This window comes from Streptomyces sp. NPDC002088 (assembly GCF_040296605.1).
In the GTDB taxonomy this organism is placed as follows: Bacteria; Actinomycetota; Actinomycetes; order Streptomycetales; family Streptomycetaceae; genus Streptomyces.
Map to the genome: position 1 here is coordinate 170,146 of NZ_JBEOXO010000008.1, position 113,919 is coordinate 284,064.

The 113,919-nt window shown below is 70.8% G+C and carries 103 protein-coding genes, 1 tRNA gene and 2 pseudogenes (2 of these 106 cut by a window edge); 55 read left to right on the plus strand and 51 right to left on the minus strand.

The window, feature by feature from the left end; translation table 11 throughout:
* Nucleotides 1-610, plus strand: partial view of an RluA family pseudouridine synthase gene (locus ABT114_RS19320; RefSeq protein ID WP_351144009.1) — the 3' portion only. Its footprint begins 362 nt before the window's first position; the window shows 610 of its 972 coding nt (coding positions 363-972); the start codon falls outside the window, past its left edge; it ends in the stop codon at nt 608-610.
* Here ABT114_RS19320 and ABT114_RS19325 read toward each other — a convergent pair.
* The 6 genes from ABT114_RS19325 to ABT114_RS19350 form a co-directional block, all read right to left on the minus strand.
* A complete protein-coding gene (locus ABT114_RS19325; RefSeq protein WP_351144010.1) occupies nt 604-2,112 on the minus strand; it encodes a cytochrome P450 in 1,509 nt (502 codons plus the stop codon). The genes ABT114_RS19320 and ABT114_RS19325 overlap by 7 nt on opposite strands.
* Nucleotides 2,113-2,168: 56 nt before the next feature.
* Complete coding sequence (locus ABT114_RS19330; protein ID WP_351144011.1) at nt 2,169-2,789, minus strand: GTP-binding protein; 621 nt, start codon at nt 2,787-2,789, stop codon at nt 2,169-2,171.
* The gene (locus ABT114_RS19335) at nt 2,770-3,165 is read right to left on the minus strand and encodes a DUF742 domain-containing protein (RefSeq protein WP_351144012.1); all 396 of its coding nucleotides are present in this window, start codon (nt 3,163-3,165) and stop codon (nt 2,770-2,772) included. The genes ABT114_RS19330 and ABT114_RS19335 overlap by 20 nt, the downstream gene beginning before the upstream one ends.
* Entirely contained in the window at nt 3,162-3,569 is a 408-nt protein-coding gene (locus ABT114_RS19340; RefSeq protein ID WP_351144013.1) for a roadblock/LC7 domain-containing protein, read from the minus strand. Before ABT114_RS19340 ends, ABT114_RS19335 begins: the two co-directional genes overlap by 4 nt.
* Nucleotides 3,566-5,191, minus strand: a complete 1,626-nt coding sequence (locus tag ABT114_RS19345; RefSeq protein WP_351144014.1) for an ATP-binding protein — start codon at nt 5,189-5,191, stop codon at nt 3,566-3,568. Before ABT114_RS19345 ends, ABT114_RS19340 begins: the two co-directional genes overlap by 4 nt.
* A 259-nt stretch (nt 5,192-5,450) precedes the next feature.
* Nucleotides 5,451-6,077, minus strand: coding sequence for a TetR/AcrR family transcriptional regulator (locus tag ABT114_RS19350; protein WP_351144015.1), 627 nt, complete (start codon nt 6,075-6,077; stop codon nt 5,451-5,453).
* 187 nt (nt 6,078-6,264) lie between these two features.
* Between ABT114_RS19350 and ABT114_RS19355 the strand changes: the two genes are divergently transcribed.
* The 4 genes from ABT114_RS19355 to atzF are packed head-to-tail and all read left to right on the plus strand — an operon-like array spanning nt 6,265 to nt 12,872.
* On the plus strand, nt 6,265-7,089 hold the full coding sequence (locus ABT114_RS19355) for an urea amidolyase associated protein UAAP1 (RefSeq protein WP_351144016.1): 825 nt from the start codon (nt 6,265-6,267) through the stop codon (nt 7,087-7,089).
* Entirely contained in the window at nt 7,086-7,691 is a 606-nt protein-coding gene (locus tag ABT114_RS19360; protein ID WP_351144017.1) for an urea amidolyase associated protein UAAP2, read from the plus strand. The genes ABT114_RS19355 and ABT114_RS19360 overlap by 4 nt, the downstream gene beginning before the upstream one ends.
* Entirely contained in the window at nt 7,688-11,203 is a 3,516-nt protein-coding gene (gene uca / locus ABT114_RS19365) for an urea carboxylase (protein ID WP_351144018.1), read from the plus strand. The genes ABT114_RS19360 and uca overlap by 4 nt, the downstream gene beginning before the upstream one ends.
* A 16-nt stretch (nt 11,204-11,219) precedes the next feature.
* Complete coding sequence (gene atzF / locus ABT114_RS19370) at nt 11,220-12,872, plus strand: allophanate hydrolase (protein WP_351144019.1); 1,653 nt, start codon at nt 11,220-11,222, stop codon at nt 12,870-12,872.
* 100 nt (nt 12,873-12,972) lie between these two features.
* On the opposite strand, the gene ABT114_RS19375 is transcribed toward atzF, so the two are convergent.
* From ABT114_RS19375 to ABT114_RS19430, 11 genes are all read right to left on the minus strand, one after another.
* Nucleotides 12,973-15,825: a DEAD/DEAH box helicase gene (locus ABT114_RS19375; protein WP_351144020.1), complete on the minus strand. Its 2,853-nt coding sequence runs from the start codon at nt 15,823-15,825 to the stop codon at nt 12,973-12,975.
* A 234-nt stretch (nt 15,826-16,059) separates the two neighbouring features.
* Nucleotides 16,060-17,010 carry a twin-arginine translocase subunit TatC gene (tatC, locus tag ABT114_RS19385; protein ID WP_351144021.1) on the minus strand — a complete coding sequence of 317 codons (951 nt, stop codon included), beginning with the start codon at nt 17,008-17,010 and terminating at the stop codon, nt 16,060-16,062.
* A gap of 47 nt (nt 17,011-17,057) precedes the next feature.
* On the minus strand, nt 17,058-17,342 hold the full coding sequence (gene tatA / locus ABT114_RS19390) for a Sec-independent protein translocase subunit TatA (RefSeq protein ID WP_351144022.1): 285 nt from the start codon (nt 17,340-17,342) through the stop codon (nt 17,058-17,060).
* A gap of 260 nt (nt 17,343-17,602) precedes the next feature.
* A complete protein-coding gene (locus ABT114_RS19395) occupies nt 17,603-17,797 on the minus strand; it encodes a hypothetical protein (RefSeq protein WP_351144023.1) in 195 nt (64 codons plus the stop codon).
* A 44-nt stretch (nt 17,798-17,841) separates the two neighbouring features.
* Nucleotides 17,842-18,132: a hypothetical protein gene (locus ABT114_RS19400; protein ID WP_351144024.1), complete on the minus strand. Its 291-nt coding sequence runs from the start codon at nt 18,130-18,132 to the stop codon at nt 17,842-17,844.
* Nucleotides 18,129-19,190: a helix-turn-helix transcriptional regulator gene (locus tag ABT114_RS19405; protein ID WP_351144025.1), complete on the minus strand. Its 1,062-nt coding sequence runs from the start codon at nt 19,188-19,190 to the stop codon at nt 18,129-18,131. The genes ABT114_RS19400 and ABT114_RS19405 overlap by 4 nt, the downstream gene beginning before the upstream one ends.
* 18 nt (nt 19,191-19,208) lie before the next feature.
* Entirely contained in the window at nt 19,209-20,186 is a 978-nt protein-coding gene (locus ABT114_RS19410) for a helix-turn-helix transcriptional regulator (RefSeq protein ID WP_351144026.1), read from the minus strand.
* 130 nt (nt 20,187-20,316) lie between these two features.
* Nucleotides 20,317-20,688 (minus strand): FKBP-type peptidyl-prolyl cis-trans isomerase, encoded by a 372-nt coding sequence (locus ABT114_RS19415; RefSeq protein WP_351144027.1) that lies wholly within the window; start codon nt 20,686-20,688, stop codon nt 20,317-20,319.
* A 60-nt stretch (nt 20,689-20,748) separates the two neighbouring features.
* Nucleotides 20,749-21,759, minus strand: coding sequence for an FKBP-type peptidyl-prolyl cis-trans isomerase (locus ABT114_RS19420; RefSeq protein ID WP_351144028.1), 1,011 nt, complete (start codon nt 21,757-21,759; stop codon nt 20,749-20,751).
* Between the two features lie 128 nt (nt 21,760-21,887).
* Nucleotides 21,888-23,249, minus strand: a complete 1,362-nt coding sequence (pafA, locus tag ABT114_RS19425; RefSeq protein ID WP_340382033.1) for a Pup--protein ligase — start codon at nt 23,247-23,249, stop codon at nt 21,888-21,890.
* Between the two features lie 9 nt (nt 23,250-23,258).
* Nucleotides 23,259-24,518: an MFS transporter gene (locus ABT114_RS19430; protein WP_351144029.1), complete on the minus strand. Its 1,260-nt coding sequence runs from the start codon at nt 24,516-24,518 to the stop codon at nt 23,259-23,261.
* Nucleotides 24,519-24,637: 119 nt separating this feature from the next.
* On the opposite strand from ABT114_RS19430, the gene ABT114_RS19435 reads away from it, so the two are divergent.
* Complete coding sequence (locus ABT114_RS19435) at nt 24,638-25,657, plus strand: LacI family DNA-binding transcriptional regulator (RefSeq protein ID WP_351144030.1); 1,020 nt, start codon at nt 24,638-24,640, stop codon at nt 25,655-25,657.
* A 74-nt stretch (nt 25,658-25,731) separates the two neighbouring features.
* Here the strand turns inward: ABT114_RS19435 and prcA are convergent, their stop codons facing one another.
* The 6 genes from prcA to arc form a co-directional block, all read right to left on the minus strand.
* Nucleotides 25,732-26,505 carry a proteasome subunit alpha gene (gene prcA / locus ABT114_RS19440; RefSeq protein ID WP_351144031.1) on the minus strand — a complete coding sequence of 258 codons (774 nt, stop codon included), beginning with the start codon at nt 26,503-26,505 and terminating at the stop codon, nt 25,732-25,734.
* Between the two features lie 61 nt (nt 26,506-26,566).
* The gene (prcB, locus tag ABT114_RS19445; RefSeq protein WP_351144032.1) at nt 26,567-27,412 is read right to left on the minus strand and encodes a proteasome subunit beta; all 846 of its coding nucleotides are present in this window, start codon (nt 27,410-27,412) and stop codon (nt 26,567-26,569) included.
* On the minus strand, nt 27,364-27,954 hold the full coding sequence (locus ABT114_RS19450; RefSeq protein WP_351144033.1) for an endonuclease VII domain-containing protein: 591 nt from the start codon (nt 27,952-27,954) through the stop codon (nt 27,364-27,366). Before ABT114_RS19450 ends, prcB begins: the two co-directional genes overlap by 49 nt.
* An 8-nt stretch (nt 27,955-27,962) precedes the next feature.
* Nucleotides 27,963-28,181, minus strand: coding sequence for a ubiquitin-like protein Pup (locus ABT114_RS19455; RefSeq protein ID WP_030244016.1), 219 nt, complete (start codon nt 28,179-28,181; stop codon nt 27,963-27,965).
* A gap of 189 nt (nt 28,182-28,370) precedes the next feature.
* Complete coding sequence (gene dop / locus ABT114_RS19460; RefSeq protein ID WP_351144034.1) at nt 28,371-29,882, minus strand: depupylase/deamidase Dop; 1,512 nt, start codon at nt 29,880-29,882, stop codon at nt 28,371-28,373.
* A gap of 234 nt (nt 29,883-30,116) precedes the next feature.
* A complete protein-coding gene (gene arc / locus ABT114_RS19465; RefSeq protein ID WP_351144035.1) occupies nt 30,117-31,883 on the minus strand; it encodes a proteasome ATPase in 1,767 nt (588 codons plus the stop codon).
* Between the two features lie 249 nt (nt 31,884-32,132).
* Between arc and ABT114_RS19470 the strand changes: the two genes are divergently transcribed.
* Nucleotides 32,133-32,432, plus strand: a complete 300-nt coding sequence (locus ABT114_RS19470; RefSeq protein ID WP_351144036.1) for a ferredoxin — start codon at nt 32,133-32,135, stop codon at nt 32,430-32,432.
* Between the two features lie 58 nt (nt 32,433-32,490).
* Here the strand turns inward: ABT114_RS19470 and ABT114_RS19475 are convergent, their stop codons facing one another.
* From ABT114_RS19475 to ABT114_RS19485, 3 genes are all read right to left on the minus strand, one after another.
* Nucleotides 32,491-33,072: a hypothetical protein gene (locus ABT114_RS19475; RefSeq protein ID WP_351144037.1), complete on the minus strand. Its 582-nt coding sequence runs from the start codon at nt 33,070-33,072 to the stop codon at nt 32,491-32,493.
* A gap of 236 nt (nt 33,073-33,308) precedes the next feature.
* Nucleotides 33,309-34,211 (minus strand): tRNA (adenine-N1)-methyltransferase, encoded by a 903-nt coding sequence (locus ABT114_RS19480; protein WP_351144038.1) that lies wholly within the window; start codon nt 34,209-34,211, stop codon nt 33,309-33,311.
* A gap of 40 nt (nt 34,212-34,251) precedes the next feature.
* Complete coding sequence (locus ABT114_RS19485) at nt 34,252-36,087, minus strand: site-2 protease family protein (RefSeq protein WP_351144039.1); 1,836 nt, start codon at nt 36,085-36,087, stop codon at nt 34,252-34,254.
* 174 nt (nt 36,088-36,261) lie between these two features.
* Between ABT114_RS19485 and ABT114_RS19490 the strand changes: the two genes are divergently transcribed.
* Nucleotides 36,262-37,278 (plus strand): RecB family exonuclease, encoded by a 1,017-nt coding sequence (locus ABT114_RS19490; RefSeq protein WP_351144040.1) that lies wholly within the window; start codon nt 36,262-36,264, stop codon nt 37,276-37,278.
* Nucleotides 37,279-37,359: 81 nt separating this feature from the next.
* Nucleotides 37,360-38,031, plus strand: coding sequence for a response regulator (locus ABT114_RS19495; RefSeq protein ID WP_053673884.1), 672 nt, complete (start codon nt 37,360-37,362; stop codon nt 38,029-38,031).
* Nucleotides 38,032-38,137: 106 nt separating this feature from the next.
* Here the strand turns inward: ABT114_RS19495 and ABT114_RS19500 are convergent, their stop codons facing one another.
* The 4 genes from ABT114_RS19500 to metH all read right to left on the minus strand — a co-directional run bounded on the left by ABT114_RS19500 (nt 38,138) and on the right by metH (nt 46,173).
* A complete protein-coding gene (locus ABT114_RS19500) occupies nt 38,138-39,718 on the minus strand; it encodes an ABC transporter substrate-binding protein (RefSeq protein WP_351144224.1) in 1,581 nt (526 codons plus the stop codon).
* Nucleotides 39,719-39,784: 66 nt separating this feature from the next.
* Nucleotides 39,785-41,389: an ABC transporter substrate-binding protein gene (locus ABT114_RS19505; protein WP_351144041.1), complete on the minus strand. Its 1,605-nt coding sequence runs from the start codon at nt 41,387-41,389 to the stop codon at nt 39,785-39,787.
* Between the two features lie 432 nt (nt 41,390-41,821).
* Nucleotides 41,822-42,523, minus strand: coding sequence for an HAD family hydrolase (locus ABT114_RS19510; RefSeq protein WP_351144042.1), 702 nt, complete (start codon nt 42,521-42,523; stop codon nt 41,822-41,824).
* 134 nt (nt 42,524-42,657) lie between these two features.
* On the minus strand, nt 42,658-46,173 hold the full coding sequence (gene metH / locus ABT114_RS19515) for a methionine synthase (protein WP_351144043.1): 3,516 nt from the start codon (nt 46,171-46,173) through the stop codon (nt 42,658-42,660).
* A gap of 296 nt (nt 46,174-46,469) precedes the next feature.
* Between metH and ABT114_RS19520 the strand changes: the two genes are divergently transcribed.
* The 5 genes from ABT114_RS19520 (at nt 46,470) to ABT114_RS19540 (ending at nt 52,382) form a co-directional block, all read left to right on the plus strand.
* A complete protein-coding gene (locus ABT114_RS19520) occupies nt 46,470-47,234 on the plus strand; it encodes an IclR family transcriptional regulator (protein WP_351144044.1) in 765 nt (254 codons plus the stop codon).
* Nucleotides 47,235-47,624: 390 nt separating this feature from the next.
* The gene (locus ABT114_RS19525; protein WP_351144045.1) at nt 47,625-48,419 is read left to right on the plus strand and encodes an MIP/aquaporin family protein; all 795 of its coding nucleotides are present in this window, start codon (nt 47,625-47,627) and stop codon (nt 48,417-48,419) included.
* 87 nt (nt 48,420-48,506) lie between these two features.
* Nucleotides 48,507-50,045 carry a glycerol kinase GlpK gene (gene glpK / locus ABT114_RS19530; protein WP_351144046.1) on the plus strand — a complete coding sequence of 513 codons (1,539 nt, stop codon included), beginning with the start codon at nt 48,507-48,509 and terminating at the stop codon, nt 50,043-50,045.
* A 9-nt stretch (nt 50,046-50,054) separates the two neighbouring features.
* Nucleotides 50,055-51,671 (plus strand): glycerol-3-phosphate dehydrogenase/oxidase, encoded by a 1,617-nt coding sequence (locus ABT114_RS19535; RefSeq protein ID WP_351144047.1) that lies wholly within the window; start codon nt 50,055-50,057, stop codon nt 51,669-51,671.
* A 171-nt stretch (nt 51,672-51,842) separates the two neighbouring features.
* The gene (locus tag ABT114_RS19540) at nt 51,843-52,382 is read left to right on the plus strand and encodes an SMI1/KNR4 family protein (protein ID WP_351144048.1); all 540 of its coding nucleotides are present in this window, start codon (nt 51,843-51,845) and stop codon (nt 52,380-52,382) included.
* A 13-nt stretch (nt 52,383-52,395) separates the two neighbouring features.
* On the opposite strand, the gene mtnK is transcribed toward ABT114_RS19540, so the two are convergent.
* From mtnK to ABT114_RS19560, 4 genes are read right to left on the minus strand one after another with little or no spacing between them, the layout of a single operon-like run.
* Nucleotides 52,396-53,562, minus strand: coding sequence for an S-methyl-5-thioribose kinase (mtnK, locus tag ABT114_RS19545; RefSeq protein ID WP_351144049.1), 1,167 nt, complete (start codon nt 53,560-53,562; stop codon nt 52,396-52,398).
* Nucleotides 53,563-53,579: 17 nt separating this feature from the next.
* On the minus strand, nt 53,580-54,626 hold the full coding sequence (locus ABT114_RS19550) for an ABC transporter permease (protein ID WP_351144050.1): 1,047 nt from the start codon (nt 54,624-54,626) through the stop codon (nt 53,580-53,582).
* Between the two features lie 25 nt (nt 54,627-54,651).
* On the minus strand, nt 54,652-56,184 hold the full coding sequence (locus tag ABT114_RS19555) for a sugar ABC transporter ATP-binding protein (protein WP_351144051.1): 1,533 nt from the start codon (nt 56,182-56,184) through the stop codon (nt 54,652-54,654).
* Nucleotides 56,171-57,268 (minus strand): substrate-binding domain-containing protein, encoded by a 1,098-nt coding sequence (locus ABT114_RS19560; protein WP_351144052.1) that lies wholly within the window; start codon nt 57,266-57,268, stop codon nt 56,171-56,173. Before ABT114_RS19560 ends, ABT114_RS19555 begins: the two co-directional genes overlap by 14 nt.
* Nucleotides 57,269-57,794: 526 nt before the next feature.
* Here ABT114_RS19560 and ABT114_RS19565 point away from each other — a divergent pair.
* From ABT114_RS19565 to mtnB, 3 genes are read left to right on the plus strand one after another with little or no spacing between them, the layout of a single operon-like run.
* Nucleotides 57,795-58,394 carry a 1,2-dihydroxy-3-keto-5-methylthiopentene dioxygenase gene (locus ABT114_RS19565; protein ID WP_351144053.1) on the plus strand — a complete coding sequence of 200 codons (600 nt, stop codon included), beginning with the start codon at nt 57,795-57,797 and terminating at the stop codon, nt 58,392-58,394.
* On the plus strand, nt 58,391-59,125 hold the full coding sequence (gene mtnC / locus ABT114_RS19570; RefSeq protein ID WP_351144054.1) for an acireductone synthase: 735 nt from the start codon (nt 58,391-58,393) through the stop codon (nt 59,123-59,125). Before ABT114_RS19565 ends, mtnC begins: the two co-directional genes overlap by 4 nt.
* A complete protein-coding gene (gene mtnB, locus ABT114_RS19575) occupies nt 59,122-59,730 on the plus strand; it encodes a methylthioribulose 1-phosphate dehydratase (RefSeq protein WP_351144055.1) in 609 nt (202 codons plus the stop codon). The genes mtnC and mtnB overlap by 4 nt, the downstream gene beginning before the upstream one ends.
* An 80-nt stretch (nt 59,731-59,810) precedes the next feature.
* Here the strand turns inward: mtnB and mtnA are convergent, their stop codons facing one another.
* Nucleotides 59,811-60,842 carry an S-methyl-5-thioribose-1-phosphate isomerase gene (gene mtnA, locus ABT114_RS19580; RefSeq protein ID WP_351144056.1) on the minus strand — a complete coding sequence of 344 codons (1,032 nt, stop codon included), beginning with the start codon at nt 60,840-60,842 and terminating at the stop codon, nt 59,811-59,813.
* Nucleotides 60,843-61,164: 322 nt separating this feature from the next.
* Between mtnA and ABT114_RS19585 the strand changes: the two genes are divergently transcribed.
* The 8 genes from ABT114_RS19585 to ABT114_RS19620 all read left to right on the plus strand — a co-directional run bounded on the left by ABT114_RS19585 (nt 61,165) and on the right by ABT114_RS19620 (nt 69,547).
* Nucleotides 61,165-62,217 carry a BMP family ABC transporter substrate-binding protein gene (locus ABT114_RS19585; RefSeq protein WP_351144057.1) on the plus strand — a complete coding sequence of 351 codons (1,053 nt, stop codon included), beginning with the start codon at nt 61,165-61,167 and terminating at the stop codon, nt 62,215-62,217.
* Nucleotides 62,198-63,724 carry an ABC transporter ATP-binding protein gene (locus ABT114_RS19590; protein WP_351144058.1) on the plus strand — a complete coding sequence of 509 codons (1,527 nt, stop codon included), beginning with the start codon at nt 62,198-62,200 and terminating at the stop codon, nt 63,722-63,724. Before ABT114_RS19585 ends, ABT114_RS19590 begins: the two co-directional genes overlap by 20 nt.
* 1 nt (nt 63,725) lies before the next feature.
* Nucleotides 63,726-64,763: an ABC transporter permease gene (locus ABT114_RS19595; RefSeq protein WP_351144059.1), complete on the plus strand. Its 1,038-nt coding sequence runs from the start codon at nt 63,726-63,728 to the stop codon at nt 64,761-64,763.
* Entirely contained in the window at nt 64,763-65,629 is an 867-nt protein-coding gene (locus ABT114_RS19600; protein ID WP_351144060.1) for an ABC transporter permease, read from the plus strand. The genes ABT114_RS19595 and ABT114_RS19600 overlap by 1 nt, the downstream gene beginning before the upstream one ends.
* Nucleotides 65,626-66,378: a nucleoside phosphorylase gene (locus ABT114_RS19605; RefSeq protein ID WP_351144061.1), complete on the plus strand. Its 753-nt coding sequence runs from the start codon at nt 65,626-65,628 to the stop codon at nt 66,376-66,378. Before ABT114_RS19600 ends, ABT114_RS19605 begins: the two co-directional genes overlap by 4 nt.
* Nucleotides 66,375-67,667 carry an amidohydrolase gene (locus tag ABT114_RS19610; RefSeq protein WP_351144062.1) on the plus strand — a complete coding sequence of 431 codons (1,293 nt, stop codon included), beginning with the start codon at nt 66,375-66,377 and terminating at the stop codon, nt 67,665-67,667. Before ABT114_RS19605 ends, ABT114_RS19610 begins: the two co-directional genes overlap by 4 nt.
* Nucleotides 67,668-67,723: 56 nt before the next feature.
* Complete coding sequence (locus tag ABT114_RS19615) at nt 67,724-68,395, plus strand: FadR/GntR family transcriptional regulator (RefSeq protein ID WP_351144063.1); 672 nt, start codon at nt 67,724-67,726, stop codon at nt 68,393-68,395.
* A 174-nt stretch (nt 68,396-68,569) separates the two neighbouring features.
* Nucleotides 68,570-69,547 carry a PAC2 family protein gene (locus ABT114_RS19620; RefSeq protein ID WP_351144064.1) on the plus strand — a complete coding sequence of 326 codons (978 nt, stop codon included), beginning with the start codon at nt 68,570-68,572 and terminating at the stop codon, nt 69,545-69,547.
* A 175-nt stretch (nt 69,548-69,722) separates the two neighbouring features.
* On the opposite strand, the pseudogene ABT114_RS50590 reads toward ABT114_RS19620, so the two are convergent.
* The 5 genes and pseudogenes from ABT114_RS50590 to ABT114_RS19640 all read right to left on the minus strand — a co-directional run.
* Nucleotides 69,723-70,130 (minus strand): annotated as a pseudogene (locus ABT114_RS50590) (SMP-30/gluconolactonase/LRE family protein); the annotation flags it as partial.
* 172 nt (nt 70,131-70,302) lie between these two features.
* Nucleotides 70,303-71,532: a cysteine--1-D-myo-inosityl 2-amino-2-deoxy-alpha-D-glucopyranoside ligase gene (gene mshC, locus ABT114_RS19625; protein ID WP_351144065.1), complete on the minus strand. Its 1,230-nt coding sequence runs from the start codon at nt 71,530-71,532 to the stop codon at nt 70,303-70,305.
* A 104-nt stretch (nt 71,533-71,636) separates the two neighbouring features.
* Nucleotides 71,637-72,479 carry an SCO1664 family protein gene (locus tag ABT114_RS19630; RefSeq protein WP_351144066.1) on the minus strand — a complete coding sequence of 281 codons (843 nt, stop codon included), beginning with the start codon at nt 72,477-72,479 and terminating at the stop codon, nt 71,637-71,639.
* Nucleotides 72,443-73,033 carry a DUF3090 domain-containing protein gene (locus ABT114_RS19635; protein ID WP_351144067.1) on the minus strand — a complete coding sequence of 197 codons (591 nt, stop codon included), beginning with the start codon at nt 73,031-73,033 and terminating at the stop codon, nt 72,443-72,445. Before ABT114_RS19635 ends, ABT114_RS19630 begins: the two co-directional genes overlap by 37 nt.
* An 87-nt stretch (nt 73,034-73,120) precedes the next feature.
* Nucleotides 73,121-73,807, minus strand: coding sequence for a histidine phosphatase family protein (locus ABT114_RS19640; protein ID WP_351144068.1), 687 nt, complete (start codon nt 73,805-73,807; stop codon nt 73,121-73,123).
* 62 nt (nt 73,808-73,869) lie between these two features.
* Here ABT114_RS19640 and corA point away from each other — a divergent pair, with 62 nt between their 5' ends.
* Complete coding sequence (gene corA, locus ABT114_RS19645) at nt 73,870-74,865, plus strand: magnesium/cobalt transporter CorA (protein WP_351144069.1); 996 nt, start codon at nt 73,870-73,872, stop codon at nt 74,863-74,865.
* 24 nt (nt 74,866-74,889) lie between these two features.
* Here corA and ABT114_RS19650 read toward each other — a convergent pair whose 3' ends face one another.
* Complete coding sequence (locus tag ABT114_RS19650; RefSeq protein ID WP_351144070.1) at nt 74,890-75,678, minus strand: ferritin-like domain-containing protein; 789 nt, start codon at nt 75,676-75,678, stop codon at nt 74,890-74,892.
* Nucleotides 75,679-75,924: 246 nt separating this feature from the next.
* Nucleotides 75,925-76,980 carry an LLM class F420-dependent oxidoreductase gene (locus tag ABT114_RS19655; RefSeq protein WP_351144071.1) on the minus strand — a complete coding sequence of 352 codons (1,056 nt, stop codon included), beginning with the start codon at nt 76,978-76,980 and terminating at the stop codon, nt 75,925-75,927.
* 233 nt (nt 76,981-77,213) lie between these two features.
* Between ABT114_RS19655 and ABT114_RS19660 the strand changes: the two genes are divergently transcribed.
* Entirely contained in the window at nt 77,214-78,197 is a 984-nt protein-coding gene (locus ABT114_RS19660) for an aldo/keto reductase (protein ID WP_351144072.1), read from the plus strand.
* A complete protein-coding gene (locus tag ABT114_RS19665) occupies nt 78,194-80,704 on the plus strand; it encodes a helix-hairpin-helix domain-containing protein (RefSeq protein ID WP_351144073.1) in 2,511 nt (836 codons plus the stop codon). The genes ABT114_RS19660 and ABT114_RS19665 overlap by 4 nt, the downstream gene beginning before the upstream one ends.
* A 116-nt stretch (nt 80,705-80,820) precedes the next feature.
* Here the strand turns inward: ABT114_RS19665 and ABT114_RS19670 are convergent, their stop codons facing one another.
* A complete protein-coding gene (locus tag ABT114_RS19670; RefSeq protein ID WP_351144074.1) occupies nt 80,821-81,615 on the minus strand; it encodes a hypothetical protein in 795 nt (264 codons plus the stop codon).
* A gap of 47 nt (nt 81,616-81,662) precedes the next feature.
* Between ABT114_RS19670 and ABT114_RS19675 the strand changes: the two genes are divergently transcribed.
* Entirely contained in the window at nt 81,663-81,851 is a 189-nt protein-coding gene (locus ABT114_RS19675) for a DUF5703 family protein (RefSeq protein WP_005485166.1), read from the plus strand.
* Between the two features lie 62 nt (nt 81,852-81,913).
* On the opposite strand, the gene ABT114_RS19680 is transcribed toward ABT114_RS19675, so the two are convergent.
* The 3 genes from ABT114_RS19680 to ABT114_RS19690 all read right to left on the minus strand — a co-directional run bounded on the left by ABT114_RS19680 (nt 81,914) and on the right by ABT114_RS19690 (nt 84,535).
* The gene (locus tag ABT114_RS19680; RefSeq protein ID WP_351144075.1) at nt 81,914-82,714 is read right to left on the minus strand and encodes a chaplin; all 801 of its coding nucleotides are present in this window, start codon (nt 82,712-82,714) and stop codon (nt 81,914-81,916) included.
* Nucleotides 82,715-82,819: 105 nt separating this feature from the next.
* Entirely contained in the window at nt 82,820-83,053 is a 234-nt protein-coding gene (chpH, locus tag ABT114_RS19685; RefSeq protein ID WP_351144076.1) for a chaplin ChpH, read from the minus strand.
* Between the two features lie 156 nt (nt 83,054-83,209).
* The gene (locus ABT114_RS19690) at nt 83,210-84,535 is read right to left on the minus strand and encodes a M20/M25/M40 family metallo-hydrolase (protein ID WP_351144077.1); all 1,326 of its coding nucleotides are present in this window, start codon (nt 84,533-84,535) and stop codon (nt 83,210-83,212) included.
* A gap of 196 nt (nt 84,536-84,731) precedes the next feature.
* Here ABT114_RS19690 and ABT114_RS19695 point away from each other — a divergent pair.
* The 19 genes from ABT114_RS19695 to ABT114_RS19785 all read left to right on the plus strand — a co-directional run bounded on the left by ABT114_RS19695 (nt 84,732) and on the right by ABT114_RS19785 (nt 105,832).
* A tRNA-Leu gene (locus tag ABT114_RS19695) sits at nt 84,732-84,819 on the plus strand.
* A gap of 193 nt (nt 84,820-85,012) precedes the next feature.
* The gene (locus ABT114_RS19700) at nt 85,013-86,581 is read left to right on the plus strand and encodes a purine-cytosine permease family protein (protein WP_351144078.1); all 1,569 of its coding nucleotides are present in this window, start codon (nt 85,013-85,015) and stop codon (nt 86,579-86,581) included.
* A gap of 100 nt (nt 86,582-86,681) precedes the next feature.
* Nucleotides 86,682-88,613, plus strand: coding sequence for an oxidoreductase (locus ABT114_RS19705; RefSeq protein WP_351144079.1), 1,932 nt, complete (start codon nt 86,682-86,684; stop codon nt 88,611-88,613).
* Nucleotides 88,614-88,839: 226 nt separating this feature from the next.
* The gene (locus tag ABT114_RS19710) at nt 88,840-89,379 is read left to right on the plus strand and encodes an aromatic-ring-hydroxylating dioxygenase subunit beta (RefSeq protein ID WP_351144080.1); all 540 of its coding nucleotides are present in this window, start codon (nt 88,840-88,842) and stop codon (nt 89,377-89,379) included.
* 20 nt (nt 89,380-89,399) lie between these two features.
* Nucleotides 89,400-90,809 carry an aromatic ring-hydroxylating oxygenase subunit alpha gene (locus ABT114_RS19715; protein ID WP_351144081.1) on the plus strand — a complete coding sequence of 470 codons (1,410 nt, stop codon included), beginning with the start codon at nt 89,400-89,402 and terminating at the stop codon, nt 90,807-90,809.
* Nucleotides 90,806-91,615, plus strand: coding sequence for an SDR family oxidoreductase (locus ABT114_RS19720; RefSeq protein WP_351144082.1), 810 nt, complete (start codon nt 90,806-90,808; stop codon nt 91,613-91,615). The genes ABT114_RS19715 and ABT114_RS19720 overlap by 4 nt, the downstream gene beginning before the upstream one ends.
* Complete coding sequence (locus ABT114_RS19725; protein WP_351144083.1) at nt 91,612-92,298, plus strand: isochorismatase family protein; 687 nt, start codon at nt 91,612-91,614, stop codon at nt 92,296-92,298. The genes ABT114_RS19720 and ABT114_RS19725 overlap by 4 nt, the downstream gene beginning before the upstream one ends.
* The gene (locus ABT114_RS19730) at nt 92,295-93,557 is read left to right on the plus strand and encodes an NADH-ubiquinone oxidoreductase-F iron-sulfur binding region domain-containing protein (RefSeq protein WP_351144084.1); all 1,263 of its coding nucleotides are present in this window, start codon (nt 92,295-92,297) and stop codon (nt 93,555-93,557) included. Before ABT114_RS19725 ends, ABT114_RS19730 begins: the two co-directional genes overlap by 4 nt.
* Before the next feature lie 51 nt (nt 93,558-93,608).
* Nucleotides 93,609-93,806 (plus strand): ferredoxin, encoded by a 198-nt coding sequence (locus ABT114_RS19735; protein WP_351144085.1) that lies wholly within the window; start codon nt 93,609-93,611, stop codon nt 93,804-93,806.
* 65 nt (nt 93,807-93,871) lie between these two features.
* On the plus strand, nt 93,872-94,642 hold the full coding sequence (locus tag ABT114_RS19740; protein ID WP_351144086.1) for an SDR family oxidoreductase: 771 nt from the start codon (nt 93,872-93,874) through the stop codon (nt 94,640-94,642).
* 85 nt (nt 94,643-94,727) lie between these two features.
* Nucleotides 94,728-95,735 (plus strand): 2,5-dihydroxypyridine 5,6-dioxygenase NicX family protein, encoded by a 1,008-nt coding sequence (locus tag ABT114_RS19745; protein ID WP_351144087.1) that lies wholly within the window; start codon nt 94,728-94,730, stop codon nt 95,733-95,735.
* Between the two features lie 169 nt (nt 95,736-95,904).
* Nucleotides 95,905-97,023: a DODA-type extradiol aromatic ring-opening family dioxygenase gene (locus ABT114_RS19750; protein ID WP_351144088.1), complete on the plus strand. Its 1,119-nt coding sequence runs from the start codon at nt 95,905-95,907 to the stop codon at nt 97,021-97,023.
* Nucleotides 97,016-97,897, plus strand: coding sequence for a nitrilase-related carbon-nitrogen hydrolase (locus tag ABT114_RS19755; protein ID WP_351144089.1), 882 nt, complete (start codon nt 97,016-97,018; stop codon nt 97,895-97,897). The genes ABT114_RS19750 and ABT114_RS19755 overlap by 8 nt, the downstream gene beginning before the upstream one ends.
* Entirely contained in the window at nt 97,894-98,190 is a 297-nt protein-coding gene (locus ABT114_RS19760) for a hypothetical protein (RefSeq protein WP_351144090.1), read from the plus strand. Before ABT114_RS19755 ends, ABT114_RS19760 begins: the two co-directional genes overlap by 4 nt.
* Nucleotides 98,190-98,993: a GntR family transcriptional regulator gene (locus ABT114_RS19765; protein WP_351144091.1), complete on the plus strand. Its 804-nt coding sequence runs from the start codon at nt 98,190-98,192 to the stop codon at nt 98,991-98,993. Before ABT114_RS19760 ends, ABT114_RS19765 begins: the two co-directional genes overlap by 1 nt.
* Before the next feature lie 141 nt (nt 98,994-99,134).
* Nucleotides 99,135-99,911, plus strand: coding sequence for a maleate cis-trans isomerase family protein (locus tag ABT114_RS19770; protein ID WP_351144092.1), 777 nt, complete (start codon nt 99,135-99,137; stop codon nt 99,909-99,911).
* Nucleotides 99,833-100,465: a hypothetical protein gene (locus ABT114_RS50595; protein WP_502988344.1), complete on the plus strand. Its 633-nt coding sequence runs from the start codon at nt 99,833-99,835 to the stop codon at nt 100,463-100,465. The genes ABT114_RS19770 and ABT114_RS50595 overlap by 79 nt, the downstream gene beginning before the upstream one ends.
* 100 nt (nt 100,466-100,565) lie before the next feature.
* Entirely contained in the window at nt 100,566-104,432 is a 3,867-nt protein-coding gene (locus tag ABT114_RS19780) for a Pls/PosA family non-ribosomal peptide synthetase (protein WP_351144093.1), read from the plus strand.
* 74 nt (nt 104,433-104,506) lie between these two features.
* The gene (locus tag ABT114_RS19785) at nt 104,507-105,832 is read left to right on the plus strand and encodes a M1 family metallopeptidase (protein WP_351144094.1); all 1,326 of its coding nucleotides are present in this window, start codon (nt 104,507-104,509) and stop codon (nt 105,830-105,832) included.
* A gap of 17 nt (nt 105,833-105,849) precedes the next feature.
* Here the strand turns inward: ABT114_RS19785 and ABT114_RS19790 are convergent.
* Nucleotides 105,850-105,969 (minus strand): annotated as a pseudogene (locus ABT114_RS19790) (peptidoglycan-binding protein); the annotation flags it as partial.
* 22 nt (nt 105,970-105,991) lie between these two features.
* On the opposite strand from ABT114_RS19790, the gene ABT114_RS19795 reads away from it, so the two are divergent.
* Complete coding sequence (locus ABT114_RS19795) at nt 105,992-106,450, plus strand: YchJ family protein (RefSeq protein ID WP_351144095.1); 459 nt, start codon at nt 105,992-105,994, stop codon at nt 106,448-106,450.
* 81 nt (nt 106,451-106,531) lie between these two features.
* Here ABT114_RS19795 and ABT114_RS19800 read toward each other — a convergent pair whose 3' ends face one another.
* Nucleotides 106,532-107,233, minus strand: coding sequence for a FadR/GntR family transcriptional regulator (locus tag ABT114_RS19800; RefSeq protein ID WP_351144096.1), 702 nt, complete (start codon nt 107,231-107,233; stop codon nt 106,532-106,534).
* Nucleotides 107,234-107,363: 130 nt separating this feature from the next.
* Between ABT114_RS19800 and ABT114_RS19805 the strand changes: the two genes are divergently transcribed.
* Together ABT114_RS19805 and ABT114_RS19810 are read left to right on the plus strand one after the other, a co-directional pair.
* A complete protein-coding gene (locus tag ABT114_RS19805; protein ID WP_351144097.1) occupies nt 107,364-107,900 on the plus strand; it encodes a gluconokinase in 537 nt (178 codons plus the stop codon).
* Between the two features lie 38 nt (nt 107,901-107,938).
* Nucleotides 107,939-109,336 (plus strand): GntT/GntP/DsdX family permease, encoded by a 1,398-nt coding sequence (locus tag ABT114_RS19810; RefSeq protein ID WP_351144098.1) that lies wholly within the window; start codon nt 107,939-107,941, stop codon nt 109,334-109,336.
* Between the two features lie 73 nt (nt 109,337-109,409).
* Here ABT114_RS19810 and ABT114_RS19815 read toward each other — a convergent pair whose 3' ends face one another.
* Both ABT114_RS19815 and ABT114_RS19820 read right to left on the minus strand, forming a co-directional pair.
* On the minus strand, nt 109,410-110,033 hold the full coding sequence (locus ABT114_RS19815; RefSeq protein WP_351144099.1) for a cytochrome b/b6 domain-containing protein: 624 nt from the start codon (nt 110,031-110,033) through the stop codon (nt 109,410-109,412).
* Nucleotides 110,017-110,742, minus strand: coding sequence for a molybdopterin-dependent oxidoreductase (locus ABT114_RS19820; protein WP_351144100.1), 726 nt, complete (start codon nt 110,740-110,742; stop codon nt 110,017-110,019). The genes ABT114_RS19815 and ABT114_RS19820 overlap by 17 nt, the downstream gene beginning before the upstream one ends.
* Nucleotides 110,743-111,139: 397 nt before the next feature.
* On the opposite strand from ABT114_RS19820, the gene ABT114_RS19825 reads away from it, so the two are divergent.
* From ABT114_RS19825 to ABT114_RS19840, 4 genes are read left to right on the plus strand one after another with little or no spacing between them, the layout of a single operon-like run.
* The gene (locus tag ABT114_RS19825) at nt 111,140-112,051 is read left to right on the plus strand and encodes a DMT family transporter (protein WP_351144101.1); all 912 of its coding nucleotides are present in this window, start codon (nt 111,140-111,142) and stop codon (nt 112,049-112,051) included.
* Between the two features lie 59 nt (nt 112,052-112,110).
* Entirely contained in the window at nt 112,111-112,626 is a 516-nt protein-coding gene (locus ABT114_RS19830; protein ID WP_351144102.1) for an NUDIX hydrolase, read from the plus strand.
* 53 nt (nt 112,627-112,679) lie between these two features.
* Entirely contained in the window at nt 112,680-113,072 is a 393-nt protein-coding gene (locus ABT114_RS19835) for a YidH family protein (RefSeq protein ID WP_351144103.1), read from the plus strand.
* On the plus strand, nt 113,069-113,395 hold the full coding sequence (locus tag ABT114_RS19840) for a DUF202 domain-containing protein (RefSeq protein ID WP_351144104.1): 327 nt from the start codon (nt 113,069-113,071) through the stop codon (nt 113,393-113,395). The genes ABT114_RS19835 and ABT114_RS19840 overlap by 4 nt, the downstream gene beginning before the upstream one ends.
* 148 nt (nt 113,396-113,543) lie before the next feature.
* Here the strand turns inward: ABT114_RS19840 and ABT114_RS19845 are convergent, their stop codons facing one another.
* On the minus strand, nt 113,544-113,919 hold the end of the coding sequence (locus ABT114_RS19845) for an NADP-dependent oxidoreductase (RefSeq protein WP_351144105.1). 575 nt of this gene lie beyond the right edge of the window; 376 of the gene's 951 nt are visible here — the last part of the coding sequence; its start codon lies off the right edge, out of view — the gene reads right to left on this strand; it ends in the stop codon at nt 113,544-113,546.

Sequence of the window (113,919 nt, forward strand, 5' to 3'; positions counted from 1 at the left end):
TGTCACCGAGACCGCGCTGGCCCGGCTGCGGCGGGAACTCGGCATCCCCACGCTGGGCGCCGCGCACCGGCTGGACCGGCTCACGGCCGGGCTGGTGCTGTTCACGGTGCGGCCCGAGGAGCGCGGCGCGTACCAGACGCTGTTCAGCGACCGGCGGGTACGCAAGGAGTACGAGGCCGTCGCCCCGTACGATCCCTCGCTCGCCCTGCCCCGGACGGTGCGCAGCCGGATCGTGAAGGAGCGCGGGGTGCTGGCCGCGCGCGAGGTCGAGGGCGAGCCGAACGCGGTCAGCCGCGTCGAGCTGATCGAGCATCGTACCGATCGAGCAGGCGACCGAGCAGCCGCACTGGGCCGTTACCGGCTGCTGCCCGCCACCGGTCAGACCCATCAGCTGCGGGTGCACCTGAACACGCTGGGCGTGCCGATCCTGGGTGATCCGCTGTATCCCGTGGTGACCGGCCCCGTACCGGACGGTGACTTCCGGCGACCGCTGCAACTGCTGGCGCGGGAGCTGGAGTTCACCGATCCGGTCACGGGGGCGGCGCACCGGTTCCGCAGCGGGCGGACACTCGCCGCGTGGTCCGCGTACGGAGAGTGGGCCGGTCAGTAACCGCGCCACCAGCGCAGGAGGCGCCGCCAGGCGCCCGGCCGGCGGGGCGGCTCCTCCGGCGTAGGAGCGGGCTGCGCCGCAGCGGGCTGTGCGGGCGCGACCGGCTGGGGTGCCGGTGCCGGGGCGGCAGCCTGCGCGGGCTGCGGCCCGAGCGTGCCGACCTGCCAGGTGGAGCGCTGCGACGGGATCGGGTTGCCGTGGGTCGGCGCCACCGTCACGTCCTGTTCCGGCTTCGGCTCGAACACCACGGGCAGATCCACCAGATGCCGCGAGGCGATCGACTCCGTCCAGCGCAACTCGTCCTCATCGCACTCGAGTTGGACGTCCGGCAGCCGCCTCAGCAACGCGTCGACGCCGACGTCGGCGATGGCGCGGCCGATGTCCTGCCCGGGGCACTCGTGCGGGCCGCCACCGAAGGCGAGGTGGGAGCGGTTGCCCTGCATGCTGGCGGACAGGTCGGGGCGTACCCGCGGGTCGACGTTGCCCGGGGCGGGGGCGAAGAGCAGCCCGTCACCCTTGCGGATGCGCTGACCGCCCAGCTCCGTGTCCTGCTTGGCGAAGTAGCCCAGGATGCCGCTGAACGGCGGCTCGTCCCACAGGGACTGCTCGACCGCCTCGGGCACCGTCATCTGCCCGCCGTTGAGCCGGGCCACGAAGCCCGGGTCGGTGAGCACCCTGCGCAGCACGTTGCTGAGAAGGTTCGTCGTGGCCTCGTAGGCGGCGAAGAGCACCAGCCGCAGATGCTCCCTGACCTCGTCGTCGGTGAGCCGCGCCGGGTGCATGATCAGGTGACTGGTGAAGTCCTCCTCGGGCTGGGCCCGGCGGCGGGTGGTGAGCCGGCTCAGCGCGTCCACGACGTAGCCGTGGCTGGCGATCGCCGTCTCGGTGCCCTTGAGCGCGTCGCGGGCGGCCTGCACCATCCGGTCGTTGTACTCGTCGGGCATGCCGAGGATCTCGCACAGCACGGCCATCGGAAGGTGCTCGGCGAACTGGCTGACCAGGTCGGCGTGCCCCTTCCGGCAGAAGTCGTTGACGAGTCGCTGGGTGTAGCGGTAGATGTGCCGACGGACGCCACGGTGGTCGATCGTCGACATGGCGCCGATGACCGCCCCCCGCAGCCGCAGGTGCTCGTCCCCCTCGGCATGGGAGCAGATGGGCTGCCAGGCGATGTGCGGCATGAGCGGGTGGTCGGGTTTGACCGCGCCCTCCAGCAGCGGGTTCCAGATGCGGGTGTCCCGGGTGTACTGCGAGGGCGTGCGCACCATGTGCATGTTCTCGGCGTGGCCGAGGACCACCCACATCGGTACGTCGTCATGGAGCAGGACAGGCGCCACGGGGCCGTACTCGTCCCGCAGTTGCTCGTACAGGTCGCCCAGGTCCGCTGCTTCGGGGCCGTAGATCCGGTGCAGTCCGCCGGGGCCGCGGCCGTGCGCGGGACAGCCGGGGGGCGGGCCGCTCATGAGGTCGTCCGTACCGGTCGTGGGGTGGTGTTCAGGCGTCACGGTGGTCGCTCCGAGAAAACTTAAGGTCGGTCCAGAAGTGGGGAGGCGTGCGGTGATCAGATGAGGCTGCCGGAGAGGGCCATGGAGTGCAGGAAGCGCATCAGGGTCAGCAGGACGTCGCGGCTGGAGGCGCGGCGGCGGACATCGCACTCGATGATCGGGATCGCCGGCGCCAGGTCGAGTGCCGCGCGAAGGTCGTCGATGGGGTAACGGGGTGCGTCGGGAAAGGAGTTGACGGCGACCACGAACGGCACACCGCGCTCCTCCAGCTGTCCCATGACGTCGAAGCTGACCTCGAGCCGGCGGGTGTCGATGAGTACGACGGCGCCGAGCGCGCCCTCGAACAGCCCGTTCCACAGGAACCAGAAGCGTTCTTGGCCCGGGGTGCCGAAGAGGTACAGCACCACCTGGTCGGTGATCTTGATGCGGCCGAAGTCCATGGCCACGGTGGTGGCCGTCTTGGTGTCGGAGCCGTAGTTGTCGTCGACTCCGATACCGGCCTGTGTCATGGTTTCCTCGGTGGTCAGCGGCCTGATCTCGCTGACCGCGCCGACCATGGTGGTCTTGCCGACGCCGAAGCCGCCCACGATGACGATCTTGGCCGCGGCTTGGGCCGTGTGCGGCAGATGATCCTCGGCCCGCGGGCCGGGGACCGTGTCAGAGCCTTTGAAGTCCATGCATCACCGCTTCGAGGAGGGAACGGTCAGGGAGCTGCTGGCGGACGATTGGGGCGCGCACCTGCACCAGTTCCACCGCCAGCATCTCGGTGATCAGCACGGTCACCACGCTGAACGGCAGGCTGAGGTAGGCCGACAGCTCCGCCACGGACAGTGGGTTGGCGCACAACCGGAGCACCGCCGACTGCTCCGGCGTGGCGGACGAGGGCGGCTCGGCGCGCGCCACGATTAACGACACCAGGTCGAGGGGCACGCGCTCGCCGTCCGGGCCGGTGATGACGTACAGCCGCTCGGGGTTCTTCCGCTCGCCCTCCTTCTCGGGCTGGGCAGACGGGGGTTCCGTGGGGTGTCGCCGCTGGCGTTGCGGAGGAGTCATACGGTCTGCCCGTTGCGCCGGGGCGGACTGGTCAGATGGGAGCCGATGCGGACGACGAGGTCACGCATGTGGGCGCTCATGTTCCCGGGTTCGCAGATCACGTCGGCGAGGACCGCGAGATAGGCGTTGTCGCCGGCGGCCATCAGGTAGAAGTAGCCGCCGTTCAGCTCGATGATGACCACCTTCATCTCGCCGTCACTGGTCGGGATCTCCTGGGCGACGGCGCTCGCCAGACTCTGCAGGCCCGCACAGGCCGCGGCGACACGGTCGGCGGCGTCCGGGTCGCCGGCGTAGCGGGCGATACGCAGTCCGTCGGCCGAGAGCACCACGATCATCTCGATGCCTGGAACGCTTTTGTAGAGCTCCTTGAGCATCCAGTCGAAGTTCGCTCGCTGCTGGATCACTTGAGATCCCCCTCGTCGTCGGCCTCGGGGCGGGCCGGCTTGTTGATGAGATGCATGTACGCGGTCGGGTTGCGGGTGAAGTCGGTCGGGTCCGGGCCCGGGTTGTCCTTCTTGAGTCCCTCCCAGAAGGCCTCGACCCACAGACCGGGTTCACGCTCGTCCTTCTTGGGCTTGGGTTCGGCCTGAGCCTGCGTCCAGATGTCGGGCTTGCCCTCGCGTGCCGCGCGTTCGGAGGCGGCGGCCTCGGCGAACCGCTGGACGAGTGGGGTCTTCATCCGGCTGCGGCGCTGCGGCAGGCCCTTGTCGGTCCACTCGGTGACCTCGGGCACGTCGTCCTCCATGGAGACCGAGGAGACCGAGGCCGGGATACGCGGGCTGGTGGGGCGGCGCTTCTTGGGCGGCCGCTTGGGGCCCTCGAGCGCGCCGAGCTCGATCTGGGGCACGGCGGTGGCGCCGATGCCGTGCGCGAAGCCGGGCGCGGGGTCGGAGGTCATCATCTCGCTCGGCACGATGAGGACGGCGCGGACGCCGCCGTACGCGGAGGCGCGCAGCGAGACCTGGAGGTTGAACGACGTGCACAGACGGCCGACGACCGCGAGGCCCAGGCGCGGGGTGTCGCTGAGGTCCTGGACGTCGACGCCGGCCTTGGCGGCCTCCAGCAGGCCCTCGGCCTTGGCGCGAGCCTCCTCGCTGAGGCTGACGCCGGCGTCCTCGATCTCGATGGCGATGCCGGTCTGCACTTCTACGGCGTTGACGTGCACGTTGGTCTGCGGCGGCGAGTAGCGCGTGGCGTTGTCCATGAGCTCGGCGAGCGCGTGGATGAGCGGCTCGACGGAGATGCCACGGATGTTGACCTTGGCGATGGAGTCCAGCTTGATGCGGCGGTACTCCAGGATCCGCGACATGGCGCCGCGCAGCACGCTGTACAGCGGGACGGGCTGGGGCCACTGACGGCCGGGGCGGCCGCCGCCGATGACGGCGATGGAGTCGGCGAGCCGGCCGATCAGCGAGGTGCCGTGGTCGATGCGCAGCAGGTCGTCGAAGACCTCGGGGTTGCGGCCGTGGTCCTCCTCCATCTCCCGCAGTTCACTGGCCTGCTGGTGGACGATCGCCTGGACGCGCCGGGCGACGCTGACGAAGGAGCGCTGCGCGGAGTCGCGCATCATCTCCTGGTGGTCGACGATGTCGAGCACCGTCTTGACCACGGTGCGGTGCGCGTCGGAGAGGTCGCTGTAGGCGGGATCCGAGTTGATGAGGTGACGCATCACCTCGCCGGGGGAGTTTCCGCCGCGCATCACCTTCAGCGCGGTGGGCAGGACCTCCTTGGCGACGCGGAGGTTCACCTCGTCGTGTGCGGCGACACACCGTTCCAGGTACGCACGGTGACGGGCGTGCTCGGCGCGTGCCTCCTGGAGGCGGCGGCCGCGGCGGACCGCCTCGGCCCCGGCCGCGATCACCAGGAGCGTGGCGACACCGCCGCACAGGCCGACGGCGATCCGGGCCGAGTGCGCCACCAGGGCGACGGCGGCCCCGGTCGCCGCGGCCATCAGTATGGCGGGCAGCAAGAGCACACGTACGTAGGGAAGGTCGCGGCGATCTGGAGGGGACTGAACACTCACCATGTAGGCCCTCGAAACGAATCGTGATCTGCTAAACATTTGGGAACAAGCGCACGAATACATCCCAACTCGGTGCGCTGCGGGCGAGCTTAGTCCGACCGGATCATCGTCGTGTCATATTCAGTGAGCCCCTGAAATCGCCCTCGCGAGAGGAGTACCCTCAGCCCCATTTGCACGCTGAGCCGCGAATCGAACACGACGCGTTACGTCGTACGGGCGTACGAAAACCACTCACCGTAATGAGTGCAGACGAATCAGGGGCTCAGACCCCGGCGATACGCAGCGCCGCGTCAGCGGTGGCCTCGGCGAACGCCGACACCGGCCGCTCCGGGTCGGAGCGGTGCACGAGGATGACGCCCTCGATCAGCCCGAACACCAGGTCCGTACGCAGATCGAGTTCGCTCTTGACGAGCACGCCGCCCGCGGCGGTCGCGGCGAGCAACTGCCGGTAGGTGTCCTTGAGTTCCGCGCGTACGGCGTGGAAGCCGGCGAAGCGCTCGGTGCGCACCTCGGGCAGCAGGTAGAGGCCCCCGAGGTTGTGCGGACCGCCGCACAGCAGCTCGACGTCGGCCCGGCACAGCCGCCACAGCCGGTCCTCGGCCGGCGTCATGTCGTCGGCGAGCAGTTCACAGGCGTACGCCAGCGACGGCGTGACCGTGGACTCCAGCAGCGCGGCGAGGAGTTCTTCCTTGCCGGAGACGTAGTGGTACATGGACGCCTGCCGCATGCCCGCCCGCTCGGCGACGGCCCGTGTCGTCGTGGCCGCGTAGCCGCACGTGGTGAACAACTCCGCGGCGGCGGAGAGCAGTTCGGCGCGCGGCTCCAGTCCATTGTCCGGCCGCTGTGCGGCCCGCGGCCTGCCGACCTTGCGCCCACTGCTCGTCCCCATGCGTTCGATCCTCGCACACGGCCCCTCCCGCCGATCTCCGTGAGGGGTCGGTAACCGCTCGGCAACGCGGGGGCAATGCCGGCGACGCGACCCGCCCCTAATTTCTGTCGGGCGACAGAAATAGGCAGCCGCACGAGTGAACACCGAAGTGAAGCCGCACGAGCGAACCCGAGCCGGAGGTCCCGCGATGGCGACAGCGACCACATACGGAGCCCGCGACCATGCGCGCGCCCAGGAGGGCAGGCGCACCGACGCCATGCCCGTCGTACCGGCGGGGAACTGGCCGACGCCGCCCTGCGAGGCGGGCCATCTGGTGTGGGCCGAGACGGTGGCCGGGGGCAACTACACGCACCGGGTCCTCGCGCGCGGCACCGAGCTGCGCCTGACCGACCTGCGCGGCGACGCCTGCGCACACCTGCTGCTCTTCGTGGCCGACCGGCCCTGGGAGCGCCTCAACGTCGCCGACACGGTCAAGGTCCAGTGGAACGCGTACCTGGGTGAGGGGCAGCTCCTCCTCTCCGACCAGGGCCGTGTCCTCGCCTCGGTCGTCTCCGACACCTCCGGCCGGCACGACGCGCTGTGCGGCACCTCCACTCTCGTACGGAACACCGAGCGGTACGGCGACGGCACCCCGCAGTCCGCCTCCCCGGCCGGCCGTGAGCTGTTCAAACTGGCCGCCGCCAAGAACGGCCTCGAGCCGCGCGACCTGCCGCCGTCACTGTCGTTCTTCCAGGGCGTGGAGGTCCGCGACGACGGCACGCTCGACTTCACCGGCTCGGCGGGCCCGGGCGGCAGCGTCACGCTGCGCGCCGAACAGGACGTGACCGTACTGATCGCCAACGCGTCCCACCCGGCCGATCCGCGCCCCGAGTACGTCAGCACCCCGCTGGAGGTGCTCGCGTGGCGGGCGGAGGCGACCAGGCCCGGCGACCCCCTGTGGGACGCCACGCCCGAGGGCCGCCGCGCCTTCCTGAACACCGCCGAATTCCTCGCCTCGAGGGGGCTCGCATGAGCACGAAGACCGTGGTCGCGGCCCGCGCCGCCTGGTCGTCCGTCGTCCGCGCCGGCGAGACGCTGACCATCACCGACCTGCACGGCAACCAGGCCGTCGACTTCCTGGTCTACGACGCCCACGACACGTCCGTCCGCTACAGCGCGCCCGACACCATCCACGCGCAGGGCACCATCTTCCTGACCACGGGCAGCGTGCTGCTGTCCAACGAGCACACTCCGCTGATGACCGTGGTCGCCGACGACGTCGGCCGGCACGACACGGTCGGGGGTGCCTGCTCCAAGGAGTCCAACACCCTCCGCTACGGCCATCACACCTGGTCGCAGCACGCCTGCGTGGACAACTTCCTCGCCGAGGGCGCCCGGTACGGGCTCGGCAAGCGCGACCTCGTCTCCAACATCAACTGGTACATGAACGTGCCCGTCGAAAAGGACGGCACCCTCGGCATCGTCGACGGCATCTCCGCGCCGGGCCTGGCCCTCACCCTGCGCGCCGAGCGGGACGTCCTGGTCCTCGTCTCCAACTGCCCCCAGATCAACAACCCGTGCAACGGCTTCGATCCGACGGCGGTGGAGATGACGATCACCGGGGCGGGCGCATGACCTTCTCCACGCTGCTGGTCGCCAACCGCGGCGAGATAGCCGTCCGCATCATCCGCACGGCCCGCGAGCTCGGCCTGCGCACGGTCGCCGTGTACTCCGACGCCGACCGCTCCGCCCCGCACGTCCGGCTCGCCGACGAGGCGGTGCGGCTCGGCCCGCCGCCCGCGAAGGAGTCGTACCTCGACGCCGACCTGGTGCTGAAGGCGGCCAAGGACACCGGCGCGGGGGCGATCCACCCCGGCTACGGCTTCCTGTCGGAGGACGCGGCCTTCGCTCGCCGCTGCGAGGACGCGGGGATCGTGTTCGTGGGCCCGACGCCCGAACAGCTGGAGCTGTTCGGCGCCAAGCACACCGCGCGGGCCGCGGCCGAGGCGGCCGGGGTACGGCTGGCGCCCGGGACGGGGCTGCTGGCCTCACTGGAGGAGGCGGTGCAGGCGGCCGCGCGCATCGGCTACCCCGTGATGCTCAAGGCCACCGGCGGTGGCGGCGGCATCGGCATGTCGGCATGTCACTCGGTCGACGAACTGACCGAGGCCTGGGACCGGGTCCAGCGCGTGGCCGCCGCGTCCTTCTCCTCCGCCGGGGTCTTCCTGGAGCGGCTCGTCGAGCACGCCCGCCATGTCGAGGTGCAGGTCTTCGGCGACGGGGAGGGCCGGGTGGTCACCTTCGGCGACCGCGACTGCTCCCTCCAGCGCCGCAACCAGAAGGTCCTGGAGGAGGCGCCCGCGCCGGGGCTCCCCCCACACGTTCGCGCACAACTCGCCGCGTCCGCCCGTGACCTGTGCGCCTCCGTCGGCTACCGCTCCGCCGGCACGGTCGAGTTCGTGTACGACGCCGCCCGCGAGGAGGCGTACTTCCTGGAGGTCAACACCCGTCTCCAGGTGGAACACCCGGTCACCGAGGAGGTCTACGGCGTCGACCTGGTCGCCTGGATGCTGCGGCTGGCCCGCGGCGAACAGGACGTCGTGCGCGACCCGGGCACCCCACGCGGCCACGCCGTCGAGGCCCGCCTCTACGCCGAGGACCCCTCACGCGAACACCGTCCCAGCGCCGGCCTGTTGACCCGGGTGGAGTTCCCGGACGGGGTGCGCGTCGACGGCTGGGTGGAGACCGGCACCGAGGTGACGACGTCGTACGACCCGATGCTCGCGAAGGTCATCGCCTACGGCCCCGACCGGGACCACGCGCTACGACGGCTCGACGAGGCACTGGCCCGCACCCGCGTCGACGGCATCGAGACGAACCTGGGACTGGTGCGTGCCGCGCTGACGGACCGGGACTTCCTGACCGCGACCCACTCGACGGCGACCCTCGCGCACGTCACCGATCCGACGCCCCGCGTCGAGGTCGTCTCCGGCGGCACGCTCACCACCGTGCAGGACTGGCCGGGCCGCACCGGCTACTGGCAGGTCGGCGTACCGCCCTGCGGCCCGATGGACGACCTGTCCTTCCGGCTCGGCAACCGGGCGCTCGGCAACCACGAGGGCGCGCCGGGCCTGGAGTGCACCCTCCAGGGACCGTCACTGCGCTTCACCCGTTCCACGACGGTGTGCGTGACCGGCGCCCCGGCACCGGTCACGGTCGACGGCACGCCCGTAACGCAGTGGGAGCCGGTGACGGTGCCGGCGAACGCCGTCCTCGCGATCGGGGCGCCCACCGAGCACGGCCTGCGCACCTACGTCCTGTTCGCGGGCGGCGGCCTGGACGTGCCCGCCTTCCTCGGCAGCGCGAGCACCTTCACCCTAGGCCGCTTCGGCGGGCACGGCGGCCGGGCGCTGCGCACGGGCGACGTCCTGCACGGCGGGACGGTCACCGAGGGCACACCGGTGCCCGAGGCCGACCGGCCGGCCTACGGCTCGCTGTGGCACATCGGCGCCGCCGAAGGCCCCCATGCGGCACCCGAGTTCTTCACCGAGGACGACATCCGCGACTTCTACGCCGCCGACTGGAAGGTCCACTTCAACTCGGCGCGCACCGGTGTACGCCTGGTCGGTCCCAAGCCGCGCTGGGCCCGCACCGACGGCGGCGAGGCGGGCCTGCACCCGTCCAACATCCACGACACCCCGTACTCCGTCGGTGCCGTCGACTACACCGGCGACATGCCGGTGCTGCTCGGCCCGGACGGCCCCTCGCTGGGCGGGTTCGTGTGTCCCGCGACGGTACTGAGCGCCGAGCGGTGGAAGCTGGGCCAGCTGCGCCCGGGCGACACGGTGCGCTTCACGCCCGTGGACGTCGACGGCTCACCGCGGCCGGAGATCGTGGACGGCGGGGTGCTGGCCCGGGACGGCGACGTGACCTACCGGCGCAGCGGTGACGACAACCTGCTGGTCGAGTTCGGCCCCATGCAGCTGGACCTGGCGCTGCGCATGCGCGTGCACGCCCTCATGGAGGCGGTGGCCGAGGCCGGGCTCGACGGGGTCACCGACCTCACCCCCGGCATCCGCTCCCTCCAGATCCACGCGGACCCGCACCGCCTCCCTCAGCCCGAACTCCTCGCCACCGTACGGGAGATGGCCGCCGCGCTCCCGCCCACCGACGAGCTGGTCGTCCCCTCCCGCACCATCCACCTCCCCCTCTCCTGGGACGACCCGGCGACCCGGGAGGCGATCGCCCGCTACATGGCGGGCGTGCGCGACGACGCCCCCTGGTGCCCGTGGAACATCGAGTTCATCCGCCGGGTCAACGGCCTGGAGTCGGTGGCGGACGTGTACCGCACGGTCTTCGACGCGGAGTACCTGGTCCTGGGCCTGGGCGACGTGTACCTGGGCGCCCCGGTGGCGACTCCCCTAGACCCCCGCCATCGCCTGGTGACGACGAAGTACAACCCGGCGCGTACCTGGACGGCCGAGAACTCGGTCGGCATCGGCGGGGCGTACCTGTGCATTTACGGCATGGAAGGCCCCGGAGGCTACCAGTTCGTGGGCCGCACGACCCAGGTGTGGTCGGCCTGGCAGCAGCGCGGCGCGTTCGAGCCGGGCTCGCCCTGGCTGCTCCGCTTCTTCGACCGGATCAAGTGGTATCCGGTCGACGCCGACGAACTCCTCGACCTGCGCGCCGACATCACCTCCGGCCGCTTCGTGCCCCGCATCGAGGAGGGGACCTTCTCCCTCGCCGGATACCAGGCGTTCCTGACCGAACACGCCGAATCCATCCAGGAGTTCAGGTCACGACAGCAGACCGCGTTCGCGGCGGAGCGGGACGCGTGGGAGGCGGCGGGCGAGTTCACCCGGGCGGAGGCGGCGGCCGCGCCCGCGGCCCCTCCGGCCGAGGTGACGGTCCCGGCGGGCGGGCGGCTGGTCGAGGCCGAGTTCGCCGCGTCCGTGTGGCAGGTGAACGTCGAACCGGGCGACGAGGTGGCGGCCGGACAGCCGCTGCTCGCCCTGGAGGCGATGAAGATGGAGTCCAGGGTGCACGCCCCGGCCGCCGGTGTGGTGGCCGAGATCCTGGCCAGACCCGGCGACCAGGTGGAGGCGGGGACGGCACTGGTCGTCCTGGCCCCGATCGCGAGCTGAGATCCGAGGAGCACGTATGTCCCCCACCCTGTCCCGAGTCCGTGCCGCCTACGCGCGCATCGAGGCCGTCGACCGCCCCGAGATCTGGATCGACCTGCGGCCGCGCGCGGAGGTCGAGGCCGAGGCCCGGGCGATCGACGAGCGCGTGGCCGCCGGCGAACGGCTCCCGCTCGCCGGGCGCCTGCTGGCCGCGAAGGGCAACATCGACGTGGCCGGCCTGCCCACGACCGCCGGCTGCCCCGCGTACGCCTACGCGCCGGAGGCCGACGCCCCGGTCGTCGCCCGGCTCCGCGCGGCCGGCGCGCTCGTGCTCGGCACCACGAACCTGGACCAGTTCGCGACGGGCCTGGTGGGCACCCGCTCCCCCTACGGCGCGGTCCGGGGCGCGCACGACCCGGAGCGGATCAGCGGCGGCTCCAGCTCCGGCTCGGCCGTCGCGGTGGCCCTCGGGATCGTCGACCTCGCGCTCGGCACGGACACCGCGGGCTCGGGCCGGGTCCCGGCCGCCTTCAACGGCATCGTCGGCCTCAAGCCCACCCGCGGCCTGGTCCCGACGACGGGCGTGGTCCCGGCCTGCGCCTCGATCGACTGCGTGACGGTGTTCGCGCGTACGCTCCGGGAGGCCGAGGAGGCGCTGGCGCACATGGCCTCACCGCCCGACCGCGTCCTCCCGGCGCTTCCCCCGCGCACTCCTGGCCCGTGGCGCATCGCGGTCCCGGCGCCGGAGCAGCTGGGGGAGCTCGACGCGGGCTGGGCCGAGGCCTACGAGGCGGCCGTCGCGCAGATCGCGGCGGCGGGCGCCGACGTACGGACCGTCGACCTCTCCCCGTTCACCGAGGCCGCCGCCATGCTCTACGGGGGCGCGTTCGTCGCCGAGCGATACACGGCGGTAGGGAGCTTTGTCGACAAGTTGATCGCAGCGGGCGGCGAGGGCCTCGACCCCACCGTGGCCGGCATCATCACCCGCGCCCGGGACATCCCGGCCCACCAGCTCTACGCCGACCAGGACCGCCTTGCCGCCCTGCGCACCCGCGCGCTCACGGAGCTCGCCGACGCGGACGCCCTGCTGCTGCCCACCACACCGGGCCACCCCACCCTCGCCGAGGTCGCCGCCGACCCGCTGGGCGCCAACGCCCGCCTGGGCCGCTTCACCAACTCCACCAACCTCTTCGACCTGGCCGCGGTCGCCGTCCCGGCGGGCGAGGCGAACGGCCTCCCCTTCGGCGTGATGCTGGTGGGCCGGGCGTTCACGGACGAGCGGCTGGCAAGGATCGCCGCTCTCCTGCAACCGGAGACCCGGCTCGCCGTGATGGGCGCGCACCTGACGGGCCAGCCCCTCAACCCCCAGCTCCTCGCCCTCGGCGCCCGCCTCGATCGCACGACCACCACGGCCCCCGTCTACCGCCTGCACGCCCTGTCGACGACCCCGCCCAAGCCGGGCCTTGTGCACATGGGCGAGGGCGGCGCGGCGATCGAGACGGAGGTATGGCGCCTACCGGCAGAGGGCCTCGGCCAACTGCTGGCCACACTCCCCCGCCCGATGACCCTGGGCAGCGTGGAACTCGCGGACGGCACCCGAGTCCCCGGCTTCCTGTGCGAGCCGGGCGGCCTCAATGACGCCGAAGACATCACGGGGTACGGAGGCTGGCGGTCATACCTGAATCGCTGAGTCGGACAACTCCGCAAAGGGGCGCGGGGCCCTGACATGATGCGGCTCCGCCGCGCGGGCGCGACCAGCCACAGTCAACCCGCACCCGCTCACCGAAGGATCACCCCACCGACGAGTAGGCGACAACCCCCCGCAGCAACAGATCAACAGCCTTCCGCGCAGCCTTCGTCACAGTCGAGCCCTCCGCAGGAGAAGCCGCGGAGATCTGGCCGAGCACATCGATCACCTGCTTGCACCACCGCACGAAGTCGCCCGCCGGCATCTCCGCCTCGCGCAGCACCTCGTCGAGGCCCTTGCCGGACGCCCACATGTACGCGGCCCAGGCGAAGCCGAGATCCGGCTCGCGCTGACCGACGCCCTCGGTCTGGTTGATCCGGAAGTCCTCCTCCAGTGCGTCCAGCCGGCCCCAGATGCGGACCATCTCGCCGAGCGCGGCCTTGGCCTTGCCGGAGGGCAGCTTCGGCGCCAGCGCGTCGTCGCCGACCCGCGCCTCGTACACCAGCGCCGAGACGCACGCGGCGAGTTCGGCCGGGGCGAGTCCTTCCCAGACGCCGGCGCGCAGGCATTCGCTGGCCAGCAGGTCGAGTTCGCCGTACAGCCGGGCGAGCCGCTTGCCGTGCTCGGTCACCTCGTTGCCGCGCAGGTAGTCGAGCTCGGTGAGGAGCGCGACGATGCGGTCGAAGGTGCGGGCGATCGTGTTCGTCCGGCCCTCGATGCGGCGCTCCAGCTGCGAGGTGTCGCGCAGCAGCCGGTGGTAGCGCTCGGCCCAGCGGGCGTGGTCCTCACGCTCGTTGCAGCCGTGGCAGGGGTGGGCTCGGAGCGCGGTGCGCAGCCGGGCGATCTCCCGGTCGTCGGCGGCCTGGGAGCGCTGCTTGCGGGCCCGCTCCGGTGGAATGTGCCCGGCCTTGGTGCGCAGCGCGGACGCGAGGTCGCGACGGGACTGCGGCGAACGCGGGTTGAAGGACTTCGGGATCCGCATCCGCTCCAACGCCTCGACGGGCACCGGGAAGTCCATCGAGGCGAGCCGCTTGACCTGCCGCTCGGCGGTCAGCACCAGCGGCCGCGGCCCGTCGTGGTGCTCGAAGCCCCGATGGCCGTTGGACCGCCCGGCGGACAGCCCCGGGTCCAGGACCAGCGCCAGACCGGCGTACTTGCCGGTCGGCACATGGATGACGTCTCCCGGCTTGAGCTTCTCCAGCGCGACAGCGGCCTCGGCGCGCCGCTGGGCCGCGCCCTGCCGGGCCAGCTCGGTCTCCCGGTCCTTGAGTTCGCGGCGCAGCCGCGCGTACTCCTCGAAGTCGCCGAGGTGGCAGGTCATGGAGGCCTTGTAGCCCTCCAGGCCCTCCTCGTTGCGCTGTACCTGGCGGGAGATCCCGACGACCGACTTGTCGGCCTGGAACTGCGCGAAGGACGTCTCCAGCAGTTCGCGCGAGCGGTGCCGGCCGAACTGATCGACCAGGTTGACCGCCATGTTGTACGACGGCTTGAAGCTGGAGCGCAGCGGGTACGTGCGCGTGCCGGCGAGGCCCGCCAGGTGGTCGGGGTTCATGGCGCGCTGCCACAGCACGACCGCGTGGCCCTCTACGTCGATGCCGCGCCGGCCGGCGCGGCCGGTCAACTGCGTGTACTCGCCGGGGGTGATGTCGGCGTGCTGCTCGCCGTTCCACTTGACGAGCTTCTCCAACACCACCGAGCGGGCGGGCATGTTGATGCCGAGGGCGAGGGTCTCGGTGGCGAACACGGCCTTCACCAGGCCGCGGACGAACAGTTCCTCGACGACCTCCTTGAACGTCGGCAGCATGCCCGCGTGGTGGGCGGCGATGCCGCGCTCCAGGCCCTCCAGCCACTCGTAGTAGCCCAGGACGTGCAGGTCCTCGGACGGGATGGAGGCGGTGCGCTCCTCGACGATCTCGCGCACCTTCGCGCGGGCCTCGTCGTCGTTCAGCCGCAGTCCCGCGTGCAGGCACTGCTGTACGGCGGCCTCGCAGGCCGCGCGGCTGAAGATGAACGTGATGGCGGGCAGCAGCCCCTCGGCGTCGAGGCGTTCGATGACCTCGGGCCGGCTCGGCGTCCAGATACGCGAGCGCTGCCGGCGCTCGCGCTCGCGGTCTGCCTCGCGCATGGCGCGACCGCGTCTGCGGTCCTGGTACGACGGCCGGCTCGCCTCCATGCGGGCCAGGCGGGTGAGGTCGGGGTTGACGGCCTTCTTGTGGCCCTCGCCCTCCTCGAACAGGTCGTACATCCTGCGCCCGGCGAGCACGTGCTGGAACAGCGGCACGGGCCGGTGCTCGGAGACGATCACCTCGGTGTCGCCACGGACGGTGTCGAGCCAGTCGCCGAACTCCTCGGCGTTGGACACGGTCGCCGACAGCGAGACGAGGGTGACCGACTCGGGGAGGTGGATGATCACCTCTTCCCACACCGCGCCGCGGAAGCGGTCGGAGAGGTAGTGCACCTCGTCCATGACCACATAGCCCAGGCCGAGGAGGGTCTGCGAGCCGGCGTACAGCATGTTCCGCAGCACCTCGGTGGTCATCACGATCACCGCGGCGTCGGGGTTGATGCTGTTGTCGCCGGTCAGGAGACCGACCATGCCCGTGCCGTAACGGCGGCACAGGTCGGCGTACTTCTGGTTCGACAGCGCCTTGATGGGGGTCGTGTAGAAGCACTTCCTGCCCTGCTGCAGGGCGAGGTGGACGGCGAACTCGCCCACGATCGTCTTGCCCGATCCGGTGGGCGCGGCGACCAGCACGCCCTTCCCCCCTTCGAGCGCCTGGCAGGCCTCGATCTGGAAGGGGTCGAGGCCGAAGTCGTACATCTCGCGGAAGGAGGCGAGCGCGGTGGCCTGCTCGGCAGCGCGCCTGCGTGCTGCGGCGTACCGCTCGGCCGGTGAGAGGTCCTCTGTCATCGTGCTTTCGAGCGTACCGGGCCGCACTGACAACAGGACGATCATTATCCGGATCGGTGCCTGTGAAACCCGGGATCCACGCAGCTCACGACCCTACGACCGGCATGGCCCGGGGTGTGGGGCGCACGGTCGGCCCCCGCGACCGCACCGTCGGCGCCCCCGCAACGCGGAAGCGGCCGGTAGCGCCGCGTGGGCGCCCCGGCCGCGATCCGCGGTGGAGTGGACGAGGCGGGCGAGGTCGCTGGTCATCGAAGTGACCCGCGAGCTGCCGCCCGCCCGTCAGGTCACGTCGTCGTACCCGTTGACCCGGTCCGTGCTCGCCTGCTCCGGCAGCGCACGGCCGACCGACACGGCCTCGGCCTCGCCGATGTCCTCGGGGGTGAGATCCAGGTCGGAGGCCTCGTCGTCGGCGGGGCCCGCGGCCTCGCGGCGGCGCTTGCGCTTGTCGTTGACCAGCGAGAAAGCGACCGCGCCGAAGTACAGCACCCAGATCGGTCCGGCCAGCGCCAACATGGAGATGGGGTCGGTGCTGGGCGTGGCCACGGCCGCGAACACCGTGATGCCCATGATCATGCCGCGCCACCAGCCGAGCATGCGCCTGCCGGTGATGATGCCGGTCAGGTTGAGCATGACCAGCAGCAGGGGCAGCTCGAAGGAGAGCCCGAAGACGACCACCATGCGCGTGACCAACTGGAGCAGGTCGTCGAGCGGCAGCAGGTTGTCGACGCCGCTGGGTGTGAAGTCGATGAGCACGGCGGCGGTGGTGGGCAGCACCCGGTACGCGAAGTAGGCGCCGCCGAGGAACAGCGGAAAGCCGGTCCCCACGAAGGCGAGGGCGTACTTCTTCTCACTCCGGTGCAGACCCGGCGCGACGAACGCCCACAGCTGGTAGAGCCAGATGGGAGCGGCGAACACGACGCCGGCCATCAGGGAGACCTGAAGGGCCAGCGTGAAGGGGGCGAGGAGACCGTTGATGGTGATCCGCGCACACTTCTCGTTGGACGTCGACTTCGCCAGTTCCTCGAAGGTGGTCTTCCCGCAGCCGACCGAGTCGAGGATCGGCTTGGTGAGGAAGTTGATGATGTCGTTGTAGAAGAAGGCGGCGACGACCGTCACGATGACGATGGCGAGCATCGCCTTCGCGAGCCGGTTGCGGAGCTCACGAAGGTGTTCCGCGAGGGGCATCCGCCCCTCTGGGTCCTTCTCCTGACTGCGGGCGGACTTCAGCAACCCACGTTCCCATCTCGTGCGGCGGGCCGGAGGTCACCGGCCCTGCGTCAGCGCTTGGTCGTGTCCGTCGGCTCGGCGACCGGGCGGGAGCTGGTCACGTCACCGGGGGCGGCCTGGATGGTGCGCTGGGCCGAGGGCTGCTCGTCGGGGGTGGGCGCCTGGGCGGAGGTGTTGCTGCCGCCCTCTTCCTTCATGGCCTTGGCCTCGCTCTTGAGGATCCTCGCGGACTTGCCGAGCGAGCGCGCCATGTCCGGAAGCTTCTTCGCGCCGAACAGCAGGATGATGACGACGAGGATGAGAATGATCTCGGGAGCTCCGAGCCTTCCGAACATAAGTCTTTACCTTCTCACCGAGGCGGCTGGGGTGGGATGCTGTCCGACCGGTCGGACAAGTGTCCGAACGATCGTGTGTCAGCGATCGTAACGCTCAGGGGTGAACGTGAGGCAATCCCCGTGCGTACTCCCGGTTCGCGATGTGGGCCTCGTTCTCCGCACCGCGACCAGCAGCGTACCTGCCCCCACGGCCGGGGTGACAGGGCGAAGTCTCCCAAAACGCATCCAACTCCGGACTCACAGGAGCACCACAGCAGGACTCACATCGAGTCCACAGCCCGGGCGGTACTCACGGCGGCCTTCTCCAGATCCTCGGCCGCCCTGTTGATGCGGCGCGCGGAGTCCGCGACCTGTCGGCCGAGGCTCTGCGCCTCCAGGAACACCCGGACGGCGAGCACACCGAGAACCACAAGACCCAGGAAACCCACGGCTACCGCGAACATCGGCCAGAACATGAGGCCGAGCCTAGTTGGTCCCTCGCCGCCCGGTGCACGTGCTCCTACGTCGAGTGCAGCCGCAGTGTGCTGACCCCGCCCCCGGTCAGCAGCTCCACAATGCGCTCACCCGCCGGCTTGCGGACGGACATGCCGCAGTCGGGGCAGGTGAAGGAGTAGAACGTGGTGCGGCTGGTGGCGCCGATGGCCAGGCGCAGGGCGCTCGCGGCGAGCTCGAAGCGGCCCCGGCAGTCCGGGCAGCCGGCCCTGAACACGACCGGCGCCACGCTCCTCATCCCGGCGAACGCGGCCGCCACCGACATTCCCCGCACCGCAGACGTCGCCGACTCGCTCAAAGCCCCTGCTCCTGCCTGTCGTACTGTCCGTCGCGCACGTCGTGCGGCCCCCGCGCCGCGATCCCGTCGGTCTCTTCGAGCCCGTCGTACGCCGCCAGCGCCTCACGGGCCGCCCGGCGGGCGCTGTCGGCCAGTTCGGGAGGCGAGACGATCCGGCCGTCGGGGCCGAGCCGCAGCGCCAGCCGTCTGAGCGAGGCCGGGTCGGGCGTGCGCAGGGTGATACGCAGGCCGCCGTCCGGGAGCTCATCGGCACTGTCGTGCGGGTAGTACTCGGCGACCCAGCGCCCTCCGGGGCCGACCTCGACGACGACCTCCGGATCCTCGGCGGCGGGCTGGACCAGCCCCTCCGACAGATCCCGCAGCTCGACCTCGGGCGGCGCGGACGGCTCGTCGAGGACCCTGATCTCGGCGACCCGGTCGAGCCTGAAGGTGCGGCGGCCCTCCGAGCGGTAGCACCAGGCCTCGACATAGGTGTGGCCGACACTGACCAGCCGGATGGGGTCGATCTCGCGCTCGGTGACCTCGTCGCGCGCGGGCGAGTAGTAACGGATCCACAGGCGGCGGCGCTCGGAGATCGCCCGGTCGACGTCGGCGAAGACACCGCCCTCGGACTCGAAGGTCACCGACAGCCGGGAACTGGCCCCGGCCGCCTCGCCGGCCGAGGCCTCCACCTTGGCGGTCGCCCGCAGCAGCGCCTGCCGGTCGCTCTCACGCAGCCCCGGCAAAGTCGACACGGCCCGGGCGGCCACCAGCAGCGCGGTCGCCTCGTCGGCGGCCAGCCGCAGCGGCTCGGCCGCGTCCGCCCCCAGCGCGGCCGGGTTGTGCCACCAGATGCGCTCGCCGTCGGTGTCGATGTCGAGCAGGTCGCCGCCACGGAAGCTGGTGCCGCACATGGGCAGCACGTCGAGGTCCGAGACCAGCTCGTCCTCGGTGATCCCGAAAGCACGCGCGACGTCCTCGATCCGGGCGCCCGGGCGCTCCCTGAGATACGTCACCAGGGAGAGCATCCGCCGGGTCTGGTCGATGGCGTTCGTGGGCCTGACCGGTTTGCCTGCCACTGTGTTGCTCGCTCCCCCTCAGCCCTTGGCCACGGCGCGCAGCCGGTCCACCACGTCGGCCCGCAGCTCCGCGGGCTCCAGGACCACCACGTCCGGCCCGAACTCCACCAGCCAGGCGTCCAGCCCGTGCCCGTACGGAATCTCCAACTCGTCCCAGCCGTCACCGAGTTCCCGCACCGCGGTGGCCTTCGCCCGAAGGGGGTACCCCGCGCCCGAGCGCAGCCGGATCAGCGCGCTGCGGTCGGCGGTCTCCCCCGCCCAGCTCGCCACGGTCTCACGCACGGTGACCACGTCGGGGACCTCGGCGGTGAAGCGGCCGCTGCGGCTGCGCACCTTGCCGGTGATCCGGGACAGCCGGAACACGCGCTCGGCGCCCCGGTCGCGGTCCCAGCCCGCCAGGTACCAGTGGCCGCGCCAGCACTCCAGGGCCCACGGCTCGACATGCCGGGGCTCGGGGTGGGCGGCGGTGGCCTTGCGGTAGTCGAAGACGACCGGCCGGCGGTCGCGGCAGGCCAGCATCAGCGGCTCGAAGGCGGCCTCGTGCACCGGGATGCGCGGCTCCAGGGCGCCATGGGCCTCGTACGGGTCGACGTCCTCGGGCAGCCCGGCCGCCCGCAGCTTCTGCAGGGCGCCACTGGCCGCGCCCGCCAGCCGCGCCTGCTGCCACACCTTGGCGGCCAGCCCGAGTGCGGCGGCCTCCTCGGCGTCGAGCGTGATGGGCGGGAGGCGGTTGCTGTCGCGGCGGGCCAGGTAGCCGACCTCGCCGTCGAGGTTCTCGACGGTCTCGATGACCAGGCCCAGCTCACGCAGGTCGTCCTTGTCCCGCTCGAACATGCGGTTGAAGGAGTCGTCCGAGCCGGCCGCGCCCTTTCCCGGCCCGGAGGCCTCGACGTAGGCCTCGATGGAATCGCGCAGCTCGCGCTTGCTGAGCGGCCGCCGTGTCCCCAGCAGACACAGCGCCAGGTTCATCAGCCGCTCGGCCTTGGAAATGGCCATCGACGCCCTTCACCTTCCCTATGGTGCTTCCGACCGATGACCGTACCGCTCCGAAGTGCTACGGCAAAAGCCGAGGGCCCATGCCCGGACAGGCATGGGCCCCAGGTGATCGGGTCCGGTCTCCCCGCGATCAGACCCCGAGCAGGTCGACCACGAAGATCAGGGTCTCACCCGGCTTGATCGCCGGGGTCGGGCTCTGGTTGCCGTAGGCGAGGTGGGCGGGGATGGTCAGCTCGCGGCGGCCGCCGACCTTCATGCCCTGCACGCCCTGGTCCCAGCCCTTGATGACACGGCCGCCACCCAGCGGGAAGCGGAACGGGGTGCCCCGGTTCCAGCTGGCGTCGAACTCCTCACCCGTGCTGAAAGCGACACCCACGTAGTGCACGGTGACGGTCTGACCCGCCTCCGCCACGGGACCGTCGCCCTCCCAGATGTCCTTGATCTGGAGGTCCGCCGGGGGCTCGCCGCCCGGGAAGTCGATCTCGGGCTTCTCGATGCTCACGTCTCTAGCTCCTGCTTGTCTTCGGTAAGGCAACGGTCACAGTCTTACATCTTCCGGGCCTCACATCTTCGCGAGGATGTCCACGGAGAAGACCATCGTGGAGTCCTTGCTGATGCCGCTGCCACTCGGCGGGTTGTCGCCGTAACCCAGGTCCGGCGGGACCACGATCAGCACCCGGCTGCCCACCTTCTTACCGGTCAGGCCCTGCGCCCACCCCTTGACGACCTGCGAAAGACCGAACGACGTCAGCGCCTTGCGGCCGTACGTCGAGTCGAACTCCTTGCCGCTGTCCCACAGCACGCCCTTGTACTGCACCAGGACGCTGTCCTCGGCCCCCACCTCGTCGCCGGCGCCCTCGATGACGTAGTTCGCCACGAGCTTCGTGGGCGGGTCCACCTTGGGCACCTCGATGGACGGCGCGCCGCCGTCGGTGTTCGTACCGACCTTGGGCAGGTCCGCGTCGTCCTGGGCGACGTCCGTGCCCTTGGCCGAGCTCTTCGCGTTGAAGGTCGCCTGCACGTCGACCACGAACACCAGCGTGTCGGTGCCCTTGATGCCCGCCTGCGAGTTGCCGCCCGTGCCGTAACCCCAGGTCGGCGGCACCGAGAACAGGACCCGGCTACCGGCCTTCTTCCCCGTCAGGGCATACCGCCAGCCGTCGATGATGCTGCCCTGGGCCAGCTGGATCACCAGCGGCGTCTTACGGTCGTAGGAGTTGTCGAAGACCTTCGCCGTGTCCCAGATCTGCCCCAGGTAGTGCGCCTGGATGTAGTCGTTCTCCGCGACGGTCTGGCCGCCGCCCGCAATCACAGTCTTGACCGCGAGCTGGCCGGACGGATCGCCGGTGCCCTTGGCGACCGTCGGCTTCTCACCGAACGCGGTGCCCGCGGTGATCGCCGGCAGCGGACCGTCGACGATCTTCGGCGGCGGAGCGGCCGACGTGCCCGAGGCCGACGGCGACGGCGACGCGCTGTCGCTCGCCTTGCTCGAAGCGGCTTTGTCGTCACCGCATCCGGCGATCGTGACCAGTCCAGCGGGCACTGCGGCAAGAATGAGAGAGCGTCGGCGCACGGTAAAGGCCTCGTAATCGGTCGATCTTGTTGATGGCGTGCGCGCAACTCTACGGTGCAACACGGGCGCCGTACGGGAAACGTACGGCGCCCGTGTTGCGCTCCGACACTATGTGCGGAACGCGTCGCTCACATTCCGGCGATCAACTTCTCCACCCGGTCGTCCACCGAACGGAACGGGTCCTTGCACAACACCGTGCGTTGTGCCTGGTCGTTCAGCTTGAGGTGCACCCAGTCGACCGTGAAGTCACGGCGCTGTTCCTGGGCCCTGCGGATGAAGTCACCGCGCAGCCTCGCCCTGGTGGTCTGCGGCGGAACCGACTTGCCCTCGAAGATCTTCAAGTCGTTGCAGATACGGGTTGCTTGACCCTTCCTCTCCAGCAGGTAGTACAGACCACGACGACGGTGGATGTCGTGGTAGGCGAGGTCTATCTGCGCGACCCGCGGGTGGGACATCGTCATGTTGTGCTTGGCCCGGTACCGCTCGATGAGCTTGTACTTCATCACCCAGTCGATCTCGGTACCGATCCGGTCGAGGTCCTCGGCCTCGATCGCGTCCAGCGTGCGGCCCCACAGCTCCAGGACCTGCTCGACGGTGCCGGTGCGGATGCCGCGGCGCTCACAGAAGTCCACGGCCTTCTCGTAGTACTCGCGCTGTACCTCCAGCGCCGAGGCCTCCCGGCCGCTGGCCAGGCGTACCTTGCGGCGGCCCGTGATGTCGTGGCTGACCTCGCGGATCGCCCGGATCGGGTTCTCCAGGGTCAGGTCCCGCATCACCGTGCCCGCCTCGATCATGCGCAGCACCAGGTCGGTGGCCCCGACCTTGAGCAACATCGTCGTCTCGGACATGTTCGAGTCACCGACGATGACGTGCAGCCGACGGTAACGCTCGGCGTCGGCGTGCGGCTCGTCGCGCGTGTTGATGATCGGCCGGGAGCGGGTCGTCGCCGAGGAGACGCCCTCCCAGATGTGCTCGGCCCGCTGACTGACGCAGTACACAGCCCCGCGCGGAGTCTGCAGGACCTTGCCCGCGCCGCACAGAAGCTGGCGTGTGACCAGGAACGGAATGAGGATGTCCGCGAGCCGGGAGAACTCCCCGTGCCGCGCCACCAGATAGTTCTCGTGGCAACCATAGGAGTTGCCCGCCGAGTCGGTGTTGTTCTTGAAGAGGTAGACGTCGCCCGCGATTCCCTCCTCGTGCAGGCGTCGTTCCGCGTCCACCAGGAGTCCTTCGAGAATGCGCTCGCCGGCCTTGTCGTGGGTGACCAGTTCGGTCACATTGTCACATTCCGGTGTCGCGTATTCCGGATGTGACCCGACGTCGAGATAGAGGCGGGCGCCGTTTCGCAGAAAGACATTGCTGCTGCGGCCCCATGACACGACACGGCGGAAGAGGTACCGCGCCACCTCGTCAGGCGACAGGCGGCGCTGTCCCCTGAACGTGCACGTGACGCCGTACTCGTTCTCCAGCCCGAAAATGCGGCGGTCCATGACTGAACATTACGCCCGATCCCCTGAGCTGAAACGGGGTTCGACAGCACGATTTGGATCATTTTCCGGTGAAGCCGCAACCACCGCTCCCCCGGCGGGAGCTGCGAGGACCCGTCTCGTGGCCAGCAGAACCAGCAGGGACACGGCTCCCGCCACCCCCGGAACCGCGAACCCCCACAAGGCCCCGCCCGCCTCGACGACCGGTCCCGCCAGCCCCGTTCCGACGGACGCCCCCACGGTGAACGTCGTCACAAGCCAGGAGAACGCCTCGGTGACCGTCCCCCTCGGCGCATGCCGGTCCACGATGACGAACGCACAGGCGATGGCGGGCGCCAGGAACACCCCCGCCAACGCCGTCAGCGCCACCATCGCGACCGCACCCGGCATCAGCATGAGCGGCAGATAACACACCGCCAGGAACGCCACGAGGACCCGCAGTCGCCGCTCCGGCACCCCCGCCCACCGCCGCGCCCCGTACACCGCACCGCCGACCAGCGCACCGAGCCCGATGGCCGCCATCAGCCAGCCGTACACCGCGTCACCACCGTGGTCGTCCGCGTACGGCACCGAGGCGACCGTGATGGAACCCAGCGCGATCCCCACGAACAGGAACGCGGCAAGGAGCACCAGCAGGCCGGGCGACCTGAGCGCGCCGAGCCAGTGGGCCTCGCGCGGCGCCGAACGCCACGCGCGCGAGGGCGGCGAAACGACCACGGAGAGCGCACCCAGCACACCGACCACGTTCAGGACCAGCAGGGCCGCCTGCGCCGACCACAGCGACACGCACAGCGTCACCAGCAACGGGCCCACGGTGAACATGACTTCCTGGGCGATGGCGTCCATGGCGTACGCCGTGTGCACCTGGTCCCCCCTGCGCAGGACGCTCGGCCACAGCGCCCGCAGACCGCCCTCCAGGGGCGGCGTGAAGAGCCCGGCCGCCGCCACCCCCACGTACGCGAGCGGGAGCGGGTCGGTGCCCATGAAGGCGAATGCGGCCATCGCGACGGCGGAGGCGAGCGCGGCGGGCAGCTGGACGCGCGGCTGCCCGTACAGGTCCACCAGCCGCCCCAGCACCGGCTGCCCGACGGCGTTGGCGACCCCGCACACCGCCGCCAGCGCCCCTGCCAGGCTGTACGTGCCACCTTCCGCGCGCACGAACAACACGATCGCGATGGCGGCGGTGGCGTTCGGCAGCCGGCCCACGAGCGTGCCCGTCAGCAGCCGGACGGCGTGCCTCGCCCTGAGGATCTCCAGATATCCCGCGGCCATGTCCTGCCTCCGTCGCCTCGTCCGAGGCTCCGTACCGCCCCATGGTGTTACGTATAACGTCCTCATTCTTACGTACCATGTGCGCTGTCCGCCAGTCCAGACGAAGGAGCACGCCAGCGGTGGCACGAGGTAGCACACGCCCGACGAGCCGCGACGTCGCCCAGGCCGCGGGAGTCTCCCAGGCCGCGGTCTCGCTGGTCCTGGGCGAGAAGTGGCGCGGCCGCGTCTCCGAGACCACCGCGCAGCGCGTACGAGAAGCCGCACGCGACCTCGGCTACCGGCCGAACCTCGCCGCCCGCAACCTCCGCCTCGGCCGCACCCGCACAGTCCTGCTCGTCGTCCCCGCACTCACCACGGAGTTCTTCGCGGGCGTCTACACCGGAGCCGCCCGCGTCGCCGCCGACCACGGCTTCGGCGTGGTCCTCTACCCCTCCCCCGAAGGCATCGGCCCCGCCCGGGACCCCTTCGCCTCCGCCCAAGCGGCCCTCGACGGCATCATCGCCTCCTCCATGGCCGCCGACGCCCTCACCGCCCTACGCGGCGGCGACCAGCTACCCCTCGTCATGCTCGACAGCGACCCCGACGGCAGCCTGGGCGCGGCAACCGTCAACCTCGACATCACCGACGGCGCACGACAGGTCGCCGACCACCTGCTCGGCCTCGGCCACCGACGCTTCCTCCACCTCGCGGCGGACGTCCCCTCCTGGACCTTCGAGGTCCGCGCACGCGAGCTGGCCGCACGCGTCGGCGCGATGCCCGGAACGTCCCTACGGACGACACACGCACCGATCTCCATCGAAGGCGCCCTGACAGCCGCGACCGCCGCCCTGCGCACCCCCGGACCCCGCCCCACCGCCCTGGTCTGCGACGACGACAAACTGGCCGCCGGCGCCTACAAGGCGATCCGCCGCCTCGGCCTGCGCGTCCCCGACGACATCTCCGTCACCGGACTCGACGACCTCGCCCTCGCCACCGCCCTCGACCCCGAGCTCACCACCGTCCGCCTGGACGCCGAGCTCTTCGGCGAACGGGGCATGCAGGCCCTCCTCGCCGTCCTGGAGGGCCGCACACCCCAAGCCGGGGACATCCCCGTCGAACTCGTCGTACGGGGCTCCACGGCGCCACCGAGCCCCTCCTGAACACAATGTGCCCCCGACCGCCGTCACCGGCCGGGGGCACACACAAACAGGGTCAATCAGCAATCAGGGAAGAACTACTTCTCCTCGGAGCCCTCGTCGGAGCCGTCGCCGGAACCCTCGCCGGAACTCTCCGCCTCCGTCGACGCACCGCCCGCCTCCAGCAGCCGCGACAGCTGAGGACCCACGATCCGCTTGAACTTCCGCGCCTGCGGACGCGTACGGTCCAGCACCGCGACCTCCAGGCGCTCGGCGGGAATCTCCCGCTGCGTGCCGTTCGTGTCCCGGGACAGGGCCTGCACCGCCAGCTTCAGCGCCTCGGCCAGCGTCATGCCGTCCTCGTGACGCTGGTCCAGATAAGTGCTGATCTGCTCCGCATTGCCACCGACCGCGACCGAACCGTGCTCGTCCACGATCGACCCGTCATGCGGCAGCCGGTAGATCTGATCACCCTCCGGTGTCTCCCCGACCTCGGCCACGACCAACTCCACCTCGTACGGCTTCTCGGCCGCGCTGGAGAAGATCGTGCCCAACGTCTGGGCATAGACGTTCGCCAGCCCGCGGGCGGTCACGTCATCACGGTCATAGGTGTAACCACGCAGGTCGGCATAGCGCACGCCACCGATCCGCAGATTCTCGTACTCGTTGTACTTACCGGCGGCCGCGAAACCGATCCGGTCATAGATCTCGCTGAACTTGTGCAGCGCACGGGACGGGTTCTCGCCGACGAACACGATGCCGTCGGCAAACTGCAGCACAACCAGGCTGCGGCCACGGGCGATGCCCTTGCGGGCGTACTCCGCCCGGTCGGCCATGGCCTGCTGGGGTGAGACATAGAACGGCGTCGACACCGGTTATCCGTCCCTTTCTGTCGAAGTCACAGGATCACCTTGCAAAGAACCGGGCCGCCGACTACAGCAGCGCGGCACGCGGGCCGTCGGGCTGCTCCAGACGGCGCTCCAGGATCGAGCGGGCGATCTCGGAGGACTCGTCCTCGGTGAGCCGGCGGAAACCGTCCTCGGTGATCACGGTGACGATCGGATAGATCCGGCGCGCGACATCGGGACCACCCGTCGCCGAGTCGTCGTCCGCCGCGTCGTACAGGGCCTGGACCACGAGGGTCGTGGCCTCGGCCTCGGTGAGGTCGCTGCGGAAGAGCTTCTTCATCGCCCCGCGCGCGAAGATCGAGCCGGAGCCCGTGGCAGCGAAGTTGTGCTCCTCGGACCGGCCACCGGTGACGTCGTAGGAGAAGATGCGCCCCTTCGCCCGATCCACGTCGAACCCTGCGAAGAGCGGGACCACGGCCAAGCCCTGCATGGCCATGCCGAGATTCGACCGGATCATGGTCGACAGCCGGTTCGCCTTGCCCTCCAGGGACAGCTGCGCACCCTCGACCTTCTCGAAATGCTCCAGCTCGAGCTGGAACAGCTTGACCATCTCCACGGCCAGGCCCGCTGTACCGGCGATACCGACGGCCGAGTACTCGTCCGCCGGGAAGACCTTCTCGATGTCGCGCTGGGCGATGACGTTACCCATCGTGGCCCGCCGGTCACCGGCCAGCACGACACCGCCCGGGAACGTGGTGGCGACGATCGTGGTGCCGTGCGGCGCCTCGATCACACCCTGCGTCGGCGGCAGCTGCCGCTTACCAGGGAGCATCTCCGGCTGATGCTCGGACAGGAAGTCCATGAAGGACGACGACCCAGGCGTCAGGAAGGCAGCTGGTAGACGCCCGGTGCTACGAGTGTTGGCTTCCACGCGATTCCTTCCACGTAAGCAGCAGCCCGCCTTATGGCATCGGGCCGATCCTTGAACTGCCCCAGTGCGGCGTTGCAGCTGAAGCACAGTACGCCACGGACCCTACCCGTCTGATGGCAGTGATCCACATGCTCGGCGGGAGCCGCTAGGCAGATACAGCAGACGCCGTGCTGCTCCGCGATCAGCGCAGCCAACTCGTCCGGACTCAGGCCGTACTTACGTTGGAAGTAGCTGATCCGGTTCCGCTCCGCGCGGCACTCACGGCAGTAGCTCGCCCAGCCGTCCGACGACGACTTGTTGCGCTCCCACTGGGAGTGCGGCCTTACCTGCTCGCACTGCGGGCACCGCTTGTGCCCCCGCGGAACCGGAACCTTCACACGGACTGTCCTGCCCTGGGCTTCCCGTCGGCGCCGGTAGTACTCCGCGGCGCATTCGCGGCAGTTCGCCTGAAGTCCATCAGGCCTGGAGCTGTTGCTCGCGAATGCGCCGACCGGAAGGATCTCCTGGCAGGCCGAGCACTTTTTCGATCCCCCGCCGTTCATGGATGTGACTACTGTCCACCCTTTTGAACGAACGACCTCACGAAATCTTCGGCGTTCTCCTCCAATACGTCGTCGATCTCGTCCAGCACCGAGTCCACGTCGTCGCTCAGCTTCTCCTGCCGCTCCTTGAGGTCCTCCGAAGCCTGCGCTTCTGCCGCCTGCTCCTCGACCTCCTCCGTGGAGCGCGTCGCCTTCTGCTGGCCGCCGCCGGTGTCCTTGGTCGCCATAACCCTCACCCCGCTCAGTTCGCCCGACATGGTCGACAGGTCGGCATTCCTGCCGATCGGTGATGATCAGACCCTACAAGCCGGGTCCGACATCGGCCCCGCAGTTGCTACAACGTACGGGGGCCACCTCGATGATTCCCTTGCGCAGGGGTTTCCACCCTGCGCGTCCGGGCCCGCCCGGGTACCCGCTCAGCCGCCGGAGAGGACCCTGACCAGGTCTTCGGCGGTGCGGCACCGGTCCAGGAGTTCCTTGACGTGATTTCGCGTTCCGCGTAGCGGTTCCAGGGTTGGAACGCGCTGGAGGGAGTCCCGGCCCGGCAGGTCGAAGATCACGGAGTCCCAGGAGGCGGCGGCGACGTCGTCCGCGTACTGCTCGAGGCAGCGGCCGCGGAAGTAGGCGCGGGTGTCCTCCGGGGGCGTGGTCCTGGCCCGCTCGACCTCTGCCTCGTCCAGGAGCCGCTTGATGCGGCCACGGGCCACCAGGCGGTTGTAGAGGCCCTTCTCGGCCCGTACGTCCGCGTACTGGAGGTCGACCAGGTGGAGCCGGGCGGCGTCCCAGTCGAGGTCGTCCCGGCGGCGGTAGCCCTCCATGAGCTCGCGCTTGGCGACCCAGTCCAGCTCGCCGGCCAGGCTCATGGGGTCGCGCTCGAGGCGGTTCAGGGTGTCTTCCCAGCGGGTCAGGACGTCCTTGGTCTGTTCGTCGGCGTCGGCGCCGTAGCGTTCCTCCACGTACTTGCGCGAGAGCTCGTAGTACTCCATCTGGAGCTGGACCGCGGTGAGTGTCCGGCCGCTGCGGAGGGTGACCAGGCGCTTGAGGGTCGGGTCGTGGGAGACCTGGTGGAGTGTGCGTACGGGCTGGTCGACGGCGAGGTCGACCGCGATGAAGCCGTCCTCGATCATGGACAGGACCAGGGCGGTCGTGCCCAGCTTCAGGTAGGTGGAGATCTCGGAGAGGTTCGCGTCGCCGATGATCACGTGGAGGCGGCGGTATTTCTCCGCGTCGGCGTGGGGTTCGTCGCGGGTGTTGATGATCGGGCGCTTGAGGGTCGTCTCCAGGCCGACCTCGACCTCGAAGTAGTCCGCCCGCTGGCTGAGCTGGAAGCCGTGTTCGTGGCCGTCCTGGCCGATGCCGACGCGGCCGGCTCCGGCGAAGACCTGGCGAGAGACGAAGAAGGGGGTGAGGTGGCGCACGATGTCGGAGAAGGGGGTTTCCCGCTTCATCAGGTAGTTCTCGTGCGTGCCGTAGGAGGCGCCCTTGTTGTCGGTGTTGTTCTTGTAGAGGTGGATCGGCTGGGCGCCGGGGAGCTGTGCGGCTCGTTCGGCGGCCTCGGCCATGATTCGCTCGCCGGCCTTGTCCCAGAGGACGGCGTCGCGGGGGTTGGTGACCTCGGGGGCGCTGTATTCGGGGTGTGCGTGGTCGACGTAGAGGCGGGCGCCGTTGGTGAGGATCACGTTGGCGAGGCCGATGTCCTCGTCGGTGAGCTGGCTGGAGTCGGCGGCCTCGCGGGCCAGGTCGAATCCCCGGGCGTCCCGTAGCGGGTTCTCCTCCTCGAAGTCCCAGCGGGCCCGGCGGGCCCGGTGCATCGCCGCCGCGTAGGCGTTGACGATCTGGGACGAGGTGAGCATGGCATTGGCGTTGGGGTGGCCGGGGACGGAGATGCCGTACTCCGTCTCGATGCCCATTACTCGCCGTACGGTCATGCGGCCCTCCTTGCCCGGCGGCACCCTCGGTCGTGGGCGCCGCTCAAGTACCGCTGGTGCTCCGGTGCGTGTGCGGTGCCCGTCCCCGCACTGCGCGACTCGGCGGTACGGAAGAGCCTAGAACGCCTTTGCGCTGGTGGGGAGATCATTTGCGTCATTGCCTTGCTCCAGCCGTGGCCCTGGAAAACAGTTGGCTGCGGGTACCCGCTGAGGGCACCCGCAGCCGCCCTGTTCTTACAGGTACTGTCCGGTGTTCGCCACCGTGTCGATGGAGCGTCCGGTGTCCGCGCCCTGCTTTCCGGTGATGAGGGTACGGATGTAGACGATCCGTTCGCCCTTCTTTCCGGAGATGCGGGCCCAGTCGTCCGGGTTGGTGGTGTTGGGCAGGTCCTCGTTCTCCTTGAATTCGTCCACGCAGGCCTGGAGGAGGTGGGAGACGCGGAGGCCCTTCTGGTTGTGGTCGAGGAAGTCCTTGATCGCCATTTTCTTGGCGCGGCCGACGATGTTTTCGATCATGGCGCCGGAGTTGAAGTCCTTGAAGTAGAGGACTTCCTTGTCGCCGTTTGCGTAGGTGACTTCCAGGAAGCGGTTTTCCTCGGATTCGGCGTACATGTGTTCGACCGCCGTCTGGATCATGCTCTGGACGGTGGTCGCCTTGCTGCCGCCGTGCTCGCCGACGTCGTCGGAGTGCAGCGGGAGGCGCTCGGTGAGGTACTTGCCGAAGATGTCCTTGGCCGCTTCGGCGTCCGGACGTTCGATCTTGATCTTCACGTCGAGGCGGCCGGGGCGCAGGATGGCCGGGTCGATCATGTCCTCACGGTTGGAGGCACCGATCACGACCACGTTCTCCAGGCCCTCCACGCCGTCGATCTCGGCGAGCAGCTGCGGAACGATGGTGTTCTCCACGTCCGAGCTGACGCCGGAGCCGCGGGTGCGGAAGAGGGACTCCATCTCGTCGAAGAAGACGATGACGGGTGTGCCCTCGCTGGCCTTCTCCCGAGCTCGCTGGAAGACGAGGCGGATCTGGCGCTCGGTTTCGCCGACGTACTTGTTCAGGAGCTCGGGGCCCTTGATGTTGAGGAAGAAGCTCTTGCCGGCGGCCGCCCCGGTGACTTCGGCGACCTTCTTGGCCAGCGAGTTGGCGACGGCCTTGGCGATGAGCGTCTTGCCGCATCCGGGGGGTCCGTAGAGGAGGACGCCCTTGGGCGGGCGCAGCTCGTGCTCCTTGAACAGGTCCGGGTAGAGGTACGGGAGCTCGACCGCGTCACGGATGGCCTCGATCTGGTTGCCGAGGCCGCCGATCTGCTCGTATCCGATGTCGGGGACCTCTTCGAGGACGAGTTCCTCGACCTCGCTCTTGGGCACGACCTCGTAGACGTAGCCGGAGCGGGGTTCGAGCAGGAGGGCGTCGCCGGGACGGATGGTGACGTCCAGCAGCGGCTCGGCGAGCCGTACCACCCGTTCCTCGTCGGTGTGCCCGAGTACCAGGGCGCGCTCGCCGTCCTCGAGGATCTCCTTGAGGGTGACGATGTCCCCGACCCGCTCGTACTCCATGGCCTCGACCACGTTGAGCGCTTCGTTGAGCATCACTTCCTGGCCGCGTCGGAGCTCGTCGAGTTCCACGCTGGGGCTGACGTTCACCCGGAGCTTGCGGCCGCCGGTGAAGATGTCGGCCGTGCCGTCCTCGTTCGCCGTGAGGAAGACTCCGAAGCCGGCCGGGGGCTGTGCGAGCCGGTCGACCTCTTCCTTGAGGGCCACGATCTGGTCGCGGGCCTCACGGAGCGTGTTGGCGAGTCGCTCGTTCTGTGCGGACACGCCGGCCAGGTTGGTCTGCAGCTCGACGATCCGCTCTTCGAGAATCCTCGTGTGTCGCGGAGAGTCGGCGAGCTTGCGTCGCAGGACGGCGATCTCCTGCTCAAGATAGGCAATCTGACCGGCCGGGTCGTCGGACCCTCGTCCCGGGCGGATGCCGCGGTTCATGTCGTCGTCGTGGGCTGCCACGGTCCTCACCTCCTCCAAGGGGAGCTGGACGCTTCCAGACCCTACCTGGGTGGGTGTCGATTGAAACCCCTAGATCACAAAGACTGTCGGGGTGTGTCCGATCTTCACCCTTGCGCTCTCCCTCACGCCAGGGGAATACCCACCGAACATGATTGGAAAGCGGACGGGGGTAGGGTCGAAGTGTTCAACACCCGTCAGGGCCAGCATCGTTCCCGCGGCTCGGCGCAGTAAACGGTCAGGAGAGATCACGTGCAGCAGGAGGCCGAAGTCGGCGGTGAGGCGTTGGAGGTCTGGATCGACCAGGATCTCTGTACCGGCGACGGCATCTGCGCCCAGTACGCGCCCGAGGTGTTCGAGCTGGACATCGATGGTCTGGCCTATGTGAAGGGCGCCGAGGACGAGCTGTTGCAGGACCGGGGCGCGACGACGCCGGTGCCGTTGCCGCTGCTGACGGATGTGGTGGACTCGGCGCGGGAGTGTCCCGGCGACTGCATCCATGTGCGGCGCGTTTCGGACAGGGTCGAGGTGTACGGCCCGGACGCGGAGTGAGCGTCCGGGTGCGCAGCGTAGTGACTGTCTGATTTCTCACACGCGGGGGTTGCCCGGCTCAGACGCCGTGTGCTCCGGCGGGTGTCGAGCGGATGAACGCGCTGTTCTTCCACTGCCACTTGGCGCTGTCCGTCACGTCGGGGCAGCAACTGGGTACGTCGGTCGACGAGTAGCCGAGGAGCGTGGCGAGAACGGCTCCGTCGCTCACGGCGAGGCTGCTGACGGTGAAGCGGTCCTTGGGGTCGACGAGTGTGGCGACCACGCGGGGCTGCTGGGCGTCGGCGGCCTGGGTGAGGACGTAGACGCCGTCGGGCGGGGTGCCCATGCCGGCGTCGCAGTGGACCGCGGCCACGGTTTCCGGCCGGCCGTCGCCGTCGAGGTCTCCGGTGGCCTTCTTCTTTACGACGGTCTTGACGGGGCCGCAGTCCAGGGGGAAGTCGACGCCGGTGGTGGCGGGCGGCTGCATGGTGGTTGTGGGGGCGGGCTTGGCCTCGGCTCCGGGGGTCTGGGCGGCTGTCGCCGGGTGGGGCTGCAGGACCGAGGTGAGGGCGACGACGCCGGCGACGGCGGTTGCGGTGGCGACCCAGTGGATCGGCCGGGTGTGGGTGTGTGCCAGTTCCGGTACGGCGGATTGCTGCACTAGGAGCGTCTCCTGCGAGGACTGTGCCGGTGGGGGTGGGGTGGCCAGCATCGTGCCACACGTCACAGTGCGGGGGAACGGCGGGGTCAGGGGTTCACGCGGGGCGGTGACGGACGGCGGCAACGTAGAGGCGCCGTGGGCGAGTTCCGGTGTGTGGTTCGGGAACTCGCCCACGGCGCGGCGTCGTTGAATGCGGCACAGGGCCGCCTGGGGAGTTGGCTGCGGCGTGAGCCGGCTCAGCGGCCCGCGCCGCCGTCGGCGTTCGGGCCGGTGTAGTCCTCGCCGTAGGCGCCCTTGGCGGGGCGGCGGCGGCGCATGGGCGGCTCGACGCCGTCCGCGAGGCGGCGGGCGGTGAGCAGGAAGCCGGTGTGGCCGATCATCCGGTGGTCGGGGCGGACGGCCAGGCCCTCGACGTGCCAGTTGCGGATCATCGTCTCCCAGGAGGTCGGCTCGTTGAAGCAGCCGATCTCGCGGATGGACTCGACGGTCCGGGCGAGCTGGGTGGTGGTGGCCACGTAGCAGCACAGGATGCCGCCGGGGACCAGGGCCTTGGAGACCGCCTCGAGGCACTCCCAGGGGGCGAGCATGTCGAGGATGACGCGGTCGACGTCGGTGTCGCTCAGGTTGTCCTGGAGGTCACCGACGGTGAGCTGCCAGGCGGGGTGCGGGCCGCCGAAGTAGCGCTCGACGTTCTGCTGGGCGATCTCGGCGAAGTCCTCGCGGCGCTCGTAGGAGTGCAGCATGCCCTGGTCGCCGATGGCGCGCAGCAGGAAGCTGCTGAGCGAGCCGGAGCCCACGCCGGCCTCCACGACGCGTGCGCCGGGGAAGATGTCGGCGAAGGCGAGGATCTGCCCCGCGTCCTTGGGGTAGACCACGGCGGCGCCGCGGGGCATGGACAGGACGTAGTCGGGGAGCAGGGGGCGCAGCGCGAGGTAGGCGACGTTACCGGTGGTGCGGACAACGCTGCCCTCGGGTGCGCCGATCAGTTCGTCGTGCGGGAAGGAACCCTTGTGGGTGTGGAAGTTCTTCCCGGCCTCGAGCGTGAACGTGTAGTGGCGGCCCTTGGGGTCGGTCAGCTGAACCTGGTCCCCGACCTTGAAGGGCCCGCGCCTGCGGGCGGCACCGGTCGGTTCGGACATGTGACCAGCCTACCGGTCCCCGGAGGGCCCGCCGACCACCTCAGCTCGGCCTCGCCATCGCCTTCACGAAGGCGCGCTCCACGTCCGCGGCGGACAGGACGCCGTAGATCTCGCCGGTGTCCTCGACGACGAGGTACTCGGTGGCGGGGGTGGCGCGCAGGACGTCGAGGAGGTCCTCGCCGGCGAGCTCGGCGGAGACGCGCATGCCGTCGGTGAGGTCCTGGGCGAGGCCGCTGACGGCGACCCAGGGGCGGCGGTGTTCGGGTACTCCGACGATGGCGGCCTCGCGCACGAGGGAGAGGGGTTCGCCGTTGGCGTCGACCACGACCAGGGCGCGGGCACCGGCGGCGTTGGCGCGGCGCAGGGCCTCGGAGAGGGGGGTGTCGGTCTCCACGGGGACCGCGCGGCGGGTGAGGTTGCGGGCGCGCAGTTCGGGGAGGTGTTCGCGCAGGCGGGCCATGCGCAGGCTGTTGCCGGCGCCGGTCCAGATGATGGCGGCGAGGATCGCGGCGAGCAGGGCGTCGAAGACGGTGTCCATGCCGACGCTGTCCTCGGCGGTGGAGCCGAGGGCGCCGGACTGGGTGAGCAGCGGCAGGCCGATCAGGACGGAGACGGCGAGGGCGCGGCCGACCCAGGCGGCGGCGATCGTGCCGCTCATGGCCCGGCCGGTGATCTTCCAGACGACGGCGCGGAGCATACGGCCGCCGTCGAGGGGGAGGCCGGGCAGGAGGTTGAAGACGGCCACGATGAGGTTGGAGACCATCAGGCCGGCGAGCAGGACGCCGGGGACGGTGCCGGGCTCGACGGGGCGCAGGGCGAGGTAGAAGAGGCCGGAGAGGATCAGGGAGAGCAGTGGGCCGACGAAGGCGAGCACGAACTCCCGGCCCGGGGTCTCCGCCTCTTTCTCGATCTCGGAGACGCCGCCGAAGAACTGGAGCTGGATGCGGCGGACCGGGAGTTTGAAGCGGAGGGCGGCGACTGTGTGGGCCAGTTCGTGGACGAGTACGGAGGCGTAGAAGGCGACCGCGAAGAAGAGGGAGACCAGGTAGCGGGCGGCGCCGAGTTCGGGCAGCACGCGGTCGAGTTGGTTGCCGAACACCCAGGTGATCAGGGCGGCGACCAGGAACCAGCTGGGCGCCACGTACACGGGCACCCCGAAGGGCCGCCCCATCAACAGCCCGCCGCGTGGCTCGGGCGCACGCTGCGGCGGACGGTTCTTGCGGGGGGCCGAGTGGGCGAGGGTGCGGTCGCCGGGGGCGGGGGTGTGGGGGGTGGGGCGGTCGGGGTGGGGCGCGTGGCCGTCGGGCACGCCGGGGGCGCCGGGCTCGTTCGGGTGGGCGCGGTCGGCCGGGGCAGTGGGCTGGTCTTCCGGGTGGGTGTGCTCGGCGGTCGCGAGGGGGACTTCCGCGTCGGCGGCGGCTTCGGACGTGGTGCCTGCCTCGCCAGGGCCCTCGGGCGTGGTGTCCGCGTCGGCAGGAGCCTCGGGCGTGGTGTCCGCGCCGGCAGGAGCCTCGGACGTGGTGTCCGCGCCGGCAGGAGCCTCGGACGTGGTGTCAGCGCCGGCAGGAGCCTCGGACGTGGTGTCCGCGCCGGCAGGAGCCTCGGACGTGCTGTCCGTGCTTGTACGGCCCTCGGGCGGCTTCCCGGATGTGGGGTCGGGTGCCGGCGACGGCCCGTCGGTGACACCGGGCGGTGTCGTCTCGGTGGCCTTGTCGTCGGGGGCGTCGGGAGCCGTGGGCTTCGGGTGGGCGGTCTCGTCGCGTGGGGTCGGGGCCGGGCGTGCGGAGCCGCCGGCCGGGGCCGCAGGCCCTGCGTGGCGCTCGGCCGACTCGTCGTTGCCCGACCGCGGCTGCCCGTTCCCGCCGCTCTCGTCCACGATGTCCCCTCGTTCGAAGCGTCTTCCGCTCCTGCCGGGCGGAAGCTCTCGGGTCGATGGTATGCGGCGTCCGTCACGCGTTCCGCCCCGGCACCCCCTGTGTTTGCCCTGCCGTCGCCCCCGTCACGGCCACGGCTGGGTCACTGTCAGTGGCGGGCCGTATGGTCTGTGGTCATGGAGACGAGCGCGGAGGGCGTCGCGGAGGCCCACAGCAGCGGTACGACAGCGGAGGACCCGCCGGCCACGGTGGCGACGGAGCCGGTGGCGACGGAGCCGGTGGCGACGGAGCCGGTCGGGACGGAGCCGGTCGGGACGGAGCCGGTCGGGACGGAGCCGGTCGGGACGGAGCCGGTGGCCGCGGCCGCCCGGCCGCCCGCGTCGCTCTCCCCCTCGCGTGCCAGTGACTTCATGCAGTGCCCGTTGCTGTACCGGTTCCGGGTGATCGACCGGCTGCCGGAGAAGCCGAGCGAGGCGGCGACGCGGGGCACGCTGGTGCACGCGGTGCTGGAGCGGCTCTTCGACGCGCCGGCCGTGGAGCGGACCGCGCCGCGGGCCAAGTCCCTCGTCCCGGGCCAGTGGGATCGGTTGCGGGAGAGCCGGCCGGAGGTCGTGGAGCTGTTCGCCGACGATCCGGAGGGCGAGCGGCTGGCGCGCTGGCTGGGCGAGGCGGAGCGGCTCGTCGAGCGCTGGTTCACGCTGGAGGATCCGACGCGCCTGGAGCCGGCCGAGCGGGAGCTGTTCGTCGAGGCCGAGCTGGACTCGGGGCTGACGCTGCGCGGGATCATCGACCGGGTGGACGTGGCGCCGACGGGCGAGGTGCGGATCGTCGACTACAAGACGGGCAAGGCGCCCCGGCCCGAGTACGCCGAGGGTGCGCTGTTCCAGATGAAGTTCTACGCGCTCGTCGTGTGGCGGCTGAAGAACGTGATCCCGCGGCGGCTCCAGCTTGTCTATCTCGGCAGTGGTGACGTCATGACGTACGACCCGGTCCTCGCCGACCTGGAGCGGGTCGAGCGCAAGCTGCTCGCCCTGTGGGAGGCGATCCGGCTGGCCACCGAGACGGGCGAGTGGCGGCCACGGCCGACGAAGCTGTGCGGCTGGTGCGACCACCAGGCGCACTGCCCGGAGTTCGGCGGCACTCCCCCGCCCTATCCCCTGCCGGTGCGGGCGGCCGCGTCCGGGGATGTGTGAGCCACCGGCTGGAGCGCCCCGGGGGCGAACCGATGAACGCGCGCAGGGCAGAATGGGGCCGGACTAGCGAAGGAGACTTACGTGGCCATCCGCGTCCTACTGGTCGACGACCAGCCGCTGCTGCGTACGGGCTTCCGGATGATCCTGGAGGCGGAGCAGGACATCGCGGTGGTCGGCGAGGCCGGAGACGGTCTGCAGGCGCTCGACCAGGTGCGGGCCCTGCAGCCCGATGTGGTTCTGATGGACATCCGCATGCCGCGGATGGACGGTGTGGAGGCGACCCGGCAGATCACCGGCCCTGAGCGGGACGGTCCGGCGAAGGTGCTGGTGCTGACCACTTTCGACCTCGACGAGTACGTGGTGGAGGCGCTGCGTGCGGGTGCCAGCGGTTTCCTGTTGAAGGACGCGCCGGCGAACGAGCTGGTGCAGGCGATCCGGGTGGTGGCGGGCGGCGAGGCGATGCTGGCGCCGAGCATCACACGGCGGCTGCTCGACAAGTACGCCACGCATCTGCCGTCCGGGGACGAGCCGGTGCCGGACACGCTGCACACGCTGACCGACCGTGAGGTGGAGGTGCTGAAGCTGGTGGCGCGCGGGCTGTCGAACGCCGAGATCGCGGCGGATCTGTTCGTCAGCGAGACCACCGTCAAGACGCACGTCGGCCATGTGCTGACCAAGCTGGGACTGCGCGACCGGGTGCAGGCCGCGGTGTACGCGTACGAGAGCGGTCTGGTGCGCCCCGGCGCACAGTAAGCCGGGCAGTGCTTCGGCAGTGGTCCGCTGCCGAGGTGCCTGCCATACGACGCAGTGGGGCGCCCCTTCCTCGGAAGGGGCGCCCTCGTGTGTACGGCCGGTCTGGTCAGTCCTTGCTGAGTTCCCAGAACCGGAACACGGTCGAGGCGTCGAGGCAGTACTCGAGGCCGTAGACGCCCTCGCGGGCGACCGCGTACTGCTTGGCCTGCCAGACCGGGAGGACGGGGAGCTGTGCGGCGACGATGTCCTGGAGCTTGCCGAAGTCGTTGTCGGTCGCGGCGCGGTCGCTCTGGGCGGCGGTGCGCGGGATGAGTGTGCCGGTGATCGTGCTGTTGGTGTAGTTGTTGCTCAGCACGTTGCCCGCGCCGAAGAAGGGGGCGGTGAAGTTGTCGGCGTCCGGGTAGTCGGGGACCCAGCCCTTGACGTAGACGCCGTACTTGCCGTCGGCGATGTCCTTCTCGTACTGGGAGTAGGCGACGGACTTGACGTCGGCGTCGAACAGGCCGCTGGCGTTGAGCTGGCCCGCGATCGCCTTCAGTTCCTGGTCGGTGGCGGGGCCGTAGCGGGACGGGGTGGACCAGAGGGTGAGTTTGACCTTGCCGGTGATGCCCTGGGCCTGGAGCGCGGCGGCGGCCTTGGTCTGCGAGGGGCGGGCGCCGTAGCGGTCGAAGAAGGCCGTGTTGTGGCCGGCGATGCCGGCCGGGATGATCGAGTACAGCGGGGTCGCCGTGTCGTCGTAGACGTTCTTGATGAGGGCGTCGCGGTCGATGAGGTAGGCGATGGCCTGGCGGACACCGAGCTGTCCGGCGACCGGGTCGTCCATGTTGAAGACGAGGTGCTGGACTTCGGCGCTGCTGCCTTCGATGACCTCGACGCCGGAGTCGGAGCTGCCCTGGTCGATGTCTGCGATGTCGCTGGCGGTGAGGCCTCGGTAGGCGATGTCGACCTTGCCGTCGAGGAGGTCCTTCTTCAGGGCGGACTGGTCGCCGTGGAAGAACTTGAGGGTCACGCCGGAGTTCTGTATGTCGGCGGTGCCCTTGTAGTTGTCGTTGACCGAGAAGACGGCCTCGTCGTCGCCGAACGAGTCGAGCTTGTAGGGGCCGGAGCCGACGGCCTTGCCGTCCTTGCGCAGGCCGGTCGCGTCGTACTGCCGGTGGTCGACGATGGAACCGGCACCGGAGGCGATCTTGCTGGGGAAGGTGGCGTCGGGGACCTTCAGGTGGAAGACGACGGTCTTCTCGTCGGGTGTCTCGACCTTGTCGAGCATCGGGAACATGATCGCGGGACCGGCGTCGTCGTTGATCTTCAGCATGCGATCGAAGGAGAACTTCACGTCCTCGGAGGTGAGCGCGTCACCGTTGCTGAACTTCAGGCCGTCCTGGAGCGTGCACTTGTAGACCTTGGTCTGCGTGTCGCTGAAGCCGCACTCCTTGGCGGCCTCCGGCTCGGGTTCGGTGCCTCCCTTGGGGAAGCTGAGCAGCGACTGGAAGACGTTGTTGAACAGCAGCCAGGAGCCGGGGTCGTAGCCGGAGGCGGGGTCGGTGGCGAGGACGTCGTCGGACATCCCCATCACCACGGAGGAACCGCTGCCCCCCGAACCGCCGTTCTCTGTTCCGCAGCCGGTCAACAGGCCGGAGGCCAGCCCCGCCACGATCGGCAGGACTGACCACTGGTTGCGCATGTTCACGTGCATGTGCCTTGTCGTCGGTCTGGTCGACCAGGGGCCCGTCCCGGCCCCTGGTCCGGTCGGGCGTCAGTCACTCACGCCGTGGCCGAGCTCCCACAGCTGAAGGGTCGAGGAGGAGTTCAGGGCGTACGCGGTGCCCGTGACGTCGTCGCGGGCGGCAACGTACTGCTTGCCCTGCCACAGCGGGATCACGGGGACGTCCTGGGCCACGATGTCCTGTATCTCGGTCAGGCTCGAGGCGGCGGTGAGCCGGTCAGCCTCGCGGCGGGACTCCGGGATCAGGGTGTTGATGATTTTGCTGTTGGTGTACGGCGACTTGAGGAAGTTGTCCTTGTCGAGGAACGGCGCGAGGAAGTTGTCGGCGTCGGGGAAGTCGGGGAACCAGCCCATGCCGTAGACGTCGTACTCGCCCTTGCGTTCGGCGGGGAGGAAGGACGCCCACGGGGTGCCCTCGATGTCGATGTCGAACAGGCCGCTCGCGTTGAGCTGCTTCTGCAGCAGCTCGAACTCCTGCTTGGTGCCCGTGCCGTAGTGGTCGGTCGTGTAGTGCAGGGTCAGCTTCACCGGGGTGGTGATGCCGGCCCCGGTCAGCAGGGACTCGGCCTTGGCGACGCTGGGGTCGCCGTACTTGTTGAAGAACGAGTTGGAGTGGCCGGTCACGCTGGCCGGGACCAGGGAGTACAGCGCCTCGGCCTGGGAGCCGTAGACCTTGGAGACGAGTTCGCTGCGGTTGATGAGCTGGGCCATCGCCTGGCGTACGGCCTTGCTCTTCACCGTCGGGGCGCTGGTGTCGAAGGCGAGGTAGCGGATCTCGAGGCCGGGGAGTTCGACGATGTCGACGCTGCCGCCGGATTCGTTGGAGAGCTTCTTGATCTGCTCCGGCGTCATGCCGCGGGACACGAGGTCGATGTCGCCCTTGTCGAGGGCGGTGCCCATGGCTTCGGCGTCCGCGTAGGAGACCATCTCGACCTTGTCGTTGTTCACCGTCAACGCCCCCTTGTAGTTGGGGTTCTTGGTGAACACGGCCTTGACCATCTCGTCGTTCTTGGTCTCGGCCTGGAGGGTGTACGGGCCGGAGCCGTCGACGTCGAAGCCGTCGCGCAGCTTGCCCTTCTGGTAGTCATCGGGGTTCACGATGCCCGCGACCGGAGTGGACAGCTTGTACGGGAAGGTGGCGTCGGCGGTCTTGAGGTGGAAGATGACGTCGCGGTCACCCTGCGTCTCGACGGTGTCGATGGTGGACAGCAGGGCGAAGACGCCGGAGTCGGCCTTGATGGAGAGGGCGCGGTCGATGGAGAACTTCACGTCGGCCGCGGTGATGGCGTCCCCGTTGGCGAACTTCAGGCCGTCGCGCAGCTTGCAGGCGTAGCGCTCGTCGCCGCTGTCGGTGAAGCCGCAGCTCTCGGCGGCCTCGGGCACCGGGTCGCCCTCGCCCTTGGGCTGGACCATCAGCGTCTGCACGGTCTGGCGCAGGATGTTCCAGGTGCCGACGTCGTAGGCGTAGGCGGGGTCGAGCGGTGCGGGCGCGTCCTTGGTAGCGGTGAACCTGTCCGTGGTGCCGACGACGATGGCGTCGCCGCCGCTGCTCCCGCTGTCGGACCCGCCGCAGGCGGCGAGCACGGGCGCGATGAGGCCGATCACGGCCGGCAGCACCAAAGTCTTGCGGTTCATGCTCGGGTTTCTCCAGCTGTTCAAGTCCGTGTACCCGGCATGCATGGGGTGTTGCGGCGGATCACGGGGGGTGGGGCGATGTTCTCGCGATGAGATTAGTCCGCGCCCGCGCGAGGGTTCGCAGCCAGAGGAGTTGAGCATCCATCACGCTGCGAAACCGGGCGTGGACAGACCGAAAAACCGACAGCGGAAGGATTAGTGCAGGGTTTCACCAATCGGGACACAAGGACACGCCGACACCCCCCGAAAAGGGGCGAGCAGCACACGTCGACCCGCCTGTCGACCCCGTTCGAGGTGGCGAACGTCACAATGTCAACTGCGTTCACGTGGACCGGAATTCGGCCACCCAAGGAGCTTCAATTCCCTGGAGTCACCGCGGAGTCACTTCCGCCGGAATTCCCCGCCTAACGATGTTGCACGCTGGGTGAACGCCTAGCGCTTTTCCGTCATCAGTCCGCGCAGAAATGCCAGGTCCACCTCTTCGAGCGAGGCCACCACGGTGCGCCGGGCAGCCGGGGCGATGGGCGCCACGGACGGCACCGCCACCACGTGGCAGCCAGCCGCCTCGGCCGCCGCGACACCGGTCGCGGTGTCCTCGACGACCGCGCATCTGACGGGATCCACACCGAGTCCGGCGGCGGCGAGCAGATACGGGTCGGGGTACGGCTTGGTGCGCGACACCTCGTCGCCGGCCACGCTCAGGGCGAAGTGCTGGGGGCCGAGCGAGGTCAGGACGCGGTCGATGATGCGCCGGTGCGAGGCGGACACGAGGGCCGTGGGGATCTCGTACTCGGCCAGCTCGGCCAGCAGCCGGGCGGCCCCGGGCATCAGCGGCAGTGCGTGGGCGATGCGGTCCTCGAACCCGGCGTTCAACAGGCCCGTGAGCTCGGCGAGCGTGATGTCGGCGCCGGTGGCCTCGATCAGGAACCCCGCACTGCGGGTCATCGGGCCGCCGACCACCACATGGCGCCAGGAGTCGTCGAGGGCGTGGCCGAGGCCGGCGAAGATCTCGACCTCGACGTCCCACCAGAAACCCTCGGTGTCCACCAGGGTGCCGTCCATGTCCAGGAGCACAGCCTGAAGAGCCGAGCCTTCGGCCGTTCGGGTTCCGAGTGCGGGGACCGTGCTGGTCATCCACGTACCTCCTTGAAGGGACGACCAGGCCGGTTCCCACGCGGGGAACCGGCCTGGAGTGGACCGACCAGTGTACGACCTAATCGATCAGCGCGCGCTGCGGTATGCGTCTCACCGCGCGCCGCGGGTGTTCGTCACCGTGCGTTGAAGTACTTCGCTTCCGGGTGGTGGATGACGATGGCGTCGGTGGACTGCTCGGGGTGGAGCTGGAACTCCTCCGACAGGTGGACGCCGATCCGCTCGGGCTGGAGGAGGTCGGCGATCTTCGCGCGGTCCTCCAGGTTCGGGCAGGCGCCGTAGCCGAGCGAGAAACGGGCACCCCGGTACTTCAGGGCGAACATGTCCTCGATCTCGGCCGGGTCCTCGCCGGCGAAGCCCAGCTCGGTACGCACGCGCGCGTGCCAGTACTCGGCGAGCGCCTCGGCCAGCTGGACGGACAGACCGTGGAGTTCGAGGTAGTCGCGGTAGGAGTCCGACGCGAACAGCTTCGCGGTCTCCTCGCCGATCCTGGAGCCGACGGTGACGACCTGGAGGCCGACCACGTCCTGCTCCCCCGACTCCTCCGGGCGGAAGAAGTCCGCCAGGCACAGCCGCCGGCCGCGGCGCTGGCGCGGGAAGGTGAAGCGGGTGCGCTCGTTGCCCTGCTCGTCCAGGATGATCAGGTCGTCGTCCTTGGACACGCACGGGAAGTAGCCGTAGACCACGGCGGCTTCCAGCAGGTTGTCGGTCTGGAGCTTGTCCAGCAGCCCGCGCAGCCGCGGCCGGCCCTCGGTCTCGACGAGCTCCTCGTACGTCGGCCCGTCACCGGTGCGGGCCTGCTTGAGGCCCCACTGGCCCTTGAACAGCGCGCCCTCGTCGAGCCAGCTCGCGTACTCCTTGAGCTGGATGCCCTTGATGACCCGGGTGCCCCAGAACGGCGGGGCGGGGACCGGGTTGTCGGTGGCGATGTCGGAGCGGACGTGACCCTCTTCCGGACGCTCCTCGACCTCCACGGCGGCCGCCGGGCGGACCCGGCGCTGCTTGAGCTCCGGCAGCTTCGCGCCCGGCACACCCCGCTTGACGCCGATCAGGGCGTCCATCAGGCGCAGGCCCTCGAACGCGTCGCGGGCGTAGCGGACCTCGCCGTGGTAGATCTCGTGCAGGTCCTGCTCGACATACGCCCGGGTCAGGGCCGCACCGCCGAGGATGACCGGGTAACCGGCCGCCAGGCCACGCTGGTTGAGCTCCTCCAGGTTCTCCTTCATGATCACCGTGGACTTCACCAGCAGACCCGACATGCCGATGACGTCCGCCCGGTGCTCCTCGGCCGCCTCCAGGATCGCCGAGACCGGCTGCTTGATACCGAGGTTGACGACGTTGTAGCCGTTGTTGGACAGGATGATGTCGACGAGGTTCTTGCCGATGTCGTGGACGTCCCCGCGGACGGTGGCCAGCACGATCGTGCCCTTGCCCTCCGCGTCCGACTTCTCCATGTGCGGCTCGAGGTACGCCACCGCCGCCTTCATCACCTCGGCGGACTGGAGCACGAACGGCAGCTGCATCTGCCCCGAGCCGAACAGCTCACCGACGACCTTCATGCCGTCCAGCAGGGTCGCGTTGACGATGTCCAGTGCCGGACGGGTCTCGAGAGCGGCATCGAGGTCGGCCTCCAGGCCGTTCTTCTCGCCGTCGATGATGCGGCGCTTGAGGCGCTCCTCCAGCGGGAGGGCGGCCAGCTCCTCGGCCTTGCCTGCCTTCAGCGACTTCGCCGTGGCGCCCTCGAACAGGGCCATCAGCTTCTGGAGCGGGTCGTAGCCCTCAGCACGGCGGTCGTGGATCAGGTCGAGGGCCGTCTGCACCTCCTCCTCGCTGAACCGGGCGATCGGCAGGATCTTCGACGCGTGCACGATCGCCGAGTCCAGGCCCGCCTTCACGCACTCGTCCAGGAAGACGGAGTTGAGCAGGATGCGGGCGGCCGGGTTCAGACCGAAGGAGATGTTCGACAGGCCCAGCGTGGTCTGCACGTCCGGGTGCCGCCGCTTGAGCTCACGGATCGCCTCGATGGTGGCGATACCGTCGCCCCGGGACTCCTCCTGACCCGTGCAGATCGTGAACGTCAGCGTGTCGATCAGGATGTCCGACTCGTGGATGCCCCAGTTGCCGGTCAGGTCGTCGATGAGCCGTTCGGCGATCTCGACCTTCTTCTCCGGCGTGCGGGCCTGGCCTTCCTCGTCGATCGTCAGCGCGATCAGCGCGGCGCCGTGCTCCTGGGCGAGCTTGGTGACCTTCGCGAACCGTGACTCCGGGCCGTCGCCGTCCTCGTAGTTGACGGAGTTGATGACCGCGCGGCCGCCGAGCTTCTCCAGGCCGGCCCGGATGACGTCGACCTCGGTGGAGTCCAGCACGATCGGCAGCGTGGAGGCGGTGGCGAAGCGGCCCGCCAGTTCCTCCATGTCGGCGACGCCGTCACGGCCCACGTAGTCCACACAGAGGTCCAGCATGTGGGCGCCCTCGCGGATCTGGTCGCGGGCCATCTCCACGCAGTCGTCCCAGCGGGCGTCCAGCATCGCCTCGCGGAACTTCTTCGAGCCGTTGGCGTTGGTGCGCTCGCCGATCGCCAGGTACGAGGTGTCCTGACGGAACGGGACGGTCTGGTAGAGGGAGGCCGCACCCGGCTCCGGCTGCGGGTGACGCTCGGCCGGGCTGAGGTCGCGGACGCGTTCGACGACCTGGCGCAGGTGCTCGGGGGTGGTGCCGCAGCAGCCGCCGATGAGGGAGAGGCCGTATTCGCGGACGAAGGTTTCCTGGGCGTCGGCGAGCTCCGGCGCCGTCAGCGGGTAGTGGGCGCCGTCCTTGCCGAGGACCGGCAGGCCCGCGTTCGGCATGCAGGACAGCTGGATGCGGGAGTGGCGGGCCAGGTAGCGCAGGTGCTCGCTCATCTCGGCCGGGCCGGTCGCGCAGTTCAGGCCGATCATGTCGATGCCCAGCGGCTCCAGCGCGGTCAGCGCGGCACCGATCTCCGAGCCGAGCAGCATGGTGCCCGTCGTCTCCACGGTCACCGACACGATCAGCGGGACCTCGTACCCGGCAGTCTCCATCGCCCGGCGCGCGGCCAGGACGGAGGCCTTGGTCTGCAGCAGGTCCTGGGTGGTCTCCACCAGCAACGCGTCGGCACCGCCGGCGAGCAGGCCCTCGGCGTTGCGCTGATAGGCGTCGCGGATGGCGGTGAAGGTGGTGTGGCCGAGGGTGGGCAACTTGGTGCCGGGCCCCATCGAACCCAGCACCCAGCGCTGACGACCGTCGCGGGCCGCGTACTCGTCCGCCGTCTCGCGGGCGATGCGGGCGCCGGCCTCGGACAGCTCGGCGACGCGCTCGGGGATGTCGTACTCGCCCAGGGCGGTGAGGTTCGCTCCGAAGGTGTTGGTCTCGACACAGTCGACGCCCGCGTCGAAGTACGCCGCGTGCACCGAACGGACGATGTCTGGACGAGTGGCGTTGAGGACCTCGTTGCAGCCCTCAAGGTTCTGAAAGTCCTCGAGGGTGGGGTCCTGGGCCTGGAGCATGGTGCCCATGGCTCCGTCGGCTACCACCACTCGGGTGGCGAGGGCCTCTCGGAGCGCGGACACACGGGTCCGGCTGTCGGCGGAAAGGGTCGGCGGCACAGAGGCCATGAAGGTGCTCCCTTAGGTGCGACGGCTGTCGGCTTTGCGTAACCAGAGGATGCACCTCACGGGCTCCCGAGGATGACGCACGTTCGCCAGGGTATCTGGGACCCGGGGCTTATGGTCAGGGGCGTCCACGGGGCGGACGAGGATGACCTCCGGGTCACTCCCGGGAGACGAGTGACGTGACAGGTACCGGCCGACCATTAGCGGGAGGTCGGCATGGACCGGTAGTGTTCGACATTGCCGAACGTCGGCAGCAGAGGCCGCGCGTTGTCGGTCAAGGGGACGGAGGCAGGACGGCGATGGCACGGAACATCCAGTCGCTCGAACGGGCGGCCGCGATGCTGCGATTGCTCGCGGGCGGCGAGCGACGCCTCGGCCTGTCGGACATCGCCTCGTCCCTGGGCCTCGCCAAGGGCACCGCGCACGGCATCCTGCGCACCCTCCAGCAGGAGGGCTTCGTGGAGCAGGACGACGCCTCCGGGCGCTACCAGCTGGGCGCCGAGCTGCTGCGGCTGGGCACCACCTATCTCGACGTGCACGAGCTGCGGGCGCGCGCCCTGGTGTGGACGGACGACCTGGCCCGTTCCAGCGGGGAGAGCGTGCATCTGGGCGTCCTGCACCAGAAGGGCGTACTGATCGTGCACCACGTGTTCCGGCCCGACGACAGCCGGCAGGTGCTGGAGATCGGGGCCATGCAGCCGCTGCACTCCACGGCCCTGGGCAAGGTGCTGTCGGCGTACGACCCGGTGGCGCACAGCGAGGCGCTGGAGGCCGACCGCAAGCCGTTCACCGACCGGACCGTGTGCGAGCTCGGAGAGTTCGAGCACATCCTCGACCTCACACGCGCACGTGGGTACGCGGCCGACGTCGAGGAGACCTGGGAGGGCGTCGCGTCCATCGCCGCACCCATCCACGACCGGCGGCGCATGCCGGTCGGCGCGGTCGGCATCACCGGCGCCGTGGAGCGGCTGGGCCGGGACGGGGAGCTGCGCCCCGAACTGATCGCGGCGGTACGTGACTGCGCCCGCGCGGTGTCGCGGGACCTGGGCGCCGGACGGTTCTGAGGCGTCGTACACATCAACGGGCCGGAACGCCGGGTGGCGCTCCGGCCTCAGTCCTGCCCTGATGCGCGAAGCGCTTGCCCTGATGCGCAAAGCGGGGTGAATGCGCACTTCAGCACGCACGGTGTCGATGTCGCAGCCGTGTGCACCCACCCTCAAGATCGATAGCTCGCAGCGATCAATAACGATCGCGCTTTCGATAACAGAACCCTTGACGCATGCGCGCACCGGGACAAGACTCCCGTCCATCGGTCGGCATTGTCGAACACCTACCGGCAATACGCGCTAGAGTGTGGCAACGCCAAGGCCGGCATCGCTCTCACCCCCGAGGGCGCCAGAACCCCGGAGGGACCCGGGAGTTCTAGCCCTGGACGAAGGACAAAGGAGTCGCGGGTGTCCAGCTCCGACATCTTCATCGGCGAGACCATCGGTACCGCCATACTCATCCTGCTCGGCGGTGGCGTCTGCGCCGCCGTCACGCTGAAGGCCTCCAAGGCCCGCAACGCCGGCTGGCTCGCCATCACCTTCGGGTGGGGTTTCGCCGTTCTGACGGCTGTCTACACCTCGGCGCCGCTGTCCGGCGCCCACCTCAACCCGGCGGTCACGCTCGCACTCGCGATCAAGGACAACGACTGGAGCAACGTTCCGGCCTACTGGGGCGGACAGCTCCTCGGCGCCATGATCGGCGCGACTCTGGTCTGGGTCGCCTACTACGGGCAGTTCCACGCGCACCTCACCGACAAGGAGATCGTCGGCGGTCCGGGTGCGCAGGCCACCAAGGTGAAGGCCGTCGAGGCCCAGGAGAAGGGCGCCGGCCCGGTGCTGGGCGTCTTCTCCACCGGTCCGGAGATCCGGGTGGTGTGGCAGAACCTCGCCACGGAGATCATCGGCACTGTGGTGCTGGTCCTCGCCGTCCTCACCCAGGGCCTGAACGACAAGGGCAACGGCCTCGGCAACCTGGGCGCCCTGATCACCGCACTCGTGGTCGTCTCGATCGGTCTGTCGCTCGGCGGCCCGACCGGCTACGCGATCAACCCGGCCCGTGACCTCGGTCCGCGCATCGTGCACTCGATCCTGCGCCTGCCCAACAAGGGCGGCTCCGACTGGGGCTACGCCTGGATCCCCGTGGTCGGTCCGCTGATCGGCGGAGCGCTCGCTGCAGGCATATACAACGCGTTCTTTGCTTAAGAGCACCCGGCTTTCGCACCAAGTACCGAGCCTCAGAGCACGCGCCGTACATACAGCCCTCACCCACGGACCATTCAGGAGCACACAGTGACCGACGCGCACACCGCCGGCCCCTTCATCGCTGCCATCGACCAGGGCACCACCTCCAGCCGCTGCATCGTCTTCGACCGGGACGGCCGTATCGTCTCCGTCGACCAGAAGGAGCACGAGCAGATCTTCCCGAAGCCGGGCTGGGTCGAGCACAACGCCACCGAGATCTGGACCAACGTCGAGGAGGTCGTCGCCGGAGCCGTCGCGAAGGCCGGCATCACCCGCGACGACATCAAGGCCATCGGCATCACCAACCAGCGCGAGACCACGCTGCTCTGGGACAAGAACACCGGTGAGCCCGTTCACAACGCCATCGTCTGGCAGGACACCCGCACCGACGCGCTCTGCAAGGAGCTCGGCCGCAACGTGGGCCAGGACCGCTTCCGCCGCGAGACCGGTCTGCCCCTCGCCTCCTACTTCGCCGGCCCCAAGGCCCGCTGGCTGCTCGACAACGTCGAGGGCCTGCGCGAGCGCGCCGAGGCGGGCGACATCCTCTTCGGCACCATGGACACCTGGGTCATCTGGAACCTGACGGGCGGTGTCAACGGCGGTCACCACGTCACCGACGTCACCAACGCCTCCCGCACCATGCTGATGAACCTGCACACGCTGGAGTGGGACGAGAAGATCGCCGAGTCCATCGGCGTCCCGCTGTCGATGCTGCCCGAGATCCGCTCCTCCGCCGAGGTCTACGGCGAGGTCACCGGCGGCAAGCTGGGCGATCTGCTCGGCGGCATCCCGGTCGCGTCCGCGCTCGGCGACCAGCAGGCGGCCCTGTTCGGCCAGACCTGTTTCGCCGAGGGCGAGGCCAAGTCCACGTACGGCACCGGCACGTTCATGCTGCTGAACACCGGCGAGAAGATCATCAACTCGTACTCGGGCCTGCTGACCACCGTCGGCTACCGCATCGGCGACCAGAAGCCTGTCTATGCCCTCGAGGGTTCGATCGCCGTCACCGGTTCGCTGGTGCAGTGGATGCGCGACCAGATGGGCCTGATCTCCACCGCCGCCGAGATCGAGACGCTCGCGCTCTCGGTCGAGGACAACGGCGGCGCCTACTTCGTGCCGGCCTTCTCCGGTCTGTTCGCCCCGTACTGGCGCTCCGACGCCCGCGGTGTGATCGCCGGCCTGACCCGGTACGTCACCAAGGCGCACCTCGCGCGCGCCGTCCTGGAGGCCACCGCCTGGCAGACCCGTGAGATCACCGACGCCATGACGAAGGACTCCGGCGTCGAGCTCGCGGCTCTCAAGGTCGACGGCGGCATGACCTCCAACAACCTGCTGATGCAGACCCTCTCGGACTTCCTGGACGCCCCCGTGGTGCGCCCGATGGTCGCCGAGACGACCTGCCTCGGCGCCGCCTACGCCGCCGGTCTCGCCGTCGGCTTCTGGACCAGCACCGACGACCTGCGTGCCAACTGGCGCCGGGCCGCCGAGTGGACCCCCCGCATGGACGCGGAGCACCGCGACCGTGAGTACAAGAACTGGCTCAAGGCCGTCGAGCGGACCATGGGCTGGCTCGAGGACGAGGAGTAAGAACCGCACATGACCAGTCAGCCCACCCTGCAGTCCGTGCCTGCCCTGGGGACGCACCCGGCCTCCGGCTCCAATCCGAGCCGCGCCGAGACCCGGGAGCAGCTCTCCAAGGCGTCGTACGACCTTCTCGTGATCGGCGGCGGCATCCTGGGCATCTCCACCGCCTGGCACGCCGCGCAGTCCGGTCTGCGGGTGGCTCTGGTCGACGCCGGCGACTTCGCCGGCGCCACTTCCTCCGCCTCCTCCAAGCTGCTCCACGGCGGTCTGCGCTACCTGCAGACCGGCGCGGTGAAGCTGGTGGCGGAGAACCACTTCGAGCGCCGTGCGGTCTCCCGCCAGGTTGCCCCCCACCTGGCGAACCCGCTCACGTTCTACCTCCCCGTGTACAAGGGCGGGCCGCACGGCGCCGCGAAGCTCGGGGCGGGCGTGTTCGCCTACTCCGCGCTCTCCGCGTTCGGTGACGGCGTGGGCCACCTCCTCAGCCCGGCGAAGGCCGCGCAGGACGTGCCCGAGCTGCGCACCGACAACCTCAAGGCCGTCGCCGTGTACGGCGACGACCAGATGAACGACTCCCGGATGGCGCTGATGACGGTCCGTGCGGCCGTCGAGTCGGGCGCCGTCGTACTGAACCACGCCGAGGTCACCGGCCTGCGCTTCACCAAGGGCCGGGTGACGGGCGCCGAGCTGCGCGACCGTCTCTGCGGTGACGAGTTCGGCGTGACCGCCCGTCTGGTACTGAACGCGACCGGACCGTGGGTGGACCACCTGCGCCGGATGGAGGACCCGAATGCAGCGCCGTCGATCCGTCTGTCGAAGGGCGCGCATCTGGTCCTGAAGCGGACCGCGCCGTGGAAGGCCGCGCTGGCGACCCCCATCGACAAGTACCGCATCACCTTCGCCCTCCCCTGGGAGGACATGCTGCTGCTCGGCACGACCGACGAGGAGTACGAGGGCGACCCGGCGGACGTCGCGGTCAACGACAAGGACATAGCCCAGATCCTCGACGAGGCCGCGTTCTCCATCCGCGACCAGCAGCTCGACCGCGACCTGATCACGTACGCCTTCGCGGGTCTGCGCGTGCTGCCGGGCGGCCCCGGCGACACCGCCAAGGCCAAGCGCGAGACCGTGGTGACCGAAGGCAAGGGCGGCATGCTGTCCGTCGCGGGCGGCAAGTGGACCACCTTCCGCCACATCGGCCGTACGGTGATGCAGAAGCTGGAGGCGCTGCCGGGCCACCCGCTGGGCGACGACTTCGAGCCGATCTCCTCGCTGCCGAAGAAGCTGCCGCTGCCGGGCGTCGCCAACCCGCGCGCGGTCGCCCACCGCCTGCTCGTCGACCGCCCGGCGCCGGGCCCGCGCATGGCGGCGGACACCGCCAGGCACCTGGCCACGCACTACGGTTCGCTGGCGTTCGACATCGCCCGCCTGGCGAACGACAACCCCGAGCTGGGCGAGCGCGTCCACCCGGACGCGCCGGAGATCTGGGCGCAGGTCGTCTACGCCCGGGACAACGAGTGGGCCGAGACGCAGGACGACGTGCTGCGCCGGCGTACGACGCTGACGATCCGCGGCCTGGCCACGGACGACATCCGCGCGAAGGTCCAGGACCTGCTCGACCGGAAGTGACCCGCTCGCCGAAGAAGTAGACCTCGCGCCGGCCCCCTCCCCCGACCAGGGCCGGCACCACCGAGGACCGGCCCCTCCCCCTATGGGGGCCGGGCATGTGAAAGGGGCGGCTCAGTCGGAGTCGCCCCTTTCGCGTGCCCGGTTGTCAGTGCCGGGTGTTCTCATAGGCTCATGAACATCGATCGGGTGGTCCCTGAGGAACTTGCCGCGCTGCGTGAGGCGTTCGCCGTGGACGACGGCGCAGAGTCCGCGCTCGGCTGGGACGCGGTGCGCGCCTTCGAGGCCGAGCGTGGAGTGGTGCTGCCGGAGCCGTATCGGTCGTTCGTGGCGGAGATATCCGACGGGTCGTTCCAGGGGCCGCCGGATTACGGGATGGTGGGGCTGGTCGAGAGCGCGGCGAAGCAGGACCTGGGCAAGCCGTTCCCGCTCACGCAGGCGTGGCTGTGGGAAGAGGACGGCGGGCTCTACGAGGACCCCGACGCGGTCATCGAGCAGGTGGTCCACGACGGTTCGCTGGTGCTGGGCACGGACGGCTGCGGCATGGACTGGCATCTGGTCGTCACCGGCCCCCACCGGGGCCATCTCTGGCTGGTCACCGGTGAGGGCGCCCTCCCCTTCGGCGCGGAGTTCGGCGGCACGGCGGCGCAGTCCGGTTTCGCCGGCTGGGTGCGGCACTGGTCGGACGGCAACGACTGGTTCGAGTCGGAGTGACGGCAGCTCAGGGCTACGCCTCCACGACCGCCCGTACGGCTTCCACGTCCGTCAACTCCTCGCGCCGCACGATCAGTTCGCGCCCGAGCAGCAGCGCCCGCCGGGACGCCGGCACCGGGTCCGGCAGGGTCGTCAGGTCGGTCAGGTGGGCGAAGCCGATGATGCGGCGGACGATCTCCGTGCCGGCGTAGCCGAGGGATTCGGTCCAGACACGGCGCAGGAAGCGGTCGAGGTAGGCGTCGTCGAAGAAGGTGTCGACGCGGGTCGGCCACAGGCGGCGGAACTCGGTCTCGAAGGCCTCCCAGGACAGGCAGAGTTGCTCGGCGTGGTCGGACAGTGCGCCCAGAGCACGGGCCCGCTCCTGCGACACCAGCGCGTTGGCCCAGTAGAGGCCGAGGTCGTAGCCGATCGGGCCGACGAAGGAGAACTCGGGGTCGAAGACGCGCACCACGGGCGTGCCGTCGCGCTCGCCGACCATGACGGAGCCGGTGTGCAGGTCGCCGTGGAGGAGGGCCTGCCCGCTCGTCATGAAGGTGTGGCGCAGGTCGGCGACCTCGGTGCGCAGGCGGGCGTCGGCGCGGAACTCGGCGGCCAGGTCGTCGAGGCCGGGATGCCAGTGGTTGTGCTCGTGCTCGAGGTACGGCTCGGACAGGACCACATCCTCGGTGATCTTGCAGAGTTCGGGGCTCACGGAGGCCGCGACGAGCGCCTTGCGTTCGGCGGACGGCATGCCGAAGTCGCTGGTGGCGAAGGAGAACTGGGCGACGAACTCGCCGATCCTGGCGGAGGTGTGCGGGCCGTAGGCGGCGCCCTCGTTGAGGAGCGTGCGCAGCACCTCAAGGTCGGACATGTCCTCCATGACGAGGGCGTAGTTCTCGGGGTCGTAGCCGTGGATCGCCGGGATCTTGTCGGGGGCGACCCTGGCGACCTGCTCGTAGGCGCGGGCCTCGGCGTCGGCGCGGTCGGGGTTCATCGGCCAGGAGGGGCCGGCGACGCGGACCCAGGGCAGGGCCTGCTTGACGGCGAGGCTGCGGGTGCCGTCGCCGGACGTGGCGAGGAAGACCCGGTTCATGTTGCCGTCGGAGACCTCGCGGACCTGGATGTCGGCCAGGTCCTCCCAGTGGCCCCGCTCGTTCAGGTAGGCGGGGATGTCGTCGGTCTCCAGGATGCGGTAGCCCATGGGTTTCCTCGGGTTCCTCAGGAAGTACGGCGCTTGGACAGGGTGAAGCTGAAGACCAGGGCGAGGATGAGGACCGCGCCCTCGACGACGTCCTGCGTGTAGTACGGCAGGCCCTTGATGGTCAGGCCGGTGGTGATGATGCCGATCAGCACCGCGCCCAGGGCGGTGCCCCACACGTTCGGACGGCCGCGGCCGAGCACCGACGTGCCGACCAGCGCGACGGCGACTGCCTCCAGCAGCTGCGAGGTGCCGGCGGAGACATCGCCCTGGCCGATGCGGCTGGCCAGGATGAGGCCGCCGACCGAGGCGAGGACGCCGGAGATGACGTACGCCAGGCAGCGGTAGGAGCCGACGCGGATGCCGGCCAGGCGGGCCGCCTCGGGGTTGGCGCCGATCGCGTACAGGACGCGGCCCCAGCGGGTGCGGGCGAGGAAGACCCAGGCGGCGACGGTGAGCCCGCCGAAGATCAGCACCGAGACCGGGATGCCGAGGACGGTGCCCCGGTCGATGCGCAGGAAGCCCGCGGTGAACCTGCCGGGCGCGGTGCTGCCGTCGGACATGGTCATGCCGGGGGTGATGGACTGGCCGTCGACCAGGATGAGTTTGCTGCCCTGGATCACGAACATGGTGCCGAGGGTGGCCAGCATGTCGGGGATCTTCAGGACGACGATCAGCAGGGCGTTGAGGAGACCCGCCAGTGCGCCCGCGGCGAGCACCGCGAGGATCGCGACCGTGCCGACCTGGTTGAAGACGACCATCGTCTGGGCGGCGACGGAGACACCGAGTCCGGCGACCGCGCCGACGGACATGTCCATTCCGCCGACGGCCATGGTGAGGGTGACGCCCAGGCCGAGGATCGCGGCGACGGAGACGTACCGGAGGGTGTCGAGCAGGGTCGCCGACTCGCGGAAGGAGCCCTCGCTCAGCGCGAAGTACAAGAAGAGCGCGACTGTGACGAAGATGAAGCCGTACTTGATGACGGCGTTCTGGACGCGCAGGGCGGTGGAGGTCGCGGGCGGGGTCGCCGCCTTGGTGGGGACCTCGGTGCTCTGGGTGGTGGTCATGGCGTACTTCCTGGGAGGGCCGGGGTCACACGGACGCCGAGATGGTCTGGATCACGCGGTCGCGTTCCGCGTCTTCGCCGTGGGCGTCCAGGTGGACCTCACCGGCGGCGAGGACGACGACCCGGTCGGCCACCTCCAGGACCTCGTCGACGTCGGCGGACAGGACGAGGACGGCTGCGCCTTCGGCGGCCAGGGCGCGGGCCCGGCGGCCGATGTCGCGGCGGGCACCGATGTCCACACCTCGGAACGGCTCGTCCAGGATGAGGACGCGCGGGGTCTCGGCGAGCCAGCGGCCTACGACGACCTTCTGCTGGTTGCCGCCGGACAGCTCCTCGACGGCGCTGTGCTCGTCGCGGGTGACGACGCCGAGGGCGGCGATGGTGTCGCGGCCGAGGGCGTCCTCCTTCGAGTGGTTCACGAGCCCGGCGGTGGACAGGGACTTCAGGAACGGCAGCGAGATGTTCTGCGCCAGCGACCAGCCGGGGACGAGGGCGTCGGCGTGCCGGTCCTCGGGCACGAGGTGGACGCCGGCCCGGATGGCGTCGGCCGGGCGGCGGGGCGCGTAGGGCTTCCCGGCCAGCTCGACCGCGCCCGTGGCGAAGGGCTCGGCGCCGAACAGGCCGCGGGCCAGCTCGGTCTTGCCCGCTCCCAGCAGGCCTACGACGCCGGTGACCTCGCCAGCCCGGATGTCGAGGTCCAGCGGGGCGCGGCCGTCGAAGAGGCGTACGCCGCGCAGGGCGAGGACGGCCTGGCCGTGCTCGTTGACGTGCTGCGGCCGGGCCGTCGTCGCCTCCTGGGCCTGGGCCAGCATCGCGCGCAGCGCGCTGTCCCAGTCGAAGGGCCTGGCCTGGTCCTCGGTGAGACGGCCGTCCCGCAGGACGACCAGGCGGTCGGCCAGGGCGTCGATCTCGCCGAGTCGGTGGGAGACGTACAGGACCGCGATACCGTCGTCGCGCATCTTCTCGACGAGTGCGAACAGGCGCTGCGCCTCGGCGGCGGAGAGCGCGGAGGTCGGCTCGTCGAGGATCAGCAGGCGCGGGCGGGTCGCCAGGGCGCGGGCCAGGATCAGCAGCTGCCGGTCGGAGATGCCGAGTTCGGTGACGTCGCCCTTGAGGACGGCGTCGCTCCAGTCGAGGCCGAGGGCGGCCTGGATCTCGCGGGCGCGGGCCAGGACGCGGCGGCCGTTCAGGAACGGGTTGCCGCGTCGCTGCGCGAGCTCCTCGAAGACCAGGTTCTCGGCGACCGACAGGCCGGGCACGATGCCCTCGCCGATGCGCTGGTGCACCGTCTGGATGCCCAACTGCCGGGCAGCCAGCGGGGATTGAAGGGCCGCCACCGAGCCGTCCACGCGGATCTCACCTCGGTGGTCCGTGTGGACGCCCGAGAGGATCTTGATCAGCGTGGACTTGCCGGCGCCGTTCGCGCCGAGCAGCGCGACCACGCTGCCCGGGGCGATGTCGAGCGAGACGGAGGCCAGCACCGTCTTGCCGCCGAACGCCATGCCGACGTCGCGCAGCGCGACAGCCGCCCTGTCGTGACCGCTGTCAGTGGGCGACATTCGAGATCCAGTCCGCGGTGCTGACCTGGGACAGGTTCAGCGCGGGCAGCGCCTCGCGCAGCTGGTCCATGTTCTCGATCTTCTTCTCACGCAGGAAGTCCTGCGTGATGGCGACGGCCGGGAACTTCACGGACGTCTTGTTCAGCTGGCCGGCCAGCTCCAGGGCGGTGGTACGGACGACGGCGGCGCCGACCGCGGACGGGTCGGTGCCTGCCGTGGCGACCCACGGGCTGTCGGCGGCGGTCATGTTCTGGATGTCGGCGTTGGAGACGTCCGCGCCGAAGACCTTCACCTTGTCCTGGAGCTTCTTGTTCTGGACGGCGAGGACGGTGCCCTTGGCGAGCTCGTCGTAGGGGGCGAAGACGCCGGTCACGTCCGAGTGCTGGGTGAGGGCGGCGGAGACGAGCGGGACGTTGTCGGTGGCGGTGGAGTCGGTGACCTTGCCGACCTTGAACTGCTGCTTCCAGCCCTGCGCGTCGGCCGTCTTCTTCCAGACGGTGTTCCGCTTGTCGAGGGCGGCGTAGCCGGCCACGTTGACGTAGCCGACCTTGGCGTCCTCGCCGAGCTCCTTGGCCATCACGTCGAGGACGGCCTGGGCCATGCTGGCGTCGTCCTGCTCGGTGCTGACGACGCCCTTGGTCGAGGTCTCCACGTCGTAGACGACGACCTTGATGCCCTTCTTCACGGCCTTGTCGATCTCCGGCTGGATGGTCGCCGGGAAGCCGTGGTCGATGATGATCGCCTGCGCGCCGGAGTTGATGGCCGAGGACAGGTCGGTGGCCTGCTTGGCGTTGTCGGCCTGGGCGTCGTACACCGTCAGGTCGATGCCGAGGGCCTTGGCCTGCGCCTTGGCGCCGTTGCCCCACTGCTCGAAGTAGTCGCCGGCGCCGCTCTGCCGGACGAGGGCCACCTTGACCGCGCCCTTGCTGAAGGGGGCGGGCTTCTTGCCGGTGGCCGCCGAGGCCGAGGCGGCGGTGTCGCCGGTGTCCTTCGAGGCGTCCGTGGACTGCGAGCAGCCGGCGAGGAGCAGGGCGGAGACGGAGGCCAGCGAGAGCGCGGCAAGAGGCAGACGGACACGGGACATTGGGGGGCTCCAGGTACAGGGGTGGCGCAAAGGGGAGGGGGGAACGAACCGGACCGGAGCCAGGGAAAGGAACGCGCCACCGTGCGGTCAGGTGGCCGGCCCCGCGGCATCGGGGCGTAGGAGCTCCGGGTGAGGTCAGCGACAGCTGGCCGTGGTCGACCGGAGCAGGTCCACGTACAGCCGCCGCACAAGCAGCAGCGTTTTCATACACAGATCATGAGAACGATTTCAGCCATGCGTCAAAGAAATGGGACCGCTTTCTCAGGGAGTGAGACAACGAGTTCGTCACACCTGGTTGCCACGCCGCCTGGCGTTACCATCACGGGACCGGCACCCGACCCGGCACAGTGAGGCCCCGATGACGACTCCACGCGCGACGGCGCTGCGCATGCCCCGCATGCAGCGCTGTACCGGCGCGACGGGTCACGGCTGATCCGCTGTTCGCCGCCGTCCTTCCCGCTCCCCCGCCCGTCCGGTGCTCGTCTCGGCATCCGGACTTCCCTCCCAGTCTCCTGGAGTTGCTCCGATGACCCTGCTGACGACGTGGGCCGAGTCCGGCCCCGAAACCCTGGTGCGCCGCACCTCGGACCCCGCCGAGATCGCGGAGGCGCTCAAGCCGCTCGGTGTGCGCTACGAGCAGTGGCCGGTCCGCGAGGACGTCCCGTTCGACGCCGACAGTGCGACCGTGTTCGCCGCGTACGGCCCGGAGATCGACAAGCTGAACGCCGAGGAGGGCTTCACCACGGTCGACGTCCTCGGCCTGCACCCGAGCGACGACCCGGAGTTCCCGGCGAAGGCGAAGGCGGCCCGCGAGAAGTTCCTCCAGGAGCACACCCACGACGACGATGACGAGGTCCGCTTCTTCGTCTCCGGCTCCGGCATCTTCTACCTGCACGTGAACGGCGAGGTGCACGCCGTCTTCTGCGAGAAGGGCGACCTGCTGGGCGTGCCGCGCGGCACCACGCACTGGTTCGACATGGGCACGAAGCCCTCGTTCACCGCGATCCGCTTCTTCCACGAGGAGGACGGCTGGATCGGCAACTTCACCGGCTCCCCCATCGCTGCCCGCTTCCCGGACTACGACAGCATCGCGGCCGGCTACGAGCAGGACAAGGCCGCCGCGTGACGCTGCACAACCAGCAGTTCGACGTGGACGCCGTGGTGCTCGACATCGAGGGCACCACGAGCGCCACGGGCTTCGTCGTGGACGTGCTGTACCCGTACTCACGCGCCCGTTTCGGAGCGCTGCTCTCGCAGCGGAGCGGTGATCCGGAGGTGGCGCGGGCGGTCGCGCAGGTGCGGGAGCTGACCGGCGCCCCGGACGCCGACGCGGCCGCGATCGAGAAGACCCTCAACGCCTGGCTCGACGAGGACCGCAAGGCGACCCCGCTGAAGACCCTTCAGGGCATCATCTGGTCCGAGGGCTTCGCCGGCGGCGACCTCGTCTCGCACTTCTACGAGGACGTCGTGCCGGCCCTGCGCGCATGGCACGCGGCGGGCCTGCGGCTGTACGTCTACTCGTCCGGGTCGGTGGCGGCCCAGCGCGCCTGGTTCTCCTCGACCCCCGAGGGCGACCTGCTGCCCCTGGTCTCCGGCCTGTACGACACCGAGAACGCCGGCCCCAAGCAGGAGCGGGAGTCGTACCGCCGGATCGCCGAGTCGACCGGCATCGCCCCCTCCCGCCTGCTCTTCCTCTCCGACCGGCCGGGCGAGCTGGACGCGGCCCGCGCGGCGGGCTGGCGGGCCGTCGGGATCCGGCGGCCCGGGGAGCCGTACTACGAGCAAGGCGTCGGCGACCACGCGCAGGCGGGGACGTTCGACGAGATCACCATCAGCACTTCTAGGAGCACCACGTGACCGCCGAGATCAGCCAACTCGACCTGGAGGAGGCGGGGGCGGTCCTCGCCGCCGAGTCCGCCCGCTTCGCCGGCTTCGGCTGGATGCGCGGCACGTCCGGCAACCTGTCCGTGGTGCTCTCCCGCGATCCGCTGCGGCTCGCGGTCACCGCCAGCGGCCACGACAAGGGCGAACTGACGCCCGCGGACGTGGTGCTGGTGGACGGGCAGGGCGCCGCCGTACAGGGGGGCAAGCCGTCCGCCGAGGCCGAGCTGCACGCGCGCGTGGCCGCGCTCACCGGCGCCGGTGCGGTCGTGCACGTGCACACCGTGGCGTCCGTGGCGATGGGCCGCCGCGAGCCCGGCGGGATCGTCCTCAAGGACCTGGAGATGCTCAAGGGCGTCGGCCAGCCCGCGCACGACGTCGAGGTGACGCTGCCGGTCATCACCAACAGCCAGGACATGAAGGTGCTCGGCGACCGCCTGGAGGCGGCCCGCGATCCCCGGATGCCCGCGGTGGTCGTCGCCGGGCACGGGCTGTACGTGTGGGGTGACAGCCCGCGGCAGGCGCGGCACCACACCGAAGTGGTGGAGTGGCTGCTGGAGTTGGAGCTGACCCAGCGTTAGCCGCGCGGCGGCAGCGGTACGGGTGCGGGTGCCCCGCGCGAGCGCGCGTGGCACCCGCCGGGTCCCACTCGAACAGCCCCCTACCGCAGCCGCTCCCCCGGCAGCTCCCCCGCCGACACCTCCAGCACCCCGCGCTCGGTCACCAGGCCGGTCACCAGCCGCCCGGGCGTGACGTCGAACGCCGGGTTGTGCCCGCGCGACTCGGCCGGTGCCGTCCGCACCCCGGCCCACTCCAGCACCTCGGCCTCGCCGCGGAGTTCGATGTGGATGTCGTCGCCGGTGGGCGTCGAGAGGTCGACCGTCGTCGTGGGCGCCGCCACCAGGAAGGGGATGCCCGCATCCGCGCACGCCAGGGCGACGCCCACCGTGCCGACCTTGTTGGCCGTGTCGCCGTTGGCGGCGATGCGGTCGGCGCCGACGATCGCCGCGTCGACCTCGCCGCGCAGGATGGTGCCGGCGGCGGCCCCGTCGGCCTGGATGTAGTGCGGGATGCCTTCCTGGACCAACTCCCAGGCGGTCAGGCGCGATCCCTGCAGCAGGGGGCGCGTCTCGTCGGCGTAGACGACCTCCAGCTGTCCGCGGGCGTGCAGTTCACGGACGACGCCGAGTGCCGTGCCCCAGCCGGCTGTCGCCAGCGCGCCCGTGTTGCAGTGCGTCAGGATCCGCAGCGGCCGGTCCGTGCCGGCCTTCTTCAGCAGCCAGTCCGCGCCGTGCGCGCCCATCGCGCGGTTCGCCTCGACGTCCTCGCGCTGGACGGCGGCGGCCTCCTCCAGCACCGCGTCGAGGCCCTCACCGAAGCGGGTCATGACCCGGTCCACGCCCACCATCAGGTTGACGGCGGTCGGCCGGGCCTCACGTATACGAGCCACCGCCGCGCGCACCTGAGCCTCCGACCAGCCCTCGCGCCCGCCCTGGAGCAGGGCTATCGCGACGCCGTACGCGCCCGCCGCCCCGATCGCGGGCGCACCGCGCACGACGAGCCGCTGGATCGCGTCGACCAGAGTGTCCACATCCCGGACATCCACCGTCTCGGTGCGGTGCGGAAGCTGGGTCTGGTCGATCAGCGCGAGGCCGGTTCCGGTCCACTCGACGGCGCGCAGTTCCTGGGACATAACGGGACACTCCTGATGTTCCGATGGTGTCCGATACCGTACATGACCTCGACGAACCACAGTTCGAGACAGTCAGGCGAATGGCTGGAACCGGATGTTAGAGTCCAGCACCTGTATCCCACGGGCCGACACCCCCATTCCGCAGGCCGAGACGACGAAGGAGGACGTGTGCCGCTCACCAGGCGCCGGTTCCTCGACTTCGGCCGCTGCGCCGGCGACCGCTGTCGTCGCTGAGCCGTCCCCCGCAGCCCACCCGTCGCCAGGTCACTCACCCTCATGCGCTCACCGCGGAGCGCCCCTTGCCGTACCCGGAAGGTCCCCGATGCACCGCAGACACCGCCGCACCCTGCAGCTCGCCGCGCTCGCCACCGGCACCGCCCTCCTCGCCACCGCGTGCAACGCCGCCGCGAAGAAGGACGACTCCGCCGCCGGCTCGGGCGGCAGCAGCACGTCCTTCACCCTCGTCACGCCGGACGCCGTGGGACAGAACGAGTTCCTCAAGCTCGCCGAAACCGGGATCAAGGACGCGGCGAAGCAGCACGACGGGACGCAGAAGGTGTACGAGTCCACGGACACCGCCTCCCAGCAGCAGAACGTGCAGGCCGCCGTCGACGCCAAGCCGGACGTCATCGTGCTCGTCGGCTTCGAGTTCGCCGACATCGTCGCCCAGCAGGCGCAGAAGAACCCCAAGCAGCAGTTCCTGATCATCGACGCCTGCACCACCAAGACGTACAAGAACGTCAGTTGCGCGGTCTTCCGTGAGCACGAGGGCGTCTACCTCGCGGGCGCCGAGGCGGGCCTGCTCAGCGAGAGCGGCAAGGTTGGCGCGGTGGACGTGCTCGACACGCCCCAGTTCCGCCGCTACAGCGACCCGTTCGCGGCCGGTGCCAAGAAGGTCGCCGCCAAGACGGAGACCTCTACGCGTTTCGTCGGCGGCCAGTCCCCGTTCGACGACTCGGCGCGCGCCAAGGAGCAGGCGAACACCCTGCTGTCCAAGGGCTACGACCAGGTCATGGCGGCCGCGGCGGCCGGCAACTACGGCGTCTTCGAGGCCGCGAAGGCCAAGGGCGCGTACGCGTACGGCGTCGACGTCAACCAGTGCCCCTCGGCGCCCGGCACGGTCGTCGACAACGTGATCAAGCGCACCGACGTCGCCGTGAAGAAGGGCATCGAGAGCGTCCTCGGCGGCAAGACCGGCACGACCGTCTCGTACGGCCTGAAGGAGGGCGGCATCAGCCTCACGGGTCTGGAGGACGGCGTGGACTCCTCGAAGTGCGTGATCGCCGACCACAAGGACGTCCTGACGAAGGTCGAGGCGCTGCGCGACCAGATCGTGTCCGGAGAGCTGACGGTCGATGACCCCGCCGCGAGCTGACACCGGCGTCGCGGTCGAGCTCCGGGGAATCACCAAGCGGTTCCCCGGCACGCTCGCCAACGACGCCGTCGACCTGACCGTCGATCGCGGCGAGATCCACGCCCTGATGGGCGAGAACGGCGCGGGCAAGTCCACGCTGATGTCCGTCCTGTACGGCATGGAGCGCCCGGACGCCGGTTCGATCCGCGTCGACGGCCACGAGGTCTCCTTCGGCAGTCCCGGTGACGCCATGGCCGCCGGGCTCGGCATGGTCCACCAGAGCTTCAAGCTGTTCGACTCGCTGACGGTTGCCGAGAACGTCGTCTACGCCGCCGAGCCGCGCCGTTTCGGCCTGGTGGACCGGGCCGCGGCCCGCCGCCGGGTGCGTGCACTCGCCGAGGAGCACGGGCTCGCCGTCGATCCGGACGCCCGGGTCGGCGACCTGCCGGTGGGTCTGCGGCAGCGCGTGGAGATCCTCAAGCTGCTGCACCGCGGCGCCCGTACGCTCATCCTCGACGAGCCGACGGCCGTGCTCACCCCGGCCGAGGCTGACGCCCTGTTCGCGGTGCTCAAGTCACTGACCGCGCAGGGCCGTACGGTGATCCTCGTCACCCACAAGCTGCGCGAGGTCCTCGAGGGCAGCGACAACGTGACGGTGCTGCGGGACGGACGGGTGGTCGCCCGTCTGGTCACCGCCGAGACGTCCGCCGACGAGATCGCGGCCGCGATGACCGGCCGCGCGGTCGAACTGGACCGGATCCACGCGCCGGGCACGCCCGGTGCGCCGGTGCTCGACGTGACGGGCCTGGGCACGGACGCCGTGCACGACGTCGGCCTCGCGGTCCGCGCCGGGGAGATCGTCGGCATCGCCGGCGTCGCCGGCAACGGGCAGAGCGAGCTCGTCGAGGCGCTGGCCGGACTACGGCCGGTCACCGCGGGGCGGGTCACCCTCGCGGGGCGGGACATCACGCACGCCTCGGCGACCGAGCGGCGCGCCCAGGGGCTCGCCTATGTTCCCGAGGACCGGCACGCGGTCGGTACGGCGCCCGCCGCGTCGGTCGCGGACAACCTGGCGATGGGCCACCACCGTACGTCCCTGTCGTCGCGCGGCCTGCTGCCGCCGGCGGCCGTACGCGCGCATGCCCGGCGCCTGATCGAGCGTTTCGGCATCAAGGCGTCCACCCCCGAGGTGCCCGCCTCCGCGCTGTCCGGCGGCAATCTGCAGAAGCTGCTGATCGGCCGCGAACTCGCCCATGACGCACCGCTGCTGCTCGTCGAGCAGCCCACGCGCGGTGTCGACATCGGCGCCATCCAGAACATCCACGACCAGCTGATCGCCTACCGCGACGCCGGTCACGCCGTCCTCCTCGTCTCGGCCGAGCTGAGCGAGATCCGGGGGCTCGCGGACCGGGTGCTGGTGATGTACGAGGGCCGGGTCACGGCGTCGTACACCAAGGAAGAGGCGGACGAGCGGACGCTGGGGCTCGCGATGGCGGGCGGCGCCGTATCCGTGGAGGCCGTCGACTGACATGAAGAACCGCATATCGGGAGCCCTGCGCTCCCCCATCACCTTCTCCGTGCTCGCCGGTGTCGTCATCGGCGCGCTGTTCCTCGTCGGGACGGGCGCCGACCCCGTCTCGGCCTACGGCGCCGTCCTCACCGGCTCACTCGGCGGCGACGGCATCGGATCGACCCTGACGACCGGCACCAGCGTGCTCGGCCTGGCACTCGCGCTGGCGATCCCGCTGCGGGCCGGGCTGATCAACCTCGGTGGCGACGGACAGATGGTCCTCGGCGGCATCACCGCCGCGGTGACCGGTCTCTACGCCCCGCTGCCCGCCCCGCTGACCGTCGTGCTCGCCCTGCTCGCCGGTATGGCGGCCGGCGCCGGCTACGCGGTGCTGGCCGCGCTCTGCGAGAACCGTCTCGGTGTACCGCTGCTGGTCAGCAGCCTGCTGCTGAGCTACCCGGCGGTCTCGCTGGCCTCCTACCTGGCCCGGTATCCGCTGAAGGAGCCCGGCTCGAGCCTGCCGCAGACCCGGTCGCTCCCGGACGGGGTGGCGCTGCCCGCGTTCGGCGACTCGACCGTGACGGTGGGCCTGCTCCTCGTGGTGCTGGCGGCGGCCGCGTACTGGTTCACCGACCGGCGCACCGCCGTCGGCTACGAGATCCGCATGACCGGGCTCAACTCCCGTTTCTCCGCGTACGCGGGTGTCGAACGCCGGGGCCTGACACTGAAGTTGATGTCGGTCTCGGGCGCGCTCGCCGGACTCGTCGGCGCCATCGGCGTACTGAGCTTCCCGTACCGCTTCGTCGACGGCTCGCTGACCGCGCCCGGCTACACCTGGACCGGTCTGACGGCCGCGCTGCTGGCCACGGCGGCCCCGCTGGGCACGGTGATCGCCTCGTTCTTCTTCGCCGTCCTTCAGGTCGGCGGTCTCGCGATGGAGCGGACGACCGAGGTGCCGCGCGAGCTGACGCAGGTGCTCCAGGCCATCGTGATCGTGTTCCTGGCGGCCCGGCTGCGCTTCCCGAGCCGGTGGTTCAAGCGGAAGGAGGCCATGTGATGTTCCTCGACTCCGATCTGCTGATGTCGGCGCTGCGCGCGCTGACCCCGATCCTGCTGGCCGCGCTCGGCGGTGCCCTGTGCGAGCGGGCGGGCGTGTTCAACATCGGCCTCGAAGGCATGATGCTGCTGGGCTGCTTCACCTCGGTGGCCGCCTGCTGGTTCACCGGCAGCCCGTGGCTCGGCGTGCTGGCGGCGGCGCTCGCGTCGGCCGCGTACTCGCTGATCCTGGCCGTCGGCGCGGTGACCCTGCGCGGGGACGCGGTGGTGCTCGGCATCGCCATGAACCTCCTCGCGGTCGGCCTGACCAGCTTCCTGCTGCGTACGGTGTTCGGTGTGCAGGGCACTTTCGACGATCCGTCACTCGCCGGGCTACCGCTGATCGGTGGCTTCACGCCGCTCGCGTACCTGGCGTGGGCCGCGGTCGCGGTGACCGCCCTGATGCTCTCGCGGCATGTGTGGGGGCTGCGGCTGCGCGGGGTCGGCGAGGCGCCGGACGCGGCGGCGACGCTCGGGGTGAGCCCCGCGAAGTACAAGTACGCGGCCGTGCTCGTCTCCGGGGTCCTGTGCGGGGTCGCCGGGGCCCAGCTCGCCCTCGGCAATGTCACCCTGTTCTCCGAGAACATGACGGCCGGCCGTGGCTGGATCGCCGTCGTCGCGGTCATGCTGGGCCGGGCGCTGCCGTTCGGTGTGCTGCTCGCCGCGCTGCTGTTCGGCCTCGCCGAGGCGGCCGGCTTCCGCCTCCAGGGCCTCGGCCTGCCGCAGCAGGCGACCGACGCCGCGCCGTACGTCGTCACGCTCGGCGCCCTCTTCCTCACGACGGCCCGGCGCCGTCGCCGTACCCGTCCCACCGGAGCCGTCTCATGACCCAGGACCTGCTGCCCGTCACCCGCATTCCCCGCACCGGGCTTCCCGCGCATGCGCTGGTCGTCGGCGACCCGGCGCGCGCCGCGGCCGTCGCCGCGCTGCTCGACGGCGCCCAGGAGGTGTCGTACCACCGCGAGTACCGGGTGTTCAGCGGCAGCTGGAAGGGTCTGCCGGTCGTGGTGGCCTCGCACGGGGTCGGTGCGCCGGGGGCGATCCTGCTGTTCCAGGAGCTCGCGGACGCGGGCGTGCGGACCTTCCTGCGGTTCGGCACGGCGGGCGCGATGAAGCCCGGGATCGGGGACGGCGACCTCGTCATCGCCGAGGCGGCCGTACGGGACGACGGGGTGACCCACCAGCTGCTGCCGCCGGAGTACCCGGCGGTCTCGGCACCGGAGGCGGTGCTCGCGCTCCAGCGCGCGGCGCGCGAGGCCGACGCCCCGCACCACCGGGGCATCGTGTGGACGCGGGCCGCGTTCCAGCCGGGGCTGCTCCCGCTCTTCTCCTACGAAGGTGCCGGGCTCGCGGCCATAGAGATGGAGCTGTCCGCACTGCTGGTGACGGCCTCGCTGCGCGGGCTCGTCGCGGGCGGCGTCCTCGTCGTCGACGGGGCGAACGCCGACCAGCTCGTCGACGAGACGGCCACCGGCGGGTACAACCCGCACCGGGAGGTCGTCGCGGCCGGCGTCGAGCGGGGCGCGGTCGTCTCGCTGGAGGCGCTGCGGCTGCTGGCGCAGGAGGAGCGGGCGTGAGCATCGACCTGCTGGTGCACGGCGGTGACGTCCTGACGGTGGACGACGCCGGAACCGTCGTACGGGACGGGGCGGTCGCCGTCCACGACGGGGAGATCCTCGCCGTCGGCCCGGCCGCGGACCTGAGGGCTCGCTACACGGCGTACGAGGAGATCGACGCGCACGGCTGCCTGGTGCTGCCCGGGCTCGTCAACGCGCACACCCACCTCGCGATGACCCTGCTGCGCGGCCGCGCCGACGACGTCACCCTCCAGGGCTTCCTGGAGCGGGTGCTGAAGTGGGAGGCCGAACTGCTGTCGCCGAAGAACGTGGCGGCGGCGGTACGGCTCGCGGTGGCCGAGAGCGTACGGGCCGGGGTGACCTCGGCGCTCGACATGTACTGGTTCCACGAGGCGGCCGAGCAGGTCGCGCGTCAGGCGGGCTGGCGGCTGCACACCGGGCCCACCTTCATGGACGTACCGCAGCCGCCCGACGGCATGGCGTACGAGGACCGGCTGGAGTGGGCGCGGCGGGACCTGGCGGCGCGATCACGCCGGCCGGGCGGCCGGCCCGTCCTCTTCGCGCACTCCGCCTACACCCTCTTCCCCGGGCAGCTGACCGAAGTCTTCGCCCTGGCACGCGAGTTCGGCGCGCTGGTGCACATCCACGCGGCCGAGAACGCCACCGAGGTCGCCACCGTCGAGGTGCGGCACGGGAAGCGGCCGGTGGAGCTGCTGGACTCGCTGGGGCTGCTCGGTCCCGATGTGCTGCTCGCGCACGCCGTGGACCTCACCGGGCCGGAGATCGCGGCGCTGGCCCGCACGGGCACGTCGGTCGCGCACTGTCCGGTGTCGAACCTGAAGCTGGGCTGCGGGATCGCGCCGGTGGCGCGGCTGCTGGGCGCGGGCGTGACCGTGGGGCTCGGCACGGACGGGGCCGTCAGCTCCAACTCGCTGGACGTGCTGGGCGCGGTGCGGCAGGCGGCGCTGGTGCACAAGGCGGGCGGCGACCCGACGGCGGTCGGCGCCGAGCAGGCCGTACGCATGGCGACGATCGAGGGGGCGCGGGCGCTCGGCCTCGGCGAGCACCTGGGCTCGCTGGAGGCGGGCAAGCGGGCCGACCTGATCGTCCTGGACCTGGACGCGCCGCATCTGCGTCCGGCGCACGACCCGTGGTCGACGCTCGCTTACGCGGCGCACTCGGCGGACGTGCGGGACACGGTGGTCGACGGGCGGGTGCTGATGCGCGACCGGGCACTCACCACGCTGGACGAGCGGGCCGTGATCGACGACTTGGCCGCACTCATCTGATCAAGCCTCCATAATGTGGCTGAGACATCGGATGTCTGAGCGACTGGAGGCCCGTCATGGCAGTCACCGATGAGGCGATCGAGAAGATCAAGGACATGATCGTCTCCGGCGCCCTGCGCCCGGGTGACCGCCTGCCCAAGGAGAGCGAACTCGCCTCCGACCTGGGATTGTCCCGCAACTCCCTGCGCGAGGCCGTGCGCGCCCTGTCGCTGATCCGGATCCTGGACGTGCGGCAGGGCGACGGCACGTATGTGACCAGCCTGGACCCGCAGCTGCTGCTCGAGGCGATGAGCTTCGTCGTCGACTTCCATCGCGACGACACGGTGCTGGAGTTCCTTTCCGTGCGCCGCATCCTGGAGCCGGCCGCCACGGCGATGGCGGCCCTGAGTATCAGCGAGCAGCAACTGGACGCCATGGCGGCCCAGTTGGACGCGCTCGGCGCGGCTCCCTCGGTGGAGGAGCTCGTCGCCTGCGACCTGGAGTTCCACCGGGGCATCGTGCAGAGTGCCGGAAACTCGGTGCTGTGTTCCCTGCTCGACGGCTTGTCCGGGCCCACCACCCGGGCCCGGATCTGGCGCGGGCTGACCCAGGAGGACGCGGTCGGCCGCACCCTGCGCGAGCACCGGGCGATCCTGGCCGCGCTGCGCGACCGGGACGCGGAGGCAGCGCGCTCATGGGCGACCGTGCACATCGCGAGCGTGGAGCAGTGGCTGCGCAGCACTCTGTGAATTCCCTGTCGATCCCTGGGCGGGCCGGGGCGGCTCGGGCCGGTCGGGGAGGGTTCGGGGGTGGTGATCGGGGCAGTGATCCGTTCACTCCCCCGTGCAAGGGGGCTGCGGGCGCCCCCGCCGCACGCCGTAAGGTTGGGGCGTACGCGAGGGCACGTCGGAAGGAGGCGCTGGGTGATCGAGCTCGAGGGGGTTCCCGAGCTGATCGACCCGGTCATGGTGGCCGCGTTCGAGGGCTGGAACGATGCCGGCGACGCCGCCTCCACCGCGGTCGCGCATCTGGAGCGGGAGTGGAAGGGCGAGGTGTTCGCGGCGCTCGACGCCGAGGACTACTACGACTTCCAGGTGAACCGCCCCACGGTGTGGATGGACGCCGGTGTCCGCAAGATCACTTGGCCGACGACAAGGTTGTCGGTGGTCCGGATCGGCGGCGAGAAGCCGCGCGACCTGGTGCTGGTCCGCGGTATCGAGCCGTCCATGCGCTGGCGTTCGTTCTGCAACGAGCTGCTCGGCTTCGCGCACGAGCTGGGCGTGGAGCTGGTGGTGATCCTGGGCGCCCTGCTCGGTGACACCCCGCACACGCGTCCGGTGCCGATCAGCGGGACCACGTCCGACGCGGACCTGGCGCAGCGCATGGACCTGGAGGAGACCAAGTACGAGGGTCCCACGGGCATCGTCGGCGTCCTCCAGGAGGCGTGCACGCACGCCGGCGTGCCGGCCGTGTCGCTGTGGGCGGCGGTGCCGCACTACGTGTCGCAGCCGCCGAACCCGAAGGCCACGCTGGCCCTCCTCAACCGCCTGGAGGACCTGATCGACGTACGCATCCCGCTGGGCGAGCTGCCCGAGGACGCGCGTGCCTGGCAGGTGGGCGTGGACCAGCTGGCCGCGGAGGACAGCGAGGTCGCCGAGTACGTGCAGACGCTGGAGGAGGCCCGGGACACCGCGGAGCTGCCGGAGGCGTCGGGGGAGGCGATCGCCCGCGAGTTCGAGCGGTATCTGCGGCGCCGGGACGGGGGCGGCCCGCCCGGCGGGCACGCCACGACGGACGGCAGCGACAGCACCTCGTACCTGCGGGACAACCCCAGTGAGCGGACCCGGCCGCCGAAGCCGCCGAAGCCGAGCACGGACGACGAGGATTCGTCGGAGGACTGAGCGGGCGGTGCGCCTTTGGCGCACCGCCCCTTTCCGTCCGGCGGTTACGGCTTTCCGTCAGGCGGGGGCGGCGACCACCGCGTACGTCGTGTCGGGTGTCGGCGTGGTCGTGAACCGCGCGTCGGGCAGATGGATCCGGTCCCGGTACGGGCTGCTGCGCAACGGACGGACGCGCGCCGCTCAAGGTGATCCGTACGACGTCGGCGGCGTCCGGCAGTTCACCGCCCCGGCCGAGCGGCAGGGCGTACAGGGCGGGCTGGTACGAGTCCGTGAACCAGGCCGCGCGCGGGGTGAGGATCACGTCGTTGACGAAGGTCGGGGTCGCCGTGGCGAGCGGGTAGGAGGCGATGATCTCGCCGCTGCGCACGTCCACGACGCGGGCGCCCTGGTCGCGTCCGGCGACGAACAGGCGCCCCTGGCCGTCGAGTTTGAGGCCGACGGACGGGGTGCCCGGCCCGGCCGAGATGATCGTGCCCTCGCCGGTGCGCAGGTCGGCGCGGTAGATCGAGCCGTCGCCGAGCGAGCCGAGGTAGGCGTACGGCGCCCGACCGATCGTGATGCCCTCCGGACGGAATCCATACGGCGCTCCGGCCACAGCTGCGAACAGTCGGTCGACAGCACCACGACAGCATCTGACCGGATTATCCGGATTATTGGGTGACGTCTGCTTCCAGGCGGACTGCCCGCGTTGCCCAATTGACCGAGGGGCGCTTCCTCCACGGGGAGGAAGCGCCCCTCTCGTACGCCTGCGGTCGCTACAGGGCCACGCCCAGCAGCGCGTCCACGGCCCGCGACACGACGCCGGGCGCGCCGATGTCCGTACCGCCCCGCTCCTGCTGTGCGGCGGCCCAGCGGTCCACGGCGGCCAGCGCGGCGGGAGCGTCGAGGTCGTTCGCGAGGGCCTCGCGGATCTCCTCGACGAGCGCCTCCGCGGGCGGCCCGTCGGGGCGGGACACGGCCGCGCGCCACCGGCCGAGCCGTGCCTCGGCGTCCCGCAGCACCTGGTCGGTCCACTCCCAGTCGGAGCGGTAGTGGTGGGCGAGAAGGGCGAGGCGGATGGCGGCCGGGTCGACGCCGTCGCGCCGCAGCTGCGAGACGAAGACGAGGTTGCCCTTGGACTTGGACATCTTCTCGCCGTCCAGGGCGACCATGCCGGCGTGGACGTACGCCTTGGCCATGGGGAACTCGCCGGTCAGCACCTGGGCGTGCGAGGCGCCCATCTCGTGGTGCGGGAAGGCGAGGTCGGAGCCGCCGCCCTGGACGTCGAAGCCCATACCGAGGTGGTCGAGGGCGATGGCGACACACTCGATGTGCCAGCCGGGCCGCCCGCGTCCGAGCGAACCGCCGTCCCAGCTGGGCTCGCCCTCACGGGCGGCCATCCAGAGCATGGGGTCGAGCGGGTTCTTCTTGCCGGGGCGGTCGGGGTCGCCGCCGCGCTCGGCGGACAGCAGCCGCATGGCCGCGGCGTCGAGGCGCGAGACCTTGCCGAAGTCGGGGTCGGACTCGACGGAGAAGTAGACGTCGCCTTCGAGTTCGTAGGCGGCGCCCAGGTCCCGCAGCCGCTCGACGAGCGGCACGATGCCGGGTATCGCCTCGACCGCGCCTATGTAGTGCTGCGGCGGCAGCATCCGGAGCGCGGTCATGTCCTCGCGGAAGAGGGCCGTCTCCTTCTCGGCGAGGGCGACCCAGTCGACGCCGTCCCGCTCCGCGCGCTCCAGGAGCGGATCGTCGACGTCGGTGACGTTCTGGACGTAGTGAACCTGCCGCTTGGTGTCGAGCCACACGCGCTGCACGAGGTCGAACGCGTTGTAGGTCGCCGCGTGACCCATGTGGGTCGCGTCATAGGGCGTGATGCCGCAGACGTAGATACGGGCGACGGGACCGGGGACGAGGGGAACCAAGCCGCCGGTCGCGGTGTCGTGGATCCTCAGGTCGCGGCCCTGACCAGGCAGGGCGGGGACCTCGGAAGCGGGCCAGGCATGCATGCCATGAGCCTAACCGGACTGAAGTTCCACATACGAACCGGAGCAGGCCAGATGACCGAGAAGGCACTCTTGCGCGATGTCGGCCGGTGTGCTGGCGGGCCCTTTCAGACCGGCGGCCACGGAATGGCGGGCCACTCCCCGCTCGGCTCCGGATGCGTCCCGGACTCCAGCAGGGCGTCGACCCGCGCGCGCGTGGCGTCGATCTCGGCGGCGGTGATCAGCCCGGCGAGCCGGACCGCCAGGGCCCCGTCCTGCTCCAGGGCCCCTCTGAGCGCCTTGAGCGCCTCGACGGCCTCCCCGGTCAGCGGCTCCCCCGCCCATCCCCACAGCAGCGTCCGCAGCTTGTTCTCGGCGTTGAAGGTGACCCCGTGGTCGATGCCGTAGAGGCGCTCCTGCGCGGCGGGCAGCAGATGGCCGCCCTTGCGGTCCGCGTTGTTGATCACCGCGTCGAGCACGGCGAGCCGCCGCAGCCGTTCGTCGTCGGCGTGCACCAGCAGCGCCGTCTTCCCGTCACCGACCTCGGCGAAGCCGATCGCCTTCCAGCCGGGCCCCGGCTCCTCGTCGTCCACCAGGGCGAGCAGCTCGGTGTCCGGGAGTGCCTCGATCCACAGCTGGCACATCCCCTCCCCGTACGGTCCGTCCCGCAGCACGGTGGGCGGCACGAGCCCCCAGCCGGTCGCCTCGGAGACCTCGTACGCCGCCACCTCGCGCTCGGCGAGCGTGCCGTCGGGGAAGTCCCACAGGGGCCGCTCCCCGGCGACGGGTTTGTAGATGCAGGCCGCCTCGTGACCCTCGTACGTCACCGTGCAGTAGAGCGCCGCGTTGGACGCGTCGCGGATGCGTCCGCGCACGGTCAGCTCGCCCCGAGCAAGCAGCTCGGCGGGCGTCACGTCGGTCGTCACGTCGGTCGTCACGCTCCGCGACGGTATCCGTTCTGGCGCGGACATACGTGTCCTTCCGGGTCGAGCGGCAGGCTGCACAGCGGGCAGGGCGGCCGGCCGGCGTTGACGACGTCGAGGGCGCGCTTGGCGAAGGCCCGGGCCTGCGCGCCGGTCAGCCGGACCCGCAGCATCGGGGGCCCGTTCTCCTCGTCCTGGAGCAGCCGCTCCTCGGCCTCGGCGAGGTCCTCGTCGGAGTCGGCCTCGAGCTCCACGAGGGCCTGAGCCTCGACGATCATGCGCTGCTCCTCGCCGTCCCAGGCCAGCGCCATGGTGCCGACCCGGAACTCCTCCTCGACCGGTGTGGCGAGGGGGGCGGTGTCGGAGATCTCGGTGGGCGCCATGGCGGGCACGGCAGCGCTGCCGCCGCTACGGCGTACGACCTCGTCGAGCAGTTCGTCCATGCGCTCGGCGAGCGCTGCGACCTGGGTCTTCTCCAGGGCCACACTGGTCACCCGGGAGCCGGCGACGGCCTGGAGAAAGAAGGTACGGCGCCCGGGCAGTCCGACCGTACCGGCCACGAAGCGCTCCGGCGGGTCGTAGAGGTACACCTGACGGGACACGTCCTGTCTCCATTGGAATCGTGAGTGCGTGAACGTCCATGCGTGAACGCGACTGTATGAACCGCTTCACCCTACTGCGGCCGACGATCACGGTGCGCCCGCGCCGCCCCCGACCGGGGCTTCGTCCCCGGGAGGTTCCTCGCGCGGCGCCAGGGAGGCGAAATCGCCCGTGTCCCCGAGACGCACGAGAAAGGGCCGCAGCCGTGTGTAGCGGATCGCGGTGATGGAACACGGTTCAACGGAAATCCTCTGGAACAGGTCGAGATGAAGTCCGAGTGCGTCCGCCACCAGCGACTTGATGATGTCGCCGTGCGAGCACATGAGGTACACGGCATCGGAGCCGTGATCACGCTCCACGCGCGCGTTCCACTCGCGCACCGCCTCCGCGGCCCGGGTCTGCATGGCCCGCATGGACTCGCCGCCGGGGAAGGCCGCCGCCGACGGGTGCGCCTGGACGACCTCCATCAGGGGTTCGTCCTTCAGCTCGGCGAGTTTGCGCCCGGACCAGTCGCCGTAGTGGCACTCCCCTATCCGCTCGTCGGTGTGCGCCCGCAGTCCGGGACGTGCGTCGAGCAGCGGCTGGAGGGTCTCCTGGCAGCGCTGCAACGGGCTGGTGACGACCTCGGCGATCGGGAGCTCGGCGAGCCGCCCGGGCAGTGCGGCGGCCTGTGCGGCCCCGCGCTCGTCGAGGGCGACGCCAGGCGTCCAGCCGGCGAGCAGCCCCTCGGTGTTGGCGGTGGAACGTCCGTGCCGGACGAGGATCAACGTGGGCATGCGGCCCAGCGTAGGCGCACCCGAGGGTGCGCAGGCGGCCGGGCGGATGGAGAATGCGCTCCGTGATCGTCGACTGCGCCGTCTACCGCGACGGGCACCGGACCGAGGGCCCCGAGGACCTCTCCGACGCCCTGGCCGAGGCACGCGCGGCGGGCGGGTTCGTCTGGATCGGCCTGCACGAGCCGTCGGAGAAGGAGTTCGGCCTGGTCACCCGGGAGTTCGGGCTGCACCCGCTGGCGGTCGAGGATGCCCTGAAGGCCCACCAGCGTCCCAAGCTCGAGGTGTACGACGACTCGCTGTTCCTGGTGCTCAAACCGGTCGTCTACGAGCCGGAGAGCGACGCCGTCTCCACCGGCGAGGTCATGATCTTCCTCGGTGACGCCTTCGTGGTGACCGTCCGGCACGGCGAGGGCTCACCGCTGGCCGCCGTACGGCACCGGCTGGAACAGGAGCCGAAGATCCTCGGCAAAGGTCCCACGGGCGTGCTGTACGCGATCGCCGACGCCGTCGTCGACCACTACATGGACGTGGCGACCGAGCTGCAGACCGACCTGGAGGAGTTGGAGACGGAGGTCTTCTCGCCGGACGGCGGCGGCTCGCGGCACACCGCGTCCCGCATCTACACCTTCAAGCGGCAGATCCTGGAGTTCCGGCGGGCGACCGGTCCGCTGACCCTGCCGCTGGCCCGGCTCGCGGTCACCGGGCAGTTCGGCGGGCCGGTGCCGTTCGTGAACGACGCGGCACGGCCCTTCTTCCGCGACGTCAACGACCACCTCACGCGCGTGAACGAGTCGGTGGAGGGCCTGGACCGGCTGGTCTCGGACGTCCTCTCGGCGCACCTCGCGCAGACGGGCGTGCGGCAGAACGACGACATGCGGAAGATCTCCGCGTGGGCGGCCATGGCCGCGGTTCCCACGATGATCGCGGGGATCTACGGCATGAACTTCGACCACATGCCGGAGCTGCACTGGATCTGGTCGTACCCGGCGGTGATCGCGGTGATGGCCGCCCTGGAGGTGCTGTTGTACCGGACGTTCAAACAGCGGGGCTGGCTGTAGCTTTCCGGCATCACGCTGCCGGCTTCAGGCGTATTCGGGTGCGGGTGCGGCGGGGCCGCCCAGCGCGTTGCGCCGCTGGGGCATCTCCAGCGACACCATCCGCCGCCAGCCGGCGAACCGCTCCCAGGCGTACACGGCGTGGATGACGACCGCGAGCACCGCGGACCTCGCCTTCGGCCAGCCGAGGACGCGTCCCATGTGGGCCATCACGGCAAGGCTGACGTCCCGGTAGATGCGGATCTCGGCCAGCGCGCACTCCCGCAGTGTCTTCTGGATGGCACGGCCGTGCCCGGCGTGGGCGAAGCGGAGCAGTTCCTCGTGGCAGTAGGCGAGGTGGTTGTTTTCGTCGTTGGAGATCACCTTCACCGCGCGGCCGACGTCGGGATGGTCGGCGAAGTGCTTGCGCAGCAGCTCCATCTGCTCGGAGGCGCGCTGTTCGGTGACCCGGCTGTGGGCCAGGTAGGTGACGATGTCCCGGACGGTCAGCGGCCGTTCGCTCCTGAGCTTGTCGTGGGCGAGGCCGATGCCGTGCTTCTCCAGGAGCATCGTGTAGTCGGTGTCGAGCGGTACGGGGACAGGTTCGAGGCCCCGCTTCCTGATCAGGGCGTTGAAGATCCGTCCGTGCTTGTCCTCGTCGGCGCCATGGCGGGCGATCTTGGGGGCCAGTTCGCGTTCACTCTCCGGGACGAGCGCGGCGATCCGGGCGTTCTCCCAGCCGCCCTGCGCCTCTCCGCTGGCCGCGATGGAGCAGAAGAGCCGGAAGGACTCGTCGTCGTCGAGGATCTCCTGGAACAGACTCTTGGCCGAAAGCATCGTGGACACCTCTCTGCCGGACTCCGAGTCAAATGCGGCGCGAGAGGTGGTGCAACAGCTGTGTCGGACGACTGCGCCAAAAGAAGGACCCCGGGGGTCACGACGGAGGCGTAACCGCACGGGCCCGGGCGCGTTGTTCCCCGTGACGGCCGTGGCGGGGAAGACCCCCGAGCCCCCACCACGGCCGTGGAACAACCTCTCCCGATGCTCCCGCTGATGTGGCTGATGTGTCCCCGTGTCCCGGGATTACGCGAGCCCGGCGCGTTCCAGGGCCTCGGTGCCGGCGCGGAGCGAGGCAAGCCGCTCGTCCAGCGTGAAGCCGGCGGGGGCGAGGCTCAGAGTGGTGACGCCGGCCGCCGCATAGGCCTTCATCCGGTCCGCGATCCGGTCCACCGAACCGAGCAGCGTGGTCTGGTCGATCAGCTCCTGCGGAACGGCGGCCGCGGCGCCCTGCTTGTCGCCGGACAGGTACTTCTCCTGGATCTCGGCGGCGGCCTTCTCGTACCCCATGCGCCGGGCAAGCTGGTTGTAGAAGTTCTGCTTGGGGCTGCCCATGCCACCGACGTAGAGCGCGGTGTACGGACGGAAGGTGTCGGCGAGCCGGGCCACGTCCTTGTCGTCGCCGACGGCGAGCGGGAGGGTCGGGCAGACGTCGAACCCGTCGAGGCTCTTGCCGGCCTTCTCGCGCCCGGCGCGCAGATAGGTGATCGCGGTGTCCTCGAGGTGATCGGCCGAGGGGAAGATCAGCAGGGCGCCGTCGGCGATCTCGCCGGTCTGCTCGAGGTTCTTCGGCCCGATGGCGGCGATGTACAGCGGGATGTGCTCGCGCTGCGGGTGGACGGTGAGCTTGATGGGCTTGCCCGGCCCGCCGGGCAGGGGCAGCGTCCAGTGCTCACCCTCGTACGACAGCCGTTCCCGGGTCATCGCCTTGCGCACGATCTCGACGTACTCACGCGTGCGTGCCAGCGGCTTGTCGAACTTGACGCCGTACCAGCCCTCGGAGACCTGCGGGCCGGACACGCCGAGGCCGAGGCGGAAGCGGCCGCCGGACAGCGAGTCGAGCGTCGCCGCGGTCATCGCGGTCATCGCGGGCTGGCGGGCCGGAATCTGGAAGATGGCCGAGCCCACGTCGATCCGCTCGGTCTGGGCGGCGACCCAGCTGAGCACGGTGGCCGCGTCGGAGCCGTAGGCCTCGGCGGCCCAGCACACGGCGTAGCCGAGCCGGTCGGCCTCCTTCGCCACGGCGAGATTGTCCGCGTCCATCCCGGCGCCCCAGTAGCCGAGGTTGATCCCGAGCTGCATGCCCGATCCCCTTACCGCTCAGTAACGTCCCTTGTGCGGAGACCTTAGCGCGGTGGCCTCCGGCGGGGGAGGCGGGTGTGGTGCGGGTCGCACGGGTCCGCGGCCGGACCAGTGGCCGGGCCGGAGGGCCGCGCCGACGGCCGGCGGACCGCCGACAACTGCGGTCCGGCCACGCGAAATCGGTTGTCCACAGGCAACCCACGCACCACCCTTGGCCAGTAATCTCGGCGTCCATGGAGCAGAGGCATCTCGGCCGCACCGGCCTGCGCGTGTCCCGCATCGGCCTGGGCACCCTCACCTGGGGCAGGGACACCGACGAGCACGACGCCGCGGACCTCTTGAAGACGTTCTGGGAAGCGGGCGGCAGCCTCGTCGACACCGCGGACGTGTACGGCGACGGGGAGGCCGAGTACCTGCTCGGACGGCTCATGGAGGGCCTCGTGCCACGCCATGACCTGGTCATCTCGACCAAGGCCGGCAGCGTGCCGGACCCCGACCGCCGCTTCGACGGCTCCCGCGGCCATCTGCTCTCCGCACTGGACGCCTCACTGTCCCGCCTCGGTACGGACTACGTCGACCTGTGGCACATCCACGCCTTCGACGCGCACACCCCGCTGGAGGAGACCCTCCAGGCCCTCGACCTGGCGGTCAGCAGCGGCCGCGCACGCTATGTCGGCGTCTCCAACTTCTGCGGCTGGCAGCTCGCCAAGGCGGGGACCTGGCAGCTGGCGGCGCCGGGCACGCGTACCCGCCTGGCTAGCACGCAGCTGGAGTACTCGCTGCTCCAGCGGGGCGTGGAGCGCGAGGTGCTGCCGGCCGCGCTGGACCTGGGGATAGGGCTGCTGCCGTCGTCGCCGCTCGGCCGCGGGGTGCTCACCGGCAAGTACCGCCACTCGACTCCTCCGGACTCCCGAGGCGCCTCCGAACACCTGGCGCCCTTCGTCGCGCCCTACCTCGACGACACCGCGAGCCGCATCGTCGACGCCGTGACGACCGCTGCGGACGGGCTCGCGGTGACCCCGCTCCAGATCGCCCTCGCCTGGATCCGCGACCGGCCCGGAGTGGCGGCCCCCATCATCGGCGCGCGCAACGCGCAGCAGCTCACGGCGGCATTGTCAGTGGAGGCCCTTAGTCTTCCTGACGAGATCTGCCGGGCGCTCGACGACGTGTCGGCGCCTGTGCACCGCTACCCCGATCACGACTGGAGCACGCTGTGAGCACGGAGCCGGAGCCGGACACCACGGAGGACGCCGGGGCACCGACCACCGGGACCCCGGAGGCCCAGGACACCCCCGAGGCGGCGGGGAGCGGTGCGGATGTGACCGGGCGTGGCGTTTCGGCGGCCGCCGGGGGCGGCGGTGACGGCGGTGACGGCGGTGACGGCGAGCGGGCCGAGGGAGGCGCCGACGCCGATGCGGCCGACGCCGCCGACGCGGACGACGCCGCAGCGCGGCAGGGCGACGCGACCGGTCCGGACGGCGACGCGGCCGAAAGGCGCGATGGGGAGGCCTCCGCCCGGGCGTCCGACGCCGATGACGACGCCGGCGCCGATGCGGCCGACGCCGCAGCGCGGCAAGGCGACGCGGCCGGTCCGGGCGGCGCGGCGGCCGAAGACGGCGACGCGGCCGACGGCGGCACCGCGGCCGAAGAGGGCGCCGTAGCCGAAGGCGGCGGTGGGGAGGCCGAGACCTCCTCCCAGTTGTCCGAAGCCGAGGCCGAGATCGCGGCGCAGCGGCTTGAGCGGGAGCGGATCGAGCGGCGGAAGGCCGAGAAGACGGGGCCCATCGACAGTGGGGCCAAGCTGAGCGGGAAGGCTGCCGATCTGCTCGCGGCCGTGCGGGCCGTGGAGAGCGGTGAGAAGCCCGTCGCCGGCGCATTCAGCGAGCCGGAGCCCGCGCTGCGCCGCCCCGCCCCGGAGCCCGTACGGCGGCCGCAGCCGGTGACCGCCGACGCCGTCGGCATCCCCTCGGGCCCCGCCCCGCAGACCGTCGAGGCGGTACGCCGCGTGCTGGCCGACGGCGGCGCGCCCGAGGCGCTGGCGCCCCAGGTCGCCACGGCTCTCGGCGAGGGCGCGGACGACGAGCTGCGCGCCGATCCCTGGCAGTTGCTGCGGGTCACGGGCGTGCGGCCCGAGCAGGCCGACGGGTTCGCGCGGGCGCTGCTCGGCGCGGACTGCGGCCCGGACGACGAACGGCGGGGCCGGGCAGTCACCGGCTGGCTTCTGGAACAGGCGGCCCTGGCCGGGCACACCGCCCTGGAGATGCCCGCGCTCACGGCCGCGCTGGCCCAGCGGGCCGTGCCGGATCCGGAGGCGGCCGTGCAGAGCGCGATCGCGCAAGGCGAGGCCCTGGTCTTCCAGGACGCGCTGGACGAACCAGGGGCTGCGGCCGGTCGCCGGGACGACACGTCGGAGGCCGACGAGGACGCGGCAGCGCCCCCGGTCCGTGTCCTCGTCGGCCTGGAGCGGTACGCGCTCGCCGAGGAGAGCCTCGCTGACGGCCTGGCCCGCCTGGTCAACTCCCTCGCCAAGGAAACCCCGGTGGAGTGGGAACCGGCGGTGGCCTCGGCCACCGGCAGCACGGCCGAGCTGATCCGCGCCGTCGCCGGACACGGCCTGGTGCTGCACACGGGCGGCGAGGCGGCCCGCGCCGAACCGGCGGCCCTGATCGGCGCGGCCCGAACGCTGGGCCTGCGTGCCGTCGCGGCCTGCCACACGGCCGACGGCCGCCGCAGGCTCGCCGCCGCGCTCGGGACGGCCGAGGCCGGTGCCGACGTCGTCACGGTCGCCGGGCTCCTCTCCGGCACCGAAGGGCCCGGGCGGGACGCCGAAGGGGCCCTGGACCTCGATCTCCTGGTCCTGCTGGACGCGCCGCAGCTCGACGTGGAAAGCGCCGCGATGGTGGTGGAGTCGCTGCCCGACGGAGCCCGGCTGGTGCTGAGCGGTGATCCGGCGGTGCTGTGGTCGGCCGGCCCCGGCCGGGTCTTCGCCGATCTGCTCGCCGCCCGGGTGTGTCCGCAGGTCGCCTCGCGCACACCGGACCCGGGTCCGCTCGGCGAGCTGGTCTCCGGTATCGGCGTCGGCGAGCTGACCCAGGTCGACGCGCCCGGCAAGGAGATCGTGATCGTGCCGGTGCGGGACGCGGGCGAGGCCGTGCACCGGACCGTGCAGCTCGTCGCCGACTCGGTGCCGCGTGCCCTCGGCGTCCCCGCCGAGCAGACGGTGGTGATCACCCCCGGCCACGGCGGCGCGGCCGGCACCCGCGCGCTCAACGCCGCGCTCAAGGAGCGGCTCAACCCCGGCCCCGGACGGTTCGGCGGCTTCGACCCCGGTGACCGGATCGCCTACTCCCCCGTGCCGGGGCGTGCGCTGCCGGGCCAGGTGGTGACGGCCGACGCCGACGGGCTGCACCTGTCGTGCGCGGGCGACCCTGTGGTCGTCCCGAGGGAGCGGGTGGAGCAGTCCGTGCGGCACGGGTGGGCGCTGACCGCGCACCAGGCGGTGGGCAGCCGGTGGCCCGCGGCGGTCGTGGTGCTGCCCGGCGATGCCACGCAGGCCCTCAGTCGGCCTTGGATCTACACGGCGTTCGGCCGCGCGGACCGCCATCTGTCCGTGGTCCACGGTGTGGAGCAGGCGCTGCCGAAGGCCGTCGCCGAGGGCTTGGCCAAGCCCCGGACGACCCGGCTGCCCACGCTGTTGCGCACGCAGGTGCCGACGGCGGACTGATCCGGCCGGCAAACGGACAACGACGGCGACGGCGACGGCGACGGCGACGGCGACGGCGACGGCCGGGAGGCTCCAGCCCCCGGCCGCCGCCGTGACGAAAGTCGCCGCGCACCGCCCTAACGGTCGGCGTCCAGCCGCTCCAGTTCCTGGTCCTCCGCCTGGCCCTCGTCCTCGGCGTCGTCATCGTCCAGATCCGCGTCGAGATCGTCGTCGATGACGTCCTCCTCGAGGTCGCCGTCGAGCTCGTCAACCTCGTCCTGCGCGTCCTCGGCGTCCTCGGGGTCGTCCGTGTCGTCGATGTCGTCGTCGAACACCGCGCTGACGTCGAAGCGGCAGACCACCCGCTGCGGGTCGATCTGCTCGAACGGGGCCTCCAGCCACTCTCCGGGGTCGGCCGGTTCGTCCGCGGCCGTCACCCAGAGCGTGGAGTCGCCCTCCTCCAGCCCGAATTCCTTGTGCCGGGAAGCGATCTCGTCCGGCTCGAACTCGCCGAACAGGATGCCGAGCGCCCCGTGGATCGTGCCGGCGGCGTCCTCGCCCGTGTCCGCGCTCTCCTCGTACTCCGCCGCCTCGACCCGCTGGGCCTGTGCCAGCAGCCGCTGGGGCTCCGCCACGGCGTAGTCGCGGCGGATCAGCACGCTGATCGCGTTCGGTTCCTCGGGGCCCGTGTACGGCGGCAGCGAGTCGTCCGCACCGGGGATCTCGAAGGGCGTGACCTCGTCGTAGCGGTCGTAGAGCAGCTCGTCGTACACCTCGGCGGCCGCGGCCAGCTGGTTGAACGCCTCGTATACGGCCGGGTCGTCCTCACCCGACCTACGTTCGACCGCGGCCAGGTGGCGGTCGAGCGCGGTCTTGACCGCCTCGGCGGCGGCTCGTACCTCGGCAGCGGTGGGCTGCGCAGCATCAGACATAGTGCAGACGCTATCCGTACCGGGCCCCAGCCCGCACAATAGATGCGATGCCGGAATACGAATTTGTCGACGTGTACGTACCGCGCGGGGTTTCCCGCAAGGACGCCACACGACTGCTGACGGACCATGCCGAGTACGGACACTGGGAGTTGGACCGCCTGAGTCTGCTGCGCGACGGCAGCCGCAGGGTGCGGTTGCGCCGGCGGATCATCCGCCAGGTGCGTGCCACGTGGTGAGCTGAGGTGACGGAAACGGAGCGGGCCCCGCTACGGCGGGGCCCGCTCCGTTGTGTCTGTCGTCACACCGAGGCTCGCGCCTTGCGGTAGAGGACCGCGCCGGCCAGCAGCGCGCCCGCGCCGACCGGCAGGACGAGGCCCATCGGCAGGTCACTGCCGGTGTGGGCGAGCTGCGCGGTGCCGCGAGGCTGGCTCACGGACTGGGTGCCCGGTTGGTTGACGTGCGAGCCATTGCCGGGTGTTTCGTGGCCCGAGCTGGGCGGGGTGCTCGGCGAACCCGGCGTACCGGGCTCCTCGGGGTTGCCCGGCTGCCCCGGGTTGCTGGGCTGTCCCGGCGTCCCCGGGGGCGTCGTGCCACCGCCGCCCGGAGGCGTGGTGTGGTGCCCGCCGCCGCCGTTCGCGCAGTCGTTGCCGGTGGCGGGGTCGGCGACCCCGATGACGTCCACGCTGTTGCCGCAGACATTGACCGGCACGTCGATCGGCGCCTCGACGTGGTTGCCGGAGCCCACGCCGGGCGAGTCGCCAGTGTGTCCGCCGGCGTGCGCGCCCCCGGAGCCACCGTGACCACCGGAACCGCCGTGACCGTCATGGCCGTACCCACCCGAGGGCGAACCGCTCCCGCCGTTGTCGGCGCATGTGTTGCCCAAGGCCGGGTTGAGGACCCCGATCACGTCGACCGTGTTTCCGCACACGTTCACCGGCACATTCACCGGTGCCTGCACGGTATTGCCGGACAGTACGCCCGGAGAATGGGAACTGGCGCCGCTCGCCCCCGAGTCGGCGTAGGCATGACCGCCGGCGGCGGCGATCGCGCCCGTCGCCACCATCATGGTCATGAGGCCTTTGCGGGTGACCTCTCTCATACTGAATCCCTGCCTTTGACCTTGTCTCGAAAAGACCGATCGGCCCCGGAGCACATGGCGCGCGCTCCGGGGCCGACGGGATGGACAACCCTCAGAAGGGCAACGTCACTTGTTGATGCAGGTGTTGCCGAAGGCAGGGTTCAGCAGCCCGATCACCGAGATCGTGTTGCCGCAGACGTTCACGGGGACGTGAACGGGCACCTGAACAACGTTGCCGGACAGGACGCCCGGGGAGTGCACGGCGGCACCCTGGGCACCGGAATCGGCAACGGCCAGGCCCGCGCCCGCGAGAACCAGCCCGCCGGTGGCAGCGGCAGCGGCGACGATCTTCTTGATCATTATTCCTCCTTGTTGGCAATGCGATCCAAAGCCGCGGATCACATCATCAGTAACGAGGAGAAAATCTTGGGGATACGAACTTATGAGAGCATCACTCTTCTCAGTTACTTCCGCACATGCTGACGATTTCTGAAGTGCCCGTATCCGTGGGCGAGTTCAGGACGCGTCGATGAACCGGTCGAGCACCCGCACACCGAACTTCAGGCCGTCCACGGGCACCCGCTCGTCGACGCCGTGGAACATGCCGGCGAAGTCCAGCTCCGGCGGCAGCTTCAGCGGCGCGAAGCCGAAGCCCCGGATGCCGAGGTCGTCGAAGGACTTGGCATCGGTCCCGCCGGAGAGCATGTAGGGAATCGCCTTCGCGGCCGGGTCCTCGGCCAGCAGCGCGGACTGCATGGCGTCCACGAGCGCCCCGTCGAAGGTGGTCTCGACGGCCTTGTCGGCATGCACGTCCTCGCGTCGCACGTGCGGTCCGAGGATGCGGTCGAGGTCGGCGAGGAACTCCTCCTCGAACCCGGGCAGGAAACGCCCGTCGACGTGCGCGGTGGCCTCGCCCGGGATCACGTTGACCTTGTAGCCGGCGTTCAGCTGGGTCGGGTTGGCCGTGTTGCCCAGGGTCGCGCCGATGAGCTTGGCGATGCCGCCCAGCTTGGCGAGCGTGCCCTCCATGTTCTCCGGGTCGAGCTCGGTGCCGAGCGCGTCGCCGAGTTCGTCGAGGAAGGCCCGGGTCGTCTTGGTGACCCGCACCGGGAACTTGTGCCGCCCGAGCCGCGCGACGGCCTCGGACAGCTCGGTGATCGCGTTGTCCCGGTGGATCATCGAGCCGTGCCCGGCCGTACCGGCCACGGTCAGCTTCATCCAGTGCATGCCCTTCTCGGCCGTCTGGATGAGATAGAGCCGCCGCTGCTCGCTCACGGTGAACGAGAACCCGCCCACCTCGCTGATCGCCTCGGTGACGCCCTCGAAGAGGTCGCGGTGGTTGTCGACGAGGTACCGCGCGCCGTACGTGCCGCCCGCCTCCTCGTCCGCGAGGAACGCGAGCACGATGTCCCGGGGCGGCTTGCGCCCGCTGCGCAGCCGGTCCCGTACGACCGCGAGCGTCATCGCGTCCATGTCCTTCATGTCGACGGCCCCACGGCCCCACACGCACCCGTCCGCGACCTCGCCCGAGAAGGGGTCGTGGGTCCAGTCGACCGCGTTGGCCGGTACGACGTCGGTGTGGCCGTGGATCAGCAGCGCGGGCCGGGAGGGGTCCTCGCCCTCGATGCGGGCCACGGTGGAGGCGCGCCCCGGGTGCGACTCGAAGATCCGCGGTTCGAGTCCGACCTCGGCGAGCTTCTCGGCGACGTACTCGGCCGCCTTGCGCTCGCCCGGACCCGAGTGGTCGCCGTAGTTGCTGGTGTCGATCCGGATCAGCTCGCGACAGAGGTCCACGACCTCGTCCTCGCCGGTGACACCCTTGGCCGTGTCCGTCTGGCTCACTCTGCTTCCTCCCGCTGTCGCTGCTGGTGGTCCCCCTCATCCTCTCCCCCCGGCCGACCGGTCCCCAAGACCGGACGCGTCTCGTCACACGCCGTTCACCCGGCCCCGGGCCCGGGGGCGGGGGTGATCGGGACCCTCCGAAAGCCTGGTAGTGTTTCCTTCGTCGCCGCGGGGAACACCGCGCGACAGACACCTTGTCCGGGTGGCGGAATGGCAGACGCGCTAGCTTGAGGTGCTAGTGCCCTTTATCGGGCGTGGGGGTTCAAGTCCCCCCTCGGACACCAGCAAAACCCCTGTTGATCAGGGGTTTTTTGCTTTTCAGGGGCGCCCTGGGCACGGGCCGGCGTCTTGTAACCAGTAGGCAAATTCCTTCGGGCTAAGGGTTGCCTCACCCCGGACCCAAAAGTGTATTCATTTCCGCATGCACTTTCGTGTGCACTCTCCCTGGCTTCCTCATCCACCACCCTTGGAGCGACCGTGTCGCTGACCCAGGAAGTACACCGACCCCCGCTGCGCACCAGATCCACCGACGACCCGGCGGTCGTCGCCGAGCAGCGCGCCGACGACTACAGCAACCACGTGGTCCCGCTGACCGCGCGGGTCGGGCGCTGGCAGCTGACCATGTCGTACTGGTCCCTGCTCAGCGCGATGGTCTGGCTGTTCTACGGCGCGCTCGCGGCCAGCCTCTACGGCACCACCGACGCCCTGATCGCCATCGGCGTCTCGGTGGTGACGTACTCGCTCATGGCCCACCTGTTCACTCGCTGGAGCCTGCGCAGCGGGCTGAACACCACCCTGCTGTCACGCCGCATGTTCGGAGTGCTCGGCGCCTCGCTCACCGCGCTGCTCGTCGCCGCCACGACCACGTACTACGCGGTGTTCGAGAGCAGCACGCTCGCCGTCGCCTTCCAGCACTACACGCCCTCGTGGGACATCCGGATCTGGTACGCGATCATCGTGGTCGCCATGCTGCCGCTGATGCTCGGCGGCGTGCAGACCTGGATGGCGAAGCTCAACGCCGTACTGCTGCCGCTGTACGTGGTGGGCATCATCGCCGCGGTGATCGCCGCCGCCGTCCGCTTCCCCGCCGCCTCCGACTGGACGTCGTTCTCCGGCATCATCCCGTCCGAGGCACGGGCGCTGCCCGGTTGGCTGCTCGCCTCGGTGCTGTACATGGGCTGCTACCTCAACATGCTGATGAACGTGGACTTCGCGCGGCTCGCCAAGAAGGAGGACGACGGCTTCCACCGCAACGTCACCTTCGGCTGGGTCTTCTACGTCTGCCTGTTCGGGGTCAACGGCGCCGTCGGCATCTTCCTGGTCCGTGCCGCGATACCCGACCAGCCGGCCGCCGAGACGGGTGTGGTGCAGGCCATTCTCGCCTCGCTCGGCGTGGCCGGGCTGATCCTGATCGTCGCCTCCCAGGCCCGGATCAACAGCCTCAACTACTACCAGTCGTCCGCCAACTGGGGACGGCTCATCACCAACCTCTTCGGTGTGCGCGTCAACCGCATCCTGCTGGTCGTGGTCAGCTCGGCCGTGGTGTTCCTGCTCATGCTCACCGATGTCTTCAGCTATCTGCAGTCCGCGCTGACCTGGCAGGGCGTCTTCGTCGTCAGCTGGGTGGGGATCATGCTCACCCACTACGCGCTGGTGCCCGAGGACCGCGCGTCCGGACCCGAGTTCCGCGCCCTGCGGCTACCCCGGGCAACGTGGGGGCTCGGCGTCTGGGTGCTCGCCTCAGCCCTCGGCATCTACCTGGTCGAGGCACCAGGCGTGCCCGCCGCGCTCGCCGGGACGGCCCAGTTGGTCGCCCTCATGGTCAGCGCCGTGCTGTACGGGGTTCTGGTACTGGCACGCCGCTCCTCCGCGCGCACCCACGCCGACCCACGCGACGAGGTGGACGACCCAGCGGCCGTCTGGGCCGAGTGCCACCGCTGCGCCAAGTCGTACGTCGTCGTGGAGATGGACCGCGAGCCGCTCGCCGGCGGGGCGCCGGTCTGCGACGAGTGCGCCACGGCATCCCTGGTACCCGGACGCGGCTGACCCGCCCCCGCCCCGACTTCAACCGTCCTCAAACCGTCTGGAACGCACAAACTTCGCAGAGCTTTACAGAACTTCACATTCAGTCGCAGGAGGCATCATCATGGCTTTCACCAGTCTGTCCCGCCCCGGCACCATCGGTTCCCTGACGCTGCGCAACCGCGTCGTCAAGTCCCCGAACACCACCGCGACCTGCAACCCCGACGGCACGGTGACCCAGCGCACCGTCAACCACTACCGCCGGCTCGGCGAGGGCGGCACCGGCCTGGTCATGGTCGAGTACACCTACGTCGACGACGACGCCAGCAAGTCCATCCACGGCCAGCCCGGCGCCGCCAACCAGAACCACGTCGCGGGCCTCGGCTGGCTCGCCGACGAGATCCGCTCCACCGGCGCCGCCGCCGGCCTCCAGCTCGTGCACTGCGGACGCCAGAAGTTCCTGAGCATCAAGCCGATGAAGTCCGCCTCCGACTCGTCCTGGGACGTCATCGAGGCGCCGTTCGGGGTGAAGCCCGAGCCGCTGACGCTGGATGAGATAGCGGGTGTGGTGCGCAGCTTCGGCGAGGCCGCGGCCCGCGCCTACCAGGCACGCTTCGACCTGGTGGAGATCCACGCCGGGCACGGCTACATGATCACCAACTTCCTCTCCCCGCACACCAACAACCGCACGGACGCCTACGGTGGCTCCTTCGAGAACCGCTCCCGCATCCTCCTGGAGATCGTCGACGCGGTCCGCGCCAACGTGCCGCGCGACTTCCCGCTCAGCGTGCGCATGTCGGTGACCGACTACGAGCCCGACGGCATCACCATCGACGAGTCGGTGCAGCTCGCCAAGCTCCTCGAAGAGCACGGCGTGGACGTCATCCACGCCTCCGGCGGCCACCACGCCCGGATGGAGTGGGAGGTCAGCTCCTGGTACATGCCGCGGCAGCCGCACCGCTGGGGCTGGGAGAAGATCAAGCCCGAGGTGTCGATCCCGGTGATCGCCTCCGGTTCGCTGGTCACCCCCGAGATCGCGAACGAGATCCTGGAGTCGAACAGCGCCGATTTCGTGTCGCTGGGCCGTGCCATGCTCGCCGACCCCGAGTGGACCAACAAGGCGCTGTCGGGCCGGCAGCTGGAGATCGTGCCCTGCATCCGCTGCAACGACGGCTGTCTGCACCGCGGCATCGACGCGAAGCGCTCGGTGGGCTGCACCGTCAATCCGCAGGTCGCCGAGGAGGGCCGGTTCCCGGTCGGTACCGCGCCCGTGGCCAAGCGCGTCGCCGTCGCCGGCGGCGGCCCGGCCGGACTGCGCGCCGCAGCCGCCCTCGCCGACCGCGGCCACACCGTCACCCTCTACGAGCCGGGCGTCCTCGGCGGCGCCCTGAACCACGCCACCGGCTCCACCGTCAAGCAGGACCTCGCCGCGCTGCGCGAACACCTCGTCCACGAGGTCACCCGCCGCGACATCGAGGTACGGGCCGAGGCCGCCGACGCCACCGCCCTCACCACGGGCTACGACGAGGTGATCATCGCCACCGGCGCCCCCCAGCGGGAGTTCACCGGCGAGATCGCCGACGACGCCCTCGTCCTGCTCCCCGGCGACGTCACCGCCCACCGCGACGAACTGACCGGACGCCACGTCGTCGTCGTCGGCGGCGGCTTCCAGGGCAGCGAAACCGCCCTGCGCCTGGCCGAACTCCCCGGCACCACCGTCACCCTCGTCGAAGCCGGCACCACACTGTTGCGCGGCGACGAGGTCAAGTACGACGCCCTCATGCTGCCCGGGCATCTGACCGAGGTGGGGGTCGAGGTGCGGACCGGTGCGGAGGTGATCGCCGTCGACGCCAAGGGCGTGCGCCTGGCCGGCACCGACGAACCGCTCGCCGCGGACGCGGTGGTGCTCGCACTCGGCCGCGAGCAGGCCTCGCCGCAACTGGCGGACGCCGTGCGGGAGGCCGACGTACCGGTCCGCGTCATCGGCTCCGCGACCAAGCCGGGACGGGTCTTCGACGCCCTGCACACCGCGCACTTCGCCGCACGCCTGGTCTGAGGCATATCCGGGACGTGTACCCAACGGATGGGGGGGAGCCCGGGGGTGGTCACCCTCGGGCTCCCCAGATTTGGACATATATCTACATTCAAGTGCATTTCGCCGCCTTGACTGCCGGCGCAAACGCAAGGGGAACGAGAAGGCAACAACCTTTTACACCCAACCTCTTGTAGCCCCGCAGTACTGGATGCAAAATTGTATTCACTTCACCAGAGGAGTGTGACGGATGGACTCGACCCTGTCTCGGGTCACGGCGGACACCGCCCTGTACGCGGAAGTCCTGGACTGGATCCACACCGAGGCCGAACTGCTCGACGACCTGCGCGAGCGCGAATGGCTAGAGAACATGGTCAGCCGCGACGTGCACTATGCCGTCCCGCTGCGGCAGACCGTCGAACGATCCCGGGGACGCGGGTTCTCCCCCGACACGTACCACCTGCTGGAGACCTACGGCTCGCTGAGCAGCCGGGTCGCCCGCAACGAGACCCAGTACGCCTGGGCCGAGGACCCGCCGTCCCGGATCAGGCACTTCGTCACCAACGTGCGTGTCGAGCAGGCCGCGGACGCCGAGGGCGCAGACGTCCTCCACGTCAAGAACAACCTGCTCCTGTACCGCACCCGCCAGGACCAGAGTGTCCCCCAGCTGCTCGCGGCCGAACGCCACGACCAGCTGCGCCGCGAGGACGGACAGCTGAAGCTGCTGCGCCGCGAGGTCCTCCTCGACCTGACCGTGATCCGCACCCACAACCTGGCGATCTTCTTCTGAGCCCTGCCCTGGAGCGCACCATGACGAGCAACACCGAAGCCAGCCGGCTCCTTGACGCGGTCACCGACGGGGCCGAGAAGGGGTCCATCCCCGCGTCGATCTTCGGCGACCCCGAGCTGTATCGCCAGGAACTGCGCAACGTCTTCGGACGTTGCTGGGTCTTCCTCGCTCACGAGTCCGAGATCCCCGCCAAGGGCGACTACGTCCTGCGCAAGATCGGCGAGGACAACTTCATCGTCGTCCGTGACGACGAGGGCAAGATCAACGTTCTGTTCGACGCCTGCCGCCACCGCGCTGTGCAGGTGTGCCGCTCGGACTCGGGCAACACCTCGCACTTCCGCTGCCCGTACCACGGCTGGACGTACAACACCAAGGGCAACCTGGTGGGCGCGCCGCTGTGGCGCAACGCCTTCGGCGGCATGTCCAAGGAGGACAACGGGCTCGCCTCGGCCGCCAAGGTCGAGTCGTACCAGGGGCTGGTCTTCGCCACGCTCGACCAGAGCGCGCCGCCGCTCAAGGAGTACCTGGGCGGCATGGCCTGGTACCTGGACCTGCTGTTCGGTCTGAACGAGCACGGCATGGAGATCCTCGGCCCGCCGCAGCGGTTCGTCATCGACGCCAACTGGAAGTCCGGCGCGGAGAACTTCTCGGGCGACGACTACCACCTGGGCACCCTGCACCGCTCGGTGTGGGAGATCGGCGCCTTCCCGGTGCCGTTCCACGAGAACATGATGGGCTATCACATCCAGGCGTCGCCCGGACACTCGCTCTCCTTCTCCATGGCACAGGACGCCAACGAGCCCGGCCCGAACTTCTTCGGCTTCCCCGACGAGCTGGCCGAGACGTTCAACACCACCAACATCAGCGCCGACCAGCTCGAAGTGGCCCGCCGCTCGCGCGTGATGGTCGCCAACGTGTTCCCGAACTTCTCGATGCTCGCCCTGCCGATGACCGAGGACGGCTCCCACCACGCGCCCGTCGGCATCCTGACCCTGCGCACCTGGCAGCCGGCCGGCCCGGGCAAGGTCGAGGTGTGGAACTGGTTCGCCGGGTACAAGAACCTCACTCCCGAGCAGAAGGACCGCGCCTACCGCGCCGGTCTCGGCACGTTCTCCATGTCCGGCGCCTTCGAGGTCGACGACACCGAACCGTGGATCACCACCAGCCGCAACGGCTCCTCCACCGCCGCCCAGCTGCTCGACTTCCAGCTCAACTACGAGATGGGCATGCCGGGCATCGGCATCTCCAAGCCGGTCAAGGAGTGGCCCGGCCCGGGCCGTGTCCAGTGGACCCGCTACGAGGAGGGCGTGCAGCGCAACATGTACACGTTCTACGCCCAGATGATGCGCGCCGAGCCCGGCCAGTGGCCGTCCTTCGCCTTCCCCGAGGACGCCTCCGACAGCTCCGCCGAGGGCGAGGGCCAGGCGTGACCGGGCGTCTCGAAGGCGAGATCGCGCTCGTCACCGGCGCGGCCGGCGGACTCGGCTCGGCCGTGGTGCGCCGTTACCTCGCCGAGGGCGCGAAGGTGGTCGCCGCCGATCTGCGGCCCGGCCCGCTGAAGGAACTGGCCGAAGCACTCGGCTCCCCGGCGGAGCTGGTCACCGTAGCCGGTGACGCCTCCGACTGGGAGACGTCGAAGGAAATGGTGGAGGCCGCGCACCGCGCCTTCGGCCAGATCAGCGTGTACACCTCGTGCGTGGGCGTCTACGACCACAACGTGCAGTTCAGCGAAATCGCGGGCGACCAGCTGGGCGCCGCCCTCCTGGAGTGCTGGCGGATCAACGTCGGCTCCGTGCTGGTCAATCTGCGTGCCGTCCTGGACGACCTGGCCGCCACGCGCGGCCGGGCCGTGCTCACCGGCTCGTACGCGGCCCACGCGCCCGGCGGCGGCGGGGTGCTGTACACCTCGTCGAAGCACGCGCTGCTCGGTGTGGTCAAGCAGCTCGCCCACGAGCTGGCCCCCAAGGTACGGGTCAACGCGGTCTCTCCGGGCGTCCTGCCCACCGTGATGACCGGCCTCGGCACGCTCGGCCAGGGCGCCAAGGACGCGGTACTGCCGGGCACCGAGCAGGCCCTGCCGCTGCGTCAGATCCCCACCGGCGACGAGCTGGCCGGGCTCTACGTCACCCTCGCCTCGGCCTCCGACACGGCCGCCGTCACCGGCACCGTGCTGGTCGCCGACTCGGGGCTGCTGACGCGGGGTCTCGGTTCCCCGTCGGGGGGCGACGAGCTGTGAGCGCCACCGCTCAGGGCGAGGCGGCCGTGCGCGCGCTGTACGCACAGCGCGGGCTCGGCGGCCGCCTCGCCCCCGGCAGCCGGCCCGTCGTCGTGGTCGTCGACCTGATCAACGGGTTCACCGACCCCGACTGCCCGCCCGGCAGCGACCTGGACGCCGTCGTCGCCGCCAACCGAACCCTGCTGGACGCGGCCCGCGCGGCCGGCACCCCGGTGGTGTTCACCACCATCGCGTTCGCCGCCGACGGCATCGAGGGCGCGGTGTGGCTGCGCAAGATGCCCGCCATGAAGGTGCTGCTCGAAGGCACCCCGTGGGTGAAGGTCGACGCCCGCCTCGGCCGTACCGAGAACGAGCCGGTCGTCGTCAAGCGCGCCGCCTCCGCGTTCGCGAACACCGGTCTGACCACGCTGCTCGCCACCCTCGGCGCCGACAGCGTGATCATCACCGGCGCCACCACCTCGGGCTGCGTCCGCGCCACCGCGGTGGACGCCTGCGCGGCCGGCTACCCGGCGTTCGTCGTCGCCGACTGCGTCGGCGACCGCGCCGCCGGACCGCACGAAGCAAGCCTGTTCGACATCGACGCGAAGTACGGCGACGTCATCGGGCTCAAGGAAGCGCTGGGCCTGCTGCCCGACGCGTCCGACGCAACACCCGCACCGCCCATCGGAGATGTCGCACCGTGACCCCTGCTTCCGTACTCGCCGAGCCGCACGCCGAGGGCGCCGCCATCGCCCAGCGTGCCGCCGTCCACCCCGCGATCACGCCCCGTCTGGTCGTCCCCGGCAGTGAGGACGCCCGCCTCGACCTGGCCGCCGAGCGTGCCCTCGGCACGTACCAGCCGGGCACCGAAGGCGCCCAGTTCCTCGACGAGTTGGAGCACTCCGGCCTGCGCGGCCGGGGTGGGGCGGCGTTCCCCGCGCACATCAAGTGGCGCGGCGTCGCGGCGGGCGAGGGCCCCCGCGTGGTGGTCGCCAACGGCGAGGAGGGCGAGCCCGCCTCCGGCAAGGACCGCTGGCTGCTCACCCACCGCCCCCACCTGGTGCTCGACGGGCTGCTGCTCGCCGCCCGCACGGTGGGCGCGGGACGGGCCGTCGTCTACCTCTCGCACCCCCAGACGGTCGCCGCCGTCCAGGGCGCGCTCGACGAGCTGACCGCCGCCGGTGACGACCGTGCCGCGCAGGTGGAGATCCACGTCGTGGACCCCACCTACGTGGCCGGTGAGGAGAGCGCCCTGTGCCGCTCCATCAACGGCGGTCCTGCGCTGCCCACGGCCAAGCCGCCGCGCCCGCACGAGAGCGGCGTCGACGGACGCCCCACCCTCGTCTCCAACGTCGAGACCCTCACGCACGCCGCCTGGCTCGCCCGTAACGGCGCCGACGCGTTCCGCACCGAGGGCACCGACGCCTCGCCCGGCACCGCCCTGGTCACGCTCTCCGGCGCCTGCGGCAGCCCCGGCGTGTACGAGGTGCCGCTGGGCCGCACGATCCGGCAGCTGTTCGACGAGGTCGGCGGCGGTCTGGCCGAGGAGACTCACGGCTTCCTGGTGGGCGGCTGGTTCGGCGGCGTGCTGCGCCGCGACCGCGCCCAGGACGCCGCCTGCTGCTACGACGCCCTGCGCGCCCTCGGCAGCGGCCTCGGCTGCGGCGCCATCACCGCGCTCGGCGCCGACGACGCCCCGCTGCGGGTCGCCGCCGACCTGGCCGCCTGGTACGCCCGCGAGACCGCCGGTCAGTGCGGGGTCTGCGTCAACGGCACCAAGTCCATCCGGGACACCTTCGCCCGGCTCGCCGACGGCGGCGGCAGTGCCGACGACCGCGACAAGCTCGCCCGCTGGGGCGACACCCTCCCCAAGCGCGGCGCCTGCGCCTTCCTGGACGGCGCGGCCACCCTCGCCCGCTCGGCGGTCGCCGAGTACCCCGAGGCATTCCCGGCCGACGCCTGACGCCCGCCCCCCCTTCCCACCACGCCCACCGCAACGCATCAAGGAGCGCACATGAAAGCCGCAGTCGACGCCACCAAGTGCAACGCCTACGGAACCTGTGCCGACCACTGCCCGTCGGTCTTCCAGCTCGACGAGTGGGGCTACGGCTCCGTCATCGGCGACGGCACCGTTCCCGAGGCCGACATCGAGGCCGCCAAGATCGCCATGGCGGACTGCCCCGAGAAGGCCATCACCCTGATCGAGGCCTGACCGGCCCGGCCCCGCAGTCGTACCACCCGCATTACGCGCACCACCCGCATCGCCCAGGAGGACCCATGGATCTCGGCCTCAACGGTCACGTCGTCGCCGTCACCGCCGCCAGCCGCGGCATCGGCGCCGCCGTCGCCCGCCAGTTCGCCGCTGAGGGGGCGACCGCCGTCGCCGCTTCCCGTACCGCCCCGTCCGTCGACGACGCCGCGCCCGGCCGGATCCTGCCGGTGAAGCTCGACCTGGCCGACGCCGAGGCCACCGCGCGCTTCGTGCCCGACGTCGTCGCCGAGCACGGCCGGCTCGACGCCCTGGTGGTCAACACCGCCGGCCCCAAGCTCGGCCCGTTCCTCAACACCACCGACGACGACTGGAGCGCCGGCTACGACCTGCTGCTGCGCCCGGCGGTGCAGCTGGCCCGGGCCGGTGCCCGGCAGATGGTCGAGCAGGGCAGCGGCACCATCGTCTTCCTGACCTCGACGTGGGTGCGCCAGCCCGCCCCCGGAGGGGTGCTGTCCTCCTCGTTCCGCTCCGCCATCGCGGCCATGGCCAAGCAGCTCGCCTCCGAAGTCGCCCCGGCCGGCGTCCGCGTCGTCCAGGTGATGCCGGGGGCCACCGGCACCGACCGGATGCGCAACATCGTCGCCTCCAAGTCCGCGGGCAACGGCACCAGCGAGGACGAGGAGATCGAGAAGATCGTCAAGGACATCCCGCTGGGCCGCTGGGGCAGCGCGGAGGAGATCGCCTCCTCGATCACCTTCCTGGCCTCGCCCCGTTCCTCCTTCACCACCGGAGCCTCCCTGGTCGTGGACGGCGGCGCCGTCCGCTCCCTGCCCTAAACAGGCCCGCTCCCCAGCACGCACCACCCGCCACCCGGGGGTGTCACACCCACCGGACACGCCACACAGAATTGGGAACCCCACCATGCCCCGTACGCTGCGTGAACTCTTCGTCGAACAGCTCCGCCTGTGCAAGGTGACCTCCGGCCAGCAGGTCGGTGTCATCGCCGAGATGGGCCAGAAGAACGAGTACGTCGAGGCCGCTGTCGCCGCCGCCCGTGACCTCGGCGCGTCCGCCCTGGTGCTGACCGCGTCCAGCCTGTCCAACCCGATGCTGCCCCCGTACGAGCCGGACGGCCGCGAGGTGCCCGCGCTGCTCGCGGCCGCCGCCGAGTGCGACATGGTCGTCGACGTCACCGTCGGCGGACTCATCCACTCCGACGTGCGGACCCGTATCACCGGCAACGGCAAGCGGATGCTGTTCGTCGCCGAGCCCGCCGACGTCCTGGAGCGTCTGATGGGCGACGAGCCGCTGCGCGGGCAGGTCGAGGCGGGCGGGCGCAAGCTGAACGCCGGCTCCACCCTGCACGTCACCAGCGCCGCCGGCACCGACGTCACCGCCGACATCTCCGGCGACAGCCTGCCCATCACCCACCAGTGGGGCTACGTCGACGACGAGCACCGCTGGGACCACTGGCCGAGCGGCTTCGTCGCCTGCTTCCCGCACGACCGCACCGCCGAGGGCGTCATCGTGCTGCAGCCCGGCGACGCGCTGATCCCGTGGCAGCGCTACGTCCGTGACGAGGTGAAGATCTCCATCGAGAAGGGCTTCATCACCAAGGTCGAGGGCCCCGGCGCCGACGCGCACCTGCTGCGCGACTACTTCGAGGCCTGGGACGACGAGGACGTCTTCGCCGTCTCCCACATGGGCTGGGGCCTGCTGCCCGCCGCCCGCTGGTCGGCGTTCGACGTGTACGACCCGCGCAGCCTGTACGGGCAGGAGCTGCGGTCCACCGCGGGCAACTTCATGTGGTCGACCGGCCCGAACCGGTTCGCCGACCGGGAGACCCCGGCGCACCTGGACATCCCGATGCGCGGCTGCACCGTCCGCATCGACGGCGAGGCCGTCGTCGAGGACGGCCGGCTGGTCTGACCAACCCGGGCGGGGCGGGCCCGTGCACCCCGCCCCGCCGCCTCCGGGCCGAGGCGGGCCGTAACGGCCCGCCCTGACCCGCCCCCGGCCGGGACGGGCCGTGCACCCGCCCCGGCCACCCTCCTCCCCTTCCCCCGCACCTGCCTCTCCCACCTTTCAGGAGCGCATCTTGAACCGCACCACACTGGAGCAGGCGATCCTGTCCCTCGCCCGGGACCAGGAACTGCTCGCCGCATTCCGTGCCGCTCCCGAGGCGGTCGGTACCGACCGGCTGGGCCTGGACGCCACGTGGTCCGCTGTCATCGCGGCCGGCGACCGGGACCGGCTGCGCTCGGCCGGACTGCCCGACGGCATCACCATCCTGGTCAGCCGCTGGTTCGCCGACGACCTGGCGGATTCCACCAGCAAGGGTGCCTTCCACGTCGACACCACCACCCCGCTGCCCGACCCGGACGTGCCGGCCAACCTGGTCTTCGCCGGCGGCGCCTCGCACGTGCCGGACCTGCTGGCCCGCCCGGAGATCGACCCCGAGGACCAGGTGCAGCGGCTGCTCGCCGGTTACGAACGGCTCGCCAAGGACATCGCAGCGGCCGACCCCGACGTGATGATCGTCACCGCCGACTGCCACTTCCAGTCCTTCCGCACCGGCGCCTACGTCATCGGCACCGGCGCCTCCTACTCCGGCTCCATGGAGTTCTTCAAGCGGCCCGACCTGAACATCGAGCTGACCGGCGCGCCGAGGTTCGCGCAGCAGCTGGTGAACGCGGTGCGCGCCGAGGGCCTGGAGGTGGAGGAGTCCACCGAGTTCCCGCTGGACCACGGGCAGATCGTCCCGCTGCAGCTGCTGCTGCCGCGTCCCGACCTGCCGGTGGTGCCGATCATCACCCAGCCCGGCCGGTCCTTCTCGCCGTTCGGCGCGCGCGTCTTCGGCGAGGTGCTGCGGGACGTCGTGGCCACGCGCGACCTGAAGGTCGCCGTCCTGGCCACCGGCGGCCTGTCGCACTGGCTGGACCCGGGCAAGTTCGGCAAGGCGGACGTCGAGTTCGACACGTTCCTCCTGGAGTTGCTGCAGGCCGGCCGTGGCCTCGACGCCGCCGCGCTGGAGCCGTACGCGCTGCTCGACCACGGTCAGTACGAGTTCCCGAACTGGCTGATCATGCTGGGCATGGTCGGTCCGGGCGTGCGCGGCGAGGTGTACGCGTACGAGCCGATGGAGGCGTCCGGCGGCGGCTGGGCCGTCGTCAACATGCAGCTGCCGGAGGGGGCGGAAGGTGACGGCGATGAGTGAGGGGCGCGTGCTGCGCGTCGGGCTGACCCAGTGGCATGCCACCCGTGAGCCCGCCGCCAACCTCGACAAGGCGCTGGCCGCGGTGCGCGGATGCGCGGCGGACGGCGCGGACCTGGTGCTGCTGCCGGAGAACGGTCTGATGCTCGGCAGCAACGCCGAGATGCGGGAGCAGGCGTTCACCGCCGAGTCCCCGGAGATCACCGAGCTGCGGCAAGTGGCCCGGGAAACCGGTACGGTTGTCGTCCTCGGCGGCATGAAGCACCGCAGGCCCGACCAGGTCACCAACTCCGCGCTCGTCATCGACCGCGATGGTGCGCTGCTCGGCGCCTACGACAAGATCCACCTGTTCGACGCCCGGGTCGGTGGCGTGTCCTTCGAGGCCTCCGGTGTGGAGCGCGCCGGATCGGAGCTGCTGCTGCTGGAGGTGAACGGCGTCACGATGGGTCTGACCATCTGCTACGACGTGCGGTTCCCCGAGCTGTACCGTTCGCTGGCCAAGGCCGGCGCGGAAGTGCTGCTGGTTCCCGCGGCGTTCACCCGGACCACCGGCCGCGCGCACTGGGAGGTGCTGCTGCGGGCGCGGGCGATCGAGAACGGCGCGTTCGTCGTCGCCTCCGCCACCGTGCACGGCGAGCAGCCGGGCGAGGACGCCTTCGAGACGTACGGCCACGCGCTGGCGGTCGCCCCGTGGGGCGAGGTGCTCGCCGACCTCGGCGACGCGCGGGCCGCCCACCGTGTCGTGGAGCTGGACCTGGCGGCGGTGGAGCGGGCCCGCACCACGCTGCCGGTGCTGGAGCAGTCCCGGCCCGACGTCTACACCGGCAGCCCGCAGCGGCTGACCGCCGGACAGGCCGTTCCCGAGGGGGTGCGATGACCAGGCCCGAAGACGACGGCATTGTCCGCCGTGGCGACTGGATCGGTATCGGCAACGAGTTCAGCGGCGTCCGGCTGCGCAAGGTGTGGACACCGCAGGGCGAGCGGCTGGAGATCGAGGTGCCCAAGCGGGGCTACCGGATCCTGCTCGACGCGATGCAACTGGAGATCGTCGCCGCGCAACGGCCGGAGAAGTTCAGCCAGTTGTTCGCCGTACAGCTCGGCTCGGACGACGACGTCGAGCGCGACAACGACAATGTGCCGGACGACGGACACGGGGACGGAGATCGCTGATGGCCAGAACGGGGCGGACGGTCGAGGAGATCTACGCCGAGCTGCGCGAACGCATCCTCGACGGGCTCTACGCGCCCGGGGTGCGACTGTCGCAGCAGACGCTGGCTGACGAACTGTCCGTCAGCCGTACCCCGCTGCGGGAGGCCCTGCACCGCCTTGAGGCCGATGGGCTGGTGGTGGCCGAGGCCAACCGGGGCATGACCGTCAGCCCCGCCCATCACGAGCAGGCGGAGCAGTCGTACGCCACCCGTCTGCTGATCGAGCCTCCGCTGGTGGCCGCACTGGTGGGCAAGGTAGGCGAGAAGGACGTCCAGGAGATGGCCGAGGCACTGGAGGCGATGGAGCGTACCTCGGCGCGCACCAAGGACTTCCAGGAGGCGCACCTGCGGTTCCACACGCTGCTGCTGCACCGCTATCCGCCGCTGCTCGCCGACATGACGACCGAGCAGCACTCCCGCATCCTGCGCCACCAGCGGCTGCACCTGACCCGGCCCACCGTGCCCGACGACTTCACCCGGATCGACCGGCAGTTCCTGGACGCGGTGCGCGACGGCGACGGGGAGCGCGCCCGGCAGCTGCTGGAACTGCACCTGATCGACGCGGCGTTGGGCATGGCGCTGGACATAAACCCCGACTACAACTTCGACTCGCTGCTGATCGTCGCCCGGGGCCTCGGCCTGGACCTGGAGCACGCGGCCGACGGCAGCGTGACCCGGCCCGTGCGGCTGGCCTGGCGGCGGCCCGGCGCGGTGCCCATGCCGCACACCGTCACCGGCAACCTGGAACACCGCCCGGCCACCTGACCCCGGGCGCCAGCGCCAAACGCCCCCACCCCCCCACCGCCCCTCAAGCCTCACCCTCAACTCCCACCCTCAGCCGTCGGCCCGCGCGCCGCTGGTCCCTGTGGCCTGCCCGGCCGGCCCTCGGTCCCACCTTCGAAAGGCATGTCCGCCATGAGTACGCCCGCCCACCGCGTCGGCATGATCGTCCCGAGCTCCAACACCACGATGGAGACCGAGATCCCGGCCATGCTCCAGGCCCGTGAAACGATCCGGCCCGAGCGGTTCACCTTCCACTCCGCCCGCATGCGCATGCAGCAGGTCACCCCCGACCAGCTGTCCGCGATGGACGCCGCTTCCGACCGGTGCGCCGTCGAGCTCGGCGACGCCGACGTGGACGTCATGGCGTACGCCTGCCTCGTCGCGATCATGGCGCAGGGCAAGGGCTACCACCGCACCAGCCAGCAGCGGCTGGAGGCCGCGGTCGCCGAGTCCGTCGGGGAGCGCAAGGTGCCGCCGGTGCTCTCCTCGGCCGGCGCGCTGTCCGAGGCGCTGGAGCACCTCGGGGCGAAGAGGATCTCCGTGATCACGCCCTACATGAAGCCGCTGACCGGCATGGTCTGCGACTACCTGGAGGCCGAGGGCCTTGAGGTGCACGACTCGCTGAGCCTGGAGGTGCCGGACAACCTCGACGTCGGCCGCCTCGACCCGTCGCGGCTGCCCGAGCTGGCCCAGAAGGTCGACACCAAGGGCGTCGACGCGCTGGTGCTGAGCGCGTGTGTGCAGATGCCGTCGCTGCCCGCCCTGCAGACCGTGCAGGACGCCTTCGACATCCCCGTGGTCTCCGCCTCCGCCGCCACCGTGTGGAGCATCCTGCGCTCCCTCGACCTGGAACCGGTCGTCCCGAACGCAGGCGCGCTGCTCTCCGGCGAGATCGCCTGAGGCGCGGGCCGTCGCGCCGGGGCCGGGCGCGCGGCGCACGCCCCTACCCGGAGGTCGCGGGCGGTGCCCTGACCTCCGACGCGTTCCATGTCAGCGCCCCGGACCCGTCGGGCGCGGGCGCCGGGGCGGCGATTGGGGAGGCACTGCGCGCGTCCGGCACCGCGCCCGGCGACGTCGACCACATCTGCGCGCACGGCACCAGCACCCGGATCAACGGCCGCACGGAGACCCTGGCGATCCGTCAGGTCTACGGCCCGCACGCCTACGACCTGGCGGTCAGCTCACCGAAGTCGATGGTCGGGCACCTCATAGGGGCGGCCGGCGCGCTGTCCGCGATGGTCTGCGCGTCGGCGATCCGCGACGGCATGGTCCCGCCTCGACACCCCCGGAACAGCACGGAACTGCCCCCTGAACGTCCGCACTTCGGGCTGTCGGTGGGGCATCTCTCATCGGGCGCGGACCACCAGCTCAGCACCCGCGGTCCGGTGCCCGGAATCCCCCGGGCGGCCGCCCCAAGTGGCCGGATACCAGGAGGGAATCTAGCGTCGTACTAAAATTTCCAGCTTGTTAACCACGCTGGAGCCGGACAACCCCAGGCAGACCTGCGGGCCCGCCGGCGCCCCGGAGGCTTCCGGGAACGAGACGCGAGGACCGATGGCAGCCATAGACGAGAGCAATGCTCTCGGCCTGCTCGACGAAGAGATCCGCGCCCGGTTCGGCGACACGGCGCGTTTCTCCGCGGGACCCTCCGCATCGCCCCGCACGCTCGTCGACATGCTCGAGGCCACCGTACGGTCGTATCCGGACGAACTCGCTCTGGACGACGGCACCGACCGGCTCACCTACCGTGCCCTGGCCGTGGCGGTGGAGCGGCTGCGGCGGCGGCTCGCGGCCGCCGGGGTGGGGCTCGGCGACCGGGTGGGTGTGCGGGTGCCGTCCGGCACCAACGACCTGTACGTCGCGATCCTCGCCGTACTCGCCGCCGGTGCCGCCTATGTCCCCGTGGACGCCGAGGATCCGGACGAGCGGGCCGAGCTGGTGTTCGGCGAGGCAAAGGTGCGGGCGGTCATCGGCGCGGGGCACGCGCTCACCGTCCACGGCAGCTCGGACGTCCCCACCGCCCGCCCGGGCGTAGAGCACGACGCCTGGATCATCTTCACCTCCGGCTCCACCGGGAAGCCCAAGGGTGTCGCCGTCAGCCACCGCAGCGCCGCCGCCTTCGTGGACGCGGAGGCGGCGCTGTTCCTCACCGAGGACCCGATCGGGCCCGGCGACCGGGTCATGGCGGGGCTGTCGGTCGCGTTCGACGCGTCCTGCGAGGAGATGTGGCTGGCCTGGCGGTACGGCGCCTGTCTGGTGCCGGTCCCCCGTTCCCAGGTCCGCAGCGGCGCCGACCTCGGCCCCTGGCTGGTCGAGCAGGAGATCACCGTCGTCTCGACGGTGCCGACGCTCGCCGCGCTGTGGGAGCCGGAGACCCTCAACGACGTACGGCTGCTGATCTTCGGCGGCGAGGCCTGCCCGCCCGAGCTGGTGCAGCGGCTGGTGACGGAGGGCCGCGAGGTCTGGAACACGTACGGGCCGACCGAGGCGACCGTCGTGGCCTGCGCGGCCCTGATGACCGGCGAGGAGCCGGTACGCATCGGGCTGCCGCTGCGCGGCTGGGAGCTGGCTGTCGTCGACGAAGCCGGGGAACCGGTGCCGATGGGCGGCAGCGGGCAGCTGGTGATCGGCGGGGTCGGCCTCGCCCGCTATCTCGACGCCGAGAAGGACGCGGAGAAGTACGCGCCGCTCAAGTCGCTGGGCTGGGAACGGGCGTACCGCAGTGGCGACCTGGTGCGGGCCGACCCGGAGGGGCTGGTGTTCCTGGGGCGGGCCGACGAGCAGATCAAGCTCGGCGGCCGCCGTATCGAGCTCGGCGAGGTGGACGCGGCCCTCCAGTCCCTCCCGGGGGTCGCGGGCGCGGCCGCCGCCGTACGCACCGCACGCAGCGGCAACCAGCTGCTCGTCGGCTATGTCGTCACCCAGGACGGCTGGGACCGGGCAGCGGCCGTGGAGAAGCTCCGCGCCGAACTGCCGGCCGCCCTCGTTCCCCTCCTCGCCCCGGTCGAGGACCTGCCGACCCGTACGTCGGGCAAGGTGGACCGCAACGCCCTGCCGTGGCCCCTGGAGGGGCTGGACAGCGGCGGAACGGCCGAGCAGCTCTACGGCACCGAAGCCTGGCTCGCCGAGCAGTGGACGGAAGTCCTCGGTATCCCCGTGACCGGTGCCGGCGACGACTTCTTCGCGATCGGCGGCGGCAGCCTCGCCGCCGCCCAGCTCACCACCCGGCTGCGCACCCGCTATCCGAGCGCCGCCGTCCTCGACATCTACCAGCAGCCGACCCTGCGCAAGCTGGCCCGCAGGCTTGAGGCTTCCACACGGAAGGCCGGCGAAAGCCGCTCGGTCGCCCCGGTGCCGAAGCGCGCCCAGCTGATCCAGCTGCTGCTCCTCGTTCCGCTGTTCACCCTGCTCGGGCTGCGCTGGACAGTCGTGCTGGCCGCGCTCGGGAACGTACTCCCCGCGTACTCCTGGCTGCCGACCGCGCCGTGGTGGCTGGTCGCGGCCGGGGCCCTGCTGTTCTTCAGTCCGCCGGGCCGCCTGGCGGTCGCCGCGGGCGGGGCCCGGCTGCTGCTGCGGGGCGTGCGGCCCGGCTGTCATCCGCGCGGTGGCGGCGTCCACCTGCGCCTGTGGACCGCCGAACGCCTGGCCGAGTTCAGCGGGGCGACCTCGCTGACGGGGTCCTGGCTGGAGCGGTACGCCCGCGCGCTGGGCGCCAAGGTCGGCCAGGACGTGGACCTGCACTCGCTGCCGCCGGTCACCGGCCTGCTCAAGCTGGGCCGGGGCGCGGCCGTGGAGTCCGAGGTCGACCTGTGCGGCTACTGGCTGGACGGCGACCGGCTGGAGATCGGCCCCGTCAAGGTGGGCGCGCACGCCGTGGTCGGCACGCGCAGCATCCTCTTCCCGGGCGCCCGCGTGGGCAAGCGGGCCGAGGTCGCCCCCGGCTCCGCCGTCACCGGGCAGATCCCGACCGGCCAGCGCTGGGCGGGCGCACCCGCGGTCAAGCTCGGCAAGGCCAAGCGCAACTGGCCCAAGGAGCGGCCGCAGCGGGGCCGGTACTGGCGGGCGATGTACGGCACGACCGGCGCCGCGCTGACGCTGCTGCCGGTGGCGGCGGCTTGCGCCGGCCTCCTCGTGGCTCGGGTGGTCGTTCAGCCCGGCGCGGGCCTCGGCGGAGCCCTGCGGGGTGCCGCGCTCGCGCTGGTGCCGGCGACGCTCGCCTACGGTCTCGCGTACGCGCTGCTGCTCCTGGTCGCCGTACGGCTGCTGAGCCTGGGCCTGCGCGAGGGCACGCACCCCACACACGGCAGGGTCGGCTGGCAGGCCTGGACGGTCACCCAGCTGATGGACCGCTCCCGGGAGACCCTGTTCCCGCTGTACGCCGGGCTGGTCACGCCGGTGTGGCTGCGGCTGCTGGGGATGCGGATCGGGCGGGGCGCCGAGGTGTCCACGGTGCTGGCGCTGCCCAGCCTGACGACGGTCGGTGAGGGCGCGTTCCTCGCCGACGACACGCTGACCGCGCCGTACGAGCTCGGTGGCGGCTGGGTGCGGATCGGGCGCGCGGAGATCGGGCGGCGGGCCTTCCTCGGCAACTCGGGGATGACCGCGCCGGGCCGGTCGGTGCCGGACGGCGGCCTGGTCGGTGTGCTGTCCGCGACGCCGAAGAAGGCGAAGAAGGGCAGCTCGTACCTGGGGCTGCCGCCGGTGAAGCTGCCGCGCAGCGCCGCGGGCGGCGAGCAGAGCCGGACGTACGATCCGCCCGCCCGGCTGCTGTGGGCGCGCGGCCTGGTGGAGCTGTGCCGGATCGTGCCGGTGTTCTGTTCCGCGGCGCTGGCCGTGGTGACGGTGGTGGCGCTGTGCGCCCTGGGTGCCTGGGCTCCGCTGCTGTCGGGGCTGGTGCTGCTCGCGGCGGGGGCGGTCGCCGGCGTGCTGTCGATCGTCGCGAAGTGGCTGCTGGTGGGGCGGCACCGCAGCGGGGAGCATCCGCTGTGGAGCGGGTTCGTGTGGCGCAACGAGCTGGCGGACACGTTCGTCGAGGTCGTGGCCGTGCCCTGGCTGGCCGGCGCGGTGCCGGGTACGCCGCTGATGACGGCGTGGCTGCGCGGGCTCGGCGCCCGCATCGGCACGGGGGTCTGGGTGGAGAGCTACTGGCTGCCGGAGACCGACCTGGTGACACTGGAGGACGCGGCCACCGTGAACCGTGGCTGTGTACTCCAGACCCACCTGTTCCACGACCGGATCTTGCGGACGGGTACGGTGGTCCTCCGTGAGGGTGCCACGCTGGGCCCTGGCGGGATCGTGCTGCCCGGCAGCACGATCGGGGCCCGCACCACGCTGGGTCCCGCGTCGCTCGTCATGGCCGCGGAGTCCGTCCCCGACGACACCCGCTGGCTCGGCAACCCGATCGAGGCATGGCGTCCCTGAACGCGGGCCACACGGAGCCGGTGGGCGGTGCACCGGCGGGTGGTTCGAGCACGGGTCAGGGAACGGACGGGGAAGTGGCAGTTCAGCAGACGGTCGGGCCGGACCCGTATTTCCCGGCCAACGGTGACTCCCGGTACCGGGTGCACCGCTATGAGCTCACGCTGGACTACCGGCCCGGCCCGAACCGGCTGTCGGGCACGGCGCGGATCAACGCCATCGCGGGGCGCTCGCCGCTGACCGAGTTCCAGCTGAACCTGGCCGACTTCAAGATCGGCCGGGTCCGGGTGGACGGCCGGCAGACGCACTACACCCACCGGGGCGGCCGGCTGCGGATCCGGCCCGCCAAGCCGGTCCGGGCGGGAGCCGCGTTCACCGTCGAGGTGCACTGGTCGGGCAACCCCCAGCCGGTGAGCAGTCCTTGGGGCGAGATCGGCTGGGAGGAGCTGGACGACGGGGCGCTGGTCGCGAGCCAGCCCGTCGGGGCTCCGTCCTGGTATCCGTGCAACGACCGGCCCGCGGACAAGGCGTCGTACCTGATATCGATCACGGCGCCGTCGGCGTACGCGGTGGTGGCGGGCGGGCGGCTGCTGACGCGTACGACGAAGGCGTCCACGACGACCTGGGTGTACGAGCAGTCCGCGCCCACGTCGAGCTATCTGGTCGGGCTGTCGATCGGCAAGTACCAGGCGGTGGTGCTGGCCGATCCGGGGATGGGCGGGGTGCCTCAGCACGCGCACATTCCGGCGCACCTGCTGCCGGAGTTCTCGCGGGACTTCGCGCGGCAGCCCGGGATGATGCATCTCTTCCAGCAGCTCTTCGGACCGTACCCCTTCGACGAGTACGCGGTGGTGGTGACGGAGGAGGAGCTCGATGTCCCGGTCGAGGCACAGGGGTTGTCGCTGTTCGGCGCCAACCACGTGGACGGGGCCCGGAGTTCGGAGCGGCTGGTGGCGCACGAGCTGGCGCACCAGTGGTTCGGCAACAGTGTGTCCATCGCGGACTGGCGGCACATCTGGCTGAACGAGGGCTTCGCGAAGTACGCCGAGTGGCTGTGGTCGGAGCGCTCGGGCGGCCGCAGTGCACAGCAACTCGCCGCCGCGGCACACCGGTTGCTGGCCTCGCTGCCGCAGGATCTGCGGTTGGCGGATCCGGGGCGGAAGTCGATGTTCGACGACCGGCTCTACGAGCGCGGCGGGCTCACCGTGCACGCGGTGCGGTGCGCGCTGGGCGACGAGGCGTTCTTCCGGATGCTGCGCGGCTGGGTGGGGCTGCACCGGGGCGGAACGGTGACGACCACGACGTTCACGGCGCACGCGGCCCGGTTCGCGGCCGAGCCGCTGGACGACCTGTTCGACGCCTGGGTGTACGGGACGGCGCTGCCGCCGCTGCCCACGGCGTAGGCAGCGGCGGCGCGGGTTCAGGAGTTGGGGACCTTCAGCTTGTCCCAGCCGGCCTTGCCCGGGATGCCGTCGGCGTCCTTGCCCTTGAAGCCGAGCTTGTGCTGCCAGGCCGCGTAGGACTTGCGGTCGGCCTCGTGGTGGTGCAGCAGAATGGAGGGCATGTCCCGACGTACCTCGCATCTCCGGCGCCAGAGCCCCTCCGGCCCCGCCCACCAGCCCTCCTGTCCTTGCGGTCTTGCGCAGACGTACGAAGAGTGCTGTGGCCGGTTCCTCCTCCGGTCTCGAACAGGCTCGACCGGGGGGACCCCCACGGGTGCGGCCGCGGCGCCCACCGCCGAGGCGCTCATGCGTTCGCGCTACAGCGCTTTCGTGAAGCGCGACGAGGGATATCTGCTGCGGACCTGGCATCCGCGGACGCGGCCGGCCCAGGTCGACTTCGACCCCGGGATGCGGTGGACCGGGCTGGAGATCCTCGAGACAAGGGATGGCACGGCCTTCCACACCACCGGGACCGTGACCTTCCGGGCTTCCTACCAGGGCGGCTCGCTGCACGAGCGCAGCCGGTTCGAACGGGTCGACGGGGCGTGGGTCTACGTGGACGGGGACTTCCTGGACTGAGCCGGCGGGGGACCGAACCGGCGGGCGGACCAAGCCGGTCGACGGACCGAGCCGGCCGGCGGACCGAACCGCCGGGGCCGGTCAGGGTGCCAGGATGTCCAGCTCCTCGAGCGCCCCCACCGCGATCTGCCGGGTCAGTTCCTCCGCGCGCGCCGCGTCGCCTTCGCGTACGGCCTCGGCGAGCTGGACGTGCAGGGTGACGGCGGCCGGGTCGGGGTCCTCGAACATGACCTCGTGGTGGGTGCGGCCGGCCAGGACCTCGGCGACGACGTCGCCCAGGCGGGCGAACATCTCGTTGCCGGAGGCGGCCAGGATCACCCGGTGGAAGGCGATGTCGTGGATGAGGTAGCCCTCCAGGCGGTGGCCACGTGAGTTGGCCACCATGCCGAGGGCGCACTCGGTGAGCTCGGCGCACTGCTCCGGCGTGGCGTGTTTCGCGGCCAGGCCCGCCGCGACCGGTTCGACCGCCGAGCGCAGGACGGTGAGCGAGCGCAGCTGCCGCGGCCGGTCGGCACCGGCCAGGCGCCAGCGGATGACCTGCGGGTCGTAGACGTTCCACTCGACCGTGGGCAGGACGGTGACGCCCACCCGGCGGCGGGACTCGACCAGGTGCATGGACTCCAGCACACGGACCGCCTCGCGCATCACGGAGCGTGACACCTCGAAGCGCTGCGCCAGCTCGTCGGTACGCAGGACGCTGCCCGGCGGGTACTCACCCGCCGTGATCGCGGGGCCGAGGGATTCCAGTACACGGCCGTGCAGCCCTCGGTCCGGTGTGGTCATGCACTCAGCGTACGGGGTGGATCACGGAGACAAAAAGTCAGACTTATATGTCACACACTCTTGAATTTGTCGTACCTAATCGGTTTCAGTGTGGTCGACACCAGGTGTCGATGAAGACAGTGAGGCAGTCATGAACACCCCCCCGGTCGTCGTTGTGATGGGGGTCGCCGGCACAGGCAAGACCACCATCGGTCCCCTGCTCGCGGCCCGCCTCGGCGTTCCGTACGCCGAGGGCGACGACTTTCATCCCCAGGCCAACATCGCCAAGATGTCGGCCGGCACGCCGCTCACCGACGAGGACCGGTGGCCCTGGCTGGACGCCATCGGCACCTGGGCCCACGGGCGGGCGGGACTCGGCGGGGTGGTCAGTTGCTCGGCCCTGAAGCGGACTTACCGCGACCGGCTACGGGCCTCGGCCCCCGGCCTCGTCTTCCTGCACCTGGCGGGCGACCGCGCCCTCATCGAGGACCGGATGTCGCACCGGCAGGGTCACTTCATGCCGACGGCACTGCTGGACTCCCAGTTCGCCACGCTCCAGCCGCTCCAGGCGGACGAGGCCGGAGTCACCGTGGACGTCGCCGGCGGCCCCGAGGAGATCACCGCGCGCGCCACGGCCGCGCTGGACGCCCTCGGCCGGAGCGCGCAGTCACCCACTCCCTCGCAGTAGGTCCCTCTCCCCATCCCCTCCGTTCACAAGGAACCCCCGTGACCAGACTCAGCGTCGAGATGCTGGCAGCGGACACCGTCGCGCCGATCACCTCGGCCGGCCATGCCCAGCTGGGCATCGCCGTGCTGGCGGGCATCGCCGTCATCGTCCTGCTCATCACCAAGTTCAAGCTCCACGCCTTCCTGGCGCTGACCATCGGGTCGCTCGCGCTGGGGGCGTTCGCGGGAGCACCGCTCGACAAGGCCATCACCAGCTTCACCACCGGGCTCGGCTCGACGGTGGCCGGCGTCGGTGTCCTGATCGCGCTCGGGGCGATCCTGGGCAGGCTGCTGGCCGACTCCGGCGGCGCCGACCAGATCGTCGACACGATCCTCGCCAAGGCGGGCGGACGGGCCATGCCCTGGGCGATGGTGCTGATCGCCTCGGTGATCGGTCTGCCCCTGTTCTTCGAGGTCGGCATCGTGCTGCTGATCCCGGTGGTGCTGATGGTCGCCAAGCGCGGCAACTACTCCCTGATGCGGATCGGCATCCCCGCACTGGCCGGCCTGTCGGTCATGCACGGACTGATCCCGCCGCACCCCGGCCCGCTGGTCGCGATCGACGCGGTCAAGGCCAACCTGGGCGTCACCCTGGCCCTCGGCATCCTCGTCGCGATTCCGACGGTGATCATCGCCGGTCCGCTGTTCTCGAAGGTCGCCGCCCGCTGGGTGGACGTCCCGGTCCCGGACCGGATGCTCCCGCCGCGTGCCTCGGAGGACCTGGAGCGGCGCCCCGGCTTCGGCGCCACGCTGGCCACCATGCTGCTGCCGGTCGTCCTGATGCTGTCCAAGGCGCTGGTCGACATCATCGTCGACGACCCCACGCACCAGGTGCAGCGCGTCTTCGACGTCATCGGCTCTCCGCTGATCGCGCTGCTCGCGGCCGTGATAGTGGGCATGTTCACGCTGGGCCGGGCCGCCGGGTTCACCAAGGACAGGCTGTCCTCGACGGTCGAGAAGTCCCTCGCCCCGATCGCGGGCATCCTGCTGATCGTCGGCGCGGGCGGCGGCTTCAAGCAGACGCTGATCGACTGCGGTGTGGGCCAGATGATCCTGGACATCTCCAAGGACTGGTCGATCCCGGCCCTGCTGCTGGCCTGGCTGATCGCGGTGGCGATCCGGCTGGCGACCGGTTCGGCGACCGTGGCCACCATCTCCGCGGCCGGACTGGTCGCGCCGCTGGCAGCCGACATGTCGACGACCCACACGGCTCTGCTGGTCCTCGCCATCGGCGCGGGCTCGCTCTTCTTCAGCCATGTCAACGACGCCGGCTTCTGGCTGGTGAAGGAGTACTTCGGGCTGAGCGTCGGCCAGACCCTCAAGACCTGGTCCGTCATGGAGACGATCATCTCCGTGGTCGGCGGCGGCCTGGTCCTGCTGTTGTCCCTGGTGATTTAGAACACCTACACGGTCGTCCGCATCCGCAGCGACGGCGATCGCCTCACCGAGGCGATCGCCGTCGCTGCCGCGCTCACCGGCGCCAGTGCGGATGCTCCCGCTCCGCCCACTCCGGGCTCACCGACCCCGTCCGCATGCCCCGGCGGGCCTCCGGATCGCCCAGGGCCATGCCGATGTGGCCGGCCAGGACGACGCCGATGGTGAGGGCGAGCCAGTCGTGGACGAAGGTCGCGCTGGTGCGCCAGAGCAGGGGCGCGAGGTGGGTGAACCACATGAGCAGGCCGGTGCCGAGCATCACCAGCACGGCCCCGGCGATCCAGGCCGCGTAGATCTTCTGGCCGGCGTTGAACTTGCCCGCCGGACGAGACGCGCGGCGGCGGTCCCGGCGCAGGGCGGCGCGCAGCCAGACCCGGTCGTGCGGTCCGAAGCGGTTCAGGTGGCCCAGGTCGGCGCGGAAGGCACGGGAGGCGAGACCGGCGAGGACAGGGACGGGCAGGGCGAGCCCGGCCCACTCGTGGATCCGGACCACCAGCTCGCGGCGGCCGACCAGCTCGGCGAACTCGGGGACGTAGAGGAAGGAGGCCGTCACCACACAGACACCCATCAGCACGGCCGTGGTGCGGTGCACCCACCGTTCGGCGCGGCTGAAGCGGTGGACGCGGCCCGGGGCGACGGGCGCGTCAGCTCGTAGGGTCATCGTCCCGTCCGTTCGAGCGGCCCACCCAGGCGTCGACGTCGTAGCCGCGGTCCTCCCAGTAGCCGGGGCGGACGTCCTCGGTGACGGTGATGCCGGAGAGCCATTTCGCGGACTTGTAGAAGTACATGGGGGCGACGTAGAGGCGGACCGGGCCGCCGTGGTCGTGGCCCAGGTCCTTGTCCTGCATGCGCAGGGCGACCAGGACGTCGGAGCGGCGGGCCTGGTCGAGGGTGAGGCTCTCGGTGTACGTGCCGTCGAAGCAGGTGAAACGGACGGCTCCGCCCTTCGCGCGTACTCCGGCGGCGTCGAGCAGCCGGGACAGGCGCACTCCCTCGAAGGGCGTCCCGGGGACCCGCCAGCCGGTGACGCACTGGACGTCCTTGACCAGCCGGGTCTGGGGCAGGGCGCGCAGGTCGGCGAGGGTGTAGCTGGTGGGGTGGTCGACCAGGCCGTCGACGGTGAGGCGGTAGTTCGCGGCGCTCTTGTGGGGGACTGACGACGCGACGGAGTAGTAGCGGAAGCCGCCACCGTTGGGGAGCAGGCCCGTCAGGCCCGTGGGGTCCTTGTCGGCCGCGTTGCCGAGGAAGGACTCCAGGCCGCGTTGCAGGGTGGGCGCGGCGATCACGCCGAAGGCGCCGAGGCCCAGGGTGCCGAGGAAGACGCGGCGGCCGACCGGTGTGCCGCGTTCCTCGGGTGGTTCGGAAGTCACGTCCTCATTCGAACACCCGGAACCCCGGTGGGGCCAGGAATCACGGAGGCTCGTCAGAATTCCGTAACCACTTCTCACCTGCGTCTCAGGAACCGGTTTCCCCGCAAGGGATCTGTGGCCGGTCAGCCGTGCGAGACGCCTGTGGCGGGCGGGCTCCGCCGCCACCGATGTGGCGTACGCCATGGCGTCGCGGCGCGCGACAGCGGACGATGGCGGTACGGCAGCACAGCCGCCCGTGATCGACCGGGCGCCGCAGCCGCGTCAACCACCCGGTTCCGGGTACTACCGGAGGCAGCGTTTCCGGGTACTACCGGAGGCAATGTTTCCGGGCACTCCCAGGGGCGCCGACGGCCCTGGACCGCTAGAGTCGGCCATCAACGACCCGTGGCCCGGCCGGATGATCGAGGTACGCAGCGTGTCGGTTCTGGTTCTCATTCTCGCCGTGAGCGCGGCCTGTTGCCTGGGCTTCGGATTCGTGCTCCAGCAGAACGCGGCGGAGAAGGCACCCCTCAGCGACTTCCTCTCCTTCCGGCTGCTCCTGGACCTGATGAAGGTGCCGCGCTGGCTGGGCGGCATCGGACTGATGGTGGCCGGCATGGTGCTGGGCGCGATCGCGCTCGGCAAGGGCGAGATCTCCCTCGTCGAACCCCTGCTCGCGACGAACCTGCTGTTCGCCCTCGCCCTCTCCCGCCATCAGACCCGGCAGTCACTGGGCCGCCAGGGCTGGGCCGGCCTGGCGCTGCTCGCGGGTGGCGTGACCGCGTTCATCCTGGCCGGTGAGCCGCGCGGTGGCAGCGCGATCACCGATCCGCTCCGGCACTGGCTGATCATCGGCGTCATGATCGGTCTCGCACTGCTGCTCACGACCTACGCGAAGCGCTCGCGGCTGAGCGGGGGCCCGGTGCTGCTGGGTCTGGCGGCCGGCCTGCTGTACGGCGTACAGGACGCGCTGACGCGGGTCAGCGGGCAGCGCTTCTCCGAGGGCGGCCTCGCCGAGGTGCTGACCGGCTGGCAGCCGTACACCGTGCTGGCACTCGGGGTGACCGGCCTGGTACTGGTCCAGAGCGCGTTCGAGACGGCACCCCTGCGGATGTCCCTGCCCGCCCTGACCGCGGCCCAGCCGCTGGCCGGCATCGCCTGCGGAGTGGGCTTCCTCGGGGACCGGCTGCGCACCGACACGGGCGCGCTGGCCTGGGAGGCGGCGGGGCTCGCGGCGGTCGTCGTCGGCATCGTCCTGCTGGGCCTGCACCCGGCGATGCCGAGCGGCACGGGAAAGCCGGAGCAGGTACGGGACCTGCAACCGCGCTGATCCCTCCCCGCTGGTCCCTCCCCGCTGATTCCTCCCCGGGCCCCTGCTTGGATGGACCCATGAGCGCTGCTGACGAGATCCTCGACATCGTCGACGAGAACGACCGGGTCATCGGACAGTCCCCCCGCGGCGAGGCCTACGCGCAGGGCCTGCGCCACCGCTGCGTCTTCATCCAGGCCCGTGACTTTGCCGACCGTCTCTTCGTCCACCGCCGCACCCCGACCAAGCTGGTCTTCCCCTCCTTGTACGACATGTTCGTCGGCGGGGTCGTCGGCGCGGGCGAGACCTACGACGACGCGGCTCTGCGCGAGGCCGAGGAGGAACTGGGCGTGAGCGGACTGCCCCGCCCCGAGTTCCTCTTCAAGTTCCTGTACGCCGACGACGCCGGACACAGCTGGTGGTCGGCCGTCTACGAGGTCCGCTGCGACCTGCCCGTACACCCCCAGGTGGAGGAAGTGGCCTGGCACGACTTCCTGCCCGAGGAGGAGGTCGAGCGACGCCTCGACGGCTGGGAGTGGGTACCGGACGGGCTGGTGGCGTACGAACGGCTCAGGGCGTTCCGGGCGCGGGGCTGAACGGGCTCCCTCCCCGCGCCGCCGCCGGAGAGGCTCCCGGTAGTGTCCAGCGCGTGATCGAACTCGTACGGAACGTCCGGTTGTGGTTCGCGCCCCAGCAGATCCGTCAGGAGGGCGACACACCCGACTACCGGTTCTCGCTGGCGAACGAGCGCACCTTCCTGGCCTGGCTGCGCACCGCGCTCGCGCTGATCGGCGGGGGGTTCGCGGTCGACCAGTTCCTGCCGGACCTGCGCTGGGGCTGGCGGGTCGGACTCGCGCTGGCACTGCTCGTGGCGGGTGTGCTGTGCTCGCTGCGCGCGGTCAACCACTGGGTGCGCTGCGAGCGTGCGATGCGCCGGGGCGAGGACCTGCCGGTGTCCCGCTTCCCGGCCCTGCTCGGTGTCGTCGTCGCGGTGGTGGCCGTCGCGATGGCGATCGTCGTCCTGGTCGGATGGGACGGATGACCGGCAGGACGACGCCGCCCCCCGAGCGCGACCCGGGCCTCCAGCCCGAGCGCACCCGGCTCGCCTGGCGGCGTACGACGCTGGCGAGCACCGTCGCCGCCCTGCTTGCCGTCAAGACCTGCCTGCATCGCGGGCCGACGGCCGCCGGAATCGTCGCCTGCGCTCTGTGCTGCGCCCTCTGGCTGACCTTCCTGCTCGTCGCTCACCACCGCATCCGCGCCCTGGCGAACCCCCGCCCCCGGGCGCTGGCCCCACGCCACGCCACGGCAGCGGCCCTGTGCGCGGTGGCACTGGCCGCGTGCGCGGCGGCGCTGGTCGTCTGAGCAGCCTTGACGAAGTCCGGTGCGGTATCGCGCCCCGTAAGGGGCGCGGGGCCATGTCGATATGCGGCTCCGCCGCGTGGGCTCGACCAGCCCCCACCGGCCCGCGGGTTCGTCACCGCGCTTCCAGCGGAGCGCTCAGGCACCCGACTCAGCCTGCTTCGCCCTCCGTCTCCCAGTCCACCGTCACCACGATCTTGCCCCTGGTCCGCCCCTCCTGGTTGAGCCGGTATGCGTCCGCCGCTCGTTCCAGGGGGAACGTCTGTGAGACATGTACGGAGACCACGCCCTGTTCGACCAGTTCCGTCAGCCGTAGGAGGTCCCCGGCGTCGGGGCGGACGAAGTAGTAGCGGCCGCCGTAGTCGACGACGTCCGTGTCGGCGATCGAGACCAGTCGGCCCTCGGGGGCCAGGAGGTTGGCGGAGGTCTTGGTCGTGTCGCCGCCGATGGTGTCGAAGGCCGCGTCCACGCCCTCGGGCGCCAGGCCGCGTACGCGTTCGGCCAGGCCCTCGCCGTACGTGACCGGC

Excerpts from the sequence above, each read along its gene's own strand:
- ABT114_RS19330 (WP_351144011.1), bottom strand. The coding sequence starts at position 2,789 with ATGGACTTCAAAGGCTCTGACACGGTCCCCGGCCCGCGGGCCGAGGAT.
- ABT114_RS19335 (WP_351144012.1), bottom strand. The coding sequence starts at position 3,165 with ATGACTCCTCCGCAACGCCAGCGGCGACACCCCACGGAACCCCCGTCT.
- ABT114_RS19345 (WP_351144014.1), bottom strand. The coding sequence starts at position 5,191 with ATGGTGAGTGTTCAGTCCCCTCCAGATCGCCGCGACCTTCCCTACGTA.
- ABT114_RS19350 (WP_351144015.1), bottom strand. The coding sequence starts at position 6,077 with ATGGGGACGAGCAGTGGGCGCAAGGTCGGCAGGCCGCGGGCCGCACAG.
- ABT114_RS19355 (WP_351144016.1), top strand. The coding sequence starts at position 6,265 with ATGGCGACAGCGACCACATACGGAGCCCGCGACCATGCGCGCGCCCAG.
- ABT114_RS19360 (WP_351144017.1), top strand. The coding sequence starts at position 7,086 with ATGAGCACGAAGACCGTGGTCGCGGCCCGCGCCGCCTGGTCGTCCGTC.
- uca (WP_351144018.1), top strand. The coding sequence starts at position 7,688 with ATGACCTTCTCCACGCTGCTGGTCGCCAACCGCGGCGAGATAGCCGTC.
- atzF (WP_351144019.1), top strand. The coding sequence starts at position 11,220 with ATGTCCCCCACCCTGTCCCGAGTCCGTGCCGCCTACGCGCGCATCGAG.
- ABT114_RS19375 (WP_351144020.1), bottom strand. The coding sequence starts at position 15,825 with ATGATCGTCCTGTTGTCAGTGCGGCCCGGTACGCTCGAAAGCACGATG.
- tatA (WP_351144022.1), bottom strand. The coding sequence starts at position 17,342 with ATGTTCGGAAGGCTCGGAGCTCCCGAGATCATTCTCATCCTCGTCGTC.
- ABT114_RS19395 (WP_351144023.1), bottom strand. The coding sequence starts at position 17,797 with ATGTTCTGGCCGATGTTCGCGGTAGCCGTGGGTTTCCTGGGTCTTGTG.
- ABT114_RS19410 (WP_351144026.1), bottom strand. The coding sequence starts at position 20,186 with ATGGCCATTTCCAAGGCCGAGCGGCTGATGAACCTGGCGCTGTGTCTG.
- pafA (WP_340382033.1), bottom strand. The coding sequence starts at position 23,249 with ATGGACCGCCGCATTTTCGGGCTGGAGAACGAGTACGGCGTCACGTGC.
- ABT114_RS19430 (WP_351144029.1), bottom strand. The coding sequence starts at position 24,518 with ATGGCCGCGGGATATCTGGAGATCCTCAGGGCGAGGCACGCCGTCCGG.
- ABT114_RS19450 (WP_351144033.1), bottom strand. The coding sequence starts at position 27,954 with ATGAACGGCGGGGGATCGAAAAAGTGCTCGGCCTGCCAGGAGATCCTT.
- ABT114_RS19455 (WP_030244016.1), bottom strand. The coding sequence starts at position 28,181 with ATGGCGACCAAGGACACCGGCGGCGGCCAGCAGAAGGCGACGCGCTCC.
- dop (WP_351144034.1), bottom strand. The coding sequence starts at position 29,882 with ATGACCGTACGGCGAGTAATGGGCATCGAGACGGAGTACGGCATCTCC.
- ABT114_RS19480 (WP_351144038.1), bottom strand. The coding sequence starts at position 34,211 with ATGTCCGAACCGACCGGTGCCGCCCGCAGGCGCGGGCCCTTCAAGGTC.
- ABT114_RS19490 (WP_351144040.1), top strand. The coding sequence starts at position 36,262 with ATGGAGACGAGCGCGGAGGGCGTCGCGGAGGCCCACAGCAGCGGTACG.
- ABT114_RS19505 (WP_351144041.1), bottom strand. The coding sequence starts at position 41,389 with ATGAACCGCAAGACTTTGGTGCTGCCGGCCGTGATCGGCCTCATCGCG.
- ABT114_RS19510 (WP_351144042.1), bottom strand. The coding sequence starts at position 42,523 with ATGACCAGCACGGTCCCCGCACTCGGAACCCGAACGGCCGAAGGCTCG.
- metH (WP_351144043.1), bottom strand. The coding sequence starts at position 46,173 with ATGGCCTCTGTGCCGCCGACCCTTTCCGCCGACAGCCGGACCCGTGTG.
- ABT114_RS19520 (WP_351144044.1), top strand. The coding sequence starts at position 46,470 with ATGGCACGGAACATCCAGTCGCTCGAACGGGCGGCCGCGATGCTGCGA.
- ABT114_RS19535 (WP_351144047.1), top strand. The coding sequence starts at position 50,055 with ATGACCAGTCAGCCCACCCTGCAGTCCGTGCCTGCCCTGGGGACGCAC.
- ABT114_RS19540 (WP_351144048.1), top strand. The coding sequence starts at position 51,843 with ATGAACATCGATCGGGTGGTCCCTGAGGAACTTGCCGCGCTGCGTGAG.
- mtnK (WP_351144049.1), bottom strand. The coding sequence starts at position 53,562 with ATGGGCTACCGCATCCTGGAGACCGACGACATCCCCGCCTACCTGAAC.
- ABT114_RS19550 (WP_351144050.1), bottom strand. The coding sequence starts at position 54,626 with ATGACCACCACCCAGAGCACCGAGGTCCCCACCAAGGCGGCGACCCCG.
- ABT114_RS19555 (WP_351144051.1), bottom strand. The coding sequence starts at position 56,184 with ATGTCGCCCACTGACAGCGGTCACGACAGGGCGGCTGTCGCGCTGCGC.
- ABT114_RS19560 (WP_351144052.1), bottom strand. The coding sequence starts at position 57,268 with ATGTCCCGTGTCCGTCTGCCTCTTGCCGCGCTCTCGCTGGCCTCCGTC.
- ABT114_RS19565 (WP_351144053.1), top strand. The coding sequence starts at position 57,795 with ATGACCCTGCTGACGACGTGGGCCGAGTCCGGCCCCGAAACCCTGGTG.
- mtnA (WP_351144056.1), bottom strand. The coding sequence starts at position 60,842 with ATGTCCCAGGAACTGCGCGCCGTCGAGTGGACCGGAACCGGCCTCGCG.
- ABT114_RS19585 (WP_351144057.1), top strand. The coding sequence starts at position 61,165 with ATGCACCGCAGACACCGCCGCACCCTGCAGCTCGCCGCGCTCGCCACC.
- ABT114_RS19590 (WP_351144058.1), top strand. The coding sequence starts at position 62,198 with ATGACCCCGCCGCGAGCTGACACCGGCGTCGCGGTCGAGCTCCGGGGA.
- ABT114_RS19595 (WP_351144059.1), top strand. The coding sequence starts at position 63,726 with ATGAAGAACCGCATATCGGGAGCCCTGCGCTCCCCCATCACCTTCTCC.
- ABT114_RS19600 (WP_351144060.1), top strand. The coding sequence starts at position 64,763 with ATGTTCCTCGACTCCGATCTGCTGATGTCGGCGCTGCGCGCGCTGACC.
- ABT114_RS19605 (WP_351144061.1), top strand. The coding sequence starts at position 65,626 with ATGACCCAGGACCTGCTGCCCGTCACCCGCATTCCCCGCACCGGGCTT.
- ABT114_RS19615 (WP_351144063.1), top strand. The coding sequence starts at position 67,724 with ATGGCAGTCACCGATGAGGCGATCGAGAAGATCAAGGACATGATCGTC.
- mshC (WP_351144065.1), bottom strand. The coding sequence starts at position 71,532 with ATGCATGCCTGGCCCGCTTCCGAGGTCCCCGCCCTGCCTGGTCAGGGC.
- ABT114_RS19630 (WP_351144066.1), bottom strand. The coding sequence starts at position 72,479 with ATGTCCGCGCCAGAACGGATACCGTCGCGGAGCGTGACGACCGACGTG.
- ABT114_RS19640 (WP_351144068.1), bottom strand. The coding sequence starts at position 73,807 with ATGCCCACGTTGATCCTCGTCCGGCACGGACGTTCCACCGCCAACACC.
- ABT114_RS19650 (WP_351144070.1), bottom strand. The coding sequence starts at position 75,678 with ATGCTTTCGGCCAAGAGTCTGTTCCAGGAGATCCTCGACGACGACGAG.
- ABT114_RS19655 (WP_351144071.1), bottom strand. The coding sequence starts at position 76,980 with ATGCAGCTCGGGATCAACCTCGGCTACTGGGGCGCCGGGATGGACGCG.
- ABT114_RS19660 (WP_351144072.1), top strand. The coding sequence starts at position 77,214 with ATGGAGCAGAGGCATCTCGGCCGCACCGGCCTGCGCGTGTCCCGCATC.
- ABT114_RS19670 (WP_351144074.1), bottom strand. The coding sequence starts at position 81,615 with ATGTCTGATGCTGCGCAGCCCACCGCTGCCGAGGTACGAGCCGCCGCC.
- ABT114_RS19675 (WP_005485166.1), top strand. The coding sequence starts at position 81,663 with ATGCCGGAATACGAATTTGTCGACGTGTACGTACCGCGCGGGGTTTCC.
- ABT114_RS19680 (WP_351144075.1), bottom strand. The coding sequence starts at position 82,714 with ATGAGAGAGGTCACCCGCAAAGGCCTCATGACCATGATGGTGGCGACG.
- chpH (WP_351144076.1), bottom strand. The coding sequence starts at position 83,053 with ATGATCAAGAAGATCGTCGCCGCTGCCGCTGCCACCGGCGGGCTGGTT.
- ABT114_RS19705 (WP_351144079.1), top strand. The coding sequence starts at position 86,682 with ATGGCTTTCACCAGTCTGTCCCGCCCCGGCACCATCGGTTCCCTGACG.
- ABT114_RS19710 (WP_351144080.1), top strand. The coding sequence starts at position 88,840 with ATGGACTCGACCCTGTCTCGGGTCACGGCGGACACCGCCCTGTACGCG.
- ABT114_RS19715 (WP_351144081.1), top strand. The coding sequence starts at position 89,400 with ATGACGAGCAACACCGAAGCCAGCCGGCTCCTTGACGCGGTCACCGAC.
- ABT114_RS19735 (WP_351144085.1), top strand. The coding sequence starts at position 93,609 with ATGAAAGCCGCAGTCGACGCCACCAAGTGCAACGCCTACGGAACCTGT.
- ABT114_RS19740 (WP_351144086.1), top strand. The coding sequence starts at position 93,872 with ATGGATCTCGGCCTCAACGGTCACGTCGTCGCCGTCACCGCCGCCAGC.
- ABT114_RS19745 (WP_351144087.1), top strand. The coding sequence starts at position 94,728 with ATGCCCCGTACGCTGCGTGAACTCTTCGTCGAACAGCTCCGCCTGTGC.
- ABT114_RS19755 (WP_351144089.1), top strand. The coding sequence starts at position 97,016 with ATGAGTGAGGGGCGCGTGCTGCGCGTCGGGCTGACCCAGTGGCATGCC.
- ABT114_RS19760 (WP_351144090.1), top strand. The coding sequence starts at position 97,894 with ATGACCAGGCCCGAAGACGACGGCATTGTCCGCCGTGGCGACTGGATC.
- ABT114_RS19765 (WP_351144091.1), top strand. The coding sequence starts at position 98,190 with ATGGCCAGAACGGGGCGGACGGTCGAGGAGATCTACGCCGAGCTGCGC.
- ABT114_RS19770 (WP_351144092.1), top strand. The coding sequence starts at position 99,135 with ATGTCCGCCATGAGTACGCCCGCCCACCGCGTCGGCATGATCGTCCCG.
- ABT114_RS19780 (WP_351144093.1), top strand. The coding sequence starts at position 100,566 with ATGGCAGCCATAGACGAGAGCAATGCTCTCGGCCTGCTCGACGAAGAG.
- ABT114_RS19795 (WP_351144095.1), top strand. The coding sequence starts at position 105,992 with ATGTCCCGACGTACCTCGCATCTCCGGCGCCAGAGCCCCTCCGGCCCC.
- ABT114_RS19800 (WP_351144096.1), bottom strand. The coding sequence starts at position 107,233 with ATGACCACACCGGACCGAGGGCTGCACGGCCGTGTACTGGAATCCCTC.
- ABT114_RS19805 (WP_351144097.1), top strand. The coding sequence starts at position 107,364 with ATGAACACCCCCCCGGTCGTCGTTGTGATGGGGGTCGCCGGCACAGGC.
- ABT114_RS19815 (WP_351144099.1), bottom strand. The coding sequence starts at position 110,033 with ATGACCCTACGAGCTGACGCGCCCGTCGCCCCGGGCCGCGTCCACCGC.
- ABT114_RS19825 (WP_351144101.1), top strand. The coding sequence starts at position 111,140 with ATGATCGAGGTACGCAGCGTGTCGGTTCTGGTTCTCATTCTCGCCGTG.
- ABT114_RS19830 (WP_351144102.1), top strand. The coding sequence starts at position 112,111 with ATGAGCGCTGCTGACGAGATCCTCGACATCGTCGACGAGAACGACCGG.
- ABT114_RS19840 (WP_351144104.1), top strand. The coding sequence starts at position 113,069 with ATGACCGGCAGGACGACGCCGCCCCCCGAGCGCGACCCGGGCCTCCAG.